This window comes from Cellulosimicrobium cellulans, from assembly GCF_016921195.1.
In the GTDB taxonomy this organism is placed as follows: domain Bacteria; phylum Actinomycetota; class Actinomycetes; order Actinomycetales; family Cellulomonadaceae; genus Cellulosimicrobium; species Cellulosimicrobium cellulans_F.
Genome location: NZ_JAFGYF010000002.1, coordinates 285,198 through 397,564 on the forward strand (window position 1 = coordinate 285,198; position 112,367 = coordinate 397,564).

The window sequence follows — 112,367 nt, forward strand, 5'->3', positions numbered from 1 at the left end:
CTCGGCGACGGCGAGGTCGCGCTCCTGGAGAACATCCGGTTCGACGCGCGCGAGACCTCCAAGGACGACGCCGAGCGTCAGTCGCTCGCGCACGACCTCGCGCAGCTCGCGGACGTGTTCGTCTCCGACGGCTTCGGCGTCGTGCACCGCAAGCAGGCCTCGGTCTACGACGTCGCGCAGGTGCTCCCCTCCGCGGTCGGCGAGCTCGTCCTCAAGGAGGTCGACTCGCTGCGCAAGGCGACGGAGGACCCGGAGCGCCCGTACGCGGTCGTGCTCGGCGGGTCGAAGGTCTCGGACAAGCTCGGCGTCATCGCGAACCTGCTCACCAAGGCGGACCGCCTGCTCATCGGCGGCGGCATGGTGTTCACGTTCCTCGCCGCCAAGGGGTACGGCGTCGGCAAGTCCCTCCTCGAGGAGGACCAGATCGACACGGTCAAGGGCTACCTCGCGGACGCCGAGAAGAACGGCGTCGAGATCGTCCTGCCGACCGACATCGTGGTCGCCGACGCGTTCGCCGCCGACTCTCCGCACGAGGTCGTCGCCGCGGACGCGATCCCGGCCGACAAGATCGGCCTCGACATCGGCCCCGAGTCGGCGCAGCTCTTCGCGAGCAAGATCGTCGACGCGAAGACGGTCGTGTGGAACGGGCCCGCCGGCGTGTTCGAGTTCGAGGCGTTCTCGGGCGGCACGCGTGCCGTGGCCCAGGCGCTCGTCGACGCGACCGCGAACGGCGCGTTCACGATCGTCGGCGGTGGCGACTCCGCGGCCGCGGTCCGCATCCTCGGCTTCGACGAGGCGGGCTTCAGCCACATCTCGACCGGTGGCGGCGCGAGCCTCGAGTTCCTCGAGGGCAAGGACCTGCCCGGGATCTCCGTCCTCGAGGGCTGAGCGCCCCTCCCGAACCATCCTCACGCACCGCCCGCGGCACGCCGTGCGCGCGGGCGGTGCGACCCCCACAGAGAGAAGAAGGACCGTGGCGAACAGCCGTACCCCGCTCATGGCGGGCAACTGGAAGATGAACCTGGACCACCACCAGGCGACGCACACCGTGCAGAAGCTCGCGTGGACCCTCAAGGACGCGAAGCACGACTACGCGGCCGTCGAGGTGGCCGTGCTGCCGCCGTTCACCGACCTCCGGTCGGTGCAGACGCTCGTCGACGCGGACAAGCTCGAGCTGAAGTACGGCGCGCAGGACGTCTCGGCGCACGCCGAGGGCGCGTACACGGGCGAGATCTCGGCGACGATGCTCGCCAAGCTCGGCGTGAGCTACGTCGCGATCGGGCACTCCGAGCGCCGCCAGTACCACGGCGAGACGGACGCGCAGGTCAACGAGAAGATCGTCGCCGCCGTGGGTCAGGGCATCGCCCCGATCGTCTGCGTGGGCGAGGGCCTGGACGTGCGCAAGGCGGGGGAGCAGATCTCCTACACCCTCGCGCAGGTCGAGGGCGCGCTCGCGGGCATCCCGGCCGCGCAGCTCGCGACGCTCGTCATCGCGTACGAGCCCGTCTGGGCCATCGGCACGGGCGAGGTCGCGACCCCCGAGGACGCACAGGAGGTCTGCGGTGCCATCCGCGGCGCCCTGGGCGACCTCTACGACGCCGAGCTCGCGAACGCGACGCGGATCCTGTACGGCGGCTCGGTGAAGTCGTCCAACGTCGCCGCGATCATGGCGCAGCCCGACGTCGACGGCGCGCTCGTCGGCGGCGCGAGCCTCGACCCCGAGGAGTTCGCGCGGATCGCGCGCTACCAGTCGCACGCGACCGGGGCCTGACCTCCGCGGACGCGCTGCACCGACGGCCCCGGGAGCGGATCCCGGGGCCGTCGGTCCCTGACGTGAGACGACCGCGGCCGGGGTTGGCCGCAGCGGCCTCGCGTCGCCTACTCTTGTCCCCTGTGCGGCAGGTCACGCCTGCGCACGACAACCGTGCGGTCGCGCTCGACACCCGTCGGGCCGGCCCTGAACTCAAGGACGTACTCGTGGACGTGCTGCGCATCATCCTCCAGGTCCTGCTGGTCCTCACCAGCGGCTTCCTCACCCTGCTCGTGCTCATGCACAAGGGCAAGGGCGGCGGCCTCTCCGACATGTTCGGCGGCGGGATCTCGAGCTCGGTGGGCAGCTCCGGCGTCGCCGAGCGCAACCTCAACCGGATCACCGTGGCGTTCGCCCTCGTCTGGACGGTCGTCATCGTGCTCCTGGGGCTCCTCCAGAAGGTGAGCTGACCCACGGACGTCCCGTCCGGGGCGTCGCACGGTCGAGCAGGGCTCGAGGAGTCGGCAGGGGGCAGCCGCGCCGGACGGCGGGGTACGGGCAGGATCGAGTGCCGACGACGGCACGGACGGGGGAGAGCACGTGGCAGGTGGTAACGCGATCCGCGGGTCGCGCGTCGGGGCGGGACCGCTCGGGGAGTCCGAGCGTGGCGAGATCGCGCCGCGCTTCTGGGTGTCCTACTGGTGCGCGAACGGTCACGAGACGCGGCCCAGCTTCTCCTCGGAGGCGGAGATCGAGGCGCCCGAGACCTGGGACTGCCCGCGGTGCGGCTTCCCGGCCGGGCAGGACCGGGAGAACCCGCCGACGCCGTCGCGCAACGAGCCCTACAAGACGCACCTCGCGTACGTGAAGGAGCGTCGCAGCGACGAGGACGGCGTCGCGATCCTCGACGAGGCGCTCGCCGCGCTGCGGGCGCGCCGCGGCCGCTGACCTCCGCGTCCCGGCGCGGAGGCCGGGACGCGGGCGCGGGTCAGCGCACGCGCGCGAGCACGAACCCGTCGTAGCCCTTGGACCCCACGGTCTGCACGGCCGTGGCGTCGAGCCGCGGGTCCGCGACGACGCGGTCGACCATCTCCCGGACCCCGAGCACGTTCGGGTCCGTGCTCTCCGCGTCGGCGACGGCGCCGCCGCGGACCGTGTTGTCCACGACGACGAGCGTGCCCGGCCGCGAGAGCCGGATCGCCAGGTCGAGGTAGACCGGGTTCGACGGCTTGTCCGCGTCGACGAACACGAGGTCGAACGGCTCGGCGCCCTCGTCGACGAGACGCCGCAACGTGTCCGCCGCCGGGCCGAGCACGACGTCGACGATCGCCGCGAGGCCGGCCTCGGCCAGCGACTCCCGCGCGACCGCGGCGTGGGCGGGATCGATCTCGCACGTGACGAGCATGCCGCCGGGAGGCAGTGCACGCGCGAGCCAGATGGTCGAGTAGCCGCCGAGCGTGCCGACCTCCAGCACGCGCCGCGCGCCGGTGGCGAGCGCGAGGAGCTGCAGGAAGCGGCCCTGCGCGGGGGAGACCTGGATCTCCGGGAGGCCGGCGGCCCGCGCCCTGGCGCCTGCGGCGGCGAGCACGTCGTCCTCGCCCACGAGCGGGGCGAAGTAGGCGTCGACCGCGTCCCAGGTCGCCACGGGATCGAGGCGCTCGCCGCCGGACGTCATCGGTCGGCGTCCCGCGTGCCCGCTGCTGCGGCGTCGACGAGCCAGAGCGTGCGCTCGGTGCCGGTCACCGCGGCCGCCGGGGTCTCGGCCGCAGGAGCGCCACCGAGCGCCGACGCGACGGCCGGGGCCTTCTCGGCGCCCGCCGCGACGACCCATACCTGACGGGCGCGTGCGATGGCCTCGAAGGTCAGCGTCACGCGCTCCGGCGGAGGCTTGGGCGAACCGTGGACGCCGGCGGTCGGGGCGCCCGTCACGTCGAGCCCCGGATGCCCGGGGAAGAGCGACGCGACGTGGCCGTCGGGCCCCATCCCGAGCAGCAGCACGTCGAACTCGGGCACCTCGGCGCCGTCCGGGGCGTGCTCGGCAAGCGTCGCCGCGTACGCCGTGGCGGACTCCTCGGGGGTCGCGACGACGTCCGCCGCGGGCATCGGGTGCACGTTCCCGGTCGGGAGCTGCGGCAGGTGGGCGAGCAGCGCGTCGCGCGCCTGCGTCTCGTTGCGGTCCGGGTCCCCGGTGGGCAGGAAGCGCTCGTCGCCCCACCAGAGGTGCACGCCCGACCAGTCGACGGCGTCGCGCGCCGGGTGGCGCGCGAGCGCCGCGAGGCTCGCGATGCCGACGGTGCCTCCGGTGAGGACGACGTGCACAGGGCTGCGCACGGACTGCACGTCGAGCAGCCGCGTCACGAGCCGCGACGCGACCGCCTCGGCGAGGACGCCGGCGTCGGGATGGACGACCACGAGGCGCCCGTGGGACGCGTGCGCGCTCCCGGGCCCGGCGGCGGTCATGCGCCCACCTTCTGCAGACCCTTGGTGAGCACCTCGCCGTAGATCTCGTCCGGGTCCAGGCGGCGCAGCTCCTCGATGAGCGCCTCGCTGAGCGTCCGGATGGGCAGCGCGACGCGACGGTCGGGCTTGCCCGGCTGGCTGATCGTCACGATGCGCCCGTCCGGGCGGTCGAGGATGATCGGCCCGCTCTTGCGCTCGAGCGTGACGCGCGTGATCGCCTCGGCCCCACGCCGGCGCACGACCTGCGTGGGGCACCGCAGGCGAGAGCCGAGCCACGCCGCGAGCAGGTCGAGCGAGGTGTGCTTGGCCTGGCCCTCGACGAGGACGTTCGTCACGGGCTCGTACGGCGGCTGGTCGAGCGCGGCGGCGATGAGGCCGCGCCAGAGCGTGACACGGGCCCACGCCAGGTCGGAGTCGCCCGGGCCGTACGTCGTCGCGAGCTGCGCGAGCGTCGCCTCGGGGTCCTTGGACGTGATCGAGTCGGTGATGCGGCGCTGAGCCATCGCACCGACAGGGTCGTCGTCCGGTGAGGCGGGCGGCTGGCCCGGCCACCACACGACGATCGGCGCGTCCGGGAGCAGGAGCGGCATGACCAGCGTGTCCGCGTGCTCGAGCAGCGGGCCGGCGGTCCGCAGCACGACGACCTCGGACGCGCCGGCGTCGCCGCCCACGCGGATCTGGGCGTCGAGGTGCGGGGTCGTGCTCCGGCCGGACGGTGCGACGACGATGACGCGGCACGGGTGCTCGCGGCTCGCGTCGTTCGCCGCCTCGATCGACGTCTCGACGTCGGACTCGCGCGCGATGACGACGAGCGTGAGGACGCGGCCGAGCGCGATCGCGCCGCCCTCGTCGCGCAGCCGCACGAGGCGCTTGTTCACCGCGTTCGTCGTCGTGTCGGGCAGGTCGATGATCATCGCGGGGTCCTCGCCGGTCGGAGGGTCGTGCCGCCCTGGGGGGCACGACGGGGTCGGGGGGTCTGTCTCAGGAGCGCCGCGCTCCGCGGGGTCGGCGCCGGGACGACGGCCGTCACGGGCGCCGCCACGAACGGCCGTCGCGCGCGAGCATCGCGTCGGCCGACTCCGGGCCCCACGTGCCGGACCGGTACTGGTCGGGCGTGCCCTTGGCGGCCCAGTGCGCCGTGATCGGGTCGAGGATCTTCCACGAGAGCTCGACCTCCTCGCGCGTCGGGAAGAGCGGCGGGTCGCCGAGCAGCACGTCGAGGATGAGCCGTTCGTAGGCCTCGGGCGAGGACTCCGTGAACGCGTGCCCGTACCCGAAGTCCATCGTGACGTCGCGGACCTCCATGGCGGTGCCCGGGACCTTGGCGCCGAAGCGCATGGTCACGCCCTCGTCGGGCTGGACGCGGATGACGAGCGCGTTGTTGCCCAGGTCGGAGGCCTGCGACGTCTCGAACGGCAGGTGCGGGGCCTTCTTGAACACGACGGCGACCTCGGTCACGCGGCGCCCGAGGCGCTTGCCCGTGCGCAGGTAGAACGGGACGCCCGCCCAGCGGCGGTTGTCGATGTCCACGCGGATCGCGGCGTAGGTCTCGGTGGTCGAGTCGGCGGGGATCCCGTCCTCGTCGAGGAAGCCGATGACCTCCTCGCCGCCCTGCCACCCGGCCGCGTACTGGCCGCGAGCCGTGTGCTTGGACAGCTCGCGCGGCAGGCGCACGGCCGAGAGCGCCTTGATCTTCTCGGCGCGCAGCGAGGGCGCGTCGAACGACACGGGCTCCTCCATCGCGACGAGCGCGAGGAGCTGGAGCAGGTGGTTCTGGATGACGTCGCGCGCGGCGCCGATCCCGTCGTAGTAGCCCGCGCGGCCACCGATGCCGATGTCCTCGGCCATCGTGATCTGCACGTGGTCGACGTAGTTCGCGTTCCAGATGGGCTCGAACATCTGGTTGGCGAAGCGCAGGGCGAGGAGGTTCTGGACCGTCTCCTTGCCGAGGTAGTGGTCGATGCGGAAGACCGAGTCGGGCGGGAAGACCTCCGACACGACGGCGTCCAGCTCGCGTGCGCTCTGGAGGTCGTGCCCGAACGGCTTCTCGATGACGACGCGGCGCCACGCGTCCTCCTGCGAGCGCGACAGCCCCGACTCGGCGAGCTGGCGGCACACGACCGGGAAGGCGCTCGGCGGCACCGAGAGGTAGAAGGCGTGGTTGCCGCCCGTGCCGCGCTCCGCGTCGAGCGTCTCGACCGTCTCGCGCAGGCGCTCGAACGCCTGGTCGTCGTCGAACGAGCCCTGGACGAACCGGATGCCCTCGGAGAGCTGGCGCCAGGTGGCCTCGCGGAACGGCGTGCGCGCGTGCTCCTTCACCGCGTCGTGCACGACCTGCGCGAAGTCCTGGTCCTCCCAGTCGCGGCGCGCGAAGCCCGTGAGCGCGAAGCCCGGGGGGAGCAGGCCACGGTTGGCCAGGTCGTACACCGCGGGCATGAGCTTCTTGCGGGCGAGGTCGCCCGTGACGCCGAAGATGACGAGCCCGCAGGGGCCCGCGATCCGGGGCAGGCGCAGGTCGAGCGGGTCGCGCAGCGGGTTGTGCTCTGGCGTGATCTTGGCCGGTCTCACCTGGTGGCACCGTTCCGTTTCGAGGAGGGGTCGGGAGGACTGCAGAAGGCTGAGGCGTCTGCGGATGATACGGGCGGCGCGCGTCGTCGCGTCGCCGTTCCCGCAGGTCGGACGCCTGACCGCCGCACGGCGGCCAGGCGCGCGGGGGTCAGGAGGAGGCGGTGCGGCGCAGGTTGTCGCGCGTCGTCGCGAGGAGCTCGGTCCAGCTGTCCTCGAACTTGCGCACGCCCTCCTCCTCGAGGCGGTCGGTGACCTCGACGAGGGAGACGCCGAAGGACTCGACGGTCTCGAGCGTGCGGCGCGAGGCGGCCGCCGTGCCGGTGACGGTGTCGCCCGTCACGACGCCGTGGTCGGCGAACGCCTGGAGCGTCGCCTCGGGCATCGTGTTGACGATGCCGTCGGTGACGAGCTCGTCGACGTACATCGTGTCGCGGTACTCGGGGTTCTTTACGCCCGTCGAGGCCCAGAGCGGACGCTGCGGCCGGGCGCCGGACGCGGCGAGCGAGCGCCAGCGGTCGGTCTGGCGGAACTCCTCGTACGCCTCGAACGCGAGGCGCGCGTTCGCGATCGCTGCCTGGCCGCGCAGGTCGAGCGCCTCCGGGGTGCCGACCTTCTCGAGGGCGGCGTCCACGGCGGTGTCGACGCGCGAGACGAAGAACGACGCGACGGAGCCGACGGGCGCGAGGTCGATGCCGTCCGCGCGCGCCTGCTCGAGCCCGATCGCGAACGCCTCCATCACCGCGCGGTAGCGCGCGAGCGAGAAGATGAGCGTCACGTTGACGCTGATGCCCTGCGCGAGGGTGCGCGAGATCGCGTCCAGGCCCGCGACGGTCGCGGGGATCTTGATGTAGACGTTGGGGCGGTCGATGGTGGCCCACAGGCGCTCGGCCGTGAGGACCGTCTTGTCGGCGTCGTGCGCGAGGCGCGGGTCCACCTCGATCGACACGCGCCCGTCGATGCCGTCCGTCGCGTCGTACACGGGGCGCAGCAGGTCGGCGGCGGCGCGCACGTCGTCCGTCGTGATCCGCTCGACGGCGGCCTCGACCGCCGCGTCGTCCACGCCGGCGGGGGCGAGCTCGGCGAGCTGGGCGTCGTAGGCGTCACCCTTCGAGAGCGCCGCCGCGAAGATCGTGGGGTTCGTCGTGACCCCGACGACGCCGCGCGTCGCGACGAGGTCGGCGAGGTTGCCGGTCCGCAGCCGTTCTCGCGAGAGGTCGTCGAGCCAGATGGACACGCCCGCTCCCGTGAGCTGCTCGATGGGGCCGGGGACGGTGGGGGACTGCGTCATCGGACTTCCTCTCGGTGGTGCTCTCGCTGCGGGCGTGCTCCCGGGGCGTCGCGCACGGCGGCCGGTTCCCGGGGCAGTTCCGAGGTGGGGCCGCGCACGGCCCCACCTCGGAATCTACGAAGGGTCAGCGCTGGTCGCCAGTGCCGCCCTCCGAGGGCGTCGGCGCGGCACCCGGGGTGTCGCCGCCGCGCGCGGCCGCGATGGACTCGCGCGCCGCCGAGGCGACGGCCTCGGAGGTGATGCCGAACTCGCGGTACAGCACCTGGTAGTCGGCCGACGCGCCGTAGTGCTCGAGGCTCACGGTGCGGCCGGCGTCGCCGACGAGCTCGCGCCAGCCCTGCGCCACGCCCGCCTCGACGGACACGCGCGCGCGGACGGCCGACGGCAGGACCGACTCGCGGTAGGCGTCGTCCTGGCCGTCGAACCACTCGCGGCTCGGGAGGGAGACGACGCGCGCCTGCACGCCCTCGCCCGCGAGGATCTCGCGTGCCTCGACGGCGAGCTGCACCTCGGAGCCGGTACCGATGAGAATGACGTCGGGCGTGCCGTCGGTGTCGAGGAGCACGTAGCCGCCGCGTGCGGTGCCCGACGCGTCGGCGTAGCCCTCGGTGCCGCGCGGGAACGTCGGGACGTTCTGGCGCGTGAGGATGATGCCCGCGGGGCGCTCGGTGTTCTCGAGGATCGTGCGCCACGCCCACGACGTCTCGTTGGCGTCGGCCGGGCGGACGACGTCGAGACCCGGGATCGCGCGCAGCGCGGCGAGGTGCTCGACGGGCTGGTGCGTCGGGCCGTCCTCGCCGAGTCCGATCGAGTCGTGCGTCCACACGAACGTCGTCGGGATCTCCATGAGCGCGGCGAGGCGCACCGCGGGGCGCATGTAGTCGCTGAACTGGAGGAACGTGCCGCCGTAGGCGCGCGTGCCGCCGTGCAGGACGATGCCGTTGAGGATCGCGCCCATGGCGTGCTCACGGATGCCGAAGTGCAGCGTGCGGCCGTACTCGTGGCCCGGGAACTTCTTGGTCGCGTGCTCGACCGGCACGAACGACGGCTCGCCGTCCATGGTCGTGTTGTTCGAGCCCGCGAGGTCGGCGGAGCCGCCCCACAGCTCGGGGAGCACGTCCTTGAGCGCGGTGAGGACCTTGCCGGACGCGGAGCGCGTCGCGACGGCCTTGCCCGCCTCGAACGTCGGCAGCGCGTCCTCCCAGCCGGCCGGGAGCTCGCGCTTCTCGAGGCGGCCGAGCAGCTCGGCACCCGCCGGGTTGGCCGTCTTCCACGCGGCGAAGGCCGTCTCCCAGGCCGCACGCGCGTCGCTCTGGCGCTCGCCGACGGCGCGCGTGTACGCGAGCACCTCGTCGTCGATCGCGAAGCTCGCCTCGGGGTCGAGGCCGAGCTCGATCTTCAGGCCCTTGATCTCGTCGGCGCCCATGGCCGAGCCGTGGATGCCGCCGGTGTTCTGCTTCGTCGGCGACGGGTAGCCGATGATCGTGCGCAGCGCGATGATCGACGGCTTGCCGGTCTCGGCCTTGGCGGCCTCGATCGCGGCGTGCAGCGCGTCGACGTCCTCCGTGTACCCCGTGCCGCCGTTCGTCCAGTCGACGCGCTGGGTGTGCCAGCCGTACGCCGCGTAGCGCGCGAGGACGTCCTCGGTGAACGCGATGTCCGTGTCGTCCTCGATGGAGATCTTGTTGTCGTCCCAGATGACGACGAGGTTGCCGAGCTGCTGGTGGCCGGCGAGCGAGGATGCCTCGCTCGTCACGCCCTCCTGCAGGTCGCCGTCGGACGCGATGACGTAGACGTGGTGGTCGAACGGCGACTCGCCCGGGGCGGTCGACGGGTCGAGCAGACCGCGCTCGCGGCGGGCCGCGAACGCCATGCCGACGGAGGACGCGAGGCCCTGGCCGAGCGGGCCGGTCGTGATCTCGACGCCCTTGGTGTGCTTGTACTCGGGGTGGCCGGGGGTCTTGGAGCCCCACGTGCGCAGCGCCTCGATGTCCTCCATCTCCAGGCCGTACCCGGCGAGGAAGAGCTGGAGGTAGATCGTGAGCGACGAGTGGCCCGCCGAGAGCACGAACCGGTCGCGCCCGACCCAGCGGTCGTCCGACGGGTCGTGGCGCATGACCTTCTGGAACAGGAGGTAGGCGGCCGGGGCCAGCGAGATCGCGGTGCCGGGGTGGCCGTTGCCCACCTTCTCCACCGCGTCGGCGGCGAGCGCCTTGATCGTCTTGACGGCCCGGTCGTCCAGGTCCGTCCAGTCCAGGGGCGTGTGAGCAGGGGACAACGCGTTCACCGAACCTCATTCCCGTCCGGAGCGCGCGCCCCGGATCCTCGCGACAACTCGAAACAACCGTTGAACATTTCCCGGCCTCACGCCTCAGGGGCGGGGCGGCCCGGTGCCGGTCACGTCGTCCGCGGGCCACAGGTCCTGACGGGCGGTCCGACGCGGGACGGTTGCAGGTCCAGCCTATACGCGCCCGCCGTTCCCGCCCGGGGGTGCCCACGTGCTGGATTTCGGTCGGATGTCACACAATCGCCCGGCCCGTCCGGTCGGCCCCGGCGCAGGCGGGGACGTACGATGAGCGAGGACGACCGGCGGTCCGTCCCAGCTCGCCCCCCATCTCAGAACGGAACACCGAAGCGCGTGCACACCACGAGCCAGGCACCGATCGACGGGACCGGAAGCCCGTCTGGCGCCGCGTCGACCCAGCAGCCGTCCTCGCCGACGAGCCCCGCGACCCCGGTCGTGCCGACGGCCGAGGCCGCCCGCGCGACCCTCGCCCTGCGTGAGCGCCTCGGTGCCTACGTCGCGCTGACCAAGCCCCGCATCATCGAGCTCCTCCTCGTGACCACGGTGCCGACGATGATCCTGGCCCAGGGCGGGCTGCCGGGCATCGGGCTGATCCTCGCGACGCTCGTGGGTGGCACGCTCGCGGCCGCGTCGGCCAACGTCTACAACTGCTACCTCGACCGCGACATCGACGAGGTCATGAACCGCACCAAGCGGCGCCCGCTCGTCACCGGCGAGGTGACGCCGCGGGCCGCGCTCGTGTTCGCGACCGTCCTCGGCGTCGTGTCGCTCGTGTGGTTCGCGCTCCTGGTCAACGTCGTCTCGGCCTGGCTGACGTTCGCCGCGATCGCGATCTACGTCGTCGGCTACACGATGATCCTCAAGCGCCGCACCCCGCAGAACATCGTCTGGGGCGGTATCGCGGGCTGCATGCCGGTGCTCATCGGCTGGTCCGCCGTGACGGGCTCGCTGAGCTGGGCCGCGCTCGCGCTGTTCCTCGTCATCTTCTTCTGGACGCCGCCGCACTACTGGCCGCTGTCCATGAAGTTCAAGCGCGACTACGCCAACGCCGGCGTGCCGATGCTCCCCGTCGTCGCGGACGACCGCAAGGTCGCGCGCGAGATGATCGTCTACAGCGTCGCGATGATCGCCTCGTCGCTCGCGCTGTGGCCGCTCGCCGGCATGACCTGGGTCTACGGCGTCCTCGCCAGCGCGCTCGGGGTCTGGTTCCTGTCCTCGTGCGTGACCATGCTCCGCCGCGCTCGGGACAAGGCCGACGGCAAGGGCGGCAAGGTCGGGGAGATGAAGGTCTTCCACGCGTCGATCACGTACCTGACCCTGCTCTTCGTCGCGGTGGCGGTCGACGTCTTCCTCCCGCTGTGAGCCCGGCCGTGCCGGGAGGGCGGTAGGACCATGGGGTCCGGCGAGGCGCACGTGCCCGAGGCGCTGGACCGTGCCGCGCGCGAGTACCTCGCGCACCTCGCCGTCGAGCGCGGCCTGTCCGCGAACACCGTCGCCGCCTACCGGCGCGACCTCGCGCGCTACGTCGCGTTCCTCGCCGCGCGCGGCAACCACGCCGTGCGCGAGGTCGAGGCGGACGACGTCGCGGCGTACGTCACCGCGCTGCGGACGGGAGCCGACGGCGGGGCGCGCCTCTCGCCGTCGTCCACCGCCCGGTCCGTGGCCGCCGTGCGCGGCTGGCACCGCTTCTGCGCCGCGGAGGGCCTGGCCGACGCCGACGCGTCCGCGGACGTGCGCCCGCCCGCGCAGGGCAAGCGGCTGCCCAAGGCGATCTCGACCGACGAGGTCGCGCGCATCCTCGAGGCCGCCGGCGTCGGCGACGGCGCCGCCCCGCTGCGCGACCGGGCGCTGCTCGAGCTGGTCTACTCGACCGGCGCGCGCATCACCGAGGCCGTGAGCCTCGACGTCGACGACCTCGACCTCGGCACCGGTGCGGTCCGCCTGCTCGGCAAGGGCGGCAAGGAACGCGTGGTGCCCGTCGGGTCGTTCGCGCGGCGCGCGCTCGACGCCTACCTGGTGCGGGGCCGCGCGGCGCTGGCCGCGCACGGGCGCGGCACGCCCGCCGTCTTCCTCAACACGCGGGGTGCGCGGCTGTCGCGGCAGAGCGCCTGGGCCGTGCTGCGCACCGCCGCCGAGCGCGCGGGCATCGACCACCCCGAGCGGATCTCGCCCCACACTCTCCGGCACTCGTTCGCGACCCACCTGCTCGCGGGCGGCGCCGACGTGCGCGTCGTCCAGGAGCTCCTGGGGCACGCGTCCGTCACGACGACGCAGATCTACACGCTCGTGACGCCGGACACGCTGCGCGAGGTCTACGCGGCCGCCCACCCTCGCGCGCTCGGCTGACGGAGCCGTTCCCGTGCGACGGGCGGGAACGCGGCGCGCGGGCGCGTGCGCACGAGCGGGGGCGAGGTCCTGCGATACCGTGGCGGGCGTGAGCAGCCAGGCCGAGACCCAGCCCGAGACGCGCGGCGCGCAGAGCTCGCACGGCGACGCCGTCCGTCCGGCCGCCCCCGTGACCTCCTCCGAGCGCGACGTGGAACCCGCCGTCGAGCACGCCACGAACGGCGCGAGCCACGAGGCGACCGAGGCGCGCACCGACGTCGTCGGCCGCCCCCTGCCCGAGTTCCCGGTCCCCGCGCCGCTCGCGGCGCACGGCCCCGGGCGCATCATCGCGATGTGCAACCAGAAGGGCGGCGTCGGCAAGACGACGACCACCATCAACCTCGGCGCGGCTCTCGCCGAGTACGGCCGCCGGGTCCTGCTCGTCGACTTCGACCCCCAGGGCGCGGCGTCCGTCGGGCTCGGGGTCAACCCGCACGAGCTCGACCGCACCGTCTACAACCTGCTCATGGAGCGCGGCGCGGACATCCACGACGTGCTGGTCCCCACGGACGTCGAGAACCTCGACCTCCTGCCCGCCAACATCGACCTCTCGGCCGCGGAGGTCCAGCTCGTCGGCGAGGTCGCGCGCGAGTCCGTCCTGTCTCGCGTGCTGCGGCCCGTGGTCGACGACTACGACGTCATCCTCGTGGACTGCCAGCCCTCGCTCGGCCTGCTCACGGTCAACGCGCTCACCGCCGCGCACGGCGTCCTCATCCCGCTCGAGTGCGAGTTCTTCGCGCTGCGCGGCGTGGCCCTGCTCGTCGAGACGATCGAGAAGGTGCGTGACCGGCTCAACCCGCGCCTCGACGTCGACGGGATCCTCGCCACGATGTTCGACTCCCGTACGCTCCACTCGCGCGAGGTCGTGGCGCGCGTGCACGAGGCGTTCGGCGACAAGCTGCTCCAGACCGTCATCGGGCGCACCGTGAAGTTCCCCGACGCGTCGGTCGCCGCCGAGCCGATCACCGTCTACGCGCCCAACCACCCCGGCGCCGTCGCCTACCGGCAGCTCGCACGGGAGCTGGTCGCCCGTGGCGACGCCGCCTGACGCGCCCGCCGAGTCACCGCCCGGCTCGGCCTCGCCGGCACGCACCGGCTTCGAGGTCCGCCTCGACAACTTCAGCGGCCCGTTCGACCTGCTGCTGTCGCTCATCACCAAGCACAAGCTCGACATCACCGAGGTCGCGCTCGCGCGCGTGACCGACGACTTCATCGCGTACATCCGCGACGCCGAGCGCGCGGCCGCCGCCGCGCGCGCCGCGGGGGAGGACCACCCCGGGTGGGACCTCGGGACCGCGAGCGAGTTCCTCGTCGTCGCCGCCACGCTGCTCGACCTCAAGGCCGCCCGCCTGCTGCCCACCGGCAGCGTCGAGGACGACGAGGACCTCGCGCTGCTCGAGGCGCGTGACCTGCTGTTCGCGCGCCTCCTCCAGTACCGCGCGTACAAGGACGTCTCGGGGGTCCTCGCGGAGCGGTTCGAGAGCGCCGGCCGCCGTCTTCCGCGCGTCGTGCAGCTCGAGCCGCACCTGGCCGCGCTCCTGCCCGAGCTCGTGTGGACCATGGGGCCCGACCAGCTCGCCGCGCTCGCGGCCCGCGCGCTCGCGCCCAAGGCGCCCCCGCCGGGCGTCTCGCTCGACCACCTGCACGCGCCTGCGGTGAGCGTGCGCGAGCAGGCGGGCATCGTCGCGGACCGCGTGCGCAGCCACGGCACGACGACGTTCCGCGCCCTCGTCGCGGACGCGAGCGAGACGGCGGTGGTCGTCGCCCGGTTCCTCGCCCTGCTCGAGCTGTTCCGTCAGGCGCTCGTCGCGTTCGACCAGGTGACGCCCCTCGGCGAGCTCACCGTGCGGTGGTCGGGCGACGACGCGCCCGAGCCCGCGCTCGCCGACGTCGGCAGCGAGTTCGACGAGGGCGACGACGCCGAGGCGGCGGACGCCCTCGGCCCGATCGACCAGGAGGTTCCCGCGTGACGCAGCCCGACGGCGGTCCCGTCCTCGACGAGGTGCTCGCGCCCGCCGTGCACGACCTTCCCGGCGGCCTGCCGGCGGCGCTCGAGGCCGTGCTCATGGTCGCGGACGAGCCGATCCCGGTGGTCGAGCTCGCGACCGCGCTCGCGGTCCCGGCCGAGGAGGTGCGCAGCGCGCTGCACGACCTCGCCGCGGAGTACCGCGGCGACGTCGGCGGGCGGCCGCGCGGGTTCGAGCTGCGCGAGGCGGGCGGAGGGTGGCGCGTGTACTCGGCGCCGGCGCACGCCGAGGTCGTGGGACGGTTCGTGCAGGGCGGCCAGACGGCGCGTCTCACGCAGGCGGCGTTGGAGACTCTGGCCGTGATCGCGTACCGTCAACCGGTCAGCCGCGGCCAGGTGTCGGCGGTGCGAGGGGTCAACGTGGACGGCGTGGTGCGCACTCTCGTGGCACGCGGGCTCGTGGCCGAGGTCGGGCAGGACCCGCACACCGGCGCCGGACTGTTCGGCACCACGGGCTACTTCCTCGAGCGCATGGGCTTCACGTCGCTCGACGAGCTGCCCCCGCTCGCGCCGCACCTGCCGGACATGGACGACCTCGAGGGCCTGGACGGGCTCGCCGACCTGCGCGGACCCGCGCGGGCGGCCACCCCGACCTCGACGGCTCCCGCCGACGGTGCGGCTGACGGCGGGGACGACGCAGCGGCGTCGGCCCCGGCGCTGCACGACGTGGCGCAGGCCACGCAGGACACGACGGACGAAGGACACGCATGAGCTCGAAGGACGGACGCCAGCCCGGCGATGGGGGGCGCGGTCGCACCCCACGCGACGGGGCGGGCGACGCGCGTCGCGGCGGTCCCCGCGGCGGCGGAGCCGCACGCTCGGGCGGTGCGCCCGGACGGGGCGGTTCCGGCTCGACGGGCGCGTCGGCCGGCCGGGGCGCGAGCGCCCGCCAGGGTGGCCGGGGCGCGGGTCGCGGCACGACGGCCGCGCGCGGCGGTCAGCAGCCGGGTCGGCCGCGCCGCCCGGGCCGCGGGCAGCCCGCGGAGCCGCAGCGCGACGTGCACGTCGAGGACGGCGTCCGCCTGCAGAAGGTGCTCGCCTCGGCGGGCCTCGGCTCGCGCCGTGCGTGCGAGGAGCTCATCTCCCAGGGGCGTGTCGAGGTCGACGGCGTCCGGGTGCGCGAGCTGGGCGTGCGGATCGACCCGGAGCGAGCGGTCGTGCACGTCGACGGGATGCGGCTGCAGCTCGACTCCTCGCGCGTGACGCTCGCGCTGAACAAGCCGCGCGGCGTCGTCTCCACGATGCACGACCCCGACGGTCGTCCGTCGATCGCGGAGCTCGTGGCCGACCGCCCCGAGCGGCTGTTCCACGTGGGGCGCCTCGACGCCGACAGCGAGGGCCTGCTGCTGCTGACCAACGACGGCGAGCTCGCGAACCACCTCGCGCACCCGTCGCACGAGGTTCCCAAGACCTACCTCGTCACGGTGCGCGGCAAGGTGCCGGGCAACGTCGCCAACAAGTTCCTGCACGGCATCGAGCTCGAGGACGGCGTCGTGCGGGCGGACGCGTACCGCGTCGTCGACCAGGTCGCGGACCAGACGATGATCGAGGTCGTGCTGCACTCGGGGCGCAACCGTGTCGTGCGGCGGATGTTCGACGAGGTCGGCTTCCCCGTGACGCGCCTCGTGCGCACGCGCATCGGCCCGATCGCGCTCGGCAACCTGCGCCCGGGGACGACGCGCGTCCTCGGCCGCACGGAGCTCGGCACGCTCATGGCGGGCGTCGGGCTCTAGGCGCCCGTCCACCAGTCCGCACCATCCCGACGGACCGCCGTGAGGCGGGCCGTCCCGCACGAAGGAGCACCACCCATGCCGGTCCGGGCGATCCGGGGCGCGACCCAGCTCGACGTCGACGAGCGCGAGCACCTGTTCGAGCGCACGCGCGAGCTCGTCCAGGAGGTCCTCGACGCGAACGCCGTCGACACGGACGCGCTCATCTCGATCCTCTTCACGTGCACGCCCGACCTCGTCGCCGACTTCCCGGCGGCCGCGGCGCGCGAGATGGGGCTCGGCGACGTGCCGCTCATGTGCGCGACCGAGATCGCGGTGCCGGGGGCGCTCCCGCGCGTCGTGCGCCTCATGGCGCACGCCGAGCTCGACGTCGAGCGGTCCGCCGTCCAGCACGTGTACCTGCACGGGGCCACGTCGCTGCGCAAGGACCTCGCCCAGTGAGCGCGGGGGAGCCCGGCGCCGTGGGTGCCGCGCTGACGATCGCGATCGACGGACCCTCGGGTTCCGGCAAGTCGAGCGTGTCCAAGGGCGTGGCCCGCCGGCTCGGGCTCGCGTACCTCGACACGGGCGCCATGTACCGCGCGGCGACGTGGTGGTGCCTCGACCGCGGCGAGGACCTCGCCGACCAGGCCGCGGTCGCCCATGCCGTCCGCGTCATGCCGCTGGTCATGGGGCTGGACCCGTCCGGCCCGACGGTCCACGTGGACGGCAGGGACGTCGGCGAGGCGATCCGCTCGACCGAGATCTCCACGGCCGTGAGCGCCGTCGCGACCAACCTCGACGTCCGCGCCGAGCTGCGCCGTCTCCAGCGCGCGGTGATCGAGGCCGAGCGCACGCCGTCCGGGTTCGCCGGGGGCCGTGGCGTGGTGGCCGAGGGCCGGGACATCACGACGGTCGTCGCCCCGGACGCGGACGCGCGCGTCCTGCTCACCGCGAGCGAGGAGGCGCGCCTGGCGCGGCGCTCGCTCGACGTGCACGGCACGGCCGACGCGGCGGCGGTCGAGGCGACGAAGGACCAGGTGCTGCGGCGCGACCGCGACGACGCGACGGTCTCCCAGTTCCACGTCGCGGCGGACGGCGTCGTGACGGTCGACTCGTCGGACCTCGACCTCCAGCAGACGATCGACGCGGTGCTCGCCGTGGTCGAGCAGGTCACCGGGCGGGTGGTCGGCCCGCGCCAGGGCTCGTGAGCCCGACGGCGGGGCCCGCGGGCGAACGCGTGCCGTCGCCCGCCGGCCCGGCGTGGTCCCGCTGGGTCGGCCGGTTCCTCGCGCGCGTCGTCTGGTCGACCCACGTCCTGGGCGCGGAGAACGTGCCGGCCGAGGGCCCGGTCGTGCTCGCGGCGAACCACACGGGCGTGGTCGACGGGCCGGTCGTGCTCGGGGTCGCGCCCCGCCCCCTGCACGTCCTCGTCAAGGAGGAGATGTTCGTCGGGCCGGTCGGCTGGGTCCTGCGCGCCGCGGGCCAGATCCCCGTGGACCGCCGCGGCGGTCGGCGCGCGCTCGCGACCGGCCTGGGCGTGCTGCGCCGGGACGGTGCGGTCGGCGTGTTCCCGGAGGGCAACCGTGGGCGTGGCGACGCGACGTCGGCGCGCGCGGGGGTCGCGTGGCTCGCGCTCAACGGGAACGCCCGCGTCGTGCCGGTGGCGGTGCTCGGCACCCGTCGCACCGGCGAGGGCGTGAACCGGATCCCAGGTCTGCGCCGGCGTCTCGTGGTCCGGTTCGGCGAGCCGTTCGCCGTCGAGCGGTCGCCCGGGGTGAGCGGCAAGCAGGCGCTCGAGGACGCGAACGAGCGCATCCGCACCGCCCTCGCGGACCTCGTCGCGGACACCGTGGCCATGACGGGCGTGGCCCTGCCCACCGACGACCCGAACCGGGAGCGGTGGGCGGCGCGGTGACCTCGTCGCCGGAGGAGAGGCTCGGAAGGACTGCGGGGCCCAGCACGCCGCACGTCGTGGGCGACCGCCCGGGCACGGGCATCCTCGTGGGCCTCGCGTCCGCGGTCGCGTTCGGCGCGAGCGGCCCGTTCGTCAAGCCGCTGCTCGAGGCCGGGTGGACCCCCGGCGCCGCCGTCTTCGCGCGTGCTCTGTGCTCGACGGTCGTCCTCGCCCCGGTCGCGGCGGTCGCGCTGCGGGGGAGCCGTCGGGTGCTGCGCGACGAGAGGCGCCTCGTCCTGGGGTTCGGCCTCGTCGCGGTCGCCGGGACGCAGCTCTGCTACTTCGCGGCCGTCGCGCGCATGCCCGTCGGCATCGCGCTGCTCGTCGAGTACCTCGCGCCCGTGCTGCTCGTGGGCCTCGCGTGGCTGCGCACGCGGCACGTCCCGCCGCGGCTCACGCTCGCGGGCTGCGTCGTCGCGGTCGCCGGGCTCGTGCTCGTGGTCGATCCCGCCGGGGCACGCCCCGACCTCGTCGGCGTCCTCTTCGCGCTCGGCGCTGCCGTGGGCCTCGGGGCCTACTTCGTCCTGTCCGCGCGACCGACCCGCCTGCCGCCCGTCGCGCTCGCCGCGTCCGGCCTGGGCGTCGGGGCGCTCGCCCTGGGCGCGGCCGGCCTGGTGGGCGTCCTGCCGTTCGCCGCGCCGTTCGTCGACGTCACGCTGCTCGGGTCCCGCGCGCCCTGGTACGTGCCGCTCGCCGTCGTCGTGCTCGTCGCGACGGCGTTCGCGTACGTCTCCGGCGTGGCCGCGACCGTGCGCACGGGGGAGCGCCTCGCGTCCTTCGTCGGGCTGTCCGAGGTGCTGTTCGCCGTCGTCATCGCGTGGCTCCTGCTCGGCGAGGTGCCGACCCTGGTGCAGGCGGCGGGCGGCGTGCTCGTCGTGGCGGGCGTGGTGCTCGTGCGCCTCGCGGGGTCGCCCCGAGCGCGGTAGTTTCGCGCTCAGGTCCCCGTTCGTCGCGCACCGGCGCGACGCGGGCCCGGGGAGGGGGGGACGGATGACCGACGGACCCGGCAAGCCCACGACCGTCGACGAGTACCTTGCGACGCTCGCCCCGGACGCGCGCGAGGTCGTCGCCCACCTGCGCGCCGTCGTGCACGACACGGTGCCGGGCCTCGACGAGCGCATCAGCTACGGCATCCCGACGTTCACGCGCGACGGGCGGTACGTCGTCTACCTCGCGGGGTGGGCGCACCACGTGTCGCTGTACCCCGTCCCGGAGGTCGACGACGAGCTCGCGCGTCGCATCGCGCGCTACCAGGACGGCAAGGGCACGCTGCGGTTCCCGCTCGCCGAGCCCGTGCCGGACGACGTCGTGCGGGCCGTCGTCGAGCGCCTGGCCGCGCGCCGGGACGGCGCCGCGGGCTGACCGGGGCCGTTCCGCGAGGACGCACGCGCCGCGCCGGGACACCCGGTTCGGAGCCCGGCCTGCGGCCTGGGAGAATGGATGCCATGACCACACCCGACCCCGCCCAGCCCGGCACGCCCGGACAGATCGACGCCGCCGGGCAGGCCGAGGAGCCCCTGGCGCCCGCGGACCTCGCGGACTCGGCGGACGACGCGGCGCGCGAGCGCGCGCTGCGCGCCGGCCTCGAGGACTACGAGCTCGAGGAGACCGACCTCGTCCTCCTCGACGCCGACGGCGAGGTGATCGAGGGCTACGAGCCCGAGGCGCCGCTGCCCGTGCTCGCCGTGGTGGGGCGGCCGAACGTCGGCAAGTCGACGCTCGTCAACCGCATCATCGGTCGGCGCGAGGCCGTCGTCGAGGACAAGCCCGGCGTCACGCGCGACCGTGTCAGCTACCCCGCGGAGTGGGCCGGGCGCCGGTTCACGCTCGTGGACACCGGCGGCTGGGAGGTCGACGTCGCGGGCATCGAGTCGAAGGTCGCCGAGCAGGCCGAGGTCGCGATCTCGCTCGCGGACGCCGTGCTGTTCGTCGTCGACGCGACGGTCGGCGCCACGTCGACGGACGAGCGCGTCGTCCGCCTCCTGCGGGAGTCCGGCAAGCCGGTCGTGCTGTGCGCCAACAAGGTCGACGGGCAGTCGGGCGAGGCGGACGCGGCGTACCTGTGGAGCCTCGGTCTCGGCGAGCCGTACCCGGTGTCCGCGCTCCACGGTCGCGGCACCGGCGACCTGCTCGACGCCGCCATGGCGGCCCTGCCGACCGAGTCCGCCCACGGCGAGGTGCGCCCGACCGGACCGCGCCGCGTCGCGCTCGTCGGCCGGCCGAACGTCGGCAAGTCGTCGCTGCTCAACAAGATCGCCGGCGCGGACCGCGTGGTCGTGGACGAGACCGCCGGCACCACGCGCGACCCCGTCGACGAGCTCGTGACGATCAAGGACGTGCCCTACGTCCTCGTCGACACCGCCGGCATCCGTCGCCGCGTGCACCAGACCAAGGGCGCCGACTTCTACGCGTCGCTGCGCACGCAGGCCGCGATCGAGAAGGCGGAGCTCGCGGTCGTGCTCGTCGACGCGTCGGTCCCGCTCACGGAGCAGGACACGCGCGTCATCTCCCAGGTCGTCGACGCGGGCCGCGCCCTCGTCATCGCCTACAACAAGTGGGACCTCATGGACGAGGACCGCCGGCCGTTCCTCGAGCGCGAGATCGAGAAGGACCTGGTCCAGGTGCAGTGGGCGCCGCGCGTCAACGTCTCCGCGCGCACCGGCTGGCACACCGACCGGCTCGTGCCGGCGATCCAGCGCTCGCTCGAGTCGTGGGACACGCGCATCCCGACCGGGCGCCTCAACGCGTTCCTCGGCGAGCTCGTCGCCGCCCACCCGCACCCGCTGCGCGGCGGCAAGCAGCCCCGCATCCTCTTCGCGACCCAGGCGTCCACGCGGCCGCCGCGGTTCGTCATCTTCGCGACCGGCTTCCTCGAGGCCGGGTACCGCCGGTTCATCGAGCGCCGCCTGCGCGAGACCTTCGGGTTCGAGGGCACGCCCATCGAGATCAGCGTGCGCGTGCGGGAGAAGCGCAAGCGGTGAGCGACGGCGCGGCGCACGTCCCGGCGGGTGTCACCCGGCGGGGACGTGCGCTGCGCCTGGGCGTCGCGCGCGACACCGCCGCGACGCGCCACCTCGTGACGTTCCTCGTCGTGACCGTCGCGACAGTGCTCGTCACGCGCTTCCTCCTCGCCGCCTCGGGCTACCCGCAGGTGGGGGGAGGAGACCTGCACGTCGCGCACGTGCTCTGGGGTGGCCTCGGGATGGCGCTCGCGGTCGTCGTGCTGCTGTCGTTCGTCGGCCCCGCGCTGCGCTCGCTCGGGGCAGTGCTCGGCGGCGTGGGGTTCGGGCTGTTCGTCGACGAGATCGGCAAGTTCGTCACGGCCGACAACGACTACTTCTACCAGCCGACGGCGGCGCTCATCTACGCCACCGTCGTGCTCCTCGTGCTCGTGGTCGAGGCGCTGCACGGGCGGCGCCGCCACCACCCGGCGGAGTACCTCGCGGTCGCGACGGACCGCGCCGTCGCCGGGGTGGCGGGCGGGTTCACCGACGACGCGCGCGACGAGGCCCGGGCGCTCGTCGCGCTCGGCCGGGGCGAGCCCGGGGCGGACGAGGTCGCGGCGCTCGTCGAGGCCCTGCCGCGCGACGACGTCGACCTCCCCGACCCGGTCCGTGCCCTCGTGCGCCGCGCGTCGTCCTGGTTCGCTGCCGCGCTCGAGCGGCGCTGGGCGGCGGTCGTCGTCGTGGTCCTCGTGTTGGGGACCGCGATCGGGTCGCTGCTCGCGGGCGTCCGCGTGCTCACCGGGGACGTCGACGTGCCGGCGTGGGTCGGCGCGGGGATCGTCGTCGGGGTGGCCGGGACGGTCGCGTGCGTCGTGGCGGGCGTGCTCGCGGCGCGGGGCGACCGGCCCGGCGCCCGGCGCGCGGGCGCCGTCTGGGTCCGGCGCGGGGTGCTCGTCTCCCTGCTCCTGACGCAGCTCCTCGTCTTCCGGGCGCTGCAGTGGGTCGGCGTCGCCGGGCTGGCGGTCGACCTGCTCGTCCTGGCCGCGCTCGGCGCCGCCCTCGGCGGGGACGACGAGCGCCGTCGGGCGCCGCGGCACCGGCCCCACCCGGGCGCGCGGGTCACGCGGCCGCGGTGACCGGACGCAGGAGGCTCGCGAGCCGGCGGACCTCGTCGAGCGTCCGCGTGGCGGCCCGGGCGAGCGTGCCGTCGTCATGGATCCGGCCGTCGTCGTCGAGCCAGCGCCGCAGGTGCACGGTGACGGCGCTCGCGACGGGGACCATGCCGAGCGCGACGACGACCGGCGTGATCGCCTCGACGGCGCGCATCCCGCCCGACGCCATCCCGTAGGACACGAAGCCCACCGGCTTGTCGCGCCACTCGTCGGCGAGGTAGTCCAGCGCGTTCTTCAGCGGCGCGGTGTACCCGCGGTTGTACTCCGGCATGACGAGCACGACGGCGTCGGCGGCGTCGACGCGCGCGCTCCACGCGAGGGTGTGGGCGTGCACGTAGCCGCCGGAGTGCGCGTCGACGGGCTCGTCGAGGAACGGCAGGGCGATCTCGGCGAGGTCCGCGACGTCGACCTCGAGGTCCGGGTCGGCGGGCACCTGGGTGAGGAACCAGTCGGCCACGGCGGGACCGACGCGCGTCGGGCGGGTGCTGGCGACGACGACGAGCAGCTTCACGAGGGATCTCCTGAGGTGGTGGGGACAGCGCTCGCGGACGAGCGGTCCGCGGGCGGGGCGAGCGGGACGGTGAACAGGGCGAGGAAGGGCTGGACGAGCGGCCCGACGGCGAGGGTGTAGACGACGGTGCCGACGCCGACGGTGCCGCCGAGCGCGAACCCTGCCGCGAGGACGACGACCTCGATCGCGAGCCGCGACCAGCGCAGGGACCAGCCGCGGGCCGCGAGACCGGTCATGAGGCCGTCGCGTGGACCCGGACCGTAGCCGGCACCGATGTAGAGCCCCGTCGCGGCGGCGTTGAGCACGACGCCCGCGACGAGGAGCGCGACGCGCCCGGGCAGGCCCTCGACGCTCGGCAGCACGGCGAGCGTGAGGTCGACGAACAGGCCGACGAGCACGACGTTGGCGACGGTCCCGAGCCCGGGGCGCTGGCGCAGCGGGACCCACAGCAGGAGCACCACGACGCTCGCGAGGATGACGACGACGCCCAGCGGGAGGCCGACGGCGCCGGCGATGCCCTGGTGCAGGACGTCCCACGGGAACAGCCCGAGCTCGGCCCGGACGAGGAGCGCGATGCTCGCGCCGAAGAGCGCGAGGCCGACCACGAGCTGGGTCAGGCGACGTGTCGTTGACATGTCATCGATAGAACCACGCGACTCGATGACATGTCAACGAGTGTGCGATGCTGGTCCCATGAGCACCGCCGACCAGAACGGGCACCGCTGGCTGACGCCGGACGAGGAGCGCGCGTGGCGCGCCTACCGCCGCATGCAGACCGTCCTGCCCGTCGCGCTCGCGCGCGACCTCGCCCGCGACTCGGGCCTGTCGGACCCCGACTACGACGTGCTGTCGACGCTCTCGGAGCAGCCGGGCCACCGCTGGCAGCTGCGCGACCTCGCCGCGCGCATGCTCTGGTCGCGCAGCAGGCTCTCCCACCACCTGGCGCGCATGGAGAAGCGCGGGCTCGTCACGCGCGAGGCGGACCCCGACGACGGCCGCAACGCCGTCGTCGTGCTCACCGACCACGGGTTCGCCACGCTCCAGGACGCGGCGCCGGCGCACGTCGAGTCCGTGCGCCGGCACCTCGTCGACCTCGCCACGCCCGAGGAGCTCACCGCGCTCACCGCGCTGGCCGAGCGCGTCGTCTCGGAGGTGGGCGACCTCTCGTAGGACGCCGGACGGTCCGCACGCGCTGAGGTGCTGGCCGGTCCCTGGTGCACCGGCCCGCCGCCCTCAGGCGTCACTCCGGACGAAGCGTGCCGAGCCCGCCGCGCCCAGGAGAGCGAGCCAGACGAGCGCCACGACCGTGCCCGCGGTCGTGTCCAGGAGTTCCGGCGCCGGGTCGTACCAGGTCGACGCTGCGCGGTCGGGCAGCCACCGGGCGAGGTCCGTGGCCTGCGCAGCGACGGGCGGCACGACGACCACGAGCACGAGCACCGCCACGAGCGCGGGCACGAGGTGGCGGACCAGCAGCGCCTGCGCGTGCGCGAGCAGGCCGACGACCACGAGGTAGGCCGCGGCACCGAGCAGCCGCGTCGCGTCGGGCGTGTCAGGAGCGACCGGCGCCTCGACGACGCGCTGGACCACCAGCGCCGTCGTGAAGCCCGCCGCGAGGGTGACGGCCGACGTGGCGGTGAGCACGAGGGCCGTGGCGAGGGTCTTGGCCGCGACCAGCCGGCCCCGGCGCGGCACGGCGGCCAGCGACGTCAGCATCTGACGCCCCGCGTACTCGTGCGCGACGGGGACGACGCCGAGGAGGGCGAGGACCGCGACGACGAACGGCACGACGCGCAGCGCCAGCTCCGCGGGCGAGACCGCGGCGTCGGCCGCCGCCGCCGACGCCGCGAGAGCGGCCGCCACGAGCGACCCGAGGACGGGAGCGGCGACCGCTGCGAGCACCGCCAGGGGCAGGGTGCGGAGCTTGTCGAGCTCGGCCCTCATGCGTCCCTCCGGCGCAGCACGACCCCCGCGACGGCGAGCAGCGCGAGCGCCCACGCGGTCATGACGAGCGCGCCCGGGCCCGCGGCGAGCCCGCCATCGACGGTCGCGACGCCGCCGAACAGCCGTCGGCCCGCCATGTCCGGGAGCCAGTGCGCGAGCGGCGTGAGGAACGTCAGCAGGAGCGAGAACGACACGAGCGAGCTGTTGACGACGAGGACGACCAGCGGGACGACGCCGCTGCGCGTCAGGACGGTCACCGCGAGCGCGACGAGGGAGGTGAGCGTCCAGTACAGCGCGCCGCCGAGGCATCGCACGACCGCGTCGGCGACCGGGACGGTGCTCGTCGCGGCGTCAACGATCACGACCTCCGCCACGCCGAGCGACGACGGGATCGCGAGCGCAGCCGCCGTGAGCACGAGGAGCACGACCGTGGCCGCCTTCGCCACGAGGAGCGTCGTGCGGCCGGGGACCGCGGCGAGGGTCGTGCTGATCTGGCGACCGCCACCGGCGTCCGTGCTGTTCGTGGTGTACTCGCTGCCCATGACGACGACGCCGAGGACCACGGCCCCGACCGTGCCGAGCGGCATGGCCGCGAACGCCGTGTCGAACGCCGAGCCGAACGCGGTGTCCTGCGGACGACCCGCGAGGAGAGCGTCGCGCACCCCGGTCGCGTTGAGCCACGTCAGGGCCGCCGACCCGACGACGGCCACACCGGCTCCGGCCCACACCGCCGGGAGCGTGAGCGCCTTGCGCAGCTCGGCGACGAGGGCGCGCCAGAGCCTCATCGGGCGCTCTCCGGCGCCGCGGTGAGCGCGAAGAACGCCTGCTCCAGATCCTGGTACCCGGCCGTCACGGCGTCGAGCGTCCCGCTCGCCACGACCCGACCCTCGCAGATCACGACCAGGTCGTCGGCCGTGCCCGCGACCTCGCCCATGAGGTGGCTGGACAGCAGGACGGTCCCGCCGGCGTCCGCGTGAGCACGCAGGAGGCCGCGGATCCAGCGGATGCCCTCGGGGTCCAGCCCGTTGACGGGCTCGTCGAGCACGAGCGTCGCCGGCTCCCCGAGGAGCGCGCACGCGAGACCGAGCCGTCGGCCCATGCCGAGGGAGAACCGCCCGACCCGCACGTGCGCCGCCTCGGCCAGGCCGACCTGGTCGAGGACGGCGTCGACCCGCCCGCGCGGCAGGCCGTTGCTCCGTGCGACCCACGCCAGGTGGTCGCGCGCCCGCCGCGAACGGTGGGCGCCGGACCCGTCGAGCATCGACCCGACCACCCGGAGCGGGTCCCGCAGGGACCGGTACGGGCGGCCGTCGACGAGCGCGCGCCCCTCGTCGGCGCGGTCGAGGCCCAGCAGGACGCGGAGCGTGGAGGACTTGCCGGCGCCGTTCGGCCCGAGGAAGGCGGTGACCCTCCCGGGGGCCGCCTCGAAGGAGACGTGGTCGAGCACGGTGCGCGGCCCGTGACGCTTGACGAGCGAGTCGATCGTGAGCATGCCCCCATCCCAGCGACGCCCCGGGCACGGGTCATCGGACCGCGGTCGGGACCTGTTCGCGCTCGCTCGGCCCCTGGGCCGTCGGACCGTGGTCCGATGTGCCGCGGGCGAGGCGTCTCTAGACTCGCGGGTGTGCAGACCCGTACCCGGCCCGTGCTGCGCTCGCGGGCGTGGCCGGCCGCCGGGGGAGCGCTCGTCGCGCTCGTGCTCGTCGCGGCGACCGTCGGCGTCGACTCCCCGGTCGCGGCCCTCGTGGCCCTCCTCGCGCTGGCGGCGACGACCGTGACGGTGCTCGTGTGGGCGCTCGTGCGCTCTCGTCGCGAGCGGCGCCGCTACGAGGACGAGCTCACGGCGTGGGCCGCCGAGCGCGCGACCCAGGCGGAGCGGCTGCGCATCGCGCGCGACCTGCACGACCTCGCGTCGCACGGGCTCGGACTCATCACCGTGCGCGCGGCCTCCGCCCGGTCGGTCAGCGGCCCCGGGGCGGACGCGGAGCGTGCGCGCGCGCTGGCCGACGTGGAGCGCGCCGGCCGTGCGGCGACGAGCGAGCTGCGTCGGATGCTCGCGCTCCTGCGCTCTCCGGGCGAGCGTCCCGACCACGGGTCCGCGCTGCGACCCGCCGAGACCCTGGACGACCTGCCGCGCGTGGTCGCGGAGGCGCGCTCCGCGGGGCTCCACGTGGTCCTCGAGGCTGCGGACCTGCCGGCGGTGCCCGGGAGCACCGCCCAGGCCGTGTGCACCGTGGCCCGCGAGGCGCTCGCGAACGTGCTGCGGCACGCCGGGCCGACGCACGCGCGCGTCGTGCTCTCGCACGACCGTGCGGCGCTGCGCCTGGTCGTCGACGACGACGGCCCCGTCCCCGGCTGGCGTGCGCACCGTGGCGCGGGTGCGGGACTGCTGGGCCTGCGCGAGCGCGTGACCGCGCTGGGCGGCTCGATCACCGCCGGGCCCGGTGCCCGCGGGTACCGGCTCGTGGCGACCTGGCCGGGGGAGCCCGGGTGAGCGGCCGATGAACGAGGCGGTGCGGGTCCTCGTCGCGGACGACCAGCCGCTCATGCGGCACTCGCTGCGCCTCGTGCTCGACGGCGCGACGGGCGTCCAGGTCGTCGGCATGGCCGGTTCGGGAGACGAGGCGGTGGCGCTCACGCGCGCCGCGCGCCCCGACGTCGTGCTGATGGACGTCCGTATGCCCCACGGCGACGGGATCGCCGCGACCCGCCGGATCGTCGCGGACCCCGACCTTGCGACCACGCGCGTGCTCGTGCTGAGCATGTTCGAGCTCGACGAGCTCGTGCACGGCGCCCTGCGCGCGGGGGCGAGCGGGTTTCTCCTCAAGGATGCCGAGCCGCAGACGCTCGTCGACGCCGTCCGGCGCACGCACGCCGGGGAGTCCCTCTTCGCGCCCTCGATCCTCACGCGCATCGTCGCCCACTACGTCGACCGGCCCTCCAGACCGCCGACCGCACCGGCCGCGCTCACGCCGCGCGAGGCGCAGGTCCTCGCCCTGGTCGGGCAGGGGCTGTCCAACCAGGAGATCACCACGCACCTGACGATCTCGATGGGCACCGTGAAGACCCACGTCGGCAACCTCCTCGCCAAGCTCGGGGCACGCGACCGGGCGCAGCTCGTCATCGCCGCGTACGAGCACGGGCTCGTCGCCCCCGACGTGTCGGGACGGGCCGACCCCGGAGCCCGCGGCGAGGCTACGCTCCGGCCATGACCGACGTCCCTCTCGCCTCCGGCCCCGACGCGTTCCCGAACCACGTCTTCGACGCGTTCGGCGTCCCGCCGGCACTGCTCGACGAGCGCATCGGCGGCTGCGTCATGGTCGTCGCCAAGCGGCCGACCGACGGGCCTCTCACGCTCCTCACTGCCGGCGTCTCCCGGCTGCCCGTCGACGCCGGGCCTCGCGTCGAGCTCGCGGTCGAGGTGCCGGAGGGTCAGGAGGGCGCCGCGCTCGTCGCCCTGCGGATCGTGTGCGACGACATCGCCGTCAACCGCCGCACCCCGCCGTTCGAGACGCCGTGGCGCAACGGCGAGCCGTTCCTCTCCGGGACGCGGATCTCCGCGATCATGGCGACGGGATCGCGGTGGGGCACCGAGCTGGACGACGTGCGCGACCCCGAGGGGAACGTGGTGGGGCACGTCCGCACCCTGCGGCTGCTCACCGACGCGGAGGCGCGGACCGCCTCGCAGGTCGGGTGGTCGGGGCTCGTCGAGGAGGTCGGTTCGATCGACGCACTCCTCGACGTCGCACGCCCGTGACGGCACGACGAGCGCCGACCGGGCGCGGCCGACGGCGGCGCCCGGTCGCCCCGCGCGAAGCCCGCGGCCGTCAGCAGGCGGGCGCGGCGTGCTCGATCCGCTCGACCCGCTCGGCACCCCCACCGCCCACCGTGCGCGCCGTGACCGACACGACCCCGGCGCTCGGCGTCGTTCGCACCGCGAAGGACTGGTACGCGCTCGACCCGGGCGCGACGCCCGTGAACGACCTCGACCCGTAGGCGGTCTCGACGTCGACGTCGAGCGCGACGTCGTCCGTGTTGGCGACGCGGACCGCGACGTACGGGGTCCCGGCGAGGCACCGCAGGCGCACGTCCGTCGCGATCGACGGCCCGTCGCCGACGAGGAGGTCGAGCGGGATCGAGTCGGCGATGGCCTGCTGCCCGGCGACGTTGGCGTGCACGCCGTCGCCGGTGTCGTACGGCGGGTAGATCGAGTCGGGGTTCGCCGGATCCCGCAGGACGGCGTCGAAGTCGAGGACGCCGTCGCACGAGCCGTCGCAGTCGCCACCCGCACGCACGACGTCGTTGACGGCGCGGCGGTACTGGTTCTGGAGCGCGGTGTACCCGGGGCGCGGGGTGATGGGGGTGACGAAGACCCTGATGCCCTCGGCGCGCAGCCGCTCGAAGATCTCCTCGTAGCTCGCCAGGATCGTGGCGTCGGTGCAGCCGTTCGCCAGGTCGTTGGTGCCGTAGTAGAAGATCACGCCCGTGACCCCGTGCAGGGCGAGCACGTCGCGCTCGAGGCGCGAGACGCCGTCGTTCCCGCCGGCCCCGCACGCGGGCGAGGAGGTCGTGCCGCTGATCCCCCCGTTGACGATCGCGACCTGCTGCGACGGCGGCAGCTCGGCGGCGACGCGGCGCGCGAGGTCGTCGGTCCAGCGCCGGTCCTGGCCGAACGCGTCGCAGCCCGGCCCGCAGTTCTCGCTGCCCACGCCGTCGACCACCGAGCTCCCGTAGGCGACGATCGTGCCCACGACGTCCGCGTCGTACACGTCGACCGCGCTGACGAAGTACGTCCATGGCAGGTTCTCGGTGAACGACGCACCGGAGACCTCGGCGTTGAGGTTGCCCGACCCGGTCGGCGCCCCGTAGTTGTTGCGCCCCGCGCGGTCGTGCAGGCTCGCGACGGTGGGCCTGGCCAGGTAGAACGTCACGGCGAGCTCGTCGAGGTCGTCGGTGGCGATGCTCGTCGGGTCGCTCCACACCTCTCCGCCCACGGGGATCGTCACGCTCTCGGCGCCGCCGAAGGTGAGGACGCGGTCGGTGCCCGCGACGATCGCCGGTCCTCCCGCGCTCAGGGCGAGCGACGTCTGGTCGATGACGACCGGTCCGACCCCGTACTGGTTCTGGAGCCGGATCCGCACGGCGTCCCCGCCCTGGCTCAGGCGGGTGACCATACGCATCGACTGGTTCGCGAAGTTCTTGGTGGAGACGCGCTGCTGGGACTGGGCCCAGCTCGTGAACCAGCCGGCATCGTCGGGCCGAGGCGAGTCGGCGGCGGACGCCGTTCCGAGACCCGTCAGGACGAGCCCGACAGCCGTCAGGGCGGCGAGCAGCGTGCGACGCCTGCGCCGCGGGGCGCGTGCGGTGCGGTGGGCTGGTTCGTGAGCGAGTGGCATCCGGGCGTCCCTCGGCGTTGAGGTTGATAGCGGTGTCACGAGGGAACCTAGCACCGTTCGCCCCGTCCGACGCGCGGACGGCGGCCGGACCCGCGAGGGACCGGCCGCCGTCGGGCAGGAGCGCCGTGCCCCGGTTCAGCCGAGCGGGCCGTACAGCGCCGGCGACGTGCGCGCGTGGGTCGCCTGCTCGAGCGCGAACGCCAGGCCGAGCAGCGGGCCCTCGTCGAAGTCGCGGCCGAGCAGCTCGAGGTTGACCCCGCCCCCCGCGACCGTCGCGTCGGCGGCTGTCGCCTGGCCGATCGGCACGGTCACCGCGGGGAGCCCCGTGTTGGGGCTGAGCCGCAGGTTGGTGCCGATCGTCCCGTAGGGGTTCGCGCTGGGGTAGACGAGCGCGTCGAGGTCGGCGTCGTCCAGCATCGCGGTGACGAGCTGCTTGCCCTCGGCGAGCACCTTCGTGTGCGTGCCCTCAGGACCGGCCCACGCCTCGTACGCCTCCGCGGTGACGGCGTCGCGCGACACGTAGGTGCTGCGCCGCGACGGGACGAACCGCCCGGACTCGACGATGCCCGTCAGCGACCGTGCCTCGACGTCGGGCGAGAGGTGGTTCGCGACGTACTCGTCCAGGTCGTGCTTGAACTCGTTCGTCGAGCCCGACCCCTCGTTGAGCACGCTGGCGAACCCGCCGGGGAGCACCGGCGACCACGTCGTGGGTGGCGTCACCTCGACGACGGTCGCGCCGAGCGACTCCAGCGTGGCCCGCGTCTGCGCCCACAGGCGCAGGGTCGTGGCGTTGCTCCCCAGCATGGACGGCACGTACCCGATGCGGGCGCCGTCGAGCGCGTCCGCGTCCAGGTACTGCGTGTACGACGTCGGGACCTCGCCCTCCTGGCGCGCCGTGACCGGGTCCGCGGGGTCGACGCCGACCACGGCGTCGAGCGCGACCGCCGCGTCGAGGACGCTGCGCGCCATGGGCCCGCCCGTGTCCTGGCTCAGCGCGAGCGGGATGATGCCGTCGCGGCTCGCGAGGCCGACGGTCGGGCGCACGCCGACGAGCTGGTTGTACGACGACGGGACGCGGATCGAGCCGCCCGTGTCCGTGCCGAACCCGATGCCCGCCAGGTTGGCGGCGATCGCCGCGCCCGTGCCGCCGCTGGACCCGCCGGCCGTGCGGCTCGTGACGTACGGGCTCGCGACCAGGGTGCTGGTCCCCGCGTCCTGGAACGCCGAGAACTCGGACACGAAGCCGAACGCGAACTCGTCGAGGCTCGCCTTGGCGAGGATCACCGCACCGTCGGCGCGCAGTCCCTCGACCATCGCGGCGTCCGTCGCGGTCTGGTTGCCGTCCCAGCAACCACAGCCCCCGGTGGTGGGCATGTCCTTCGTGTCGTAGTTGTCCTTGACGGCGACGGGCACACCGAGGAGCAGGCTGGTCATCCCGTCCGCCGTGCGGACGGCGTCGGCGCGCGCCGCCGCGTCGAGCGCGACGTCGCTCGTGCTGATGATCGAGTGCAGCGGCCGTCCGCCCGCGCCCGTGTCGACGAGCGTGGTGTCGTAGGCCGCGATGCGGTCCAGGTACTCCTGGGTGATCTCGACGGACGACGTGACGCCGGCGTTCATCGCCGCCTGCATGTCGAGCACCGAGGCCTCGACGAGCTCGAACGGCCCGTCGTCGTAGATCATCCGCTGGGAGACGGCGGCGAGGTCCGCGACGGTGATCGTGCCGTCGGCGTCCGTGTCGGCCGCCGCGACGGCGTCCCACGCGGCGTCGTCGGTCGTGGCACCGAGCGCCGCGGCGACGACGGCGAGGTCGTCGACCGTGACCTGGTCGTCGCCCGTGAGGTCGAGCTCCGTCCAGTACGGCGCGAGGATCGGCGGCGCGGCGGGTGCCGCCGTCGCGCCCGGAGCCGCGACGACGGCGAGCACGAGACCGGCCGCGGTGAGCGCGGCGAGCCCGCCCGTCGCTGCTCGTCGGTGGGTGGTGGGCACGGGCTGCTCCTTCGAGGCGTGACGGACCCGGCGCGCGGGCACGGCGGGTACGGCGGTGGGGCGGGTGCTCGTCAGGTCGGGGGTCATCGCGAGGCCACCGCCCGTCGGCGCGCCCAGAGGATGCCGATGCCCACCGCGACGGCGAGCAGGGCAGCACCGACGAACCACGCGACGCTCGCGCCCGTCGAGGCGAGCGGACCCGACCCGGCCGAGGTCGACGGCGAGTCGGACGCGCCGTCGGTCCCGGGGGCGGTCGTGGCGCCGCCCGTCGGGGGCGCGGAGGTGGCGCCGTCCGTCGGGTCGTCCGTGGGAGGCGTCGTCACCGTGGCACCGATGGTCGTCGTGGCGGTCGCGGCATCCGTCAGCGACGCCGTCGTGGTGTCGGCACCGACGAGGGTGGCGGCGGGGACGGCGAACGAGGCGTCGCCGTCGGCCACGGCGGTGAAGGTGAGCGTCGCGAGCGTGACGTCGCCCTCGAGACCGGGGGACGTGCCGAGCCGCGTGTGCGTGACCGAGACGGTCCCGGCCGCGTCGTCGGCGACGTCGGAGAACCCGCCGTCGGGCGTGACGGCGGAGTCCTCGACGAGCTCGACGAGGTCGGGGTCGTACGAGACCGTCAGGTCGTAGGCGTAGAGGTCGACGGCACCGGTCGCGGCGACGGTCACCGTGATCGGGTCGTCCACCTCGACCGTCGACGGCGCGTCGACGGCCACGTCGGAGACCGACGGCGCGGCCTGTGCCGGGGCGGTGAGGGCGGCCGCGGCGGCCGCCAGGCCGCCGACGAGCGCGGCGCGCCGGCCGTGTCGCCGGCGCGAAGGGGAGATGGTCATGGGGGAGCGGGTCCTTCCTCGACGCGCGCCGGACTGCGCGCGCAACCGCGGTGGTGTGGAGCCCCCTGCCGGGACCGATGCTCACAAGTGCCTGTTTCCCGGGCGTTTCACGACGGTTAGCGCGAGCAACGAAGGGAGTCTCGGTCTGGTCACGGACCACGCCCGTGCCAACGACGCGGCGACGACGAGGGCGGACGTCGCCGCCGCGAGGAGCAGCGCAGGACGCCGGGCGGCGGGGTCGGTCGGCGGGCGGTGCCCGCGGCGCTCTGCCACCATCGCCCTATGGCTGCTGACGGGTGGCGCTCACGCCACGTGGAGGTGGAGGGGCACGACGTGTTCGTGCGCACCGGGCCCGAGGTGCCGGGGTCCGTGCCCATCGTCCACGTCCACGGGTTCGCGGTCTCGGGCACGTACCTCCTCCCGACGGCGGAGCTCCTCGCGCACCGGGCGACCGCCGTCGTCCCGGACCTGCCCGGCTACGGGCGCAGCGAGCGGTGGGACCACACCCTGGGGATCCCGTCGCTCGCGTGGGCGCTGCTCTCGCTGCTCGACGTGCTCGAGCTCGACCGCGTGGTCCTCGTCGGCAACTCGATGGGCGGCCCGATCAGCCTCGAGGTCGCGCACGCGGCGCCGGAGCGGGTCGCGGGCGTCGTGCTCGCCTCGCCGGCGGGAGGCGTGCACAACCAGCCGTTCTCGCGCGCCCTCACCCAGCTCGCGCGCGACGCCGGGCGCGAGAGCCCGCGCATGGCCCGCATCGCCGTGCCCGACTACGCGCGCTTCGGACCCGTCAACGCGCTGCACCTGTTCGCCGAGCTGGTCCGGTTCCCGTCGCTCGAGCGCGTGATCCGCGTGCCCGTGCCGACCCTGGCGGTCGTCGGCACGCGGGACCCGCTCATGCCGCCGCCCCGGCGGGTGCACGAGGTCGGCTCGCTCGCGCCGGCGCACGTGACGATCGCGGCGATCGACGGCGCCGCGCACGCCATGAACTTCAGCCATCCCGGCGAGCTCGCGCACGTCATCGAGTGCTGGCTCGACGGGCGGGAGATCACCGACGACCCCGACCAGCCGGGCGTCTCCCGCGTCCTCCAGATCGCCCAGGGGTCCGGCCCGGTGGTCTGACCGGCGCGTGCGTGGGCGCCCGGGGCTAGCCTGCGGACGTGGCGATCACCTGGGCGCAGGCCCTCGCCTGGCGCGCGCGGCGGCACCTGCTCGACCCGGTCGGCGACGATCCGGTCGAGGGCGTCGTCGGGCGGCTGGGCGCCGTCCCGGCGGCCTCCGACGACGTGGCCGAGCTCGCGGTCCGCGTCCGACAGCGCGCGTCCGAGCCGGGCGAGGTCGGGCGGGCGCTCGCGGACGGACGCCTCGTGCGCACCTACGCGTTCCGCGGGGCGACGCACCTCGTCACACCCGAGGACGGCGGCGCGTACCTCGCGCTGCGCCGGGCGGGACGCATGTGGGAGCGCGCGAGCTGGCGGGAGTACTACCGGCTCGAGCCGGCGGACTGGCCAGACCTGCGCGCCGTCGTGCGCGACGCGCTGGCCGACGGCCCGCTCACGCGGTCCGCGCTGGGCGACGCCGTCGCGGCGCACGCGCGGTTCGCCCACCTGCGGCCGTCGTTCGGCGACGGGACGGACACGCTGCTCAAGCCGCTCACGTGGTTCGGCGACATGAGCTTCGCGCCCGCGCGCGACGGGCGCACGACGTTCCAGCGCCTCGACACCAATCCGCGGTGGGTCGACTGGCCCGACCTCGACGCCGCGGGGCACCGCGCGATCCTCGCGTACCTCGGCACGTACGGCCCCGCGACGCCGGACCGCGTCCACTACTGGCTGGGCGAGGGCCTGGGCGCGGGACGCGCCCGGCTGAACCGGTGGCTGGCGGAGCTGGGGGAGAAGGCGCTCGCGGAGGTCGACGTCGAGGGAGACCGTGCGCTCGTGCTCCGGGAGCACGTCGACGAGCTCGCGGGAACGCGTGCGTCGGAGGCGGTGCGGTTCCTTCCCGCGCTCGACCAGTGGGTGCTCGGCCCCGGCAGCGCGGACCCGCGCGTCGTACCACGGGCGCACCGCGGCGTGGTGAGCCGTGGGGCGGCCGTCGTCACCGCGGGCGGGGTCGTCGCGGGGACGTGGGCGCTCGCGGGCGAGGAGGTGCGGGTCACGTGGTTCGACGCCGGTGGCGCGCAGGACGACGCGCTCGCCGCGGCGGTCGCACGGCTGGGCAGTGCGCTCGGGCGGGAGCTGTGCGCCGCGTGACGGAGCGTGCAGGGCGGCGGAGGGAGTGGCAGGTGGCGACGACCGACGGGGTCGAGCTGAGCACGGACGACCTGCGGGAGGTCACCGGGTACGCGGCGCGGTGCGCGGAGCAGGCGCTGGAGATCGTCGAGGTGGTGCGGCCGGACGACGCCCGCCCCCGCGAGGCGGTCGAGGCAGCGTGGGCCTTCGCCCGTGGAGGTCCACGGGGCAAGGCTCTGCGGGACACCGCGTGGGCGGCGCTCCGGTCGGCGAAGGAGGCGGGCGACCCCGCGGCCGCCGAGGCGTCGCGTGCCGCGATGGCCGCGGCGGGCGCCGCCTACCTGCACCCGATCGCCGACGCGCACCAGGTAAAGCACATCCTCGGTTCGGCAGCCCACGCCGCGCATGCCGCTCAGCTCGCGGCGGGCGGGGACGAGTCCGCTGCCGTCGCCCGGCTCGTCGCGGCGCGGTCGTTCGCGACGCCCGCGCTCGTGGACGTGCTGCGCCGCTACCCGCCGGCGCCCGGCGGTGGCGGCCGGGTGGGCGATCTGGTCCGACGTCTCGACGCGGCTCTTCGGGACGGCACCCTGCCGGACGGCAGCAGCACGGCCGCACGGGCGGGCGACACCCGGCGCAGCGCCGTCGACGAGGTCGTCGAGGGAGCGCACGAGCACGGGTGAGCCGCTCGCTGAGAGCGGAGCGCCGATGAGTTCCTCCCGCGCGGCGGGTCGTTGCGGATGACCTCGTCGGGCGGCGTGCGCCGGTCGGCACCGACAACGCGGAGGACACCATGACGACCACGCCCAGCAGCCCGGCCGCTGCCCTGCCCGGACGACCGCCCGTCGTCGACCTCGCCACCTGGCAGGCCGCCCGGGACGAGCTCCTCGTGCGCGAGAAGGCGCACACCCACGAGGGCGACGCCATCGCGGCGGCGCGCCGGCGGCTGCCCATGGTGGAGATCGACGGTTCGGTGGAGGTCGTCGGTCCCGACGGTCCGGTCCCGTTCGTCGACCTGTTCGAGGGACGTGACGAGCTCGTGGTCTACCAGCACATGTGGCACGACGGCGCCCCGCACCAGGGGCAGTGCGAGGGCTGCACCTGGACGGCGTGGGGCCTGCGGGACGCCGTCTACCTCAACGCGCGCGGCGTCTCCTTCGCGATCCTCACCGTGGGCCGGTGGGAGGAGGTCGCGCCCTACGTGGAGTTCATGGGATACACCCAGCCGTGGTACTCGGTGCGCGGGCTCGACGAGCCGATCGGCGGGGAGATGGGCTACCTGAGCTGCTTCCTGCGCGACGGCGACCGCGTGTTCCTCACGTACCGCACGACGGGTCGCGGCAACGAGCCGACCAGCCCGCACTTCGCCCTGCTCGACATGACCCCCTACGGCCGCCGGGAGGCATGGGAGGACACCCCCGACGGCTGGCCCGAGGGCGAGGGCGTGTGCTGGTACTGGCGCGCGGACGCCGACGGCGTCGCGGGCTGGGGCCCGACCACCCGCCCCGTGCCGCAGTGGACCCGTCCCGGTGCGACGCCGAAGGACACGCTGGGCCGGAGCGGGCACCACCACTGAGGCGCACCACGGTCGCTCAGTGGTGCCGGTTCCCCCGCGCGTAGACGTCGAGTACGTCGGGATCCCGTCATGGTGCCGAGCGCCGCGGACGCCTGGGTGCGCCACGACGTCTTACTGACAGTTTCGTCGAAAATGGCAGTACGAAGTGGTCTGGACTATCACTTGAGGGTCGCGCGTCGAGTGTGGCGAGGCCCACGCCGTCCGGACGCCGTTGGTGTCGATGTCGCGCACCAGATAGATGCATCATGTATCTATGCCTCGAACGACCAGCGGTTCTGCCACCGAGCAGGCGTATCGGCACGTGAAGTCCCTCGTCCTCGACGGGAGCCTGCCCGGTGGGTCCATGACGAGCGAGGGCGAGATCGCCGAGCAGCTCGGCGTGAGCCGCACGCCCGTGCGCGAGGCGTTCCTGCGCCTGGAGGCCGAGGGTCTGCTGCGCCTCTACCCCAAGCGGGGCGCGCTGGTGGTTCCCGTGGCGCCGGGGGAGGCGGACGACGTCCTCGATGCGCGCCTGCTCGTCGAGACGCACGCGGCGCAGAGCGTCGTGCGCCTGCCCGACACCGAGCTCGCCACGCTCGTCACCCTCCTGCGCGACCTCGTCACCGCCCAGGAGGCGGCGGTCGCGGACGGCGACGTCGCCGAGTACGCGACGCTCGACGCGCGGTTCCACCAGGAGATCGTCGCGGCCGGCGGCAACGCCCTGCTGACGACGTTCTCGGTCAGCCTGCGCGAGCGTCAGCAGCGCATGGTCGCGCACAGCGTCCGGTGGGACCCGCGGCGGGCCGCGACGTTCGTCGCCGGGCACCGCGCTCTCGTCGACGCGCTCGAGGTGCGCGATACCCGCACCTACAAGCGACGCATCCAGCGCCACCTCGAGGATGCGAGGGCGGGCCTGTGAGCGCCGTGTCCTCCGGGTCGACCTCAGTGGCGACCGAGGGCGAGGCCGCCGCGTCCGTTCGCGGGGCGAGCGCCGCCGTCGGGCCGCGGGCGTGGTTCGCCGTCGCGGCGGTGATGTTCGCCGTCGCGTGGGGCGGCAACGAGTTCACGCCGCTGCTCGTCATGTACCGGGAGGTCGGGCACTTCTCGGCCGTGACCGTCGACGCGTTGCTCGCCGCGTACGTGCTCGGCATCGTCCCCGCGCTCCTGCTCGGCGGGCCGCTGTCCGACCGGTACGGGCGCCGTCCGCTGCTGCTGCCCGCCGCGCCGATCGCGCTCGTCGGTTCGCTCGTGCTTGCCGCGGGGGAGTCGTCCGCCGCGCTGCTCGCCACGGGCCGCGTGCTGTGCGGCGTCGCGCTCGGGCTCGTCATGGCCGTCGGGACCACGTGGGTCAAGGAGCTCAGCGACGCTGCCGCCCGCACGTCCGGCGAGCCCGACGGCGGCTCCGGCGCCCGGCGCGCCGGCCTCGCCCTCACGCTGGGGTTCCTCGTCGGGGCGGGCGTGGCGGCGGTGCTCGCGCAGTGGGCGCCCTGGCCCACGCACACGGCCTACCTGCTGCACGGCTTGCTGGCCGTCGCCGCCGGGGTCTGGGTGCTGGGCGTGCCGGAGACGCGCGCTAGTGCCGGCGGATCGTCAGGCGCCGAACGGGGTCGGCTGCGCGACGACCTCCGCGTGCCGGCCGTCGCGCACCGGCGGTTCCTGCGCGTCGTCGTGCCCGTGGCGCCCTGGGTCTTCGGGTGCGCCGGTAGCGCCTACGCCGTGCTGCCGGGGCTCGTGTCCGCCAGCGCGGGGAGCGCGCCGATCGCGTTCTCGGGGCTCATGACCGTGCTCGGCCTCGGCTGTGGCGTCGGGATCCAGGTCCTCGGTCGGCTCATCGACACCCGGCACAGCGCGCGGGCGTCCGTGGTGGCGATGTCGATCGTCGTCGTCGGTATGGGCTTCGGCGCCTACGCGTCGGCGCGGCTCGACCTGCCGACCGCGCTCGTCGCCGCCATGGTGCTCGGCGCCGGGTACGGTCTCGCGCTCGTCGCCGGGCTCAGCGAGGTGCAGCGCATCGCGACGCCCGACGACCTCGCCGGACTCACGGCCGTTTACTACTCGCTGACGTACATCGGGTTCTGCGTGCCCGTGGCGCTCGCCGCGCTGTCCGTGCAGTGGACGTACGCGCAGATGTTCCTCGGCGGGATGGTCATCGCCGCCGTGTGCCTGGCGATCGTCGCGACCGCGTGGCGGGCCCACCTGCCGACGGGGGAACGGGATGCCGCCTCGGCTGCTGACGAAACCGACCGCGCAGCCCCGACCGGGGCAAACGGTGCGCTGGAGGCGTCACGGATGGGGTAGAGTATCCGAGGCTTCACGGGGTCCGATCCGCAGGGATCAGGCCCGGTGATCCAGCCACGGGCTGTGGCGCAGCTTGGTAGCGCACTTGACTGGGGGTCAAGGGGTCGCAGGTTCAAATCCTGTCAGCCCGACCGTGTGATGTCTCACGACATCGCGGACAGCCGGACCTACGTTTTCGTAGGTCCGGCTTTTCGTTGTCTGGGGTCTGGTCGGCCGGTGGGCTGGCGCTTGCACAGCGGGACTTTCGCGGGCGGGGCAGTACCGAGATCCGAACGTCTGACATTCGAGTGTTAGCGCACTTTGTCACGAGCGCTGGATCGCACCTCCATGGCTCGACTCGGACGGCGCTCTACTGGTGGGCCTGGTCCCGAACCGCTGTCCGCGACTCCAGGGAGTGCTCTCCGCACGCGTCTTTCGTAGGCTCGGTTTCTATCGAGGAGACGTGACGACGGTTGAGGAAGTTCGCCAGGCTCTCTGCCGTGCCCATATCGCGAGCAGGCGCTCCACTGACTGCGTGCGCGTGGCTATCCGCTGCTCAAAAGGACGAACGTCAGCCCCGACCCGTTCCACAGGGCATGCGCGGCGATGGGTACGAGCAGATTGCGCTTGGAGCCCAGGTAGGCGACCGCGAGTGCAAGGGAGAACCCGATGTACAGGATCGCGAGAGGCCATTCGTCCAGCGACCGCAGATGCAATGCCCCGAAGCAGAGGCACGAGGATGCGAGCGCGATCGGCGTCGACAGCCAGGGGCGCAGGCGAGCGAAGGGGATCTCGCGGAAGACGAACTCCTCGACGAGCGGGGCGAAGATGGCTCCAACGGCCAGAAGCAGCAGGCTGTGGCGGATCGACGAGGACGCCGCCAGCATCTCGGCGTCGATGGCAGCCTGGTTGTTACTGGTGAGTGGGCCATCCACGGCGAGCGCGATCAGCGCGCTCACCCCTGAGGCGATTCCCATGAGCACGAGCCCGGCAATGACCCAGCGCGCCCATGCCACCGGGCTGGCTTCGGTCATACGCAGGCTTGCGGACAGCGCCTCTCGGAACACCCACACTCCGTAGGCGGCTAGCCCGATGTAGCCGATGTTCTTCACCAGGGCGTGCTGGCTGTCGGTCACGACTCCGGTGCCGAGGGAGATCCACGCCGTCAGCACGATGTAGAGGGCGAGGAACGTCCACATGGGCCATGCGGTGCGACCCGCTCGACGGATTGCGACGCCATGCGCTGCGTTGTTCGCAGGCCGACGCATGCCGCGCCTCCCTCGCTGAATTGTGATGTGCTCGGCCGACACCCTACAGGGCACACCGAAACAATCAGGACACGTCGGGAGTCTGGTTGCGCCGCCTGGGCTGGTGCAGCCCGGGCGACAGAGCGCATCACCTGCGTTCGCAACGCATCGGTAGCAGGGACAACAAGGGGCCGACACCGTCGCTCGCCGTGCCGTGCGGACCCGGACGGCGTGCTGACCGGAGCGGCTGCGCCTTGGAGTGCTTTCAGCCGCTGCGCCACCGTTCGGCTGATGTACTGCCCCCAGTTAAGTCAGTACAGCTAGGCGAGACGCTTTCTCGACGCATGCGGCGTAGTTCTCGCGACCACGCATCTCCGCGCGGCGCTGACGTGGACGCTTCGCCTCGGAGCAGGACCGCGCTTGGGTGGACGAGCCTACGCTCAGGGCATGCCGACCGTCCTCCTCATCCGCCATGGCCGCACGACCGCGAACGCGAGCGGCATCCTCGCCGGACGAGCGGACGGGGTCGCGCTGGACGCCATGGGTCGCGACCAGGCTGCCCGCGCCGCCGAGAGTGTCGCGGGCGTGCCGCTCGCGCGCGTCGTGGCGAGCCCGCTGGAGCGGTGCCGGCAGACCGCGCAAGCACTGCTCGACCACCAGGCCGTCGCACCGGAATTCGTCACCGAGCAGGGCATCACGGAGTGCGACTACGGGCAGTGGCAGGGGCGCGCGCTGAAGGACCTGGCCACGGAGCCGTTGTGGTCCGTCGTGCAGACCCAGCCGTCGGCGGCGGTGTTTCCTGGCGGGGAGTCGCTCGCCGCGATGCAGGCCCGGGGCGTCGAGGCCGTCCGACGGCACGACGCCGAGGTCGCGGCGCACCACGGCGCCGACGCGGTGTGGGCGGCCGTCTCGCACGGGGACGTGATCAAGTCCGTGCTCGCGGACGCGCTGGGGATGCACCTGGACCTGTTCCAGCGCATCGTCGTCGGCCCGGCCTCGATCTCGATCGTCCGGTACGGGCCGCACCGCCCGGAGGTCGTGGCCGTCAACACCGACGCGGGCGACCTCTCGTGGCTGCGCGCGGCGGCGCCGGTCGGCGACGCGCCCGTCGGGGGCGGCGCGGGCCCGGCGGAGCCCGGCGACCCGAGCGACCTTCCGCCGTCCTGACGTCCGACCCGTGGCCGCCCGGTGCGGACGGGCCGAGCGCTCGTAGAGTGAGGGCATGCCCACTCTCGTCCACGAGCACGACTGGCCCGACCGCGTCGTCGTGGGAACCGTCGGGATGCCCGGCTCCCGCACCTTCTACCTCCAGGCCCGCACGGGCAACCGGACGACGAGCGTCGCCCTCGAGAAAGAGCAGTCCGCCGTCCTCGCCGACACGATCCAGCGCCTGCTCGACGAGCTGATGGAGGCGCCCGACAACCGGTACAGCGTCCCCGTCGACGTGCCGGCCGAGCTCGTCGACGACGACCCGTTGGATCTTCCCCTCGAGGAGGAGTTCCGCACGGGGTCGATGCGGCTGAGCTGGGACCCGCGTACGGCGCAGGTGGTCGTCGAAGCGTTCCCGTTCGTCGACGAGGACGACGACCTCGACCCCGGCGCGGACGAGCCCGAGCCCGCGGAGTCGTTCCTCATCCGCATGCCGGTGGGGACGGCGCGCGCCTTCGCCCAGCGCACGCGCGCCGTCGTGCAGGCCGGTCGCCCGGCCTGCCCGCGCTGCGGTCGGCCGGTCGACCCCGACGGGCACGAGTGCGTGCTCCCCGACGAGGCGTGACGTCCCCGCACGACGACGTCGACACGACGCCGCCCCAGACCGCGCCGCTCGACGGATCGCCGCTCGACACCGCACCGCTCGAGGTCGTCGGCCGCATCCGGGCCGCGTCCAACGCGACGTTCCTCGCGCGGGTCGGCGCCGTCTCGGTCGTGTACAAGCCGGTCGCGGGGGAGAAGCCGTTGTGGGACTTCCCCGACGGCACGCTGGCCGGCCGTGAGGTGGCCGCGTATCTCGTCTCGGAGGCGCTCGGGTGGGGCGTCGTGCCGCGCACGTGGCTGCGCGACGGGCCGCTCGGCCCGGGCATGGTGCAGCTCTGGCAGGACGTGGACGCTGCCCAGTCGCCCGTCGACGTCGTGCTCACCAGCGAGGTGCCGCGTGACGGCGTGCGGACCGTGCTGGAGGGGGTCGACGAGGACGACCGCCCGGTGAGCGTCGTCCACGAGGACTCGCCGTGGCTGCGGCGCATGGCCGTGTTCGACGCGGTCGTGAACAACGCCGACCGCAAGGGCGGGCACGTGCTGCCGCTGCCCGACGGGCGCCGGCTGGGCGTCGACCACGGCGTCACGTTCCACGTCGAGCCCAAGCTGCGGACGGTGCTCTGGGGCTGGCTCGGCGAGACGTTGAACGACGACGAGCTCGCGGGCGTCGAGCGCGTGCGCGCCGGCCTCGGGGCCCGCGTCGCCACAGGCACCGGCACGGCGTCCGGCACCGACGGCGAGCTCGGCCACCGGCTCCGAGGCCTCCTCGCGCCCGACGAGGTGGCAGCCCTCGCCGAGCGCTGCGACCGGCTGCTGCGCACGGCACGGTTCCCCGCGCCCGAGGGCGACATGCCCGCCGTCCCCTGGCCGCTGTTCTGAGCCGCCGAGGCGATCGCCCGGCCGCACGCGCCCGACGTCTCGCGTCGCCCTCCCGTCGGCCCGCGCCCGACGTCCCGCGGCTCAGCGGCCGTGCGGGTCCGAGGCGTTGAGCACGCGCACGACCTCGTCGTAGTCGCCGCGCGTCTCGCCGAACCGGAGGAACTTCACGCGCTCGACGAGGATCTCGTGCGCGTCGGGCTGCGTGCGCAGCAGGTCGACGACCTCCGTGACGAACTCGTCGAGCGGCATCGCGATCGCGCTCTCGCGCTGGCCCGGCATGAGGTCGGTCGCGACCGACGGCGGGACGAGCTCGACGACGTCGACGCTCGTGTCCGCGAGCTGGAGCCTCAGCGCCTCGCTGAGCATGTGGATCGCGGCCTTCGACGCGTCGTACGTCGGGGTGACCGCGAGCGGCGCGAACGCCAGCCCGGACGACACGGTGACGATCGTCGCGTGCGGCCGGGTCTGCAGATGCTCGACGAACGCGCCGATGAGCCGGATCGGGCCGAGCACGTTCGTCGTGACAATTTGCTCGGCGGTGTCGAGGAAACCCTCGGGGTGGTGCCAGTCCTCGGCGCGCATGATGCCGGCCATGGTGACGAGCGTGTCCAGGTCGGGGTGGCGGTCGAGCACCTCCTTGGCGGCCGAGGCGATGCTCTCGGGGTCGGTGGTGTCGATGCGCACGGTGTCGAGGCCGGGGTGCTCGACGGCGATCCGCTCCAGGAGGTCGCTGCGGCGCCCGCCGACGACGACGGTGCTGCCCTGCTCGTGCAGCGCGACCGCGAGCGCGAGCCCGATGCCGCTCGTCGCCCCGGGGATGAAGACGGTGCTGTTCGTGATGTCCATGCCTCGATCCTGGGCGCGCGACGCGCGTCGCGGCAGAGTCCGGTGATCGGGGGACCGGCGATCCCTGGCACGGGCGCCGCGCACCCCGGACGATGGGCGCATGGACCGTGCCGCGCTCGCCGACTTCCTCCGCCGTCGCCGGGAGGCGCTGCAGCCGGGCGACGTGGGGCTCCCGGCCGGGCTGCGCCGTCGGGCGCCGGGCCTGCGCCGCGAGGAGGTGGCGCAGCTCGCGCTCATGTCGACGGACTACTACACGCGCCTGGAGCAGCAGCGCGGGCCGCAGCCGAGCACGCAGATGCTCGCGTCGATCGCGCGGGCGCTGCGCCTGTCCGACGACGAGCGGGACTACCTCTACCGGGTCGCCGGGCACGGGGTGCCCGACCGGGCGACCGACCCCGGGCACGTGGCGCCCGCGCTACAGCGCGTGCTCGACCGCCTGGGCGACACCCCGGCACTGATCCTGAACCCGCTCGCGGAGACGCTCGCGCAGAACGACCTGGCCCGTGCGCTCTACGGGGACGCGACGGCGTACTCGGGCTGGGACCGCAGCGAGATCTACCGATGGTTCGCCCACCCGGACACGGCGCGCGCGATCTACCCGGCCGACGACCGGGACCGGCAGGGGCGGGCGCTCGTGGCGAGCCTGCGCTCCGCCCTCGCGGTGCTCGGTCCGTCGTCGCGCGCGGGCGAGCTCGTGCGCGTCCTGCGGCGCACGAGCCAGGAGTTCGCGGCGCTGTGGGAGCGGCAGGAGGTCGCGCGCCGGTTCGTGGACCACAAGACGCTCGTGCACCCGGTGGTGGGGGAGATCGAGGTGGACTGCCAGGCGCTGGCCACCGAGGACCAGCTCCAGGTGCTCCTCGTGCTCACGGCGGCGCCGGGCACGGAGGCGGCGGAGAAGATCCGGCTGCTCGGCGTCGTCGGGACGCAGGACCTCGTGGGAGGCGGTGCCACGGGGCGCCGATGAGAAAGCGGGCCGGTGGCGGTCTGAGCCTGGTCCGGGCAATCGCGTATCAAGGGAGATCGTCGAGATGAGACCGCTGCGCTACTCGATCAACGTCACGCTCGACGGCTGCTGCCATCATGAGGCCGGGCTTGCCCCGGACGAGGAGTCGATGCGCTACTGGACCGCCGAGATGGAGCGCGCCGACGCCCTCCTGTTCGGGCGGGTGACGTACCAGATGATGGAGTCGGCGTGGCGCAGGCCTGCCTCGGGCGTGTGGCCCGACTGGATGGAGGAGTGGGAGGTTCCCTTCGCCGAGGCCATCGACCGGGCGAAGAAGTACGTCGTGTCGAGCACGTTGAGCGAGGTCGACTGGAACGCCGAGCTGGTCCGGGGCGACCTCGGGGAGGCGGTGCGGCGGCTCAAGGACGAGCCGGGCGCGGGCCTGTGGGTCGGTGGCGTGAACCTCCCGCTGGCACTGGCGGACCGGGGACTGATCGACGAGTACGAGCTCGTGGTGCAGCCGGTGCTCGCCGGGCACGGGCCGACGTTGCTGGCCGGTCTGCGCGAGCGCATCCCGCTCGAGCTGGTGGACCGCACGCCGTTCCGGTCGGGAGCGCTCGCCGTGCGGTACCGGCCCGTGCGCGCCACGGCATGAGCGCAGGCCCTCGTCGTCAGACAGTCGAGGACCAGCTCGCTGATGCGGGATGCCATGCGACGCACTCTACGGCCGCGGGGCGGCGGCACGGGGCGGGTGGGACGCGATCGTGTCAGGCTGGCCGTCACGGGCGGAGAGGGGAGCCGGGATGTCGCTGGGCAGACGACGGTCGGGAATGCGCACGGGCGAGCACGCCGAGGCGGTGGACGCAGGAGCCGTCGCGCCGCGCGACGTGCCGACCGACGACGCGCCGGCGATCGACCCGGGCACGGCAGACGTCCGCACCTCCGGCGCGCCGTCGCACCCGACGGGCGTCTCCGCGCTGTGGTCGGACGGCGTCGGGCGGGCGGGCACGCGCTCAGTGCAGGTGCTCGCGATCGTCGCGCTCGTCGCCGTCGCCGTGTTCGCGATCACGCGGCTGACGCTCATCGTCATCCCCGTGCTCATCGCGCTCGTCCTCGCCGCGGCGATCTCGCCGCTCGTGAGCCTGCTGCGGCGCAAGGGCGTGCCGTCGTTCCTGGCGACGGTCGTCGCGCTCCTCACGCTCGTCGTCGTGCTCGGGGTGGTCGTGTGGCTCGTCGCGGCGGCCGTCGTCGACCAGTGGCCGCAGCTGCGCGACCAGGCCGTCGAGGGCTTCGACGAGCTCCAGGCCTACGTGCAGGACCTGCCGTTCCAGATCACCGAGGAGCAGATCGCGTCCGTGCGCGACTCACTCGTCGGCCTGCTCCAGTCCGACGCCGTGGGTGCCGGGGCGCTCGCGGGCGCCTCGCAGACGATCGACTTCGTCGCCGGCTTCTTCGTCATGGTCGTCGTGCTGTTCTTCTTCCTCAAGGACGGCCCGGCGATCTGGGAGTTCCTGCTGCGCCCGTTCGAGGGCGCCCGGTACGAGCGGGGGCAGCGGATCGGCGAGACGACGGTCCGGACGCTCGGCGGCTACGTGCGTGGGACGGCGATCGTCGCCGCGGTCGACGCCGTCGCGATCGGCATCGGCCTCGCGATCGTCGGGGTGCCGCTCGTCATCCCGCTCTCCGTGCTCGTGTTCCTGCTCGCGTTCATCCCGCTCGTCGGGGCGACGCTCGCCGGCATCCTCTGCGCGCTCGTCGCGCTCGTGGCCGTCGGTCCGGTCGAGGCGCTCATCGTGGTCGCGATCGTCATCGCCGTGAACCAGCTCGAGGGCGACCTGCTCCAGCCCGTCGTCATGGGCCGCACGCTGCGGCTCCACCCGCTCGTGATCCTCGTCGCGCTGACCGCGGGCACCGTGCTCGCGGGCCTCACCGGCGCCGTGCTCGCCGTCCCGATCGCGGCCTCGATCTGGCGCGCGATCCAGGTGTGGGACGGTCCGGACCTCCCGGCGCGGTTCGCCCGCCAGAAGCGGCACGAGAGCGTCGACGGCGCGCCCGCGTCGTCGTAGCACCGCCCGGGGAGCGGCGGCCTCAGCCGCTCCCGTCGCCCACGCCCGAGGAGACCGCGCGGTCCACCACCGCGGCGGCCACCTCGTCGGGCGCGAGCGCGGGGAGCCAGTGCCCGGCGTCGAGCTCGACGAACCGGTAGGGCGCCGCGACGTGCCGCTCCGTGTCCTCGGCCGCCCACCGGCCGAGCGCCGGGTCGGACGCACCCCACAGGTACGTCGTCGGGACCTGCGCGGCGCCCACGGGCCGGGTGCCCAGCGGCAGCGCGCGGTACCAGTCCAGTGCGGCCGTCAGGGCGCCGGGCTCGCGCATGAACGCACCGCACCGCTCGGCCTGCTCGGCGGGCAGCCCGGACCGGCGCAGCAGCGCGGCGAGCCGCGGTCGCAGGAGCGCCTCGGGCAGGGCCGGGAGCTGGAACAGCCCGACGTACAGCGAACGCAGCGCCTGGTCGGACCGCACCAGCGCGCGGGTCAGCGCCCGCGGGTGCGGGGTCGACAGGACGGTGAGGCTGCGCACGCGCTCCGGCGCCCACGCCGCGAGCGCCCACGCGACGCTCGCGCCCCAGTCGTGCGCGACGACGTGCGCCGGGCCGGTCCGCTCGAGGAGGACGAGCACGTCGGCGACGAGGAAGTCGAGCCGGTACGCCGCGCGGGCGAGCGGGCGGGCGCCGGGGGAGTAGCCCCGCTGGTCGAGCGCCACGGTGCGCAGGCCGCGGTCGTGCAGGAGCGGCGCGACACGGGACCAGCACGACGAGTCCTCGGGGAAGCCGTGCAGGAGGACGACGGGCGGGCCGTCCGCGGGGCCGTCGTCGTGGACGTCGAAGGTCAGCGTGCCGCGACGCATCGTGGTCGTCCGGGGCGGGGTCATCGACCCAGCGTGCGGCCTGGGCGTCGCACCGGCAATCGGCGGGCACGTCCCGGCGGTCCGCACGAGCGGCGAGGCGCCCCGCCGCGCGCGAGGATCGGGGCGACACCACCCACCGGGCACGAGCGAGGAGGAGCGCATGACCGGTCCGGACGACGTCCACGGGGCCCGCGCCCGGCTCGACGAGCTGGCCGAGCTCCGGCGCGGCACCACCACGGCCGACGCGCTCGCGTTCTTCGACACGCTGCCGCCTGCCGACGTCGATGCGGTCGTCGGCCGGTGGCGCGGAGCCGGGCTGCCCACCGGGCACCGGCTCGACGGGGTGCTCGAGGAGCTGGGCTGGGTCGGCAAGCGGTTCGACGGCGTCCGCGACGCGCACCACTCGTGTTCGCCGGCCCCCGGGGCGGGCCGTTCGCCCTCGACCCCGCGTTCGTGCCCCTCCCGCTCGTCCTGCGGTGCGCCCCGCTCGTGCGGCGGCCCGGCGTCGCGCGGGTCGTGCGCGCGGCGCTGCCCCTCGCTCGTACGCGGCGCCCCCGGGCACGGCTGCGCACCGTCGTGCACCGCGGCGTGGCGACCGCCGCCATGACCTACGACGCGCTCCCTGTCGAGGACGCGTTCCGCGCCGTCGACGACGACACGCTGCTGGGCCTCATGGAGGCACGGGGCATGGAGCGGCCGTTCTTCTTCGTGCTGCGCCGCACCGCGCCGGTCCAGCCCGCGGGGCCGGGTCAGCCCACCTTGCCCTGGAGCAGCCGGCGCCAGTAGATCGCCGGCTGCAGGTACCGGTCGAACAACAGCAGGCTGCGGCGCGGGCGCGCGAGGCTGACGAACCGGAACCCGGGGTCGGGTCGGCGCTCGCGGTCGAACTCGGCGAGGAGCAGCTCGGTGCGCGACGTCGTCACGGGCGCGACGGAGTAGCCGTCGTACCGCTGCATCGGCGTGCCCCGGCGGCGCGCCGTGATGTTGCGCGCGACGACGGGCACCTGCCGTCGCAGCGCGCCGCCCGACGGCATCGCGTCGACCGCGGCCGCGTCCCCGAGCCCCCAGACGCGCGGGTAGGTGACGTGCTGGAGCGTCTCGGGATCGACGGCGACGAACCCGTCGCTCTCCGGCGTCGCGAGCCCGCTCCCGGCGACCCACGCGGGTGCGCGGTGCGGCGGCGCGACGTACAGGGCGTCGTAGCCGAGCTCGTCGGTCCCGTGCGGCCCCCGCAGCCGGACCGTGCGGTGCGCGCCGTCGACGGACACGAGCGTCGTGCCGGTGCGCACCCGGACGCCGAAGCGCCGCGCGGCGTCGTGCAGGGCGGGCTCGGCACGCGGGTCGTCGACGAGCCGCGGCGACTCGACGGCGAGCTCGACGTCGATCGCGTCCAGCACGCCGGTGCGACGCCAGTGGTCCGCCGCGACGAACAGCGGTTTGAGCGCCACGGGGAAGCACGGCACGTGCCGCGAGGAGACGGCGAACACCACGCGGCCAGCGGTGAACGACGACAGCAGGTCCCACGTCTTGGGGGCGAGGTGGGGCAGGTAGCTCGTCGCGGCGAACGGCGTGCGCACGGCCTGCTCCGCCCCCGGCACCGCGTCCCAGTCCACCTCCGAGCCCGGGCACACCGCGAGGTCCGCGTACCCGAGCGTGCGCCCGCCCGCGAGGTGGACGAGCGAGCGTTCGGGGTCGACCGCGACGACGCGGTCGGCGTACCGGTGGACGCCGTCGGGCACGACGTCGTCCTGGGGCCGGGTCAGGTCGTCGAGCGTCGCCATGCCGGAGGCGACGTAGGAGAGCAGCGGCCGGTACTCGTGGGTCGTCCGGGGGTCGACGACGGCGACGTCGGGGCAGCCGTCGCGGCGCAGGCGTCCCGCGAGCGAGAGCCCGGCGTTGCCGCCGCCGAGGACGAGCACGTCGTGCTGCACGGGCGTGGTCATGACCGGTCCGTTCTGCCGGGGACGGGACGCTCCACGCTACGGCCGCCCTCGGTCGCACGCCGTCCCAGCCGACCGGCGACGGTCGCGCAGGCCGCGACGAGCTCGGCCGGCCCCGCGGCGAGCACGTCCGCGTCGAACGCGGCGACGCGGGCCGCGAGCGCGACCCAGGACCACGAGCCCAGCGCGACCCGGCAGCGGTCGTGCCCCAGGACCTCGACCGTGCCGTCCTCGACGAACGGGACGACGGCCGACGCCGGGGCGGCGAGCTCGACCCACCCGCGGCACGGCCACCCCGCCTCTCCCACGGTCGGCGGTGACGCGGAGGCCGGCGTCGACCCGGCGAAGCGGGCCGCGACGAACGCGCCGACGTCACTGCCGGGGACCTCGCGGCGCACGAAGCGCGGTCCCGTCGGTTCGCGGGGCGTCGTGCGGTCGAGGCGGAACGTGCGCCAGTCCGCGCGGTCGAGGTCCCACGCGAGGAGGTACCAGCGTCCGTCGCGCACGACGACGTGGTGCGGCTCCACGCGCCGCGGCGCCGTCGCGGTGCGGTTGGGGCCGGTGCGGGGGCCGTCCGCGCTCCCGCTCCCGGTGGGAAGGGTGGGCGACGCGTAGTCGAGACGCAGCACCTCGCGCCGGCGCACCGCGGTGCTCACGGCGAGCAGGACGTCGAGGTCGACCGACGGAGCTGCGCGCCCGGGGTGCGCGGGGACGGGGGCCACGTCGACGGCGTCGACCCGGTGGCGCAGCCGCGCGGGCAGCACCTGGCGCACGGTCGCGAGCGCCCGCACGGCCGCCTCCTCGATCGCGTCGCCCGGCCCGCTCGCCGCGACGGTGCGCAGCGCGACGGTCAGCGCGACGACCTGCTCGTCGTCGAACAGCAGGGGCGGGAGCTGGGCGCCGGCGTCGAGGCGGTATCCACCGTCGCGTCCGCGCGTCGCGACGACGTGGTATCCGAGGTCGCGCAGGCGCTCGACGTCGCGACGCACCGTGCGCGGGTCGACGCCGAGCCTGCGGGCGAGCTCGGGACCCGTCCGGTCAGGCCGCGCCTGGAGGAGCGACAGCAGCAGGAGGGTCCGGCGCGACGTCTCGGTCATGCATCCATGCTCGCGCACAATGCGGGCGCTATCCGTCCTGATGGGCGGAGAAGGTGGTCGTACGAGCCCGGGGCGCCGGGCCAGTGCTCGGGGCCCCGACCCGCGGACCCCGCCGATCCGAAGGAGACGTCATGTCCGTCCAGACCACCCCCCACCTCAACTTCCGTGGCGACGCCCGTGCCGCGCTCGAGCACTACCGCGCGGTGTTCGGCGGCGACCTCGTCATCACCACGTACGGCGACCTGGGCCAGGCGCCGGACCCGGCCGAGGCCGACCTCGTCGTCTGGGGCCAGGTCAGCGCGCCGAGCGGCTTCCGCGTCATGGCGTACGACGTCCCCGCGGGACGGCCCTGGAGCCCCGGTGAGGCGCCGTTCTTCGTCTCGGTGCGTGGCGACGACGTCGAGGAGGTCCGCGGCTACTGGGACGCGCTCGTCGACGGCGCGACCGTCGTCGCGCCGCTCGCGTCGTCCGGCTGGGCACCGCTGTACGGGATGCTCACGGACCGGTTCGGCGTCACCTGGGTGCTCGACGTCGCGGCGAGCCGCTGAGCCCGGGCCGGGGCGCTCGTCGCTCGTCGCGACGCGCGCCCCGGCCGGCACCCCGCCGCCTCACCCGCGTGCCCTTCTCGACACGGGCCACGTCGTGCAGCCCTTCGCGCTGCACGACGACGGCGGCGCACCTCAGGACCGCGACCTCGCGCACGCGGAGATCGAGCCCGTCGCCGCCGCACCCCTGCCGCGCCAGCGGTCGCGCCACCGCTCCCACGGTGGCGCGACCGTCCAGTTGACGCGCAGCGTGCGCCACGCGCGGTCCATGCGCCGCCGGCGCTGGCGCCGCCCGCGCAGCGAGCGCGCCGAGACACCGACCCGCCACGTCCGGTCGAGCACGGTGCGCCGGCGCGGCCCGAGGCGGAAGGACAGGTCGAGGTCGTCGTGCACCTCCGGGTCCTCCCGCTCGACGACATCACGCACCGCGACCCAGGTCGACCTCCGCAGCGCCATGCACGACCCCCAGAGCGCGGTGTGGCCGAGCGCGAGGTGGCACAAGACGTAGTACGCGCCGAGATAGGCGGACGCGACGGCCGTGCGCGCGCCGCGCGGGAGGTCGTCGAACGTGCCCGTGCCGGTCATGGCGTCGAGCGAGGGGTCGTCGGCCATGCGGTCCACGACCCGTCGCACCCAGTCGACGTCCGGGCGCGAGTCGGCGTCGAGACGCGCGATGACGTCGCCGCGCGCGGCGTCGTACCCGGCCGCGGCCGCGGCGGGGATGCCCACGCGTTCCTCGCGCACGACGACCGCGCCCCAGCGGCGGGCGACCAGCGCCGAGTCGTCGCCCGAGGCGTTGTCGACGACCACGACCTCGAGAGGTGCGACGGACTGCCGGGCGAGCAGGGCGAGGCACCGGTCGAGCGCCTCGGCGTCGTCCCGGACGGGGACGACGACGGACACCGTGGGGCGGGTCAGGGCGTCGCCCCGGGCCGGAGGCTCGCGGGCAGGAGGAGCCCCGCGACGACGGCGCCGAGCAGCCCTGCGGCGAGGTCGGTCACGGTGTCGCCGTAGCCGACGCCGATGCGGTCGTCGAGGTAGGTGTGCCCGGCCCACTCGCCGAGCTCCCACAGGATCGCGAGCACCGCGCCCAGGCCGGCGGTGACGACGAGGACGCCGGCCCGGGCCCGCCCGGGACGCAGGATGCCGGGTCCGGCGAGCATGCCGGCGCGGACGAGGGCGACGTACGCCACGGCGGCGACGAGGCCGGTGCAGGCGGCGTGGACGGGGAGGTCGAGCCACGGCGCGGCGCGGTACCACTCGAGCTGCGCGGCCCAGGCCGAGGCGAGGAGCGTGACGCTGTACGCGACGTCCAGGGGGGCGGCGAGGCCGAGCGCGCGCGGCACGATCGTGCCGCCCAGGACCAGCAGGAAGAGCGCCGTCGCGACGCCGTCGAGGCCCACGGCGACGACGACGCTCGCCGCCGCCGCGGCGCGCACCGCGTCGCCCGGGACGAGACCGGCCCGGGCGCGCACGGCGCTCGTGGAGGCTGCCCGGGGGGCGGAGGTGCCGGACATCGACGACTCCTCGGACGGTGGTGCGGCGGAGTCACAGCCTCGCCCGGGGGCGGGCGGCTCGCACGCCCGCACGTCCCGCGGCGGGTCGACCTCCGAGCCGGCCGCCCGGGACGAGCCGGGCGGACGACACGCCCGCGGCCGTCAGTCCCAGGAGGCCGTGGCCGGGTCGACGCCGCGCGAGCGCGCGTTCGCCTCGATCGCGGCGCGGAGCCACGCGGCCAGGCCGGGGGCGAGGCCGTCGTAGTGCGCCCGGAAGCCGTCGTCCTCCACGAACCGCCGGGCCAGGCACACGTGCCGGGCGGGCGTGCAGTCGAAGTGCGCGCCGATCGAGGCGCGGTGGCGCTCGGCCAGCGCGAGCCCGCGCGCCGACGACGGCTCGACACCCTCGCGGCACGCGGCGGCGAGATCGGCCTCGAGCGTGGCGACGTCGTCGGCGAGGTCCTGCCAGTCGTCGAGCGTCCGCTCGGCGGACCGCTCCGCGTACTGCGCCCACTGCGGGGTGTCTCCCCAGCGTTCGCGCGCCTCGGCGGGCCACGCCGGGTCCCACGTCGCGCCGAACAGCGCGACCTGCTCCGCCGGCGTCAGGAGCAGGCCGCGCTCCCTGGCCTCGACGAGACGGTCGAGCGCACGGGCCGTGCGTTCCATCCGCGCGATGCGCTCGCCGAGCAGCGCCCGATGGCGGCGCAGGGCGTCGACCGCGTCGTCGCCGGGCGCGTCGAGCAGCCCGGGGATGTCCTCGAGCGCCACGTCGAGCTCCCGGTACGCCACCACGCGGCGCAGGCGCGCGACGTCGGCGGGCGAGTACAGCCGGTAGCCCGCCGCGGTGCGCTCCGAGGGCCGGGCGAGGCCGACGGCGTCCCAGTGGTGCAGCGTCCGCACCGTGACCCCGACGGCCGCGGCCGCCTCGCCGACGGTGAGCGCGTCGGCGACGCGGCGGGGCGCACGTTCCGTCGTCACGCGCCCCAGTGTCACCCGGACGGCACCGGCCGTCATGCGGTGGGCGCCTCGATCCCGATGTCGTGGATGAACCGTGCGGCGTCGCTCTCGGGGTCGTAGGGACGCGCGGCGGTCATGACGACGCGCGTGCTCTCGGGCGTGCGGACCTCGACCTCGACGGAGCCCCACGGCGTCTCCCGGGGGCCGGTCGTGCACCCGGGCGAGACGGCCTCGCACGCGGCGACGATCGCGTCGACCTGGGACAGCACGCACGAGAAGCTCACGGCGAGCGCGCTCGGCTCCGGCGCGGGCGGGCCCGGGACGAGCAGGACGTCCTGGAACGCCCAGCGGCGCAGGTGCACGACGCCACCCGGGACGGAGAACAGGTCGAAGAACCCGAGGCCCTGGGTCCAGAGGTCGACGGACGCGGCGAGGTCCGCCGTCGGGATCGTGACGAACTGCGGCATGCCGTAGATGCCACGGAACGGCTCGGGCGCGACGGCGTCGGGTCCCGGGACGGGGACGGGGGACAGGTCGAAGGCCGGGAAGGTGTCGGTCATGCGTCCAGCGTGGGCCCTGACGTCGCGTCAGGGTCAAGCACCCGTGCGCCGCTCGTCGGCGAGCAGCGCGTACGTCACGCCGTCGACCCAGCCGAGGTCGCGGTGCAGCGAGTCCCGCACGCCCACGCCCTCGCGCCGCATGCCGACGCGCTCCATGAGCCGCCACGACGGCTCGTTGGCGAGGAACGCGTTCGCGACGACGCGCCGCAGGCCGAGGTCGTCGAAGCACACCGTGAGCAGGGCACGGACGGCCTCGGTCGCGTACCCGCGCCCCTGGTGCGACGGCGAGAACGCCCAGCCGATCTCCGCCTCGTCCGGGCGGGGGCGGTCGACGACGTCGCGCTGACCCCAGCCGTCGCGCACCGCGAGGTAGAGGTCGCCCACGACCTCGCCGTCGTGCTCGACGACGAGCGTCGTCGCGAGCCGGCCGGGATCGCGGTGGTGCTCACGCCACTCCTCGATGCTCGAGAACCGCTGGGAGAGCCAGCGGTCCACCGCGGGCAGGCTGCGGTAGACGAAGAGGGCGTCGGCGTCGTCGGGCCGGGCGCGGCGCAGCGCGAGGCGTGCGGTCGCGACGGGCCAGGCGACGCGGTCGAGGACGTCCGGGCGGACGTCGGTGGTGTCGGCCATGGTCACCACCCTGGCACGCCCCGCGGACCGGGATCGAGCAGATTGCCGTCGGTCACGGTCCCTCCGACGTGTCACACCCCGCAGGGGTGCCCGGTCGACACGGGTGACAGGGCGGCACGTGCCGCACGCAGCGACAGGAGGACACCATGAAGATCGTCGTGATCGGCGGTACGGGGCTCATCGGCTCGAAGCTCGTCACCGTGCTGCGGGACCGCGGCCACGAGGCCGTCCCCGCCTCGCCCAACTCGGGCGTCAACACCTTGACCGGGGAGGGCGTCGCGGAGGTGCTGGAGGGCGCGGACGTCGTCGTCGACGTCTCGAACTCGCCCTCGTTCGAGGACCAGGCGGTCCTCGACTTCTTCCGCACCTCGACGGGCACCCTCCTGGCGGCCGAGGAGAAGGCCGGCGTCCGCCACCACGTTGCGCTGTCCGTCGTGGGCACGCAGGGCCTCACCGAGAGCGGGTACTTCCGCGCGAAGATCGCGCAGGAGGAGCTCATCACGGGCTCGCCGGTGCCGTACTCGATCGTCCACGCGACGCAGTTCTTCGAGTTCCTGACGTCGATCACGGACGGCGCCACGCAGGACGGCGTCGTGCACCTCGCGCCGGTCCTGTTCCGGCCGATCGCCGCCTCCGACGTGGCCGTCGCCGTCGCGGACGTCGCCACGGGCGCGCCGGTGCGCGGCGTCGTCGAGGTCGCGGGGCCCGAGGTCTACCGGCTCGACGAGCTCGTGCGGACCACGCTCGCGTCGCTCGACGACCCGCGCGAGGTCGTCGCCGACCCGGAGGCCCGGTACTTCGGCGCACCGCTGTCCGAGGGCTCGCTCGTCCCGGGCGACGGCGCGGTGCTCGGCGGCACCCGGCTCGCGGACTGGCGCACGCAGCAGTCCGTGGCGACGCGGTAGCGGACGGCGCGGGGGCGCGCGCGGGCCTCAGCACCGGACGACGCCGGCCGTCGTCGACGCGCGCACGAGCCGCAGGACCCGTGCGCGTTCCGTTCGTCGTGCCGTGTCACGGATCGCGGCGCCGTCCGGTCGGGTGGGCAGAGCGTCCGGCCGACCGGCCGGGGTGACGGCGGCACGAGGGCGGGCGAGGATGACGGGCGTGGACGAGGCAGCGGCGGACCTCACGACGGCGGAGCAGCAGTTCAGCGCGGCGCGGCGCCGGCTGTTCGGGATCGCGTACCGGATCCTGGGCAGCGCGGCCGAGGCCGACGACGTGCTCCAGGACGCGTGGGTGCGCTGGCAGACGTACGACCGCGCGAGCGTGCGCAACCCGGACGCGTTCCTCACGACGACGGTGACGCGGCTCGCGATCAACGTCTTGCAGTCCGCGCGCGTGCGCCGCGAGACGTACGTCGGCCCGTGGCTTCCCGAGCCCGTGGACACGAGCGCCGACCCGACGCTCGGGGCCGAGAGGGGCGAGGCGCTCGAGGTCGCCCTCCTCATGCTCCTCGAGAAGCTCACCCCGACCGAGCGCGCGGCGTACGTGCTGCGCGAGGCGTTCGACTACCCGTACGAGCAGATCGCGGAGATCATCGGGCACTCGCGGGCGAGCGTGCGCCAGCTGGTGAGCCGCGCGCGCCGCCACCTCCGCGACGAGCGCCGCACGCCCGTCGCCCCGGAGGCCCAGCGCCGTCTGCTCACGGCCTTCGTCGCCGCGGCCCAGGCGGGCGACGTCGCGCTCCTGGAGCAGCTCTTCGCCGAGGACGTGATCTCCTACTCCGACGGCGGGGGAGCGGTCCGCGCGTCGAAGTTCCCGGTCGTCGGGCGCCCGCGCGTCGCGAAGTACCACCACGCGTTCGCCGCGCGCTTCTGGGCGGGCGTCGAGGTCGAGCCTGCCGACGTCAACGGGTACCCGGCCGTCAAGCTCTCGCGCGACGGGGAGCTCTTCGCCGTGCTCACGGTCCGCGCCACGACCGACGGCATCGACCGCGTGCTGTGGATGATGAACCCGCAGAAGCTCGCGGCCGTCTCCGCGTAGGCCCGGCATGCCCCAGCGCGACAGGACGGCGGCACGGCGCGAGGCCGACCGCGCCGCGCACGACCGCGTCGTCGAGGCGCTCCTGCGCGCGACCACGACCGGAGACCGGGACGCCGTGCGCGGGCTGCTGGACCCGACGGTGACCCTGTGGGTCGACGCGGCCGGCAGCACCGCCGCGACGCCCGGGGTCGTCGAGGGCGTCGACGAGACGGCCCTGGCGCTGTGCCGCGTCCTGCGCGTGGGGCCGGGCGTCGAGGTGGCGGCGCGGTCGGTGAACGGCGTCGCCGGCCTCGTCGTACGGCAGGACGGCGTCGTGACCGGCGTCGTGAGCGTCGCGGTGCGGTCCGGCCGGGTGGCCGAGGCGTGGGTCGTGCTCAGCCCGTCCAAGCTCGCGCGGTGGAACCGGGACTGACGCCTCGACCGGCGGCGACGCGGCGCGCTGCCCGCGTTCGTCGACGGGCTCCTCGCGCCGTGGGACCTCGCGGTGCCGGAGGACGTCTGGTCGGCCGGGCGTCAGGCCGCGTCCGACGGGCTCCGCTCCGGCGCGCTCGACGAGCCCCGCCTGGCCGCACGCCGACGCCGCCGCCACGGCGGCGATGGTCGCCGTCGTGCGGGACGCGCCCGACCTGACCTGACGGCGCCCCGGCGGAGCCGGGGCGCCGCCCCGTGCGTCAGCGGCGTGGTGCGGGGACCTCGTGCAGGGCACCGGCGGCGTCGAGCTCGAGGACGACGTCGACGCCGAGACGGGCGAGGAAGCCGTCGTCGTGGCTCACGACGAGCAGCGCGCCCGCGTAGCCCGACAGGGCCTCGACGAGCCGGTCGACGCTGCGCACGTCGAGGTTGTTCGTCGGCTCGTCGAGCACCAGGATCTGGGCGGGCGGGTCGGCGAGCAGGAGCCGCGCGAGCGAGACGCGGAACCGCTCGCCGCCCGAGAGCGTCGACACCGGGCGGTCCACGCTCGACCCGCGCAGCAGCAGGCGCGCGAGCTGGTTGCGGATCGTGCCCGGGGCCGCGCCGGGCGCCCCGTCGCGCACGTTCTCGAGCGCGCTCCGGGCGTCGTCGAGCCCGTCCAGCCGTTGGGGCAGGTAGCCGACCCGATCGGTGAGGAGCGTCCCACCGGCCCGGCCGGGCTGCGGCGCGCGCCCGGCGAGCAGGTTCTCCAGGAGAGTCGTCTTGCCGGTCCCGTTCGCGCCGACGAGGGCGACGCGCTCGGGTCCCTGCACGACGACCGTCCGGTTCGTCCCGCGCAGCTCGGCGAGGCGCCGGCCGCGCGGCACGTCCGGATCGGGGAGCACGAGGTGCACGTGCTCGTCGTCGCGCACGCGGGCCGTCGCGGCGTCGAGCGCGTCCTGCGCGGCCTGGACCTTCGCGTCCAGGCCCTGGCGCATCGAGCCGGCGGACACCTGCGCGGCGGACGCGCGCAGCCCCATGGAGATGCGTGACCCGGTGCGGTTCGCCTGCGCGGTGCGCGCCGTCCGCTCGCGGCGCGCCAGCTTGGTCTCGGCCTCGACGCGCTGGCGCTTCTCGGCCCGCAGCGTCTGCTCGGCGGTCCGCGCGGCCTGCGCCGCGGCGGCCTGGTCCGCCTCGAGCTGGTCGCGCCACGCGCTGTACGGGCCGCCGAAGGTGGTGAGGCGGCCGGCGTGCAGCTCCGCTGTCTCGTCCATGTGCTCCAGCAGGTCGAGGTCGTGGCTCACGACGACGAGCGTCCCGGGCCAGTCGTCGACGAGCGCCGCGAGCCGCGCCCGCGTGCCGCGGTCGAGGTTGTTGGTCGGTTCGTCGAGCAGCGTGATCGCGCTGCGTCGCACGCGCAGCCCGCTGATCGCGACGAGCATCGCCTCGCCGCCGGACAGCTCGCCCACGCGCCGGTCGAGGCCGACGCCGTCGAGCCCGATCTCGGCGAGCGCCTGCGCGGCGCGGGCCTCGACGTCCCAGTCGTCGCCGACGGCGTCGAAGTGGCGCTCGTCGACGTCCCCGGACTCGATGGCGCGCAATGCGGCGAGCGTGCGGTCGATCCCGAGGAGACGAGCGACGCTCGCCTCGTGGCCGAGGGTCAGGGTCTGGGGCAGGTAGGCGACCTCGCCGGTGGTCGTGACGCTGCCCGACGTCGGGGTGAGCAGGCCGGCGACGAGGCGCAGGAGGGTGGACTTGCCGGCGCCGTTGTCGCCGACGAGGCCCGTGCGGCCGGTGCCGAACGTGCCGGTGAGGTGCGAGAGCGCGACGGTGCCGTCGGGCCACTCGAACGTGAGGTCGGTCAGGGTCACCGCGGAGCGGTGCAGGGTGGACATGTGGTGCTCCTCGTGCCCGCGGGTGCGCGGGCAGGGTCGTGCCGGGGAAGGACAGGGCGGCGCGTGAGCGGCGCGGCGGGTCCAGGCACGACGAGGTCACGGCAGGGGTCGCGACGATCGCCCGCGGGGGCTCGTGTCACGGAGCCGGGGACGAGAGGGTGTGCTGGGACGGGCCGCCGACGGCTCGGCGGCTAGGTTCTGTCGACCTCGATGAGCACGCGCCGATGCTACCAGCGCGCCTCAGTCCGGGACCCGCCTGCCCTCGAGCGCGTCCACGAGCCCGGCCACGAGGGCCGCGGCAGCCGCGCTCGGGTACGGCCGGGTCACGAGCCCGAGGGACCAGGTCTCCGGGGCGTCGAGCGGGACCGCGACGGCGCCGTCGGCGGGCTCGTACATGTCGGCCGGCACCACCGCGACCCCGAACCCCGCGGCCACGAACGCGGGCAGGTCCCCGACGTCCGCGACCTCCGTGTCGGCGCGCGGCGCGACGCCCGCGTGCGCGAACGCGCGCTCGGCGACCACGCGGTTGCCGAACCCGCGCGGCGTCGTCACGACGCGCTCGTCGGCCAGGTCGCCCGGTGCGACCGACGGTGCCCCCGCGAGCGCGTGGCCGGTGGGCAGGACCGCGACGAACGTCGCGGACGTGAGGCGTGTGTACCGCAGGCCCGGATGGTCCTGCGGGTCCAGCCCCGTGAACGCGACGTCGACGACCCCGCGGCGCACGTCCTCGCCGAGTCCCGTCGAGCCGGCGGGGCTCGGCGTCAGGTGCAGCTCGACGCCCGGGTGGCGCTCGCGGAACGCCGCGAGCACGCGCGGCAGGCCGAGGTAGCCGAGGTTGGTGAAGACCCCGAGGCGGACGGTGCCGCGGACGAGGTGCGGGCCGGGCGCGACGGCGGCGCGGGCCTCGTCGACGGCGTCGAGGACCGCGCGGGCACGGGGGAGCAGTGCCTCGCCCTGCGAGGTGAGCGCGACGGTGCGCTTGGTGCGCTCGAACAGGCGGGCGCCCAGCTCGGCCTCGAGCGCACGTATACCCGCGGACACGCTCGACTGCACGGCGAACACCCGCGCCGCGGCGCGCGTGAAGCTCAGCTCCTCGGCGACGGCGACGAAGTACTCGAGCTGGCGCGTCTCCATGGTGCGAGCGTAGCGAGAAATTGGTTCTGCCGATGAACATGATCGGAACAAGTCGTTGGACACGATCAGACCGTCGGGCGCACCGTGGTGCGCATGACCTCGACCTCGACGCGCACCCCGGACCTCGCCCGCGGCGCCCCGCGGGCGACCCGGCGGCGTCCGCTCGTCTCCCACGGCCCCGGCTTCCTCGTCGTGGCGCTCGCGTTCGCCACCGCGATGGCGTTCTCGACCGTCCCGACCCCGCTCTACCCCCTCTACCAGGTGCGCGACGGGCTCCCCACGGTCGCCGTGACCGTCGTCTTCGCCGCCTACGCGGTCGGCGTGGCAGCGAGCCTCTACCTCGTCGGTCACCTCAGCGACCGGTTCGGGCGGCGGCGCGTGCTGCTCCTCGGCCTCGCGGCCGAGCTCGTCGCGGCGGTGCTGTTCCTCGCGCTCGACGGGCTGGGCGGCCTCGTGGTCGCGCGCCTCGTCTCCGGGGCCGGGATCGGCGCCGTCACCGCCACGGCGACGGCGCACCTCGCGGAGCTGCGCGCCGTCGCGCGCCCGGACCGGCCGCGCGACGCGAGCGCCGTCGCGGGACTGGCGAACATCGGCGGTCTCGCGCTCGGGCCGCTCGTCGGCGGGCTGCTGGCCCAGGCCGCTCCCGCCCCGCTCACGACGCCGTACGTCGCGTTCGCCGTCCTGCTCGCCGCCGCGGTGCTCGCCGCCGCGCTCGTGCCCGAGACGGTCGCGCCGTCGGCCGGCCGGTACGCCTACCGCCCGCAGCGCGTCGCGGTGCCGCGATCGGGGCGCGGCACGTTCGTCGCCGCGGCGGCGGCCGCCTTCGCCGGGTTCGCCGTGTTCGGGCTCTTCACGTCGCTCACCCCGAGCGTCCTCGCCACGGTCATGCACGAGGAGTCGCGACTGGTCGCGGGCCTTGTGTCCGCCGCGGTGTTCGCCTCCGCCGCCCTCGCCCAGCTCGCCTCCGGGCGGCTCGCCCCGGCGCGTCAGGTGGCGCTCGCGGTCGGGCTGACCCTGGCGGGGCTCGTCGTCCTCGCCGTGTCGGTCGGGCTCGCGTCCCTGCCGGGCTTCGTCGCGAGCGCGGTCGTCGCAGGGGCGGGTGTCGGGATCCTCTTCCGGGGCGCGCTCGCGACGGGAGGGTCGCTCGCCGAGCCGCAGCGGCGCGGCGAGGTGCTCGCGGGGATCTTCCTCGTCGCCTACGTCGGTCTCGCCGTCCCGGTGCTGCTCCTCGGACTCTCGCTGACCGTCGAGCCGCTGCGGCTCATGGTCGTCGTCTTCGCCGCCGCGACCGCCGTCCTCGTCGCCCTCGCCGCCCCCGGCCTCGCCCGCAGGTCGTGAGGCGGCGCCGAGCCGAGGACCTTCCGGCGAAGGCGGGGTGAGAAGGGTCTCCGGCTCGTCCCGCGGCGGTGACGGCTAGCGCTTTCCGCACCCGGTGTGCCAGACTCGGTCCCGCCGGCGTGAAACCGGTTTCTCGCACCGACGAAGGAGTTGGGTGATGGCAGGACGGTGGGTGAGGGTCCCGCTGGCCGCGGCGGCGGCGGTCGTGATGGCGGTCACCGGCACCGCGGCGACGAGCAGCGCGACGAGCGGCTCGGGGACGGACGGGCCGGGCGCGGCGGACCTCGGGCGGCAGGTGCTCGGCGCGAACGACGGCTGGGGTGCCGCGAACGGTGGCACCACGGGTGGGAGCGCGGCGACCGCCGAGCACGTGTACGTCGTCGACACCTGGGACGAGCTGCGCGCCGCGCTGGGCGGTGCGGGGGCGCGGACCGACACGACGCCGCGCATCGTGTACGTCGACGGACGCATCGACGCGTTCGCCGGGACGAGCTGCGAGGCGATCGCCGCCACCGTCCCGGTCGCGGGCAGCGATGCGCCGTTCTCGATGGACGACTACGTCGCCGCCTACGACCCGGCCACGTACGGGTGGGGCGACCCGGCCGGTCCGCTCGAGGACGCGCGCGTGGCCGCCGCCGCGGAGCAGGCGAAGGTCACGCTGCAGCACGTCGGGTCGAACGTGACGATCGTCGGCCTGGGCGCGGACGCGCAGGTCGTGGGCGCGAGCCTGCGGATCCGCGACGCGCGCAACGTCATCGTCCGCAACGTCACGTTCTCCGACGCGCGCGACTGCTTCCCCGCGTGGGACCCGGGCGACGGCGACGCCGGCAACTGGAACTCCGCGTACGACAACGTGTCGGTGTGGACGTCGGAGAACGTGTGGGTCGACCACAGCACGTTCGACGACGGCGAGCGCCCGCCCTCGTCGCTCCCGACGGTCTTCGGCCGCCCGTACGAGATCCACGACGGTCTGCTCGACATCACGCACGGCTCCGACCACGTGACCGTCTCCTACAACCACTTCTCCGACCACGACAAGACGGCGATCCTCGGCTCTTCGGACAGCCGCACGCAGGACGCGGGCAGGCACAAGGTGACATACCACCACAACCGGTGGACCGACGTCGGGCAGCGCGCCCCGCGCGTGCGCTTCGGCGACGTGCACGTCTACAACGAGCTCTACGAGCAGACGCGCGAGGGCATCTTCCAGTACTACTGGGGCGCGGGCGTCGACTCGAGCATCTACGCCGAGAACAACGCGTTCGAGCTCGCCCCGGGCGTCGACCCGGCACGGATCATCGGCCGGTACAAGGGGGAGCGGCTGTTCGAGACGGGCTCGACCGTGGACGGCGAGCCGGTCGACCTCCTCGCCGCCTACAACGCCTCGGTGGGGGAGGCGGACCGGCTCGCCGACGAGGCGCGCTGGACGCCGACGCTGCACGGGAGCATCGACCCGACGTGGGCCGTGCCCGCGATCGTGCGGTCGTCCGCCGGCGCGGGGCGTCTCGGCCCGGTCGAGGCCCCGGCCTACGACCCGGCCGCGACGTACGGGGCGGGCGACGTCGTCGTCCACGACGGCGCGGTGTTCCGCGCCCAGTGGTACGCGCGGGGAACGACTCCGGGCGCGGCGTGGGGTCCGTGGGAGGAGCTGGCCGCCGACGAGCGCGGCGTGCCGGTCTGGACCCCGACGCGCGTGCTCCGGGCGGGTGACGCGGTCGTGCACGACGGCGCGGTGTGGGTCGCGCAGTGGTGGTCGCGCGGGCAGGAGCCGGGTGCCGGCTCGTGGGGCCCGTTCCGCGCGGTCGGCTGAGACGCGCGGTCGCGGACTCGACCTCGCGCGGGTGGCGTGGGGACCGGTCGGCACGACGTGCTGGGGGCGTCGTGCCGACCGGGTGCTTCGTGGCCCCGGCGTGTCTCTCGACGGCCGGCGCGGCCGCGGCAGACTCGTGCCGTCAGTCGTCCGCCCGGACCCGGAGGCGTGCAGCGCCGTCAGGCGGTGCGGGCGTCGTAGTCCTCGCGGTTGGCGGACACCTCGTCCATGTGGTCCTGCGCCCACGACTTGAGGGCACGCATCGTGTCCTGGAGGGAGACGCCGAGCTCGGTCAGCTCGTAGGAGACGGTGACCGGCACGGTCGCGACCACGGTGCGGGTCACCAGGCCGTCGCGCTCCAGCGACCGCAACGTCTGGGTGAGCATCTTCTGGCTGACTCCGGCCAGTCGGCGGGCGAGCTCCGAGAAGCGCATCGACCTGGCTTCGGCGTCGGGCCCGGAGCAGGCGTCGCCCAATGCCGCGAGGATCAGGGTGACCCACTTGTTCGAGAGCCGGTCGAGCAGCTGGCGGCTCGGGCACGCGGCCAGGAAGGCGTCGTACTCGGCCTTCGCCTGGACGCGCTGCTGGGCGGCGGTCATCGTCACGATCAGTCCTCCTCGCGACACCGAGGTGCCTTACGCACTTTCAGGTGCCTACTTCCGTCGAGAAACCGGTGCTCGCATCCTGGCATGCCGAGAGGGCTCGCACGACGAGCACTCCGCTCCGAACCGAAAGGCAGCACCTTGAGCACCGTTTCGACCACGCTTCCCGGCGGCACCTGGACCCTGGGCGACCTGACGGTCACCCGCTTCGGGTACGGCGCGATGCAGCTCGCCGGCCCCTGGGTGGTAGGACCGCCCGCCGACCACGACGGCGCGCTCGCCGTCCTGCGCGAGGCTGTCGACCTCGGCATCACCCACATCGACACGAGCGACGCCTACGGCCCGCGGGTCACCAACGAGCTGATCCGCGAGGCGCTGCACCCGTACGACGACTCGTTGTGCATCGTCACCAAGGTCGGCGCCGACCGCGACGCCCAGGGCGGCTGGCCCACCGCCCGACGGCCCGAGGACCTGCGCCGGCAGGTGCGGGAGAACCTCGAGTCGCTGGGCCTGGAGGCGCTCGGCGTGGTCAACCTGCGCCTGGGTGACGCCCAGGGCACCGTCCAGGAGCCTGTCAGCGAGGCCGTCGAGGCGCTCGTCGAGATGCAGCACGAAGGCCTGATCCGTCACCTCGGCCTCAGCAACGCCACCCCGGAACAGGTCCGCGAGGCGCGGTCGCTCGCCCCGATCGTGTGCGTGCAGAACATGTACAACCTCGCCCTCCGGCACGACGACGACCTGATCGACGAGCTGGCTCGCGACGGCATCGCCTACGTGCCCTTCTTCCCCCTGGGGGGATTCACGCCGCTGCAGTCCTCAGCACTGTCCGCGGTGGCGCAACGGCTGCGCTCGACCCCGATCGCGGTGGCGCTGAGCTGGCTGCTCCGGCGCTCGCCCAACGTCCTGCTCATCCCGGGGACCTCGTCGGTCACGCACCTGCGCGAGAACGTCGCCGGCGCGGCCGTCGAGCTCTCCGCGACCGACCTCGCCGAGCTCGACCGGATCGGGCACTAGCCTTCCGAGGCACGAGGGCGGGCGTGCCGGGCGGCGAGCTCGACGCGTTCGACCCCCCAGCCGAGCGCCTCGTGCCGTTCGACGCGCCAGCCCGCACGCTCCGCGAGGCGGGCGACGTCGGCGGGCGTGCGCGGCGCCGCGCCGGTGGTCGCCAGCGAGAGCAGCGCGTGCTCGTGCGCGTGCGGGCTGAGCCCGTCGGGCGTGAAGTCCTCGATGAGGACGGCGCGCGGCGCGGCGGCGCGCATCGCGGCGAGGAGGTCGACCACCTCGTCGTCGGTGCGGTGGCCCGCGCCCAGCGCGCACACGGCGACGTCGACCGCGGGCCACGTCTCGGCCGCCGCGTGCGCGGTACCGGCGCCGGCCCGCTCGCGCAGGACCCCGAGGGGGACCGCGTCCTCGACGAGCGTCGTCGCGCGCTCGCCCGGGACCTCGGTGAGCAGGTCGGCGACGACGAGCGCGCCGGGGCCGCCGAGCGCGACCGACCGCGCGTCCGACCAGACCGGCCAGGTGCCGAGGCCCGTGAGCACGTACGGGAGCACGTCGGCGCCCTGGACGACCTCCGCGGCGCGCTCGGCGTCCGCCTCGACCTCGGCACGCAGCGTCCGGCCGCGCGACCGCGACCAGGCCGGTGCGCGGTCGCGCAGCGCGGGGGCGAGCGCGGCGAGCGCCAGGACGGCGTCGGCCTCGAGCCCCTCGTACTCCTCGCGCTCGTGCTCGTCGTCGAGGAGGTCCTCGCCCGCGTCGCCCAGGCTGACCGTGTCGCCGTCGAGCGCCACGACGCCAGACGCCGCGAGCACGCCCACCAGCGCGCGGACCGCGCCCGGCGCGACACGCGCGACGTCGGCGAGGGTCGCGACGTCGCGGGGGCCGGCGCCGAGCTCGTCGAGCAGGCCGAGCTGCAGCGCCGCGCGGGTCGCGAACCAGGGCACGGGGGACGGGACCCCCACGGGCTGCGGCTCCGCCTCGGCCGCGAGCCGCGGGGCCGGCGCCGGGGCGGTCGCCGGCTCCGCGTGCCAGTAGCCCGTGACGTCGACGTGCGTGCGGGGCACGGCGCGCTCGCGCGTGAGGTAGCGCCGCACGGGCAGCAGCGCACGGCTCTCGCTCGCCGCCCACGCGTAGACCTGGCCGGGCCACCATGCGAGGGCGCGCACGGCCTCGTCGAGCGCGGCGCGGTCGCCCTCCGGCGCGACGACCCACCGCAGGGTGTCGCCCTCGCGCAGCGCGAGGTCCTGCCGGGCCGCGTCGGCACCGATCGTCACGACGACCTGCACGGGCACGTCGACCGGTCGCTCGTCGAGGAAGCGCCCGATCGCGGGCAGCGCCGTCTCGTCGCCCGCGAGCAGGGCCCAGTCGACGTCGTCGGGCCAGACGGTCGAGGCCTTGGGACCGACGAACCACAGCTCGCTGCCCGGGCGCGCTGCCTGGGCCCACGCCGCGGCCGGGCCGTCGCCGTGCAGCACGAGGTCGAGGTCGAGCTCACCTGCCGCCGCGTCCCAGCGGCGCGGCGTGTAGTCGCGGCCCTGCCGGTTCGGCGCGGGCGGCCAGTCGATCCCGTGCGCGCGCTGCACGGGCAGCGCGGAGGCGACGTCGCCGTCGGACGCGAGCACGATCTTCACGTGGTCGTCGAACCACGGCGCGTCGAACGCGGGCATCGGCATGCCGTCGCGCTCGAAGGCCCCGAGCTGGGGCCCGGCGAGGGTCACCCGGCGCATGCGGGGCGTGACGTCCACGACGCGCGCCACCTCGACGCGGCGCAGCACCAGCGGGTGCGTGCGGAGGCGGTGCCGGGCCATCAGGAGAACTGCTCCTCGACGACGTCGAGCAGGGCCATGGCCTCGTGGTAGTCGCCGCGGATCGTCCACGTGGGCAGCTCGTGGGCCGTGCCCGCCGCGAACGACGGCAGGCCCGCGTACACCGGGTCCGCGGCGAGCGCGTCGAAGTCGACCTCGGCACCGTTGAACCCGATGACGAACACGTTCGGCGCGGTGACCACGGAGGTCACCTGCTCGGCGGAGACCTCGAACATGTCGCCGCCGGCGGTGTACGGCTCGGCGCCGGTCTGCTCCTGGATCGGCTGGATCGCGAAGCCCAGCTCGGCGAACGTGTTCGGCAGCGCCTCGCCCTCGATCAGCGCGAACGTCGTGCCCTGCGACGTCAGCGCGAGGAACGCCGTCTCTCCCTCGGGGACCGTGATGGCGTCCGCCACCTCGGCGACCCGGGCGTCGTACCCGGCGACGAGCTCGTCGTACGTCGCCGCGTCGTCGAACACGTCCCGGGCGAGGAACGCGAACTGCTCCTGCCACGTCGTGAACGTGCCGCTGACGAGGACGGTCGGGGCGATCTGGCTCAGGCCGTCGTAGACGTCGGTGGCCTGCTTGAGCGGGAAGCCCCAGCCGCCGCCCACGATGAGGTCGGGCTCGAGGGCGAGGATCGCCTCGAGGTTGTAGCCGTCGGCGCTCCACTCGACGAGCTCGGTGCCGTCGGCCTCGGCCTCCGCGGCCCAGAAGGGTGAGAACGCCGGGTCCGGGTCGTCCGTCACCTCGGGGACCGTGGCGAGCACCGGCACGTCGAGCGCGTACAGGTACCCGGCGAGGGCGTGGTTGAGCACGACGACGCGCTGCGGGTCGGTGGGGACGGTGACGTCACCCTGGTCGGTCGCCACGACCCGTTCGGCGGCGGTCTCGGACGTGGTCGTGCCGGGTTCCGCGGACGGCTCGCCGCCCGCGTCGGACGGCGTCGTGTCGGCGGAGCAGCCCGCCAGCGCGAGCGTCGCGGCGGCGACGAGCGCGCTCAGCGCGGCGAGGGGGCGGGCGGGGCGACGTGACGACGGCATGGCACCTCACACTCTGGGAGCAGGGACGCGGGGGCCGCACGGCGTACCGGGGCGCACCTCGCGAGGTTAGGCTAACCACACCTGAGGGCCGGGCCGCGTCCGAACGTGACACGGCCCGTCCCGAAGACGACACGCGACCGGGACCCGCGGGCCCGGGGGAGAGGAGCGCGCATGAACCCGACCGCGCTGGCCGCCGTCGTCCCCGAGCACTCCGTCCGCTTCCTCGGGCACGACACCCACGCCCACGACGAGCCGCACCTCGTCCACGTCGTCGCCGGGACCGCGGAGCTCGTCGTCGACGGCGTGCCCCTGACCCTGCGGACGCACGAGAACCTCTGGCTCGCCCCGCGGGTGCCGCACGCGATGCGCCTCCCCGGCGACTCGATGGCGCTCGGCCCGGTGCTCTCGCCCGGGGTCCGGCCGCCGGCGCGCGTCCACCGCCTCGGCGTGGTGCCCGCCCTCACCACCGTGCTCACGGCCGTCCTGTGCGCGGCCCCGGCGACGCCCGAGCAGGTCGCGCCGTTCCGCGCCGCGCTCGAGGACGTCCTGCGGGGGCTCGCGGGCGACTACTTCGCCCTCCGGCTGCCCGTGCACCCCGTCGCACGGGCCGTGGCGGAGGAGGCCCGCCGGGGCGTCGCGACGCTCGACGAGCTCGCCGACCGGCGCCGCGCCAGCGCGCGGCACGTCCAGCGCCTCTTCGTCGAGGAGACCGGGCTCGCGTTCGGGCGCTGGCGCACGCGCGCCCGCCTCAACGTCGCCGTCGCCCGGCTGCGCGGCGGTTCGCACCTCGACGCCGCGGCCCGTGCCGCGGGCTACGCCTCGCGCGCCGGGCTGCTGCGCGCGCTGAGCCGGGAGACCGGCCTGCCGGCCGCGGACCTCGCGCGCGACCCGGTCGCGGCGCTCGCGGCTGGTCCGCCCGACGTGGCGGCGGACCGGGTCGTGCCGGCCAGCGCGTGAGCTAGGCCTGTCCGCTCGCCGCGCCGGCCTCCCGGACGACGCGGTAGCGCAGCGCGGTGCGCGCGCCCACGTCCTCGACCCGCACCTTCTCGAGGACGGCGGGCGCCTCGCCGTCGAACAGCCGGACGCCGCCCCCGAGGAGGACCGGCATGACCTCCACCGCGAGCTCGTCGACGAGCCCGGCGGCCCAGAGCTGGCGGAAGACGTCGGCCCCGCCGATGAAGGTCACGTCGCGCTCGCCCGCGGCGTCGCGGGCCTGCCGGACCGCCGACGCGACGCCGTCCGTGACGAACGTGACCCACAGCCGCTCGTTGCGCTTGGGCGCGACCGGCGGCGGCGTGTGGGTGACGACGAAGATCGGCACCTGGAACTCGTAGCCGTCCGCGTAGCCGTCGGGGTCCGGGGCCATGTCGTACGTGCGCCGGCCCATGAGGACGGCGCCGGTGCGCTCCTGGAGCTCGCGCAGGTACGCGCTGCTCGCCAGCTCCTCGAAGTCCGCGTACAGCGCCTCGATGCTTCCGTCGGCGTCCTGGACGTAGCCGTCCAGCGACACCGCTGCTCCTGCGACCACCGTGGCCATGTCGTCCTCCCGAGCTCGCGGTCCTGGGTCGAGGGGTGAGACCCGCCCCGCGCCGACGACTCATCGGTCCCGGCACCGCCGACCCGCGCGCCGCGCGTCCGCGGCACGGGAGACTGGGCGCATGACCGTCGAGAAGGATGCCGTGCCCCTCGTGCCCGGAACCGCGCAGTCGTCCGCCGGGGTCGCGGACCCGGCCGTGCTCCTCGCGCGCGTGCGCGCGCTGCGTGAGCGGTCGGGCGGCGCGCGTGTCGTCGTCGGGATCGCGGGCAGCCCGGGCGCGGGCAAGACGACGCTCGCGCTGAGGCTCGCGGAGGCGATCGGACCGGAGGCGGTGCACGTGCCGATGGACGGCTTCCATCTCGCGAACGCGACCCTCGACCGGCTGGGCCGCCACGAGCGCAAGGGCGCTCTCGACACGTTCGACGGCTGGGGCTTCGTCGCCCTGCTGCGCCGGGTGCGCGAGGAGCCCGACCGCACCGTGTACGCGCCGTCGTTCCACCGCGAGGTCGACGAGCCGGTGGCCGGGGAGATCGCCGTCGAGCCGTCGCACGCGGTCGTCGTGGTCGAGGGCAACTACCTCCTGGTGGCCGAGGAACCGTGGGATCGCGTGCCAGGCCTGCTCGACGAGGCGTGGTTCTGCGGCACCGACCCCACGGAGCGCGAGCGGCGCCTCGTCGACCGGCACACGCGCCACGGGCGCACGGTCGAGGCGGCGACCGCCTGGGCGAGCGAGGTCGACGGGCGCAACGCGCTGCTCGTGGAGCCGACCCGCTCGCGCGCCGACCTCGTGGTGTCCGGTGCGATCCGGTTCGACGCCGTGCCTCCGGCGAGGTCCACGTCGGCGGAGAGGACGGGGTAGATCGCGGCGGTGCGGGGAAGCCCGGCCGGTGTCACCGCCACCGGCCGGGCGGCCCGCGGACCGACCGGGAGACCGGTCGGGGACCCGTCAGCGCCTGCGCGGGGCGGGCGCCGACGGGTAGATGTCGCGGAACGCGGGCTCGAACGGGCGTCTGAGCATCCGCAGACCCGCCTGCTCCGGGGTGCGGCCGCCCTTGGCGGCGTTGCACGGCTCGCACGCGGCGACGGCGTTGAGCCACGTCGTGGTGCCGCCCTGGCAGCGGGGGACCACGTGGTCCATGGTCGTCGCGGTCCCGCCGCAGTACGCGCAGCGGTACCGGTCGCGGCGCAGCAGGGCCGCGCGCGAGTACGGCACGCGCCCCTGGCGCTCGTACACCCACCGCGCGTGCACGTACCGCACGAGCGCGACGGAGCGTGGCTGCTGGTACGGGCCGAACGTCTCGCCCTCCACGGCCTCGAGCACCTCGGCGACCCGCCGGTGCAGCATGCGGATCGCGTGGCGCAACGACACGCGGCCGAGCTCCTGGCTGCCGCCGAGGTTGTAGATGACCACCTCGCTCATCGTCGCGCCTCCTGTCGTGTCGGTGGCCGTGGCGGCCGTGACGTGGGGCCGAGCTGGGGTGGACGACGAGAGCCGCCCCAGGACGGTGCCCCAGGACGGCTCTGCAGATGGACGACGTACGTCGTCTACCTGAGGAGCGCCCTTCGGGACGGGTCGGTGGACCACTGGTGCAGCACGCGGGTCCACCTCTCCTTCACCGGTCGTCATGGTCGAGCGTCCGGGCGGGTTCGACCGGACGCCACGAGGCTATGCCCCCGATCGTCCGACGTCCACGATTTTGCGCGGGCAGGTCACCGTCGTCAGGTGGCCGCCCCGGCCGGCGCGCGCGCCCCGCGAGGCCGGCCGGCGACGGCGAGCTGCACGAGCAGCGCTCCCGACAGCACCCAGACGAGGCCGGCCGCGGAGATCGTCCCGCCCGCGAGCCACGCGACCGCGCCGGCGACGACGACCGGGACGGCGACCAGGACCGCGGTGCGCGCGTCGCGCAGCGCGGCGTGCACCCCCGCGGACACGAGCCCGTGCACGGCGAACGCCCCGACGAGCAGCGCGAGCTCGGCCGGGTCGAGCGCGCGCGCCGGACGGTCGAGGACGCCCCCGAGCGCGCCCGCGAGCGTCGCGAGCGCCCCGGTGGTCACCAGGTGCAGGAACCACGCGGACCGCGGCCGTACCCCGGCGGGACGCAGCAGCGCGACGCCCGCGTAGCCCGACCGCACGGTGAGCGCCCACAGGCCCACGAGCAGGGTGAACGCGCCCGCTCCGGCGACGAGCAGCGTCCGGTCCCACTCGGCGGCGCTCGCGGCGTCGATCGCCTGGATGAGTCCCTCGCCGAGCACGATGATGACGAACAGGCCCAGTCGCTCGCCGAGGTGCGGCACGTCGCTCGCCGCCGCGTCGACCGTCTCGGGCACCTCGAGGTCCCGGGCGTCGCGTCCGCCGCCACGGCGCCGCCCCTCGACGTCGTGCCCCTCGCGCCGTGGCACGCGCCCGGCACGGTCTCGCCGGGATCCCGGCCCACGACCTCGGCGCTCGCGGACCTCGTCGAGGCGCTCCTGGGCCCGGTCCACGAGGCGCTCGCCCGAGAGCGTGAGGAGCAGCAGCAGGTCGATCGCGAGGCCGACGGCCCAGAGCGTGTACCGGGTCTGCCCGTCGAACCACCACGACACGATCCAGGGGACGACGCCGGTCAGCGCCTGCACCGCGGGCAGGTCGACGACGACGGTCGTGCGTCGCCAGGGCCGCGCGGCGACGAGCCGGCCCACGACGTACGCGACCGCGAACGCCCGGGCGTGCTCGTCGTGGATGCCGGGCACCGCGGCGACCATCACCGCGAGCGCGGCCATCCCGGCGAGGATCGGCAGCGGCCGGGCGCCCTCGCCCGCGACGTTGCCGTACGTGGTGAAGCAGGCCCACACGAGCCAGAACGCGGTGTACGCGACGACGTACAGGGCGAGCCCGCCGCCGTCGTGGTCCTCCTGCAGGAGGTGGGCGAGCATGCCGATGCCCGCGACGACGACGAGGTCGAAGAACAGCTCGAGCCACGACGCGTGGCGCTCCTCGCCGACGGGCGACGTTCCCGCGGCGGGGGCGGGGGCCGTCATCGGTCGGTGTCGGCGCCGGGCCCCGGGGCGGCCGCCGCCGGCTCCAGCGGGAGCCGGACGACGAAGCGGGTGTCGCCGGGCACGGACGTCACCGTGAGGTCGCCGTGGTGCTTGTTGACGACGATCCGCCACGAGATGTCGAGGCCGAGCCCGGTGCCCTGCCCGACCGGCTTGGTCGTGAAGAACGGCTCGAAGATCCGGGGACGCACGTCGTCGGGGATGCCCGGCCCGGTGTCGGCGATCTCGACCTCGGCGTGGTCGTCGGCGCGGCGGGTCGTGACCGTGAGCGTGCCGGCCCCGCCCATCGCCTGCGCGGCGTTCTCGACGAGGTTGGTCCACACCTGGTTGAGCTCGGCCGCGTAGACGGGCACGGGCGGCAGGCCGGTGTCGTAGCGGCGCACGACCTCGACGCCCGCGAGGGCGTGGTCGAGCATCGTCAGGGTCGAGTCCAGGAGCTCGTGCAGGTCGACGGGACGGAACGGCGCCCGGTCGAGCTGGGAGTACTGGCGGGCCGCGCCGACCAGCGTGGAGATGCGCACCGTGGCGTCCTCGATCTCGGCCATGAGCTGCTCGGTCTCGATCGTGTACGCGAGCCAGCTCACCGCGCCGGTGAGCGCGCCGGCGTCGACGCGCTCGGCGACGCGGTCGAGCCACGGCTCGTCGATGCCGGCCTGGACGAGCGCGGGCGAGACGCGCCAGCCCTCGGGCATGCCGTGGTCGTCGAGCCAGTCGGTGAGACGGTCCTCCAGGTCGGACGTCTCCAGCGCGCCGACGGCGTCCGCCGTACGGGTGTCCGCGTACCGTTCGAGCGCCTCCTCCTGGAGCCGGATCAGCTCGGCGAGGGTGGCGCGGTCGTAGGGTCCGTCGGCGATGAGCGCGAGCTTGTGCCGCATGGCGGCGACGCGCTCGCGCAGCGTCCCGGTCGCGCGCACCGCGGCCGCGGCGGGGTTGTTGAGCTCGTGCGTGAGGCCTGCCGACAGCGACCCGAGGGCGAGCAGCCGCTCGCGCTGCCCGACGAGCTGCTGCGCGTCGCGCGTGCCCCAGAACACGCCCTCGAGCAGGTGCACGGCCATGGGGAACCACTCCGTCATGAGCTTGGCGAAGTCGTGCGCCGCGAGCACGAAGAAGCGCGACGGCTCCAGGGCGCGCGCCGAGTGCAGGTACGTCTGGGGGAGCCGGTCGCCGAGGTAGGCGTTCCACGCGCCCAGGTACACGCCGACCTGGCGCGTGCGCGAGACCTCGACCTCGTCCTCGCCGACGCGCCGGTAGAGCGCGACACCGCCGTCGAGCATGACGTAGAACGCCTCGGCGGGCGTGCCTTCGTGGAACAGCCAGCCCGCGTCGTGCCGCTCGACGTGGCCGGTCGCGCACAACCACGCGAGCTGGTCGTCGGTGAGGTGCTCGAACAGGAACGTGGCGCGCAGCTCGTCGACGTCGCACGGCAGCCAGCCGCGCGCGGCGGCGGCCGCGGCGGTGCCCGTGGGGGCGGGTGCTCCGGAGGTGGCGTCGGCGGGCGGGGTGGTGGTGGGGTCCTCGGTGCTGGTCACGGTGTCGCCTCCGGGTTCGGGTCGGGGCTGTGTCGCGGGACGGTGGTCAGAGCTGTTCGAGGTAGCGGTGGACGAGCATGACGGCCATGGCGCCCTCGCCGACGGCGGACGCGACGCGCTTGGCGGACTCGGCACGCACGTCGCCGGCGGCGAACACGCCCGGGACGGACGTCTCCAGGTGGTAGGGGGGACGGTCGAGCGTCCACCCGGCGGGCGGGGCGCCGTCGTGCAGCAGGTCGGGGCCGGCGAGCACGAACCCGCGGGGGTCGCGCGCGACGACGCCGTCGAGCCAGTCGGTGCGGGGCGCTGCGCCGATGAACACGAACGCCCACCCGCACTCGACGCGCGTGGTCTCGCCGGTGTCGACGTCGCGCAGCTCGAGGTGCTCCAGGTGGTCGTCGCCCGACGCCGCGACGACCTCGGTGCGGGTGAGGACGCGCACGCGCGGGTGGGCCTCGACCTGCTCGACGAGGTAGGACGACATGGACCGGGCGAGGGAGTCGCCGCGCACGACGAGCGTGACCTGCTTGGCGTCGCGCGCGAGGTAGAGCGCCGCCTGCCCGGCGGAGTTGGCGCCGCCGACGACGTACACCTCCTGGTCCTGGCACGCGGACGCCTCGGTGAGCGCCGAGCCGTAGAACACGCCGCGGCCCACGAGGTCGGCGAGGCCCGGGCCGTCGAGCAGCCGGTAGGAGACGCCGGACGCGAGGATCACGGTGTGCGCGTCGATCGACGTGCCGTCGGGGAACCGCACGGAGCGCGCCGGACCGTCGACGTCGAGCTCGACGGCGTCGCGCGTCGTGACGATCTCCGCCCCGAACCGCACGGCCTGGCGCCGGGCGCGCTCGGCGAGCTGGGCGCCGGAGATGCCGTCGGGGAACCCGAGGTAGTTGTCGATGCGCGAGCTCTGACCGGCCTGGCCGCCGGTCGCGGTGCGCTCGACGAGCACCGTCCGCAGGCCCTCCGACGCCCCGTAGAGCGCGGCGCTGAGCCCGGCGGGTCCGCCACCGACGACGACGAGGTCGTAGAAGTCGGCCGCGGGCCGCGTGGCGAGGCCGACGCGCTCGGCGAGCGTCGCGTCGTCGGGCGCGACGAGCGCCTGGCCCTCCGGCGTCACCACGAGCGGGAGGGACTCGCCGTCGGCCTGGGCGGCGGTGAGCAGGCGAGCTCCCTCGGCGGACTCGGACGGGTACCACCGGTAGGGCACGCGGTTGCGCGCGAGGAACTCGCGCACCTGCGACGACCGCGCCGACCACCGGTGCCCGACGACGACGGTCTCGGCCGGCCGGCGCCGGTCGGTCGCGGACCATGCCTCGAGCTGGGCGTCCACGACGGGGTAGAGCTTCTCCTCGGGCGGGTCCCACGGCTTGAGCAGGTAGTAGTCGAGGTCGACGACGTTGATCGCCTCGATCGCGGCCTCGGTGTCCGCGTAGGCGGTGAGCAGGACGCGTCGGGCGGCCGGGAAGAGGTCCATCGCCTGCTCGAGGAGCTCGACGCCGGTCATGCCGGGCATGCGGTGGTCGGCGAGCACGACGGCGACGTCCTCGCCCCGCAGCGCGAGCTCGCGCAGCGCGTCGAGCGTCGCGGCGCCCGACTCGGCGCGCACGATGCGGAACCGGTCGCCGTAGCGGCGGCGCAGGTCGCGCGCGACCGCGCGCGAGACCCCGGGGTCGTCGTCCACGGTGACGATGGCGGGGCGGGTCGTCGCGACGGTCGGTTCCACACGGCCTCCTCGGGGAGCCACGGACGGGCGACTGCCATCCTCCCGCCGGGATGGTCCCGCGTCCACGGCGGCGTGGCGCAGGTCACTCTTGACGGCCGTCCGCACTGCGCTAGGTTAGGCAAGGCAAACCTCAGGTTGCCCGCCGCGATCCGTGGCGGTCCTCTCCCCGCACGTGGAGCCTCGTCATGCTCTCAGCACGATCCGTCGCGCCCGCGCACGGCCCCTCGACCTCCCCGGCCCTGCTCACGGGCGCGACCGCGGGCGACTACGCGAGCACCCTGCACGCCGTCGTCGACGACGTGGCGGCGCGCGCGGCCGCGGTGACCCAGCCCTGGTCGGGCGCGAGCCGGGCGCACCTCGCGACGCTCGTCGACGCGGTCGACCTCGACGCCCCGGGCGTCGGCACCGACGCCGCGCTGCGCGAGGCCGCCGACCTCTACGCGACCCACGCGGTGTGGTTCCACGACCCCGCGTACGCGGCCCACCTCAACTGCCCGGTCGCGCTGCCCGCCGTCGGCGCCGAGGCGATGCTCGCGGCGGTCAACACGTCCGTCGACACGTTCGACCAGTCGACGGTCGCGACGCTCATGGAGCGCCGCGTCGTCGCGTGGACCGCGCGCCGCGTCGGGTACCCCGCCGGCGACGGGGTGCTCACCTCCGGGGGCACGCAGTCCAACCTGCACGCGCTCTTCCTCGCCCGCGAGCGCGCGGTCGAGCGCGCGGCGCGCGCGGGCGGACCCGGTCGGTCCGCCGTGCTGCCGCGCCTGCGCGTCCTCGCGTCCGCGTCGAGCCACTTCAGCGTGGCCCGCTCGGCCCTGCTGCTCGGCCTGGCGGACGACGCGGTGGTCCACGTCGACGCCGACGCCGACGGACGCCTCGACCCCGCGGCGCTCGCGGCGGCGATCGGCGCGGTGCGCGCGGGGGGTGAGGTCGTCATGGCGGTCGTCGCGACCGCGGGTACGACCGACCGCGGCTGCGTGGACCCCCTCGCGGCGGTCGCGGACGTGTGCGACGCGACGGGCGTGTGGCTGCACGTCGACGCGGCGTACGGCTGCGGGCTGCTCGTGTCCCCGACGCGCCGGCACCTGCTCGACGGGATCGAGCGGTCCCGCTCGGTGACCGTGGACTACCACAAGGCGTTCTTCCAGCCCGTGTCCGCGAGCGCGCTGATCGTGCGCGACCGCGCCGACCTGGAGCGTGTCGCCCACCACGCGGACTACCTCAACCCGCGCGAGAACGCCGAGCCCAATCAGGTCGACGTGTCGCTCCAGACGACCCGGCGCTTCGACGCGCTCAAGCTCTGGGCGACGCTGCGCGCGCTCGGCCCGGACGGCGTCGGCGCGATGGTCGACGCGGTGTGCGACCTCGCCGCGGCCGTGCACGCCGACCTCGCCCACGATCCCGACCTGCGGGTGCTCGCTCGCACCGACCTGTCCACCGTCCTGTTCCGCTACGAGCCGCCGGGCCTGGCCGCGCGGCACGCCGACCGGCTCGTGCCGCTCGTGCGGCGCGTGCTGTTCGAGTCCGGGCGCGCGGTCGTCGCCAAGACGGTGCTCGACGGCGTCCCGTGCCTCAAGCTCACGCTGCTCAACCCGGCCGTGACGCTCGCGGACGTGCGCCGCGTCCTCGACCTCGTGCGCACGACCGCGCAGGCGCTCGTCGAGCGCGACGCGCTGCTGGAGGACGGGGACGGCGACGACGCGCACGCCGCGGAGCTCGTGGCCTCGCTCGCGACGGCCGGGGCGGTGGCGCGATGAGCGTCCGCGACGTCGTCGGCGTCGGCATCGGGCCGTTCAACCTCGGCCTCGCGGCGCTGTCCGCGCCCCTCGACGACCTCGACGCCGTGTTCCTCGACGCCGCGCCCGAGTTCCGCTGGCACCCCGGCATGATGATCGAGGGCGCGACGATCCAGGTCCCGTTCCTCGCCGACCTCGTCACCATGGCGGACCCCACGTCGCCGTACTCGTTCCTCGCGTTCCTCAAGGCCACGGGGCGCCTCTACCCGTTCTACATCCGCGAGTCGTTCTACCCGCTGCGCGCCGAGTACGACGCCTACTGCCGCTGGGTCGCGGCGCGGCTGACCTCGCTGCGCTGGTCGCGGCGCGTCGTCGCCGTCGAGCACGACGCGGCCGCCGACGCGTTCCTCGTGCGGGCCGAGGTGCTCGACGCGGACGGCGCCGTCACCGGCACCGAGGAGCACCGGGGCCGCCACCTCGTGCTCGGCGTCGGCACCGCGCCCGTGCTGCCGCCGGCGCTGCGGGCGCTCGCGGACGAGGTCGCGCGCGGCGAGCACCCCGGCGCCGGGCCGCTCGTGCACAGCGCGCAGTACCTGCCGCACCGCGACGCGCTCGTCGCTGCCGGGTCGGTCACGGTCGTGGGCAGCGGCCAGTCGGCCGCCGAGGTGTACCGCGACCTGCTCGACGGCGTGCACGGTGACGCCCGCAGCCCCGGGTACCGGCTCGACTGGGTGACCCGCTCGCCGCGCTTCTTCCCGATGGAGTACACCAAGCTCACGCTCGAGATGACGTCGCCGGAGTACACCGACCACTTCCACGCCCTGCCGCTCGAGCTGCGCCAGCTTCTCGGTCGTGAGCAGCGCGGCCTGTACAAGGGGATCAGCGGCGACCTCGTGGACGAGATCTACGACGCTCTGTACCGTCTGAGCCTCGACCGCCCGGTGCCGACGACGCTGCTCACGGACACGGAGGTCGTGGCCGCGCGCTACGAGCCGCGGGCGGGTGAGGCGGGGGAGTACGTGCTGCGCCTGCGCCACGCCCAGCTCGGGCGCGAGGTCGAGCGCCGCACGCGCGCGCTCGTCGCCGCGACGGGCTACGCGGCGGCGGTCCCCGCGTTCCTCGACCCCGTGCGCCACCTGCTCCGGTTCGACGAGCTCGGGCGGTTCGACGTCGCGCGCGACTACACGGTCGACGACGCGCGAAGGGTCCACGTGCTCAACGGCGAGGAGCACACGCACGGGATCACCGCCCCGGACCTCGGGTTCGCCGCGTGGCGCAACGCCGTGGTGCTGCGGACCGTCACAGGCCGCGAGGTGTACCCGGTGGAGGAGCGGATCGCGTTCCAGACGTTCGGCCTGCCCGACGACGCGGCCGCCGCCCCGGTGACCGCGCCCGTGGGCGTCGGCGAGCGCGCGGGAGGGGAGGCCCGATGAGCACGGTGACCACCCCGCCGTCGTCCGCGGTCCCGACGGGCGACCGCGCTCCGGCCCCGGACCCCGTGTTCGCGGTGCGGGTCCGCCTCGGCGCGGGTCGTGCGGACGTCTCGTTCGACGCCGTCGACCCGGCGCGCGACGCCGGGCTCGTGCAGGGCTGGCTCGCCCACCCGCGCTCGGCGTTCTGGCAGCTCGGCCACCTCGACGTGGACGGCGTGCGGGGCTACCTCGCCGAGGTGACCGCGGACCCGCACCAGGACGCGTGGCTCGGCCGCGTGGACGGCGTGCCGGCGTTCCTCGTCGAGACCTACGACCCGGCGCGCGTCACGCTCGCCGACGTCCCCGCGGCCGTCGCGCACCTGGAGCCGGGCGACGTCGGGATGCACCTGCTCGTCGCGCCCCCGGCCGGTCCCGCGCGCAGCGGGTTCACGTCCGCGGTGATGGGCGCCGTCGTGCGCTTCTGCCTCGACCGCGCCGGGCGCGGGGCGCGGCGCGTCGTCGTCGAGCCCGACGTGCGCAACGTCGCGATCGCGGCGAAGAACGCGGCGGCCGGGTTCCGTGTGCTGGCCGAGCTCGAGCTGCCGGGCAAGACGGCGCACCTCGCGGTCGCGACGCGCGCCGACCTCGACGCGAGCCCGCTGGGGGACGGCGTCGACGTCGTCCCGCACCTGCGCGCCGACCTGGCCGAGCGCGCGCACCGCCACCTCGTCGCCAAGGCGATCGCCGAGCTCACGCACGAGCGCCTGCTCGCACCGCGCGCCGAGGTCTGGCCGGTCGAGCCCAACGGCCCGGGCCAGTACGTGCTGCCCGTCGCGGGCGGCGCCGTCGAGTACCGCTTCGTCGCGCGTCGCTACGCGCTGGAGCACTGGGTGCTCGACGAGGCGTCGATCCGGCGCACCGCCGTGGCCCCGGGGCCGTCCGGACAGGCGGGCGCGCCGCGCGACCTGCCCGTCGACGCCCTGGACCTCGTCGTCGAGCTGCAGCCCGACCTGAACATCCCCGACGACCTGCTTGCGACCTACCTCGAGGAGGTGTCCTCGACGCTCGCGAGCGCGACCGCCAAGCTCGAACGGTACGAGCGCACGGGGGGCCCGAGCGCCGTCGACCTCCTCGACGCCTCGTTCCAGGAGGTCGAGGCGGCCATGACCGAGGGGCACCCGGGGTTCGTCGCGAACAACGGGCGCATCGGGTTCGGCCTCTCCGAGTACCGCGCCTACGCGCCCGAGAACGGCGGGCGCGTGCGCCTGGTCTGGCTCGCGGCACGGCGCGAGCACACGCACCTCGCGCTCGGCGCCGGGCTCGACGAGGCGTCGCACTACGCGGGCGAGCTCACCGCCGACGAGCGCGCCGCGTTCGCGGACCGGCTCGCCGCGCGCGGACTCGACCCGGCCGACTACCTCTACCTGCCCGTGCACCCGTGGCAGTGGGAGCACCGGGTGCCCATCACGTTCGCCGCGGACGTCGCGCGCGGCGACCTCGTGCCGCTCGGGCAGGGCGCCGACGAGTACCAGCCGCAGCAGTCGATCCGCACCCTGTTCAACCGCACCCGCCCCGGGCGTCACTACGTCAAGGTCGCGCTCGCGATCCAGAACATGGGGTTCCTGCGCGGCCTGTCGCCCGACTACATGCGCGACACGCCCGCGATCAACGACTGGGTGGCCGACCTCGTCGCCGCCGACCCCGAGCTCGGCGGTCGCGGCTTCACCGTGCTGCGCGAGCTCGCCTCGGTCGGGTACACCGGCGACGTCTACCACCGCACCGCCACGCCGTCCCCGCACCGCAAGATGCTCGCCGCCCTGTGGCGCGAGAGCCCCGTGCCGCGCACCGCGCCCGGGGAGCGCCTCGCCACCATGGCCTCGCTCCTGCACCGCGACGCCGACGGCGCCGCGCACGCGACCGCGCTCGTGCGCGCCTGCGGCCTCGACCCCGCCGACTGGGTGCGCGCCTACCTCGACGCCTACCTGCGCCCGCTCGCCCACGCCCTGCTCGCGCACGACCTCGCGTTCATGCCGCACGGCGAGAACCTCATCCTCGTGCTGCGCGACCACGTCGTCGTCCGCGCCGTCATGAAGGACGTCGGCGAGGAGATCGCGGTGCTCGGCGACGCCCCGCTCCCGTCCGGCGTCGAGCGCGTGCGCGCCGTCGTCGACGGCGAGGAGAAGGCTCTCGCGATCTTCACCGACGTGTACGACGGCGTCCTGCGCCACCTCGCCGCGATCCTCGCCGGAGACGGCGTGCTGCCCGAGGACCGGTTCTGGCGCCTCGTCGCCGAGTGCCTCGACGCCCACCGGGCCGACCACCCCGACCTGCGCAGCGGCGTCGACCTGCGCGCACCACGGTTCGCGCACTCGTGCCTCAACCGGCTCCAGCTGCGCAACACGCTCCAGATGGTCGACCTCGCCGACCAGTCCGCGTCCCTGCTGTACGCGGGCACGCTCGCCAACCCCGCCGCGCGGGACGCCTGACGTGCGCGCCCCGGCGACCCCGGACCTCCCGCGCGGCGGGTTCGCCGTGCACCGCGACTCGTGGGGCGTGCCGCACGTGCGTGCCGCCGACGAGCTCGCGCTCGCCCGCGGCCAGGGCTACGTCACCGCGCTCGACCGCGGCTGGCAGATCGAGGTCGACCGGTGGCGCGCCGAGGGGCGCCTCGCCGAACGCCTGGGCGAGCCCGGCCTCGCGTGGGACCGGTTCGCCCACCGCGTCCGCCTCGCCGACACCGCGCGCCGCGCCTACGCGGCGCTCACGGACGACGACCGCGCCTGGGTCGACGCGTACACCGCCGGCGTCGACGAGGGCCTGGCCCGGGGCCGCGACGTGCCCGAGCTGCACGCGCTCGCCGACCCGGCGTGGCCCGGCGGGGGCGACCTGCCCCCGCACGAGCCGTGGCCCGCGTGGGCGCCGCTCGGCGTGTTCCTCGTCGCGCACGTCCTCTTCTCCGGCTTCCCGCACGTGCTGTGGCGCGACCACGTCGCCCGCACGCTCGGGGCCGCCGTCGCGCGGTCGCGGCCCGACGTGCCGCTCACCGACGTGCTCGACCTGCTCGCCGTCGACGGCGGCCCCGGCTCGGGGTCGAACGCGTGGGCGCTCGCGGGCGCGCGCACGCGCAGCGGGGCGCCGCTGCTCGCGGGCGACCCGCACCGCCTGCTCGAGCTGCCGGGGGTTTACCAGCAGGTGCGCCTCGCGTGCGCGGACTACGACGTGCTCGGCCTCGCCTTCCCCGGCGTGCCGGGGCTCCCGCACTTCGGCCACGCCGGTGCCGCGGCCTGGGGCGTGACGAACGCGATGGCGCACCACGTCGACGTCGTCGCCGAGCGCCTGCGCCGGACCGCCGACGGCGGGGTCGAGGCGCTGGGGCCGGACGGCCCCGAGCCCGCGGACGTCGTCGTCGCGACCGTGCGCGTGCGCGCCGCCGGCGGGCCCGTGGAGCACCGGGTGGAGACGGTCGAGACGGCGCGCGGCGTCGTCGTGACCGGCGGCCCGGACGAGCCCGACCGCACGTTCGCGGTCCGCCTGCCCGCGCGCGTGGACGCCGACCTCGGCGTCGCGGCGTGGCGGCGGCTGCTGCGCGCCCGCTCGGCGCGCGACGTGACGGACGCGTTCGCGACGTGGGCCGACCCGGTGGACCGCGTGCTCGCGGCGGACCGCGACGAGGTGCTGTCCGTCACCGCGGGCCGCGTGCCGCGCCGGGAGGCGGTCGAGCGCGTCCTGCCGCTGACCGCGTGGTCCGACGCCGCGCGCGACCGCCCGTGGGTCGTGCCGCCCGGGCCCGTGGCCGTCGACGACGTCGCGGTCGACGCGAACGAGCGCCCCGCGCGCCCGGAGATCGACCTCGGCCACACGTACGCACCGCCCCACCGCGCGCGGCGCATCCGCGCGCTGCTCGACGCGGCCGGTGACGACGGGACGGCCGCGGACCAGTCGCGCGTGCACGCGGACACGCTGCTCGCCGGGGCCGGCGAGCTGCTGCGGTGGCTCGACGAGGCCACGGGCGAGGCGGGCTCGCGCGATCCCGGGTCGGTGCGCGCCGCCCGCCGTCTGCGCGACTGGGACCGCCGCATGGACGCGGACGGCGCGGACGCCGCCCTGTTCGCCGCGTGGCGCTCCGCGCTCGCGCGCCGGGTCGCCGCGCACCCCGCGCTCGCACCCCTGCACGCGCCGCACGGGCTCGACCCGATCTTCGCGCCGTGGCTGTCGGTCACCGCGCGCGTCGCGGACGCGCTCCCGGCGCTGCTCGGCGCCGCCTGGCTGGGGATCGACGGGGCGGGCGAGGCGTGGACCGCGCTGGGGGAGGTCGTCCGGGGCCCCGGGGGCAGCGACGACCCCGGCCGGGCAGGCCCGGACCGGACGGGCGCCGCGCCCGTGTGGGGCGACACCCACCGCGTGCGCGGGCTCCACGTGCTCCTCGACGTGCCGGGCGCGCCGGTCCCGGACGTGCCGGACGTGCCGCTCGGCGGCGACACGGACACCGTGCGCTGCACCGCGAGCGTGCCGGGGATCGCCGACGTGTGCGTGCGCGGGTCGGTCGCGCGCTGGGTGTGGGACCTCGCCGACCGGGACGCGAGCCGGTGGGGCGTGCCGTTCGGCGCGAGCGGGGACCCGCGCTCGCCGCACTTCGCCGACCAGCTCTGCGCGTGGGCCGAGGCCGAGACCGTGCCCGTCGTGACCGACTGGGCCCTGCTGCGCCACGAGGAGACCCGATGACCACCCCTGCCGTGACGACCGAGCGCGTCCCGGACGCGCACGAGGGGAGGCTGCGGAACGGGGCCCCGGGCGAGCTCCTGCTGGCGCACGACGCCCCCGGCGGGGGCCGGCTGACGGTCCGCGTGCTCGACCCGGACGCCGACCTCGACGTGCTGCACGACTGGGTGACCCGGCCGTGGGCGCGCTTCTGGGGGCTCGCGGAGCTGACGAGGACCGAGCTGCGCGACCTGTACGCCTACGTCGGCGCGCTGCCCACGCACCACGCGTTCCTCGTGCGCTGGGACGAGACTCCCGTGGCGCTGCTCCAGACGTACGAGCCGGAGCACGACCCGGTCGGCGAGGCGTACCCGGTGCGGCCCGGCGACGTCGGCGCGCACTTCCTGCTCGGGGCCCGTGGGCCCCGCGGCGCGGACCTGTGGGGCGCGGTCGGTCCGCTGCTCGTCGCGTTCTGCTTCGCCGACGCGCGCGTGGACCGCGTCGTCGTGGAGCCGGACGCCGCGAACGCGCGCGCCCACGCCCGGATGCGCGCGCTGGGCTTCGAGGTCGCCGACCGCGTGCGCGTGGGGGAGAAGGACGCGGTGCTCGCGTTCCTCACCCGCGAGCGGTCCCGGGGCATCCTCGAGGCTGCCGCGGCGGTCGCGCGCGACTGAGGCACGCTGCCGGGCGCTCGTTCCTGTGGCGGACCGGCCTCGGCGGCGGCGGGGGCTCGCCCCGGCGGGGCCTCAACGGGGACCGGCGACGGCGTGCCCGGCGTCGCGGAGCGCGCGCGTGGCCGGGTCGAGGCGCGCCTCGGGCACGAGCACGAGGTCGGCGTGGAACGTGGACGTGACGAAGACGGGGATCCCCGCCTCGGCGAGGGGGCCGACGACGGACGCGAGCACGCCCGTCGCTTCCAGCCCGTGGGCCGAGCCGTAGAACCCGGCCCACCGCTCGGCCTCGTCGAACGGCGACGCGTGCCGCACGACCGTGAGCCCCTCCGGGGCGCGCACGAGCGCGACCCACTCGTCGTCCTCGGGGAACGTGGCGCCCGGGACGTGGGCGAGGAGGAAGCGGTCGGGGACGACGTGCAGGTCGAGTGAGGTCATGGGCGCACCGTAGCCGCCCGCGCCCACAGCGTCCTGGAGCCGCGGCGTGCGCTCGACCGTGGGCTACGGTGCGAGCGCGAGCAGCGGGTCGGGGTCGTCGACGCCGACGAGCACCGTGGTCGCCGTGACGCGTCGTGTGCCCGCGACGCGGGCCGTCACCGGTGCGCCGAGGTCGAGGCGGACGACCGGCGACCGGGTGGACCGGACGAACGACACGACGCCCGCGGCGGGCTCGTCCGCGGTCTCGTCCGCGACGTCGTGGCCCGCGCCGAGCTCGACGGGCCGTGCCGCGGTGCCTCGGTACTCCGTCGCGCGGACGACGTCGGCCCGGGGGACGACCACACCGCCGACCCAGCCGAACCGCAGGACGAGCGCGTCGGCGCCGAGCCGGTAGGACGCCCACAGGGGCGAGGCGAGGGCGACGACGAGGACGAGCGTCGCGACCCCGAGGACCACGTCGACGACGAGTGCCGCGACGTCCGGCAGGAGCGCCCCGGCGACGAGGTGCACCGTGACGACCTCGACCGCACCGAACGCGACCATCCCGGCGACGAGCGCAGCCCACTGCCGGCGGGGACCGGCTCCGAGCCGTGGTGACGACGCCATGCGGCGAACGCTACCGGTCGCCGTCCGGCTCCGGGCGACCGTCTCGCGCCGCGGGGGGTGCTCAGCGGGCGAGGCGCTCGACGACCGCGCCGTACAGCCACGGGGCGGCGCTCGCGGCGGGCACGATCGCGCCGCGGGCGGGGCTGCCCGCCCAGGCGAGCAGCCCGGTCGTCAGGACGCGGTAGTCGCGCGTCGCGCGCGCCCAGGCCCGCTCGTACGCCGCGGCGTCGTCGAGGTGGCGCACGACGGCGTCGGCCTGGGCGAGCCCGACGCGCACGCCCTCGCCCGTGAGCGCGTCGACGTACCCGGACGCGTCGCCGACGAGGCGCACGCGCCCGGCCGTGCGTCGTCGCGCCCGCTGGCGCAGCGGCCCGGCCCCGCGCACGCGGCCCAGCACCGGTGCGCCGCGTAGGTGCTGCGCGAGCTCGGGAAAGGCGTCCAGCCCCGTGGCGGCGCCGTTCCGGGGCCCGGAGCCCGGCGCCCGGCTCGCGGGGGCGCGGTGGGTGAGCACGGCGACGCCGACGACGTCGGGCGCGACCGGTGTCACGTACGCCTCGGCGTGCGGGGCCCAGTGCACCTCGACGAGGTCGCTCCACGGGGCGACGCGGTAGTGGGTACGCAGCCCGAACCGGGCGCGGCCGCGCGCGCGGGCGTCGAGCCCGGTGAGACGCCGGACGGTGGAGTGCAGCCCGTCGCACCCGAGCACCCAGGCGGCGCGCACGACCGAGCGCGGGCCGCCCTCCTCGCGTGCCGCGTCGAGCGCGACGTCGACCCCGCGCGCGTCCTGGTGCAGCGCGCGCACGGTCGCGTGCTCGATCGTCACCCCTTCGGCGAGGGCGCGCTCGCGCAGGGCCGCGTGCAGGGCGGTGCGCCGCACGCCGCGCCCCGGCCCGGCCGCGAACGGGTGGTCGGCGTGGCGCGCGGCGTCGCGGTAGCTGATGCCCGCGAGCGGGTGCCCGGGCGGGTCGACACCGAGGTCGAGCACCGCGGCGAGCGCGCCGGGCAGCAGGCCCTCGCCGCACGCCTTGTCGATGACGCCCGCGCGGCGGTCGACCACGACGACGTCGTGCCCGGCCCGGCGGGCGTGCAGCGCGGCGGCGAGCCCGACGGGCCCGCCGCCGACGACGAGCACGTCGGTGCGCGCGACGCTCACGACGACGCCGGGCGGGGCCCGCCCGCGGTGGCGAGCGCGAGCGCCCGCTCCTCGGCCGGGATGCGGAACCGCGCCAGGAGCACGGCGTCGAGGACGGTGAACGCGAGCGCCGTCACCCAGCACGAGTGCACCAGGGGGAGGGCGAAGCCCTCGACGACGACCGCGACGTAGTTCGGGTGGCGCAGCCACCGGTACGGCCCCCGGGCCACGAGGGGGAGGCCGGGCACGACGATGACGCGCGTGTTCCACCGGGGTCCGAGGGTCGCGATGCACCACCAGCGCAGGCCCTGGCTCGCGAGCACGAGGACGAGCATGGGCCAGCCGAGCCACGGCAGGAAGGGCCGGTCGGCGAGCCAGGCCTCGGCGACGCACGCGACGAGGAGCCCGGTGTGCAGGGCGACCATGGCCGGAAAGTGCCCGCGGCCCGACTCGACGCCGCCTCGCGCGAAGGACCAGCGGGCGTTGCGCGCGGAGACGACGAGCTCCGCGAGCCGTTCGAGGGCCGTGGCGCCGACGAGCGCGACGTACCAGGCGAGGCTCATGCGCGGGCCCCCGCGCGCGGTGCCCCGCGACCGTCGACGCGCAGGAGCACGAGCTCGGTGCTGACCCCGGGACCGAAGGCCACGAGGACGGCGGGCGTGCCGGACGGCGTCCGGTGGCGCCCGAGCGTCGCGGCGAGCACGTGCAGCACGGACGCCGACGACAGGTTCCCGACGTCGCGCAGCGAGGCCCGGCTCAGCGCGAGGTCGTCCTCCGCGAGCCCCAGCGCGTCGCGCACCGCGTCGAGGACGCGCGGGCCGCCGGCGTGCACGACCCACGCGCCGACGTCGGCCGGCTCGAGGTCGTGCTCGGCGAGGAGCGCCTTGACGTCCCCGAGCAGGTGCGCCCCGATGAGCTCGGGCAGGCGCGCGGACAGGACGATCTCGAACCCGGTGTCGCCGACGCGCCACCCGAGGTCCCCCGTGGTGCCGGGGTGCAGGTGCGAGCGGGAGTCGACGATACGCGCCCCGCCCGACCGCCCGCCGTCGTCCGCGGCCCGTCCGTACGGGCCGGGGCGCCGCGCGAGCGGGTGCTCGTCGCCCACGAGGACGGCCGCGGCCGCGCCGTCGCCGAACAGGCCCGACGCGACGAGGTTCGCCGTCGACGGGTCGCCGCGCTGCAGCGTGAGGGAGCACAGCTCGACCGCGACGAGGAGCGCGACGTCGCGCGGCCGCCCGCGCAGCAGGTCGTCCGCCCGGGCGAGCCCCGCCGCGCCCCCGGCGCACCCCCACCCGAACGACGGGGTGCGCCGCACGTCGCTGCGCAGACCGAGCCGGGCGGCCACGAGGACGTCGAGCGTGGGCGCGCCGACACCGGTGACGGTCGTCAGGACGACGTGGTCCACCTCGTCCGCGCACAGCCCCGCGTCGTCGAGCGCGGCCCGGCAGGCGCGCTCCGCGAGGTCGGTGCCGAGCGCGAGGAACGTGTCGTTGGCCGACCCGAACGACAACCCGCCGTAGTCCTCGATCGGCAGCGCGAGGTGACGGGTCTCGACGCCCGCGTGGGCGTGCAGGCGGCGCGTGAGCGCGCGTCGCACCGGGTCGTCGGTGAGCAGCTCGCTCGTGACCCGGGAGATCTCGTCCTGGCGGTACGCATGGTCGGGCAACGAGGTCCCGACGGCGACGACGCGCGACATGCCCGCATCGTCGCACCGGCCCCGTGCGCCCGCGCGGGGGAGCGGCTCCCGCCTCGTGCCTCCGTCGGTGCCGGGCGGGCGGGCCCCTGGCGGGCTAGGTTGCCGCCATGGTGACCGGTCGCCCGCGGGGGCGCGTGCGGGGGCTCGTCGTCGCGAGCCACTTCCCGCCGACCGTGATGGTCACGGCCTTCGCGCTCGCGCTCTCGGCAGGGATCGGCGCGGGAGCGCGTACGACGACGCTCGTCGCGCTCGCCGTCCTCGCCGGCCAGCTCTCCGTCGGGTGGTGCAACGACTGGCTCGACGCGCGCCGCGACGTCGCGGTCCGGCGCGCGGACAAGCCCGTCGTGACCGGCGTGGTGACGCCTGCCGCACTGCGCACCGCGGCGCTCGCGGCCCTGGTCGCGTGCGTGGTGCTGTCGCTCGCGACGGGGGTCGTGCCGGGACTGGTGCACGTCGTCGCGGTCGCGAGCGCATGGTCGTACAACGCCGTGCTCAAGGCGACGTGGTGGTCCTGGGCCCCGTACGCGCTGTCGTTCGGGCTGCTCGCGGTGTTCGTCGTGCTCGCCGCGCCCGGGGACGGGCGGCCCGCACCATGGGCGGTCGCGGCCGCGGCGCTGCTCGGCGTGGGGGCGCACGTCGCGAACACGCTGCCCGACCTCGAGGACGACGCTGCGACCGGGGTGCGAGGCCTGCCGCACCGGCTCGGGCGGCGCGCGAGCTCGGTGCTCGCGCCCGTGCTGCTCGGCGCGGCCGCGGTCCTCGTGGTGCTCGCGCCCCCGGCGGCGCCCGGACCGGTCGGCTGGGCGCTCGGGGGGATCGCGGTCGCGCTCGCCGCCACCGCGGGGGCCGTGGGGGTGGCCCGACCACGCAGCCGGGCGCCGTTCGCCCTGTCCATGGGGGTGGCCGGCGTGTGCGTCGTGCTGCTGGTGCTCGCCGCGCCCGCCGTCGTGCTGCCCGGCTGAGCGCGCGCCGTCGGCACCGGCCCGCCCAGCCGGTGCGGGACGGTCAGCGCGCGGCGTCCACCAGGCCGTCCACGACCGCCGCCGCCCCCGGCGACGGGCGGTCCCCGTAGGTCACCGCCAGCACCCGGCGGGCCGCGCCCGGCAGGGCGTGCGCGTCCACCCGCGGGTGCCGGTGGGCGCGCAGCGCCAGGGCCGGGAGCAGCGAGACCCCCACGCCCGCCGCCACGAGGGACTGCACCGCGACGTAGTCGTCCGTCTCGAACGCGACCCGCGGCGTGAACCCCGCCCGCTCGCACCGCCCCACCAGGTCCGCGCGACACCGCTCGCACCCCGCGATCCACGCCGCGTCCGCGAGCGGCGCAAGGTCCACGAGCCGGTCCGAGGCGGTCGCGCGAGCAGGCCCAGCGCCACCGGTTCCCGCGCCGTCGTCCGCGGCGCGCACGAGGAACAGCTCCTCGGCGAGCACCGGCACCGCGCGCAGACCCTCCACGTCGGCGGGGGAGCGGTCGTGCTCGAACACCAGCGCCACGTCCACCGCACCGCGCCGCAGGGCGTCCAACGCCTCCGGCGGCTCCGCCTCCACCAGGCCCACGCCCAGGCCGGGATGGTCCCGCGCGAGCCGCGCCACGACGTCGGGCACCAGCGTCGCCAGCGCCGACGGGAACGCCGCCAGGCGCACCCGGCCCGCCGAGAGCGACACCAGCGCGTCCAGCTCGTCCCGCGCCGCGCCCACGCGCCCCAGGATCTCCTCCGCCCGCGCGGCGAGGAGTCGCCCCGCCGCCGTCAGACGCACCCCCCGCCCGTGCCGCTCCAGCAGCGGCGCGCCCACCTCCGCCTCCAGGCGCGCCAGGTGGTGGCTCACCGACGGCTGCGCGTAGTGCAGCGACCGCGCCGCCGCCGTCACCGACCCCTCGCGCGCCACGGCCGCCAGGACGCGCAGCCGCGTCAGGTCCATCTCGTCTGCCTCACCGACGAAGCATAGGTCCGATCGATCGATCCACTCAGAACAGGCATTGGACCTATGGGACAGCACGCGTCACCGTGGACGCATGGCCCCCGCAGACCTCGCCCCACCCACGATGCGCGACGTCCTCGACGCCCGCCGCCTCCTCGCCGCACACCTCGACCCCACCCCCGCGCGCACCTACGCCGCGCTCGACCACGCCACCCGCGCCCACGTCGTCGTCAAGCACGAGAACCTCCAGCCCACCGGCGCGTTCAAGGTCCGCGGCGCCCTCAACCTCCTGGTGCGCCTCGCGCCCGACGAGCGCGCCCGCGGCGTCACCGCGTTCTCCACCGGCAACCACGCCCAGGCGGTCGCCCACGCCGCCCGCGCCACCGCCACCCCCTGCACCATCGTCATGCCCACCGACCCCAACCCCACCAAGGCCGACGCCGTGCGCGAGCTCGGCGCCCGCCTGGTCCTCGCCGGCGCCACGTTCGACGACGCGCGCGAGCACGCCGCGGCGTTCGCGGCCGACGACGGGTCCCGGCTCGTCAGCGCCGCCAACGAACCGCTCCTCGTCGCCGGCGTCGCGACCGCGTACCTCGAGCTGCTGGAGCGTGCGCCGCACCTCGACGTGCTCGTCGTGCCCGTCGGCGGGGGCAGCGGCGCCGCGGCCGCGTGCCTCGTCGCCGCGGCGCTCGCACCCGGCCTCGAGGTCGTCGCCGTCCAGTCCTCCGCGTCGCCCGCCGCGCACGACTCCTGGCACGCCGGGGACCTCCTCGCGCGGCCCAACACCTCGCGCGCCGAGGGCCTCGCGACCGGAACCGGGTTCGCACTCACCCAGGCGGTGCTGCGCGAGCACCTGACCGACTTCGTGCTCGTCCACGACGACGCGATCGACCGCGCCGCCGCGCTCTACCTCACTGCCGCGCGCACCGTCGCGGAGGGCGCGGGTGCGGCGGCGCTCGCGGCGGTGCTCGCCGACCCGGAGCGGTTCGCCGGGCGTCGTGTCGGGGTCGTGTGCTCGGGCGGCAACGCGAGCCCGGCGGAGCTGCGCCGGGTGGCCGCGCACCTGCCGGGGTAGCCCGGGGGGCGGGCACGGTCGCGGCACGCCGGGCGCGAGCACCGGGCCGTCCTGGGGGCCGGGCCTAGGCTCGGAGCCATGGCCCGCTACCTCGACGTGCACCCCGACAACCCGCAGCCGCGCGCGATCGCGCAGGTCGTGGCCCTCCTCGAGGACGGCGGGCTCGTCGCCTACCCCACCGACTCCGGCTACGCGTTGGGGTGCCGCATGGACGACCGGGAGGGCGCCGACCGCATCCGCCGGATCCGCCACCTCGACGACCGGCACCACTTCACGCTCGTGTGCGCCGACTTCGCGCAGCTCGGCCACTTCGTCATGGTCGACAACTCCGCGTTCCGTTCCATCAAGGCCGCGACGCCCGGCCCGTACACGTTCATCCTGCGCGCGACGTCCGAGGTGCCGCGGCGCCTGGCCCACCCGAAGAAGAAGACCGTCGGCGTACGCATCCCCGACGACACCGTCGCGCAGGCCATCGTCGCCGCGCTCGGTGAGCCGATCCTGTCGAGCTCGCTCATCCTCCCCGGGTCCGCGGAGGCGCTCACCGACGGCTGGGCGATCAAGGAGGAGCTCGACCACGTCGTCGACGCCGTCGTCGACGGCGGTGAGCGGGGGAGCGAGCCGACGACGGTCGTGGACTTCTCCGACGGCGCCCCCGAGGTCGTCCGCGCGGGCGCGGGTGATCCCTCGCGCTTCGAGTGAGAGGGCGTCGATGGAGCCTGGCGGGCGGGACCCCGCGGTCAGGCGTCCGGCCCGAGGAGCCGGCGCAGGCGCGCGAGGTCGGCGGGGTCGACGAGCGTGCCGCGCTCCTCGCGCGCCCACCAGTCGCCCGAGCGCCGCCGCTCGTCGCGCGTCGTGTACCGGTAGCGGAAGACGCGGGCCCGCACCCACCGCGGGGCCGGCCCGGCGGGGTCGTCCGCGAACGGGTCCGCGGCGAGCAGGCGCAGGGTCGGGCGGTCGGCCTCGAGGAGCCGGAGCAGCAGCACCTCGAACCACCGCGTGCCGGGCGAACCGAGCGCGAGGAACCACATCTGCCAGTCCAGCCGCAGGTGGTACGGCGCGACCTGAGGCGGGCGTCGCCCCACGTCCCCCGGCTTGCCGCGGAACGCGTACTCGACCCAGTCGTCCGGCCCGGGGGAACGGGCTGTCGACCCCTCGATCACGACCTCGTCCCGGCGCCGCGACACGGAGCCGAACGCGCCGTAGGCGTTGACGAGCCGGAACGGCTCGAAGCTCGCGTTCATGAGCTGGCGGCGCGCGACGAGGTTGCGCGCCGGGCGCACGCTCAGCACCAGCAGCAGCGCCGACACCGCGAGCACCGCCACGACCAGGGCGACCGGGCCACCCAGGTCCGTCCGGCCGTCGGGCACCTGCTCGCCCGACCCCAGCGCCGGGACCAGCCACGACCCGACCGCCGCCCATGCGCCGTCGCTCACCACGCCCAGCCCGAGCACGACCGTCAGCCAGTTCAGCCACGCGAAGTTCCCCGTCACCAGCAGCCACGCCTGCGTGAGCACCACGACCCCGCCCGCGACGCTCGCCACCGGCTGCGGCGCGAACAGCGCGAACGGCACCACGAGCTGGGTCACGTGGTTGCCCGCCACCTCCACCCGGTGCCACCACCGCGGCAGGTGGTGCGCATGCCAGGAGAACGGGCCCGGCAGCGGCTGCGTCTCGTGGTGGTAGTCCAGGGCCGTGAGGTCCCGCCAGACCCGGTCGCCGCGGATCTTGATCAGCCCCGCGCCCAGCTCGACCCGGAACAGGCACCACCGCGCGAGCAGCAGCACCAGGACCGGGGGCGCCGCGCCCCCGCCCGACGACCCCAGCCACGCCACGAGGAACGTCACCTCGCACAGCAGCGACTCCCACCCGAACCCGTAGAACCGCTGCCCGACGTTCACCACCGACAGGTACGCCGCCCACAGCACCAGGAACGCGAGCGTCGTCACCCACCACGGACCGCGCTGCGGCACCCCGACGACCAGCAGCCCCGCGAGCACGACGCCGCACCACGCCATCCCCACCACGAACCGGTCGGAGCACCACCGCCGCAGCACGCTTGGCCCGTCCCGCCACGACGTACGTGCCACGAACGTCGCCACCGGCAGCAGCCCGCGCTCGCCCAGCAGCGGCCGCCACTGCCGCACCACCACGACGAACGCCATCACCAGCACCGCCGCCGTGCCCCGCTGCAGCACCTCGCGCGCCACGTCGTAGTCCGGTGCCCAGAACCACGACCCCAGCCACGTCGCCGCACGGCCGGGCCACCCGTCCGCCATCCCTCCACGGTAGGCGTGTGACCCGCGTCTCACCCGGTCGCGGACCACCCCCGCCGCCAGGCCGTGCGCGCACCCCCGCCCCTACGATCGAGGCATGAGCAGCCAGGGCCTCACCCAGTCCACCGACCGCATGCGCGACGCCGGAGTCGCCCCCGCCGCCATCGACGTCTTCACCCGCTTCTACCGGCTCCTCGAGTCCGGCGCGACCGGCATGATCCCCGAGTCCGACGTCGAGCCCCTCACCGACGTCACCCGCCGCGACGCGCTCGACGTCCCCGACACCGCCGCCCGCGACGCCCTCCGGCGCACCGCGATCATCAAGCTCAACGGCGGCCTCGGCACCTCCATGGGGATGGACCGCGCCAAGTCCCTCCTCACCGTGCGCGACGCCGACCCTCAGCGACCCGACAGCGGTCCCCTCACGTTCCTCGACGTCATCGTCGCCCAGGTCCGCGCCGCCCGGCACGCCACCGGAGCACCCCTGCCCCTGCTCCTCATGAACTCGTTCCGCACCCAGGACGACACCCTCGCCGCGCTCGCTCCCCACGACGACCTCCCCGTCACCGGGCTCCCGCTCGACTTCCTCCAGAACCGCGAGCCCAAGCTCCGCGCCGACGACCTCACCCCCGTCGACTGGCCCGCCGACCCCGAGCTCGAATGGTGCCCACCCGGCCACGGCGACCTCTACACCGCCCTCTACGCGTCCGGGGCGCTGCGCGCCCTCCTCGACGCCGGCTACCGCTACGCCAGCGTCTCCAACTCCGACAACCTCGGCGCCGCCCCCGACGCCGCCATGGCCGGCTGGTTCGCCGCCAGCGGCGCCCCCTTCGCCGCCGAGGTCGCCCGACGCACCCCCGCCGACCGCAAGGGCGGCCACCTCGTCGTGCGCCGCAGCGACGGACGCCTCGTCCTGCGCGAGACGGCGCAGACCCCCGAGGACGACCAGGACGCCGCCGCCGACATCAGCCGGCACCGGTACTTCAACACCAACAACCTCTGGTTCGACCTCGAGGCGCTCGCGGCGGAGCTCGACCGCACCGGCGGCGTGCTCGAGCTCCCGCTCATCAAGAACACCAAGACCGTCGACCCGACCGACGCGTCGTCGCCCGAGGTCGTGCAGATCGAGTCCGCCATGGGCGCCGCCGTCGAGGTCTTCGACGGCGCCGTCGCGATCGAGGTCGGTCGCGACCGGTTCCTGCCGGTGAAGACGACGAACGACCTCCTCGTGCTGCGCTCCGACGTCTACGACCTCGACGACCGGTACCGGTTCGTCGCCCGGACCGACGCGCCCCTCGTCGACCTCGACCCGGCCTACTACAAGACCATCGCCGCGTTCGACGCCCGGTTCGACGACGGCACCCCGTCGCTGCGCGCGGCGCGGTCGCTCACGGTGCGCGGGGACTGGACCTTCGGCTCGGGCGTCACCGTCACCGGCGACGCCGAGCTCGCCGACCCGGGCGGCTCCTCGCGCGTCCCCGACGGCGCGGTCGTCGGCCCGGACGGGGTCAGCGACTGACGCTGGGAACGGACTCGGGTCTCCCGAGATAGAACCGTGGTCACACGAGGTAGAACCGTGGTCACACGAGGTAGAACCGTGGTCGCGCGAGGTAGAACTGTGGTCGGGCATTGGGCCGCATCCGAGCCAACCCCACCGCTCGTCCGTCGGCCCACTGGGTAAGGGGCGGGCCCGCGGAGCCGACGCGGAACTCTGTTCGAGCGAGAGCGAGCTCCGGGGCCGGGGAGCAGACGGTCGTCGACGTCGCCGTGCGGGGTGGGTGGTGGTGCCGCGTCATGGCGGGGCTGGCAGGAGCGACGACCATCCAGGGCGACCACGCGCCGTCGGGCAGGTCCGCGGTTCTACCTCGACCAACCACGGTTCTACCTCGACCGACCACGGTTCTACCTCGACCGACCACGGTTCTACCTCGGCCGTGTCGCGGTCAGGCGGGGAGGTCGACGACGCGGTCGGTGCCGCGCTGGGCAGTGAGGGCGCCCGAGGTGGCGGCGGCGAGGTCGGCGTCGAACCGGTCGAGCTCGGTGGGCGGGACGTGGACGGTGAACTCCGCCTCGGTGGCGTAGGTGACGTCGTCGAGGGTGCCGTCGTGCTGGACGGCCCAGTCACGCAGGACGCCGTGGAGGCGGCCGGCGTCGGCGTGCGGGACGTCGACGCGCACCTCGGTCAGCACCGCACGGCGCACGGCCCGCGCGACGTCGAGCGCCTCGCTCACCGCGGACGAGTACGCGCGCACGAGCCCGCCGGCGCCGAGGAGCACGCCGCCGAAGTAGCGGGTGACGACCGCGACGACGTCGGTGACCTGCCGGTGCCGCAGCACCTCGAGCATGGGGACGCCCGCGGTGCCGGAGGGCTCGCCGTCGTCCGTCGAGCGCTGCTGGTCGGCGTGCGTGCCCACGACGAGGGCGACGCAGTGGTGCCGCGCGTCCCAGTGCTCCTTGCGGATGCGGGCGATCACGGCGTCCGCGTCGGCGACGGACGCGACGGGGGAGAGGTGCGCGAGGAACCGGGACCTCTTGACGACGAGCTCGTGGTCGACCGGTCCAGCGATCGTGCCCCACAGCTCACCGGTGCCCGCGCTCATCCCGTGAGCCTAGCCGCGCGGGGCCCCGGTTCTGAGCGCGACGGACGCGCCGACGCCCGGGTCGGTGGTCCGACCCGGGCGTCCGTGGAGCGTCGAGGACGACGTCAGTCCGTGCCCGACTCCATGGCGGCGCGGTCGAGGAGCGCGTCGTCGCCCTCGGCCATGCCGCGCGAGGCGATGACCTCGGCGCCGCCCTCGGGCATCGCGCCGATGAGCTCGGTCGAGGCTTGCGTGGCACCGATGAGGGCGGCGTGCGTCGTGCCGACGATGCCCATGCCGGCGTACTGCTCGAGCTTCGCCCGCGAGTCGGCGATGTCGAGGTTGCGCATGGTGAGCTGGCCGATCCGGTCCATGGGGCCGAACGCGGAGTCCTCGGTGCGCTCCATCGAGAGCTTGTCGGGGTGGTAGCTGAAGGCGGGCCCCGTGGTGTCGAGGATCGAGTAGTCCTCGCCGCGGCGCAGGCGCAGCGTGACCTCGCCCGTGACGGCGGTGCTGACCCAGCGCTGGAGGGACTCGCGGATCATGAGCGCCTGCGGGTCGAGCCAGCGCCCCTCGTACATGAGGCGGCCGAGGCGTCGGCCCTCGGTGTGGTACTGCGCGAGGGTGTCCTCGTTGTGGATCGCGTTGACGAGGCGCTCGTACGCGGCGTGCAGGAGCGCCATGCCGGGCGCCTCGTAGATGCCGCGGCTCTTGGCCTCGATGATGCGGTTCTCGATCTGGTCCGACATGCCGAGCCCGTGGCGGCCGCCGATCGCGTTGGCCTCCTGGACCAGGGCGACCGCGGACTCGAACTCCTGCCCGTTGATCGTGACCGGGCGGCCCTGGACGAAGCCGATCGTCACGTCCTCGGTCTCGATCTCGACCGCGGGGTCCCAGAACCGCACGCCCATGATGGGGTCGACGGTCTCGATGCCGGTGTCGAGGTGCTCGAGCGTCTTGGCCTCGTGGGTCGCGCCCCAGATGTTGGCGTCCGTCGAGTACGCCTTCTCGGTGCTGTCGCGGTAGGGGAGGTCGTGGGCGAGCAGCCACTCCGACATCTCCTTGCGGCCCCCGAGCTCGGCGACGAAGTCGGCGTCGAGCCACGGCTTGTAGATGCGCAGGGCCGGGTTGGCGAGCAGGCCGTAGCGGTAGAACCGCTCGATGTCGTTGCCCTTGAACGTCGACCCGTCGCCCCAGATCTGCACGTCGTCCTCGTGCATCGCGCGCACCAGCAGGGTGCCGGTGACGGCGCGGCCCAGGGGAGTGGTGTTGAAGTACGCGCGCCCGCCCGAGCGGATGTGGAACGCACCGCAGGCCAGCGCGGCGAGGCCCTCCTCGACGAGCGCCGCACGGCAGTCGACCAGCCGCGCGACCTCGGCGCCGTACGCCGTCGCGCGGCCCGGCACCGACGCGATGTCGGGCTCGTCGTACTGGCCGATGTCGGCGGTGTAGGTGCAGGGCACGGCGCCCTTGTCGCGCATCCAGGCCACGGCGACGGATGTGTCGAGGCCGCCCGAGAACGCGATGCCGACGCGCTCGCCGACGGGGAGGGAGGTGAGAACCTTGGACATGGTCAAAGTATGCGTCAATCCGCATAGGTATTCAATTCCACGGTGATCGAACCTGGCGCCGCCGCAGTCGCCCGCGTGTCCGACAACTAATAGTGTGCCAAGCGGTAGGGTTCATCCGTGACCACCGACGACGAGACCGCACCGCCCGCACGCCCCGACGGCGGGGCCGGGGGAGGCGGATCGACGGCGGGGACGACCGCCTCCCGCTACCCGCGCCCGACCGTCACGCTCGACGAGGCGGAGTGGGTGTGGCGGACCCTTGCGACCGAGGCGATGGTGGAGTCGGCGAAGCCGGAGACGGTGCGGCTCGCCGTGATCGCCGGCCTCACGCGAGCGACGGGTGCCCGGTACGGCGACCTTCTGCGCTGCACGACCGACGCGATCGACCTCGGCCCGGCCACGGCGCGCGCAGGGGAGGGGAGGGTCGTGCTCACGCACGGCAAGCACCGCACGGTGCGCGAGCACGTGCTCAGCGCGAGCGTCGTCGTCGTGCTGCGGCGCTGGATGGCCGTGCGCGAGGTGCTCGCGGCAGATCTCGAGGGGTCGGTGCCCCGCGCGCTGCTGCTCACGGTGCACCACACGCACGACAACGGCGTCACGGTGTCGAGCGGCCTGCCCATCACGAAGCAGGGGCTCGTCCTGTCGTGGCGGCGGTTCGTGCACCGGACGAACGCCCGCTACGGCGCCGTGCGGGCTCCGCTGCCGACGCGCTTCGAGCAGGTCCGACGGGCGTGGGTCGAGGCGTCAGCGCCCGCCGGGAGCGGGATCGTCGCCGGCCCCGGGCTCGGCGACGACGCCGGGCGGGACGCCCTCCTCGCCGCCGAGCTCCTGGAACAGCGTGATGTGGAGGCCGGCGGGGGCGTCGAGGCGTGAGTTGAGCGACCGCCACGGCGTCGGCGTCGGGGGAGCGACGAGCTCCGCCCCGGCCTCGACGGCCCGACGCGTCGCCTCCTGGGCGTCGTCCACCTCGAACGCGACCCGCAGGTGGCCGGCGACCTGACGCCCGACCTCCACGTCGTCGATCGCCCGCCTGTGGGCCGGGTTCGCGATCTCGAGGGTCGCGTGCCCGACGTCGAGGATCGCCACCCGGTCGTCCTCGCCGTCGGCATACGCGATGCGCTGGGGGAGGCCCAGGACGTCGCGGTAGAAGGCGAGTGCGGCCTCGAAGTCGTGGGCCTCGACGACGAGTCGGAGCTGGCGGACGGCGGGCCGCGCACCCGGGATGTCGGTCATCTCCTGAGCCTAGTCGGCTCGCTCGAAGATGAAATAGTGTGCCAAGCGCATCTCACCACCTGACCGACCCGAGACAACTCACCACACAGCCCCGAAAAGCAGGCGACCCCGCCACGACGGGCGTGGCGGGGTCCGGGCACGCGGGCGCCGGTCGGTGGCGCTGCGGGGGAGGACGGGGCTCAGGGCTGGCCGGCGGCAGCCTGCTCGGCCTTCTGCGCCGCGCCGGTCTCCGTGCGCGCGCCGGCGGTGGAGAGGTCGCCGCCGGTCGACTCGAGGTGGGCGCGGACGAACCAGTGGAACAGCTCGAGATCGTGCAGGTGCCCGATGAGCAGGTCGTTCGTCACGTCGTCCAGCTCCTCGGTCGCGGTCGCGGCCTCACGGTGCGCAGTGATGACCCCGACGTACACCTCGTCGAGGGCGCCGAGGTGAGCGATGGTCGAGGCGCGGCCGAGCGAGTAGTCCTCCCAGCTCCGGTCGGCGACCAGCGCGCCGGGCGTGCCCTTCGGGGAGACGCCCAGGGTCGCGATGCGCTCGGCGATGGCGTCGACCATCGCACGCACGGCGTCGACCTGGGGGTCGATCATCTCGTGCACCGCGATGAAGTGCGGGCCGACGACGTTCCAGTGGATGTGCTTGAGCGTGAGCTGCAGGTCGTTGAGCGCATGCAGACGCTCCTGGAGGATCCCGGCGACCTTCGCCCCTTCCTCGGGGGTGAGCGACGGGACGGTGTACTTCGGCAGGTCGGAGCGAGCGGCCATGGGTGCCTCCTCGGGTCGGGTGCGCACGCCGCGGTGGCGGCGGGACGGCGGTCGGCGTCGTCACCGACCATCGTGGTGCCGTCGCATGCTCTTCGCAGGACGAGCGATCAGTCCCGGTGCGCACGAGGAGGACGACGTCGAGCACGGCGAGCCCGTCGAGCGCCGTCGAGACCGTGGACGAGACCTCACCGAGCGTGACCGCCTGGACGCCGAGCGCCAGCACGGGCAGGACCGTCTGGCTCGTGAGGAGGCGCCGCGCGACGGGCACGACGGCGCGAGTCCCGTCGTCCGGAGCGCCGCACCTGCGTACCCGGTCGCGAGCGCGAGGGGGTCGGGAGGCGGCGCGAGGCCACGGAACCAGCCGGGCGGCTGCCAGGTCCACGGGGTGCGGGCGGCGGCGAAGCGTGCCGGTCCGGGCCGGCGATGGTCGTCCCCCGGTGCGGTCATGCAGGTCGGAGCGACTCTGCGTGGACGCCGGCGACGGCGGCGGCGACGAACGCGGCGGGGTCGGTGTCGAGGCCGCGGCCCATGGTGGACAGCCGGACGGGGACGGCGTGGAGCGCGTCGAGGAGGTCCTCGCCGGCGGGGACGTCGACGAGGTGGTGGCGCCCGGTCGGTGCGGCGAGGGTCGCGGCCTGCTCGGCGACGCGGCGGGTGAGGTCGGCGCCCCACCCGGGGAGCGCCTCGACGTCGGGGGCCGGGACGGGCACGGGGACGTCGCAGGCGGCGAGGGCGACGCGGCCGTACGCGGTGAGGGAGTGGTGGGAGACGCCGAGGTGACGGTCGCGGGCGTCGGCACCGGAAACACGCAGGGACGCGACAGGGCGGCCGCCCAGGGCGGCGACCGCGTTGAGGGCCTCGCCCGCAGCGACGCCGGAGAAGCCCCAGCGCGTGCCGGTGCCGAGGTTGCCGGGGCCCTGGGCGACGACGACGAGGTCGGCGCCGGTGACGTGGCGCGCGGCGAGGAGGCCGGTGTGCACGGTGACGGCCTCGAGGTCGCCGCCGAACGCCTGCCCGACGGTGAGGCAGGTGTCGATCCAGCCGGCGTCGCGCAGGGTGGCGACGGTGCGGGAGAACGCGGCGGGCAGGGCGCCGCCGTCGGTCATGACGTAGGCGACGCGGGGCGCGGGGCGGCCCGCGAGCGCCGCGGCGTGCCGGGCGCCGGCGACGACGGCGGGCAGGGCGGAGTGGAGGTCGGCGACGACGACGGGGGTGTCGGCGAGGTCGTCGGCGTCGCGGAGGGTGTCGTGGTGGGGGGACTCCTGCTCGTCGACGCCGAGGACGAGCGCCTGGAGGGGGGTGTACCGGGCCTTGACGAGGTGGCCGGGCCCGGGAGCGGGGTCGGGCGGGAGGGGGGTGCCGGGCTGGGCCGGCCCGACGACGAGGGCGTACCCGCCGGTGCCGAGGCCGCGCGCGAGGGCGGAGACGTTGAGGAGCACGTGGTCGCCGGGGTCGGGGGTGCCGACGAGCTGGGTGTAGGCGAGGGCGCGCACGGTGGCGTCGGGGTCGTCGTCGCGCCCGGGGAGGGGGTCGTGGAGCCGCACGTGCAGCTCCTGGGCGCCGGTCCAGGCCTTCGCGTGCGACATCACGGTCGCGGTCCGCCACGTGATCACGCGGCACACCCTATCGACCGACTAGCGTGGTGCCGATGTCCGAGCCCACGCCCCCTTCCGTCGCGCCCGATCCCGCGCCCTCGTCGTCGGGGTCGTCGCCGACCAACCCGGCCGCGCGCCTGCTGAACCTGGTGATCGCGCTGGTGAACACGAACGCGTCGATGACGAAGCAGCAGATCCGCCTCAGCGTGGCGGGGTACGGCGACGCGCCGTCCCCGGACGCGTTCGAACGGATGTTCGAGAGAGACAAGGACACGCTGCGCGACCTGGGCATCCCGATCGTCACGGTGGACGCGGGCGGGCACGCGGACGAGGTGGGGTACCGGATCGACCAGGACGCGTACGCGCTGCCCGCGGTGGACCTCACGCCGGCGGAGCTGGGCGTGCTGGCGCTGGCGGCGCAGTTCTGGCAGGACAAGACGTTGCGCACGGACATCTCGCGGGCGCTGACGAAGCTGCGTGCGGCGGGCGCGGGGGAGACCGCGATGGACGTCGTGGCGGGCCTGGCGCCGCAGGTGCGGCCGGTGGGCGACGCGTACGCGACCCTCATGGACGCGATCTCGACGCGGCGTGCGGTGTCGTTCACGTACCGGGCGGCGAGCACGGGCGAGGTGCGGGCGCGGCGCGCGCACCCGTGGCGGATCGCGGCGCGGCGCGGCGGCTGGTACCTGGTGGGGTTCGACCTGGACCGGGGGGCGCCGCGGTCGTACCGGCTGAGCCGGGTCGAGGGTCGCGTGCGGGCGACGGGCCCGCGCGACGCGTTCGAGGTGCCGGCGGACGTGGACGTCGACGCGGCCCTGGGTACGCGCGACGCGGGCGGGGTCGCGCGCCTGGCCGTGGTGCCGGAGCGCGCGGGCGCGCTGCGGGCGCGCGGCACGGTCGTGGGGTCGGTGCCGGACGCCCGGGCGGGCGACGGTGCGGGGCGCGACGTGCTGGAGGTCGCGTACGACGTGCGGTACGCGATGGCCGACGAGGTCGTGGGGTACGGGGACGCGGTGCTGGTGCTGGGTCCGCCGGACCTGCGCGCGGCGGTCGTGCGGAGGCTGCGGGACGCGGCGACGCTGGGCTCCGCGCGCGACACCGCGGCCGCCGCGGAGCAGGGCGAGGGGTCGACGGAGGTGACGGGGCGTGGCTGAGCGCGCGGACGACCGGCTGGTGCGCCTGCTGGGCATCGTCGCGTACCTGGACGGCGCCGGTCCGGTGCCGGTGGGCGAGCTCGCCCGGCACTTCGGCGTGAGCGAGCGCCAGGTGCTGGACGACGTCGACGCCCTGTGGGTGTCGGGCACGCCCGGGTACTGGCCGGACGACCTCATCGACTTCGACGCCGACTCGATCGAGCGCGGCGTCGTGCGGCTCACCGAGGCGCGCGGCATGACCCGGCCCCTGCGGCTCGGCACGCGCGAGGCGGTGGCGCTCATCGCGGCGCTGCGCGCGATGCGCGAGACCGCGGCGGTGCAGGCCGACCCGGAGCGCGCGGGCGTCGTCGAGTCGGTGCTGCGCAAGCTCACCGACGCGACCGGGGAGGCGGCGGCGGCGCTCGACGTGCAGCTCGCCCCCGAGGGCGACCCGCGCGTGGTGGCCGCGATCACGAGCGCGCTCGTCGCGGGCCACCGCCTGCGCATCCGGTACGTGACGGCCGCCGACGAGGAGTCCGAGCGCGAGGTCGACCCCGTGTCCCTGCACACGCAGGACGAGCACGCCTACCTGCTCGCGTGGTGCCACCGCGCCCGCGGCCGGCGCACGTTCCGCGTCGACCGGATCCTCGACGCCACCGAGCTCGAGCATCCCGTCGAGGGGCACGACGTCGACCCCGACGTCGACTTCACGCCCACCGGCGACGCCCCGCTCGCGACGATCACGTTCGCCAGCCCCGCGCGCGCCGTCGCCGAGCAGGTCCCCGTCGAGTCCGTCCGCAACCTGCCCGACGGCGCGTTCGAGGTGCGCCTGCGCGTCACCAACCCTGTCTGGCTGCGCCAGCTCCTCACCGAGCGGGCGAGGCACGTGCTCGCCGTCGAGCCGGCCTCGGTCGCGCACGACGTGCGCGAGGCCGCGAGCGCCGCCCTGTCCGCGTACGCGCACCTGCCGGGCGAGGTCGTGGGCCCCGGGGGCGACCCGTCGGGCGACGACCGGGCCGCTGGCTAGGGTGGGCGGCATGTGGTTCTGGGTCTGGACGCTGCTCGTCGTGGGCACGCTCGTGGGCGCGTTCTTCCTCGCGCGGCGCCTGTGGCGGTCGGTGAAGGGGCTGGGGCGCGAGGTGTCGCGCGCGTCGCAGGTGGCCGCGGACATGAGCGCGCGGGCGGACGAGCTGTCCCGCGCGCTGGAGGAGGCGCGGCCGTCGACCGCGCCGACCCTGTTCGACGACCCGGTCGTGCTCCAGGAGCGCGTGGACCTGCTGCGCGCCGAGCGGGCGGAGCGGCGCGTGCAGCGGCGGCGGCGCGACGAGCAGGTCTGGTACCGCTGGGGCCGGTTCAACGCGTAGGGTTCACCGCGTAGACTCGCTCGCGTAGCGCCGTTCGCCTCGAGGAGGAGTTAGCCCATGGGCATGCTCAAGCCCTGGCACATCATCGTGCTGGTCGTCGTCATCCTGCTCCTGTTCGGCGCCCGCCGGCTCCCGGACCTGGCCAAGAGCGTCGGGCAGTCGCTGAAGATCTTCAAGAGCGAGGTCAAGGACCTGCGCGAGGACGACACCACGCCGCCCGCGGCGGGCGGCACCGGCACGACGACCGCGTCGACCGGTACCTCCGCGCCGACCGTGACCGGAGGGACGACGTCGCCCGAACCGGGCGACACCTCGAAGGGATAGTCGGTGTCACGTACGTCCCGTGACCCCGAGGGGCGGATGCCGCTCCGCGAGCACCTCCTGGAACTGCGCAAGCGTCTCTTCCTCGCCGCGTGCGGCCTGGTGGTCGGAGCGATCGTCGGGTGGTTCCTCTACGAGCCTCTGCTCGAGGCGCTGCAGGCGCCGCTGCTCAAGGCGGCGGAGGAGCAGGGCAAGGTCATCAGCCTGAACTTCTCGGGCCTGGCCTCCGCGCTCGACATGAAGGTCAAGGTCTCCCTGTTCCTCGGCGTCATCGTCACGTGCCCGTGGTGGCTGTACCAGCTGTGGGCGTTCATCACCCCCGGGCTGACGACCCGGGAGAAGAGGTACGCGTTCGCGTTCCTCGGTGCGTCGGTCCCGCTGTTCCTCGGCGGCGCTCTCCTCGCGTGGTGGGTCCTGCCCCACGCGGTCGACATCCTCGCCGGGTTCGTGCCCGACGGCGCTACCAACCTCGCCGACGCGCAGGGCTACCTGAGCTTCGTCATGCGCCTCGTGCTGGCGTTCGGTCTCGCGTTCGTGCTGCCCGTGGTGCTCGTCGCGCTCAACGCGGCCGGGCTCGTCCGCGCGTCCGCCCTGGCCAAGGGCTGGCGCTGGGCGGTGCTCATCGCGTTCGTGTTCGCGGCCGTCATGACCCCGACGCCGGACGCGCTGACGATGATCTTCGTGGCGCTCCCGATCTGTGGCCTGTACTTCGCGGCGCTCGGCATCAGCTACCTCCACGACCGGCGCGTCGACAAGCTCGACGCCGCACGGCTCGCCCTGTGACCCGCACGCCCCGGCCGCGCCCCGTCGGGCGCGGGGGCCGCGCGTGAGCACGGTCGCGCTCGTCGTCAACCCGACGGCTGGGCGCGGGCGAGGTCGCGCCGCGGGCGTGCGCACCGCCGAGACGCTGCGCACGGCCGGGCACGACGTCGTCGACCTCAGCGCCCCGAGCCTGCCCCTCGCCCAGGAGTCGGCCGACGCCGCCGTGCGTGGCACGGGCGGCGACGACGCGGGAGCGAGACCCCGGGTGGACGCCCTCGTCGTCGTCGGCGGGGACGGCATGGTGCACCTCGGTGTCAACGCGACCGCCGGGACCGGCGTCCCGCTCGGCATCGTCGCGGTCGGGACGGGCAACGACTTCGCGCACGGCCTCGGGCTGCCCACGACCCGCGCGGACCGGTGCGTGGACGCCCTCCTCGCGGCACTCGGCACCTCCGCGAGCGCCGTGCCCTCCGTTCGCGCCGTCGACGCCGCACGGGTCATGGGCGAGCACCTGGCCACGCCGCGCTGGTACGCGGGCGTGCTCTCCGCGGGGATCGACGCCGCCGTCAACGCCCATGCGAACGCCGCCACGTGGCCGCGCGGCCGGTCCCGGTATGCGCGCTCGGCCCTCACCGAGATCACGCGGTACCGCCCGTACGGGTACCGGGTGACGCTGCGCGGCGTGCCCGCGGGCGACGAGCTGCCCGCGCTGCTCGCGGGGGCGCCCCTCCTGCCCGACCGTGTCGCCGTCGGGACGAGCCCTGACGTCCCCGACGCGCAGGGCGGGCGGACCGTGGTGTGGGAGTCTCCGGGGGCGCTCGTGTCGGTCGCGAACGGGCCGCGCATCGGCGGCGGCATCCGGATCGCGCCGGGCGCGGCGCTCGACGACGGCCTGCTCGACGTCGTCGTCGCGGGCCCGTTCGCGCGCTGGGGCGCGGCCCGCATCTTCCCCGGCATGTACGCCGGGCGGCATCTGGCGAACCCCGGGGTGGGGACGCTGCGCGCGACGTCGGTGACGATCGCGGCGACCGGGGCCGGCGCGGCACCGCCGCACGCGTTCGCCGACGGTGAGCACCTGGGACCCCTGCCCCTGCGGGTCGACGTGGTCCCGGGCGCGCTGCGCGTCCTGGACGCCGCGGCCGGCCCCGTCGCGCGCTGACCATCCGCCGGCCGTCCGCCGACGACGCGCCGATCGCCTGCGGACCGCCCGCCGCGCCGCACCCGCGCTCCGACCGGCGTGCTCGGCGCCGGACCGTAGGCTGGCACCATGACGGCCGCTGAATCGCCCGCCGCCCGTTACGCCGCGTCCCGAGCTCGCCAGGCGGCGTCCCGCACCCGGCTCGCGGAGTTCCGGCAGGTGCTCGACTTCCCGCTCGACGACTTCCAGGAGCGCGCGTGCGAGGCGCTCGAGGAGGGGCGCGGTGTGCTCGTGGCGGCGCCCACGGGCGCGGGCAAGACGGTCGTGGGCGAGTTCGCCGTCCACCTGGCCCTCGCGGGCGGGCGCAAGGCGTTCTACACCACTCCGATCAAGGCGTTGTCGAACCAGAAGTACGGCGACCTCGTGCGCCGCTACGGCGTCGACTCGGTGGGCCTGCTCACCGGCGACACGACGATCAACGGGGAGGCGCCCGTCGTCGTCATGACGACCGAGGTGCTGCGCAACATGCTCTACGCGGGCTCGCGCACGCTCGACGGGCTCGCGTTCGTCGTCATGGACGAGGTGCACTACCTCGCCGACCGGTTCCGCGGGCCGGTGTGGGAGGAGGTCATCATCCACCTGCCCGACGACGTGCAGCTCGTGTCCCTGTCCGCGACGGTGTCCAACGCGGAGGAGTTCGGCGACTGGCTGGAGATGGTGCGCGGCGACACGACCGTCGTCGTCAGCGAGCGCCGGCCCGTGCCGTTGTGGCAGCACGTGCTCGTCGCGTCGGCGAACCCGGCGACCGGCGTCGCGCACGCCGGCGGCGGCCGGGCGCTCGGCGCGGACCTGCTCGACCTGTACGCGGGGCACGTGGACCCGACCGACCCGGGCGTGAACCCGCCCATCAACCCGGACCTGCTGGCCGCGTTCCGCGCGGCCCCGCGCACGAGCGCGTCGGGCCCGGGCGGTCGGCGCGGGCCCGGAGACCGCGGGTACCGGGGGCGGGGCGGGCGTCGCCCCGGCCCCGACCGTGCCCTCGGCGCACGGCGCACCCCGGCGCGGTTCGCCGTCGTGGACGCCCTGGACGCGGACGGGCTGCTGCCCGCGATCTACTTCATCTTCTCCCGTGCCGGGTGCGAGGGCGCCGTCCAGCAGTGCCTCGCCGCGGGGCTGCGCCTCACCTCGCCCGCGGAGGAGGCCGAGATCCGGCGGGTCGCGGAGGAGCGTACCGAGACCATCCCCGCGGAGGACCTCGAGGTGCTCGGCTACTGGACGTGGACCGAGTCGCTCGCGCGCGGGATCGCGGCGCACCACGCCGGGATGCTGCCCGTGTTCAAGGAGACCGTCGAGGAGCTGTTCAGCCGCGGCCTGGTCAAGGTCGTGTTCGCCACCGAGACGCTCGCGCTCGGCATCAACATGCCCGCACGGTCCGTCGCGCTGGAGAAGCTCGTCAAGTGGGACGGGACCGCGCACGTGGACGTCACGCCCGGCGAGTACACCCAGCTCACCGGACGGGCGGGGCGGCGCGGCATCGACGTCGAGGGGCACGCGGTCGTCGTCGACCACGCGGGCCTCGACCCCGTGCACCTCGCGGGCCTGGCGTCCAAGCGCCTGTACCCGCTGCGCTCCAGCTTCCGGCCCACGTACAACATGGCGGTCAACCTCGTCGCGCAGGTCGGGCGGGACCGGGCGCGCGAGGTGCTGGAGACGTCGTTCGCCCAGTTCCAGGCGGACCGCGGCGTGGTCGGGCTCGCGAAGCAGGCGCAGGCGCACGCCGAGGCGCTCGACGGGTACGCGCGCGCCATGACGTGCGACCGCGGCGACTTCGCCCAGTACGCGGCGCTGCGCCGCCGCATCACCGCCCGCGAGGGCGACCTGTCGCGCGCCGCGAGCCGGTCCCGCCGCGCGGAGGTCGTGGCGGCGTTCGAGCGGCTGCGGCCCGGCGACGTGGTCGAGGTGCCCTCGGGGCGCCGCGCGGGCTACGTCGTCGTGCTCGACCCGGGGGAGGGGGCAGGGTTCGACGGCCCTCGACCCACCGTGCTCACGCAGGACCGGCAGGTGAAGAAGCTCACCGTCGCCGACGCGCCCGGCGGCATCCGCACCGTCGCCAAGGTCCGGGTCCCCAAGTCGTTCAACCCGCGCGTCCCCGCACAGCGGCGCGACCTCGCGTCCACGCTGCGCAACGCCCTCGGGGCGCTCGGCGAGCCCGGCACGCGTCCCGGCCGCACGACCCGCACCCGGTCGGCCGCCGCGGACGACGCCGAGCTCTCGCGCCTGCGCGCCCAGCTGCGCGCCCACCCGTGCCACGACTGTCCCGACCGCGAGGACCACGCCCGCTGGGCCGAGCGGTGGGCGCGCCTCAAGAAGGAGCACGACCAGCTCGTGCGCCGCGTCGAGGGCCGCACCGGGTCCATCGCGCGCGTGTTCGACCGCATCTGCGACGTCCTGCTCACCCTCGGCTACCTCGCGCCGGACGACGTCGCGGACGACCCGGTCGCGCCGCTCGAGGACGCCCTGGACGCGGAGGAACCCGCCCACGGCCCCCGCGACGGCGACGACGGCCACGGGCGTGACCGCGCGCGCAGCGCCGGGCTGCGCGTCACGCGCGACGGGCAGTGGCTGCGGCGCCTGTACGCGGAGAACGACCTGCTGCTCGCCGAGTGCCTGCGCCGCGGCGTGTGGGAGGACCTCGACGCCCCCGCCCTCGCGGCGGTGGTGTCCACGTGCGTGTACGCGGGACGGCGCGAGGACCACGGCGAGCCCGACGTCCCCGGCGGCCCGCACGGCAAGCTCGCCCGCGCGCTCGAGGCGACCACGCGCGTGTGGTCGGAGGTGGACGACCTCGAGGACGCGCACGACATCGACGCCACCGGGCAGCTCGACGAGGGTCTCGTCACGGCCGTGCACCGCTGGGCCGTGGGCCGCAGCCTCGACGCCGTCCTGCGCGGCTCGGAGATCGCGGCCGGCGACTTCGTGCGCTGGTGCAAGCAGGTGATCGACGTCCTCGACCAGGTCGCGACCGCCGCCCCCACCCCCGCGGTGCGGCGCACCGCGCACCAGGCGATCGACAGGCTGCGCCGGGGCGTCGTCGCGTACTCCAGCGTCTGAGCCGACGCCGTGACGTGCACGACACCCGGCCCCACCTGCGCCGACGCCCGACCGGGCAGGTGAGCTTCGGGGCGGTTGTGGCGGTATCGTGAAGGATTGTGGCCTCAACCCTGTACCGCGGCGGCGTGATCCACTCCCAGGCCGACCCGTTCGCGGAAGCGCTCCTCGTCGACGACGGCGTCATCGCCTGGATCGGCGCCGATGACACGGCCGACGGGCTCGCCGCCCGCGCCGACCGCGTCATCGACCTCGACGGCGCGCTCGTCGCGCCCGGGTTCGTCGACGCGCACGTCCACCTGTTCGAGGTCGGGCTCGCCCTCGCGGGCGTCGACCTGTCCGCGAGCGCCGGCGTGACGACCCTCGCCGCCGCGCTCGAGGCGGTCGCGAAGGCCGCCGCGGACGCGGGGGAGGACGACGTCGTGCTCGCGTTCGGGTGGGACGAGCGGGCCTGGCCCGAGGGTCGCCCGCCGACGCGCGAGGAGCTGGACGCGGCCGCGGGCGGGCGCGCGGTGTACGCGGCGCGCGTCGACGTGCACTCGGCGGTGGTCTCCACGACGCTCGCGCGGCGGTGCGCCCTGGAGGGGCGCCCCGGGTGGGACGGGTCCGGCTGGGTCACGGGGGAGGCGCACCACGTGGCGCGGGACGTCGCGCGCGACGTGTCGCCGACGCGGCGCACCGCCCTGTACCGGGCGGCGCTGCGTGCCGCGGCGGAGCAGGGGATCGTGTCGGTGCACGAGATGAGCGCCCCGCACATCGACACGCGCGCCGGGCTGCGTGAGCTGCTCGCGCTCACGGGCGAGGCGTCCTCGGGGTTGGCGCACGTCGTCGGGTACCGGGGGGAGCTGTGCACCACGGTCGACGACGCGCGCGAGCTCCTAGCGGACGTGCCGGGCCTGACGGGCATCGCGGGCGACCTCAACGTGGACGGGTCGATCGGGTCGCGCACGGCGGCGATGCGCCTGCCCTACCGGGACGGCCCCGACCGCGCCGACCGCGGCAACCTCTACCTGAGCGCGGAGCAGATCGCGAACCACCTGTCCGCGGTCGGCGCGGCCGGCACGCAGGGCGGGTTCCACGTCATCGGCGACCGCGCGATGGACGAGCTCGTCCTCGGGCTCAAGGTCGCCGCGGAGGTGCACGGCCAGGGCGCGGTCCGCGCGGCGCGCCACCGCGTGGAGCACGCGCTGTTCGTGGACGCGACCGCGCTGGCGTCCCTGCTGCTGTTCGGCGTGAGCCTGAGCATCCAGCCCGCGTTCGACGCCGCGTGGGGCGGGCCGCACGGCATGTACGCGGCGCGCGTGGGCGCGACCCGGGCCGAGGGCCTGAGCCCGTTCGCCGACCTCGCGGGCGCGGGCGTGCCGCTCGCGTTCGGGTCGGACGCGCCGGTGACGCGGCTCGACCCGTGGGCGGGCGTGCTCGCGGCCATGTCGCACGTGGACCCGGACCAGCAGATCTCGGCGCGGGCCGCGTTCCGTGCGCACACGCGCGGCGGCTGGCGCATCGCGGGCCTGGACCACACGGGCGCCGGGCAGCTGCGCGTCGGGGCGCCCGCGCACCTGGCGGTGTGGCGGGGCGAGCACCTGGTCGTGCAGGGTGCGCTCGGGCGCACGACGTCGTCGTGGAGCACGGACGCGCGCGCCGGGCAGCCGCTCCTGCCGGAGCTCGGCCCGGACGTGCCGCGCCCGCGGTGCCTGCAGACCGTGCGCGACGGCGTCCCCCTGTTCGACATGTTCGTCTGACCGCTACCGCTTGACAGGGCCGTGAGCCGGAGTAGGTTCGACAGGGTGTTCCGGCCCCCGCGGCCGCAGGGGGATCAGCCACCGACGACGACCCCTCGGCGTGCCGCGCCGGGTGCCTGGCCGGGCTCGCGCGCTCAGTAGAAAACGTGCTCCCGCCGGTGGCGGCGGCGTACGGGCCGAAGGGCGCGCGAGCCCGCACACACCACCTCTCGTTCACCCGCCGAGGCGCCGCCGCGGACCCGGTCCCGCGCAGGTGCGTGGCGTAGGGTGCACCCGTGCACGCCCCCGAGCCCACGGCCGCCCCGGCCGGGCGATCCCACCCCGCAGGACCGGACACCCCCGCCCCGGCGCCCGAGACCCCCGCAACCGGCCACGCGGAGACCGGTGGCGACGTCCGCGCCGCGGCGGACGGCCGTGCCCTCGCCGGGGCGCCGTCGCGCCCTGTCACGCTGCTCCTGGCCCTCGCGGGCGGCCTCGTCACCGACGCGGCGTTCCCCGACCGCGGATGGTGGCCCCTCGCGTTCGTCGGCGTCGCCGCGCTGTTCTGGGCGCTGCGGCGCGACGGCGCGCGGTGGGGCTTCCTCGTCGGGCTCGTGTGGGGTCTGGCGTTCTTCCTGCCCCACCTGTGGTGGGCCAACTACGCGACGGAGACCGTGCCGTGGCTCGCGCTGTCCGTCATGGAGGCGTGCTTCGTCGCCGTGCTCGGCGCCGCGTGGGTGTGGGCGCGGCGGTGGCCGTGGCTGGCTCGGCGGCCGTGGGCCCAGGCCGTCGGGTTCGCGCTGCTGTTCGTCGGCGTCGAGCAGGCGCGCACCGAGGTGCCGTTCGGGGGCTTCCCCTGGGGCCGGCTCGCGTTCTCCCAGGCGGACTCCCCGCTCGGGCGCGCCGCGTGGCTCGGGGGCGAGGTCCTCGTGTCCCTGCTCGTCGCGCTCGCCGGGTCGCTGCTCGCGGTCGCGGTCCTCGCGCTGGTGCGCCGCCGCGACGTCGTGACGGGTGCCGCCGTCCCGGTGGCCGTGGCCGGAGCCCTCGTCGCGGCGCCCCTGCTCGTGCCGCTCGACACGCGCGCCGAGGCCGGCACGCTCGCCGTCGGGGCGGTGCAGGGCAACGTCGGCGAGCCCGGGCTCGGGTCGTTCGCGAACCGGGCCGAGGTGCTCGACAACCACCTGCAGGGGACCCTCGCGCTGCTGGACCAGGTGGGGCCCGGCGACCTCGACGTCGTCCTGTGGCCCGAGAACGGGTCCGACCTCGACCCGCAGACCACGCCCGACGTGGCGCGCGCCATCGACGACGCCGCGCGCGCGGTCGGCGCCCCGATCCTCGTCGGCGCCCAGGAGTACCCCGACACGGGCGGCCGGTACAACGTGTCGCTGCTGTGGGAGCCCGGCGCGGGCGTCGTGGACCGGTACGCCAAGCAGCACCCCGCGCCGTTCGGCGAGTACATCCCGCTGCGGTCGCTGCTGCGGATCTTCTCCGACCAGGTCGACCGCGTCACGATCGACATGA

At 75.2% G+C, this 112,367-nt stretch carries 106 protein-coding genes, 1 tRNA gene and 2 pseudogenes (2 of these 109 cut by a window edge); 63 read left to right on the plus strand and 46 right to left on the minus strand.

The window, feature by feature from the left end:
- The 4 genes from JN535_RS06215 to JN535_RS06230 all read left to right on the plus strand — a co-directional run.
- On the plus strand, window positions 1–888 hold the 3' portion of the coding sequence (locus tag JN535_RS06215) for a phosphoglycerate kinase (protein WP_205203838.1). The gene continues 312 nt to the left of window position 1, outside the view; only the last 888 of its 1,200 coding nucleotides appear in the window; its start codon lies off the left edge, out of view; its stop codon occupies window positions 886–888.
- A 109-nt stretch (window positions 889–997) separates the two neighbouring features.
- A complete protein-coding gene (gene tpiA, locus JN535_RS06220) occupies window positions 998–1,771 on the plus strand; it encodes a triose-phosphate isomerase (protein WP_240200760.1) in 774 nt (257 codons plus the stop codon).
- 206 nt (window positions 1,772–1,977) lie between these two features.
- Entirely contained in the window at window positions 1,978–2,220 is a 243-nt protein-coding gene (gene secG / locus JN535_RS06225; RefSeq protein WP_205204624.1) for a preprotein translocase subunit SecG, read from the plus strand.
- A gap of 130 nt (window positions 2,221–2,350) precedes the next feature.
- Entirely contained in the window at window positions 2,351–2,698 is a 348-nt protein-coding gene (locus JN535_RS06230) for an RNA polymerase-binding protein RbpA (RefSeq protein ID WP_047232819.1), read from the plus strand.
- 40 nt (window positions 2,699–2,738) lie between these two features.
- Here the strand turns inward: JN535_RS06230 and JN535_RS06235 are convergent, their stop codons facing one another.
- The 6 genes from JN535_RS06235 to tkt all read right to left on the minus strand — a co-directional run bounded on the left by JN535_RS06235 (window position 2,739) and on the right by tkt (window position 10,353).
- Window positions 2,739–3,425, minus strand: a complete 687-nt coding sequence (locus JN535_RS06235; protein WP_205203841.1) for an O-methyltransferase — start codon at window positions 3,423–3,425, stop codon at window positions 2,739–2,741.
- A complete protein-coding gene (gene pgl / locus JN535_RS06240; RefSeq protein ID WP_205203849.1) occupies window positions 3,422–4,210 on the minus strand; it encodes a 6-phosphogluconolactonase in 789 nt (262 codons plus the stop codon). Before pgl ends, JN535_RS06235 begins: the two co-directional genes overlap by 4 nt.
- Complete coding sequence (gene opcA / locus JN535_RS06245; RefSeq protein WP_205203851.1) at window positions 4,207–5,124, minus strand: glucose-6-phosphate dehydrogenase assembly protein OpcA; 918 nt, start codon at window positions 5,122–5,124, stop codon at window positions 4,207–4,209. Before opcA ends, pgl begins: the two co-directional genes overlap by 4 nt.
- A gap of 112 nt (window positions 5,125–5,236) precedes the next feature.
- Complete coding sequence (gene zwf / locus JN535_RS06250) at window positions 5,237–6,778, minus strand: glucose-6-phosphate dehydrogenase (RefSeq protein WP_205203853.1); 1,542 nt, start codon at window positions 6,776–6,778, stop codon at window positions 5,237–5,239.
- A 148-nt stretch (window positions 6,779–6,926) separates the two neighbouring features.
- Window positions 6,927–8,066, minus strand: coding sequence for a transaldolase (gene tal / locus JN535_RS06255; RefSeq protein WP_205203855.1), 1,140 nt, complete (start codon window positions 8,064–8,066; stop codon window positions 6,927–6,929).
- A gap of 124 nt (window positions 8,067–8,190) precedes the next feature.
- A complete protein-coding gene (gene tkt / locus JN535_RS06260; RefSeq protein ID WP_205203857.1) occupies window positions 8,191–10,353 on the minus strand; it encodes a transketolase in 2,163 nt (720 codons plus the stop codon).
- 453 nt (window positions 10,354–10,806) lie between these two features.
- Here tkt and JN535_RS06265 point away from each other — a divergent pair, with 453 nt between their 5' ends.
- From JN535_RS06265 to JN535_RS06325, 13 genes and pseudogenes are all read left to right on the plus strand, one after another.
- On the plus strand, window positions 10,807–11,733 hold the full coding sequence (locus JN535_RS06265; RefSeq protein ID WP_205204626.1) for a heme o synthase: 927 nt from the start codon (window positions 10,807–10,809) through the stop codon (window positions 11,731–11,733).
- Between the two features lie 30 nt (window positions 11,734–11,763).
- Window positions 11,764–12,717, plus strand: coding sequence for a site-specific tyrosine recombinase XerD (gene xerD, locus JN535_RS06270; RefSeq protein ID WP_205203859.1), 954 nt, complete (start codon window positions 11,764–11,766; stop codon window positions 12,715–12,717).
- Window positions 12,718–12,988: 271 nt separating this feature from the next.
- Window positions 12,989–13,804: a ParA family protein gene (locus tag JN535_RS06275; RefSeq protein ID WP_240200765.1), complete on the plus strand. Its 816-nt coding sequence runs from the start codon at window positions 12,989–12,991 to the stop codon at window positions 13,802–13,804.
- Complete coding sequence (locus JN535_RS06280) at window positions 13,788–14,726, plus strand: segregation and condensation protein A (RefSeq protein ID WP_205203861.1); 939 nt, start codon at window positions 13,788–13,790, stop codon at window positions 14,724–14,726. The genes JN535_RS06275 and JN535_RS06280 overlap by 17 nt, the downstream gene beginning before the upstream one ends.
- Window positions 14,723–15,331 (plus strand): annotated as a pseudogene (scpB, locus tag JN535_RS06285) (SMC-Scp complex subunit ScpB); the annotation flags it as partial. The gene JN535_RS06280 and the pseudogene scpB, both read left to right, overlap by 4 nt.
- Before the next feature lie 158 nt (window positions 15,332–15,489).
- A complete protein-coding gene (locus JN535_RS06290) occupies window positions 15,490–16,515 on the plus strand; it encodes a pseudouridine synthase (protein ID WP_205203870.1) in 1,026 nt (341 codons plus the stop codon).
- A 75-nt stretch (window positions 16,516–16,590) separates the two neighbouring features.
- Window positions 16,591–16,953, plus strand: a complete 363-nt coding sequence (gene aroH, locus JN535_RS06295) for a chorismate mutase (RefSeq protein WP_205203872.1) — start codon at window positions 16,591–16,593, stop codon at window positions 16,951–16,953.
- Window positions 16,950–17,702 (plus strand): (d)CMP kinase, encoded by a 753-nt coding sequence (gene cmk, locus JN535_RS06300; RefSeq protein ID WP_307868302.1) that lies wholly within the window; start codon window positions 16,950–16,952, stop codon window positions 17,700–17,702. The genes aroH and cmk overlap by 4 nt, the downstream gene beginning before the upstream one ends.
- Window positions 17,699–18,409, plus strand: a complete 711-nt coding sequence (locus JN535_RS06305; RefSeq protein ID WP_205203873.1) for a lysophospholipid acyltransferase family protein — start codon at window positions 17,699–17,701, stop codon at window positions 18,407–18,409. The genes cmk and JN535_RS06305 overlap by 4 nt, the downstream gene beginning before the upstream one ends.
- Window positions 18,410–18,465: 56 nt before the next feature.
- Window positions 18,466–19,374, plus strand: a complete 909-nt coding sequence (locus JN535_RS21190; RefSeq protein ID WP_205203875.1) for an EamA family transporter — start codon at window positions 18,466–18,468, stop codon at window positions 19,372–19,374.
- 64 nt (window positions 19,375–19,438) lie between these two features.
- Entirely contained in the window at window positions 19,439–19,810 is a 372-nt protein-coding gene (locus tag JN535_RS06315) for an iron chaperone (RefSeq protein ID WP_205203877.1), read from the plus strand.
- Between the two features lie 83 nt (window positions 19,811–19,893).
- Complete coding sequence (der, locus tag JN535_RS06320; protein WP_205203879.1) at window positions 19,894–21,429, plus strand: ribosome biogenesis GTPase Der; 1,536 nt, start codon at window positions 19,894–19,896, stop codon at window positions 21,427–21,429.
- The gene (locus JN535_RS06325) at window positions 21,426–22,529 is read left to right on the plus strand and encodes a hypothetical protein (RefSeq protein WP_205203880.1); all 1,104 of its coding nucleotides are present in this window, start codon (window positions 21,426–21,428) and stop codon (window positions 22,527–22,529) included. Before der ends, JN535_RS06325 begins: the two co-directional genes overlap by 4 nt.
- Here the strand turns inward: JN535_RS06325 and JN535_RS06330 are convergent.
- Complete coding sequence (locus tag JN535_RS06330) at window positions 22,513–23,076, minus strand: NADPH-dependent FMN reductase (protein WP_205203882.1); 564 nt, start codon at window positions 23,074–23,076, stop codon at window positions 22,513–22,515. The genes JN535_RS06325 and JN535_RS06330 overlap by 17 nt on opposite strands.
- Window positions 23,073–23,711: a membrane protein YczE gene (gene yczE, locus JN535_RS06335; protein WP_205203884.1), complete on the minus strand. Its 639-nt coding sequence runs from the start codon at window positions 23,709–23,711 to the stop codon at window positions 23,073–23,075. The genes JN535_RS06330 and yczE overlap by 4 nt, the downstream gene beginning before the upstream one ends.
- A 58-nt stretch (window positions 23,712–23,769) precedes the next feature.
- On the opposite strand from yczE, the gene JN535_RS06340 reads away from it, so the two are divergent.
- Window positions 23,770–24,246 carry a MarR family winged helix-turn-helix transcriptional regulator gene (locus JN535_RS06340; protein WP_205203885.1) on the plus strand — a complete coding sequence of 159 codons (477 nt, stop codon included), beginning with the start codon at window positions 23,770–23,772 and terminating at the stop codon, window positions 24,244–24,246.
- 63 nt (window positions 24,247–24,309) lie between these two features.
- Here JN535_RS06340 and JN535_RS06345 read toward each other — a convergent pair whose 3' ends face one another.
- The 3 genes from JN535_RS06345 to JN535_RS06355 are packed head-to-tail and all read right to left on the minus strand — an operon-like array spanning window position 24,310 to window position 26,509.
- Window positions 24,310–25,017, minus strand: coding sequence for an ABC transporter permease (locus JN535_RS06345; RefSeq protein WP_205203887.1), 708 nt, complete (start codon window positions 25,015–25,017; stop codon window positions 24,310–24,312).
- Window positions 25,014–25,802, minus strand: coding sequence for an ABC transporter permease (locus JN535_RS06350; RefSeq protein WP_205203889.1), 789 nt, complete (start codon window positions 25,800–25,802; stop codon window positions 25,014–25,016). The genes JN535_RS06345 and JN535_RS06350 overlap by 4 nt, the downstream gene beginning before the upstream one ends.
- Window positions 25,799–26,509, minus strand: coding sequence for an ABC transporter ATP-binding protein (locus JN535_RS06355; RefSeq protein WP_205203898.1), 711 nt, complete (start codon window positions 26,507–26,509; stop codon window positions 25,799–25,801). The genes JN535_RS06350 and JN535_RS06355 overlap by 4 nt, the downstream gene beginning before the upstream one ends.
- Before the next feature lie 132 nt (window positions 26,510–26,641).
- Between JN535_RS06355 and JN535_RS06360 the strand changes: the two genes are divergently transcribed.
- From JN535_RS06360 to JN535_RS06370, 3 genes are read left to right on the plus strand one after another with little or no spacing between them, the layout of a single operon-like run.
- The gene (locus tag JN535_RS06360) at window positions 26,642–27,511 is read left to right on the plus strand and encodes a sensor histidine kinase (RefSeq protein WP_205203900.1); all 870 of its coding nucleotides are present in this window, start codon (window positions 26,642–26,644) and stop codon (window positions 27,509–27,511) included.
- Window positions 27,512–27,518: 7 nt separating this feature from the next.
- The gene (locus tag JN535_RS06365) at window positions 27,519–28,229 is read left to right on the plus strand and encodes a response regulator (protein WP_205203902.1); all 711 of its coding nucleotides are present in this window, start codon (window positions 27,519–27,521) and stop codon (window positions 28,227–28,229) included.
- Window positions 28,226–28,774, plus strand: coding sequence for a suppressor of fused domain protein (locus tag JN535_RS06370; protein WP_205203910.1), 549 nt, complete (start codon window positions 28,226–28,228; stop codon window positions 28,772–28,774). The genes JN535_RS06365 and JN535_RS06370 overlap by 4 nt, the downstream gene beginning before the upstream one ends.
- Window positions 28,775–28,844: 70 nt before the next feature.
- Here JN535_RS06370 and JN535_RS06375 read toward each other — a convergent pair whose 3' ends face one another.
- The 3 genes from JN535_RS06375 to JN535_RS06385 form a co-directional block, all read right to left on the minus strand.
- A complete protein-coding gene (locus tag JN535_RS06375) occupies window positions 28,845–30,413 on the minus strand; it encodes a GDSL-type esterase/lipase family protein (protein ID WP_205203918.1) in 1,569 nt (522 codons plus the stop codon).
- A 135-nt stretch (window positions 30,414–30,548) separates the two neighbouring features.
- A complete protein-coding gene (locus tag JN535_RS06380; protein ID WP_307868304.1) occupies window positions 30,549–32,399 on the minus strand; it encodes an amidase family protein in 1,851 nt (616 codons plus the stop codon).
- An 83-nt stretch (window positions 32,400–32,482) separates the two neighbouring features.
- Window positions 32,483–33,229 carry a cohesin domain-containing protein gene (locus JN535_RS06385; RefSeq protein WP_205203922.1) on the minus strand — a complete coding sequence of 249 codons (747 nt, stop codon included), beginning with the start codon at window positions 33,227–33,229 and terminating at the stop codon, window positions 32,483–32,485.
- Window positions 33,230–33,511: 282 nt separating this feature from the next.
- On the opposite strand from JN535_RS06385, the gene JN535_RS06390 reads away from it, so the two are divergent.
- The 7 genes from JN535_RS06390 to JN535_RS06420 all read left to right on the plus strand — a co-directional run bounded on the left by JN535_RS06390 (window position 33,512) and on the right by JN535_RS06420 (window position 39,438).
- Window positions 33,512–34,348, plus strand: a complete 837-nt coding sequence (locus tag JN535_RS06390; RefSeq protein ID WP_205203924.1) for an alpha/beta fold hydrolase — start codon at window positions 33,512–33,514, stop codon at window positions 34,346–34,348.
- 38 nt (window positions 34,349–34,386) lie between these two features.
- Window positions 34,387–35,478: a DNA glycosylase AlkZ-like family protein gene (locus JN535_RS06395; RefSeq protein WP_205203926.1), complete on the plus strand. Its 1,092-nt coding sequence runs from the start codon at window positions 34,387–34,389 to the stop codon at window positions 35,476–35,478.
- 32 nt (window positions 35,479–35,510) lie between these two features.
- On the plus strand, window positions 35,511–36,137 hold the full coding sequence (locus JN535_RS06400) for a putative immunity protein (protein WP_205203928.1): 627 nt from the start codon (window positions 35,511–35,513) through the stop codon (window positions 36,135–36,137).
- A 110-nt stretch (window positions 36,138–36,247) separates the two neighbouring features.
- Window positions 36,248–37,030, plus strand: a complete 783-nt coding sequence (locus tag JN535_RS06405; protein WP_205203929.1) for a DUF899 family protein — start codon at window positions 36,248–36,250, stop codon at window positions 37,028–37,030.
- A 253-nt stretch (window positions 37,031–37,283) separates the two neighbouring features.
- Window positions 37,284–37,928, plus strand: coding sequence for a GntR family transcriptional regulator (locus JN535_RS06410; RefSeq protein WP_205203931.1), 645 nt, complete (start codon window positions 37,284–37,286; stop codon window positions 37,926–37,928).
- A complete protein-coding gene (locus tag JN535_RS06415) occupies window positions 37,925–39,307 on the plus strand; it encodes an MFS transporter (protein ID WP_307868306.1) in 1,383 nt (460 codons plus the stop codon). Before JN535_RS06410 ends, JN535_RS06415 begins: the two co-directional genes overlap by 4 nt.
- Before the next feature lie 57 nt (window positions 39,308–39,364).
- Window positions 39,365–39,438, plus strand: a tRNA-Pro gene (locus tag JN535_RS06420).
- A gap of 393 nt (window positions 39,439–39,831) precedes the next feature.
- Here JN535_RS06420 and JN535_RS06425 read toward each other — a convergent pair.
- Window positions 39,832–40,485 (minus strand): CPBP family intramembrane glutamic endopeptidase, encoded by a 654-nt coding sequence (locus tag JN535_RS06425; RefSeq protein ID WP_205203933.1) that lies wholly within the window; start codon window positions 40,483–40,485, stop codon window positions 39,832–39,834.
- A 495-nt stretch (window positions 40,486–40,980) separates the two neighbouring features.
- On the opposite strand from JN535_RS06425, the gene JN535_RS06430 reads away from it, so the two are divergent.
- Genes JN535_RS06430 through JN535_RS06440 form a run of 3 tightly spaced genes read left to right on the plus strand, consistent with a single transcriptional unit; the run spans window position 40,981 to window position 43,164 of the window.
- Window positions 40,981–41,700, plus strand: a complete 720-nt coding sequence (locus tag JN535_RS06430; protein ID WP_205203935.1) for a histidine phosphatase family protein — start codon at window positions 40,981–40,983, stop codon at window positions 41,698–41,700.
- 55 nt (window positions 41,701–41,755) lie between these two features.
- Window positions 41,756–42,307, plus strand: coding sequence for a DUF3090 domain-containing protein (locus JN535_RS06435; protein WP_205203937.1), 552 nt, complete (start codon window positions 41,756–41,758; stop codon window positions 42,305–42,307).
- The gene (locus JN535_RS06440; RefSeq protein WP_205203939.1) at window positions 42,304–43,164 is read left to right on the plus strand and encodes an SCO1664 family protein; all 861 of its coding nucleotides are present in this window, start codon (window positions 42,304–42,306) and stop codon (window positions 43,162–43,164) included. Before JN535_RS06435 ends, JN535_RS06440 begins: the two co-directional genes overlap by 4 nt.
- 81 nt (window positions 43,165–43,245) lie before the next feature.
- Here JN535_RS06440 and JN535_RS06445 read toward each other — a convergent pair whose 3' ends face one another.
- On the minus strand, window positions 43,246–44,010 hold the full coding sequence (locus JN535_RS06445) for an SDR family oxidoreductase (protein ID WP_205203948.1): 765 nt from the start codon (window positions 44,008–44,010) through the stop codon (window positions 43,246–43,248).
- 100 nt (window positions 44,011–44,110) lie between these two features.
- Here JN535_RS06445 and JN535_RS06450 point away from each other — a divergent pair, with 100 nt between their 5' ends.
- From JN535_RS06450 to JN535_RS06460, 3 genes are all read left to right on the plus strand, one after another.
- On the plus strand, window positions 44,111–44,974 hold the full coding sequence (locus tag JN535_RS06450) for a helix-turn-helix transcriptional regulator (protein WP_205203950.1): 864 nt from the start codon (window positions 44,111–44,113) through the stop codon (window positions 44,972–44,974).
- 64 nt (window positions 44,975–45,038) lie between these two features.
- Window positions 45,039–45,608: a dihydrofolate reductase family protein gene (locus tag JN535_RS06455; RefSeq protein ID WP_205203952.1), complete on the plus strand. Its 570-nt coding sequence runs from the start codon at window positions 45,039–45,041 to the stop codon at window positions 45,606–45,608.
- 175 nt (window positions 45,609–45,783) lie between these two features.
- Window positions 45,784–47,019, plus strand: a complete 1,236-nt coding sequence (locus JN535_RS06460; RefSeq protein ID WP_205203954.1) for an AI-2E family transporter — start codon at window positions 45,784–45,786, stop codon at window positions 47,017–47,019.
- A 22-nt stretch (window positions 47,020–47,041) separates the two neighbouring features.
- Here JN535_RS06460 and JN535_RS06465 read toward each other — a convergent pair whose 3' ends face one another.
- Window positions 47,042–47,884: an alpha/beta fold hydrolase gene (locus JN535_RS06465; RefSeq protein ID WP_240200671.1), complete on the minus strand. Its 843-nt coding sequence runs from the start codon at window positions 47,882–47,884 to the stop codon at window positions 47,042–47,044.
- Between the two features lie 136 nt (window positions 47,885–48,020).
- Between JN535_RS06465 and JN535_RS21695 the strand changes: the two are divergent.
- Window positions 48,021–48,200: pseudogene (locus JN535_RS21695) on the plus strand (GXWXG domain-containing protein); the annotation flags it as partial.
- A 65-nt stretch (window positions 48,201–48,265) separates the two neighbouring features.
- Window positions 48,266–48,646, plus strand: coding sequence for a DUF4334 domain-containing protein (locus tag JN535_RS21500; protein WP_307868309.1), 381 nt, complete (start codon window positions 48,266–48,268; stop codon window positions 48,644–48,646).
- Here JN535_RS21500 and JN535_RS06480 read toward each other — a convergent pair.
- Both JN535_RS06480 and JN535_RS06485 read right to left on the minus strand, forming a co-directional pair.
- On the minus strand, window positions 48,610–49,803 hold the full coding sequence (locus JN535_RS06480) for an NAD(P)/FAD-dependent oxidoreductase (protein WP_205203966.1): 1,194 nt from the start codon (window positions 49,801–49,803) through the stop codon (window positions 48,610–48,612). The genes JN535_RS21500 and JN535_RS06480 overlap by 37 nt on opposite strands.
- Window positions 49,800–50,897, minus strand: a complete 1,098-nt coding sequence (locus JN535_RS06485; RefSeq protein WP_205203967.1) for a helix-turn-helix transcriptional regulator — start codon at window positions 50,895–50,897, stop codon at window positions 49,800–49,802. Before JN535_RS06485 ends, JN535_RS06480 begins: the two co-directional genes overlap by 4 nt.
- A 131-nt stretch (window positions 50,898–51,028) precedes the next feature.
- Here JN535_RS06485 and JN535_RS06490 point away from each other — a divergent pair, with 131 nt between their 5' ends.
- Window positions 51,029–51,445 (plus strand): VOC family protein, encoded by a 417-nt coding sequence (locus JN535_RS06490; protein ID WP_205203968.1) that lies wholly within the window; start codon window positions 51,029–51,031, stop codon window positions 51,443–51,445.
- 132 nt (window positions 51,446–51,577) lie between these two features.
- Here the strand turns inward: JN535_RS06490 and JN535_RS06495 are convergent, their stop codons facing one another.
- The 5 genes from JN535_RS06495 to JN535_RS06515 all read right to left on the minus strand — a co-directional run bounded on the left by JN535_RS06495 (window position 51,578) and on the right by JN535_RS06515 (window position 55,085).
- Entirely contained in the window at window positions 51,578–52,345 is a 768-nt protein-coding gene (locus tag JN535_RS06495; RefSeq protein ID WP_307868311.1) for a glycosyltransferase family 2 protein, read from the minus strand.
- An 11-nt stretch (window positions 52,346–52,356) separates the two neighbouring features.
- The gene (locus JN535_RS06500; protein ID WP_240200672.1) at window positions 52,357–52,959 is read right to left on the minus strand and encodes a hypothetical protein; all 603 of its coding nucleotides are present in this window, start codon (window positions 52,957–52,959) and stop codon (window positions 52,357–52,359) included.
- Between the two features lie 141 nt (window positions 52,960–53,100).
- A complete protein-coding gene (locus JN535_RS06505) occupies window positions 53,101–53,916 on the minus strand; it encodes a MerR family transcriptional regulator (RefSeq protein ID WP_307868313.1) in 816 nt (271 codons plus the stop codon).
- A gap of 32 nt (window positions 53,917–53,948) precedes the next feature.
- Entirely contained in the window at window positions 53,949–54,455 is a 507-nt protein-coding gene (locus tag JN535_RS06510) for a VOC family protein (RefSeq protein ID WP_205203970.1), read from the minus strand.
- Between the two features lie 33 nt (window positions 54,456–54,488).
- The gene (locus tag JN535_RS06515; RefSeq protein WP_205203971.1) at window positions 54,489–55,085 is read right to left on the minus strand and encodes a GNAT family N-acetyltransferase; all 597 of its coding nucleotides are present in this window, start codon (window positions 55,083–55,085) and stop codon (window positions 54,489–54,491) included.
- A gap of 146 nt (window positions 55,086–55,231) precedes the next feature.
- Here JN535_RS06515 and JN535_RS06520 point away from each other — a divergent pair, with 146 nt between their 5' ends.
- The 3 genes from JN535_RS06520 to JN535_RS06530 all read left to right on the plus strand — a co-directional run bounded on the left by JN535_RS06520 (window position 55,232) and on the right by JN535_RS06530 (window position 57,480).
- A complete protein-coding gene (locus JN535_RS06520) occupies window positions 55,232–55,990 on the plus strand; it encodes an SDR family oxidoreductase (RefSeq protein ID WP_205203972.1) in 759 nt (252 codons plus the stop codon).
- A gap of 199 nt (window positions 55,991–56,189) precedes the next feature.
- Window positions 56,190–57,068, plus strand: coding sequence for an RNA polymerase sigma-70 factor (locus JN535_RS06525; protein ID WP_307868316.1), 879 nt, complete (start codon window positions 56,190–56,192; stop codon window positions 57,066–57,068).
- Window positions 57,069–57,075: 7 nt separating this feature from the next.
- The gene (locus JN535_RS06530; RefSeq protein ID WP_205203976.1) at window positions 57,076–57,480 is read left to right on the plus strand and encodes a hypothetical protein; all 405 of its coding nucleotides are present in this window, start codon (window positions 57,076–57,078) and stop codon (window positions 57,478–57,480) included.
- A gap of 259 nt (window positions 57,481–57,739) precedes the next feature.
- On the opposite strand, the gene JN535_RS06535 is transcribed toward JN535_RS06530, so the two are convergent.
- Window positions 57,740–59,353 (minus strand): ABC-F family ATP-binding cassette domain-containing protein, encoded by a 1,614-nt coding sequence (locus tag JN535_RS06535; protein WP_205203978.1) that lies wholly within the window; start codon window positions 59,351–59,353, stop codon window positions 57,740–57,742.
- 240 nt (window positions 59,354–59,593) lie between these two features.
- Window positions 59,594–60,487 (minus strand): LysR family transcriptional regulator, encoded by an 894-nt coding sequence (locus JN535_RS06540; RefSeq protein ID WP_205203980.1) that lies wholly within the window; start codon window positions 60,485–60,487, stop codon window positions 59,594–59,596.
- A gap of 93 nt (window positions 60,488–60,580) precedes the next feature.
- Here JN535_RS06540 and JN535_RS06545 point away from each other — a divergent pair, with 93 nt between their 5' ends.
- Window positions 60,581–61,825 carry an MFS transporter gene (locus JN535_RS06545; protein WP_205203982.1) on the plus strand — a complete coding sequence of 415 codons (1,245 nt, stop codon included), beginning with the start codon at window positions 60,581–60,583 and terminating at the stop codon, window positions 61,823–61,825.
- A 172-nt stretch (window positions 61,826–61,997) separates the two neighbouring features.
- A complete protein-coding gene (locus JN535_RS06550) occupies window positions 61,998–63,635 on the plus strand; it encodes a pectate lyase family protein (RefSeq protein ID WP_307868319.1) in 1,638 nt (545 codons plus the stop codon).
- 179 nt (window positions 63,636–63,814) lie between these two features.
- Here JN535_RS06550 and JN535_RS06555 read toward each other — a convergent pair whose 3' ends face one another.
- On the minus strand, window positions 63,815–64,234 hold the full coding sequence (locus tag JN535_RS06555) for a winged helix-turn-helix transcriptional regulator (protein ID WP_205204642.1): 420 nt from the start codon (window positions 64,232–64,234) through the stop codon (window positions 63,815–63,817).
- Between the two features lie 144 nt (window positions 64,235–64,378).
- Between JN535_RS06555 and JN535_RS06560 the strand changes: the two genes are divergently transcribed.
- Window positions 64,379–65,251: an aldo/keto reductase family oxidoreductase gene (locus tag JN535_RS06560; RefSeq protein ID WP_240200673.1), complete on the plus strand. Its 873-nt coding sequence runs from the start codon at window positions 64,379–64,381 to the stop codon at window positions 65,249–65,251.
- Here JN535_RS06560 and JN535_RS06565 read toward each other — a convergent pair.
- Window positions 65,248–67,044, minus strand: coding sequence for a siderophore-interacting protein (locus JN535_RS06565; protein ID WP_205203985.1), 1,797 nt, complete (start codon window positions 67,042–67,044; stop codon window positions 65,248–65,250). The two genes, JN535_RS06560 and JN535_RS06565, sit on opposite strands and share 4 nt — an antisense overlap.
- Window positions 67,044–68,084 carry an ABC transporter substrate-binding protein gene (locus JN535_RS06570; RefSeq protein ID WP_205203987.1) on the minus strand — a complete coding sequence of 347 codons (1,041 nt, stop codon included), beginning with the start codon at window positions 68,082–68,084 and terminating at the stop codon, window positions 67,044–67,046. The genes JN535_RS06565 and JN535_RS06570 overlap by 1 nt, the downstream gene beginning before the upstream one ends.
- Before the next feature lie 171 nt (window positions 68,085–68,255).
- On the opposite strand from JN535_RS06570, the gene JN535_RS06575 reads away from it, so the two are divergent.
- The gene (locus JN535_RS06575) at window positions 68,256–69,041 is read left to right on the plus strand and encodes a helix-turn-helix transcriptional regulator (protein WP_205203989.1); all 786 of its coding nucleotides are present in this window, start codon (window positions 68,256–68,258) and stop codon (window positions 69,039–69,041) included.
- Between the two features lies 1 nt (window position 69,042).
- Here the strand turns inward: JN535_RS06575 and JN535_RS06580 are convergent, their stop codons facing one another.
- A complete protein-coding gene (locus JN535_RS06580) occupies window positions 69,043–69,621 on the minus strand; it encodes a dihydrofolate reductase family protein (protein WP_205203991.1) in 579 nt (192 codons plus the stop codon).
- Between the two features lie 121 nt (window positions 69,622–69,742).
- On the opposite strand from JN535_RS06580, the gene JN535_RS06585 reads away from it, so the two are divergent.
- Complete coding sequence (locus JN535_RS06585) at window positions 69,743–70,480, plus strand: nucleoside/nucleotide kinase family protein (protein WP_205203993.1); 738 nt, start codon at window positions 69,743–69,745, stop codon at window positions 70,478–70,480.
- An 87-nt stretch (window positions 70,481–70,567) separates the two neighbouring features.
- On the opposite strand, the gene JN535_RS06590 is transcribed toward JN535_RS06585, so the two are convergent.
- The 4 genes from JN535_RS06590 to JN535_RS06605 form a co-directional block, all read right to left on the minus strand.
- Window positions 70,568–71,041: an HNH endonuclease gene (locus tag JN535_RS06590; protein WP_205203995.1), complete on the minus strand. Its 474-nt coding sequence runs from the start codon at window positions 71,039–71,041 to the stop codon at window positions 70,568–70,570.
- Between the two features lie 299 nt (window positions 71,042–71,340).
- A complete protein-coding gene (locus JN535_RS06595) occupies window positions 71,341–72,639 on the minus strand; it encodes a low temperature requirement protein A (protein WP_205203997.1) in 1,299 nt (432 codons plus the stop codon).
- Complete coding sequence (locus JN535_RS21195; RefSeq protein ID WP_307868321.1) at window positions 72,636–74,186, minus strand: ATP-binding protein; 1,551 nt, start codon at window positions 74,184–74,186, stop codon at window positions 72,636–72,638. Before JN535_RS21195 ends, JN535_RS06595 begins: the two co-directional genes overlap by 4 nt.
- Window positions 74,187–74,232: 46 nt before the next feature.
- A complete protein-coding gene (locus tag JN535_RS06605) occupies window positions 74,233–75,909 on the minus strand; it encodes an FAD-dependent oxidoreductase (RefSeq protein ID WP_205203998.1) in 1,677 nt (558 codons plus the stop codon).
- A 185-nt stretch (window positions 75,910–76,094) separates the two neighbouring features.
- Between JN535_RS06605 and JN535_RS06610 the strand changes: the two genes are divergently transcribed.
- The 5 genes from JN535_RS06610 to JN535_RS06630 are packed head-to-tail and all read left to right on the plus strand — an operon-like array spanning window position 76,095 to window position 84,429.
- Window positions 76,095–77,666 carry a pyridoxal phosphate-dependent decarboxylase family protein gene (locus JN535_RS06610; RefSeq protein WP_205204000.1) on the plus strand — a complete coding sequence of 524 codons (1,572 nt, stop codon included), beginning with the start codon at window positions 76,095–76,097 and terminating at the stop codon, window positions 77,664–77,666.
- Window positions 77,663–79,078 carry a lysine N(6)-hydroxylase/L-ornithine N(5)-oxygenase family protein gene (locus JN535_RS06615; RefSeq protein ID WP_205204002.1) on the plus strand — a complete coding sequence of 472 codons (1,416 nt, stop codon included), beginning with the start codon at window positions 77,663–77,665 and terminating at the stop codon, window positions 79,076–79,078. Before JN535_RS06610 ends, JN535_RS06615 begins: the two co-directional genes overlap by 4 nt.
- Window positions 79,075–81,543 (plus strand): GNAT family N-acetyltransferase, encoded by a 2,469-nt coding sequence (locus JN535_RS06620; RefSeq protein WP_205204004.1) that lies wholly within the window; start codon window positions 79,075–79,077, stop codon window positions 81,541–81,543. The genes JN535_RS06615 and JN535_RS06620 overlap by 4 nt, the downstream gene beginning before the upstream one ends.
- 1 nt (window position 81,544) lies before the next feature.
- On the plus strand, window positions 81,545–83,779 hold the full coding sequence (locus JN535_RS06625) for a penicillin acylase family protein (protein ID WP_307868322.1): 2,235 nt from the start codon (window positions 81,545–81,547) through the stop codon (window positions 83,777–83,779).
- Window positions 83,776–84,429: a GNAT family N-acetyltransferase gene (locus JN535_RS06630; RefSeq protein WP_205204006.1), complete on the plus strand. Its 654-nt coding sequence runs from the start codon at window positions 83,776–83,778 to the stop codon at window positions 84,427–84,429. Before JN535_RS06625 ends, JN535_RS06630 begins: the two co-directional genes overlap by 4 nt.
- A 72-nt stretch (window positions 84,430–84,501) precedes the next feature.
- Here JN535_RS06630 and JN535_RS06635 read toward each other — a convergent pair whose 3' ends face one another.
- From JN535_RS06635 to JN535_RS06655, 5 genes are all read right to left on the minus strand, one after another.
- Window positions 84,502–84,864, minus strand: coding sequence for an ACT domain-containing protein (locus JN535_RS06635; RefSeq protein WP_205204008.1), 363 nt, complete (start codon window positions 84,862–84,864; stop codon window positions 84,502–84,504).
- A gap of 63 nt (window positions 84,865–84,927) precedes the next feature.
- On the minus strand, window positions 84,928–85,470 hold the full coding sequence (locus JN535_RS06640; protein WP_205204015.1) for a hypothetical protein: 543 nt from the start codon (window positions 85,468–85,470) through the stop codon (window positions 84,928–84,930).
- Window positions 85,471–85,531: 61 nt separating this feature from the next.
- Window positions 85,532–86,623, minus strand: coding sequence for an NAD(P)/FAD-dependent oxidoreductase (locus JN535_RS06645; protein WP_205204023.1), 1,092 nt, complete (start codon window positions 86,621–86,623; stop codon window positions 85,532–85,534).
- On the minus strand, window positions 86,620–87,165 hold the full coding sequence (locus JN535_RS06650; RefSeq protein WP_205204025.1) for an isoprenylcysteine carboxyl methyltransferase family protein: 546 nt from the start codon (window positions 87,163–87,165) through the stop codon (window positions 86,620–86,622). The genes JN535_RS06645 and JN535_RS06650 overlap by 4 nt, the downstream gene beginning before the upstream one ends.
- On the minus strand, window positions 87,162–88,298 hold the full coding sequence (locus tag JN535_RS06655) for a type III polyketide synthase (protein WP_205204027.1): 1,137 nt from the start codon (window positions 88,296–88,298) through the stop codon (window positions 87,162–87,164). Before JN535_RS06655 ends, JN535_RS06650 begins: the two co-directional genes overlap by 4 nt.
- A gap of 107 nt (window positions 88,299–88,405) precedes the next feature.
- Between JN535_RS06655 and JN535_RS06660 the strand changes: the two genes are divergently transcribed.
- The gene (locus JN535_RS06660) at window positions 88,406–89,260 is read left to right on the plus strand and encodes a UbiA family prenyltransferase (protein WP_205204029.1); all 855 of its coding nucleotides are present in this window, start codon (window positions 88,406–88,408) and stop codon (window positions 89,258–89,260) included.
- Window positions 89,261–89,303: 43 nt separating this feature from the next.
- Here the strand turns inward: JN535_RS06660 and JN535_RS06665 are convergent, their stop codons facing one another.
- Window positions 89,304–90,215: a LysR substrate-binding domain-containing protein gene (locus JN535_RS06665; RefSeq protein WP_205204031.1), complete on the minus strand. Its 912-nt coding sequence runs from the start codon at window positions 90,213–90,215 to the stop codon at window positions 89,304–89,306.
- A 94-nt stretch (window positions 90,216–90,309) separates the two neighbouring features.
- On the opposite strand from JN535_RS06665, the gene JN535_RS06670 reads away from it, so the two are divergent.
- Window positions 90,310–91,290: a threonine ammonia-lyase gene (locus JN535_RS06670; RefSeq protein WP_205204033.1), complete on the plus strand. Its 981-nt coding sequence runs from the start codon at window positions 90,310–90,312 to the stop codon at window positions 91,288–91,290.
- A 78-nt stretch (window positions 91,291–91,368) separates the two neighbouring features.
- Window positions 91,369–91,989 (plus strand): L-threonylcarbamoyladenylate synthase, encoded by a 621-nt coding sequence (locus JN535_RS06675; protein WP_141388263.1) that lies wholly within the window; start codon window positions 91,369–91,371, stop codon window positions 91,987–91,989.
- A 38-nt stretch (window positions 91,990–92,027) separates the two neighbouring features.
- On the opposite strand, the gene JN535_RS06680 is transcribed toward JN535_RS06675, so the two are convergent.
- Window positions 92,028–93,566, minus strand: a complete 1,539-nt coding sequence (locus tag JN535_RS06680; RefSeq protein WP_205204035.1) for a lipase maturation factor family protein — start codon at window positions 93,564–93,566, stop codon at window positions 92,028–92,030.
- Window positions 93,567–93,660: 94 nt separating this feature from the next.
- Here JN535_RS06680 and JN535_RS06685 point away from each other — a divergent pair, with 94 nt between their 5' ends.
- Window positions 93,661–95,082, plus strand: coding sequence for a UTP--glucose-1-phosphate uridylyltransferase (locus JN535_RS06685; protein ID WP_205204037.1), 1,422 nt, complete (start codon window positions 93,661–93,663; stop codon window positions 95,080–95,082).
- A 424-nt stretch (window positions 95,083–95,506) separates the two neighbouring features.
- Here JN535_RS06685 and JN535_RS06690 read toward each other — a convergent pair whose 3' ends face one another.
- The 5 genes from JN535_RS06690 to JN535_RS06715 form a co-directional block, all read right to left on the minus strand.
- Window positions 95,507–96,163 (minus strand): YigZ family protein, encoded by a 657-nt coding sequence (locus JN535_RS06690; RefSeq protein WP_205204039.1) that lies wholly within the window; start codon window positions 96,161–96,163, stop codon window positions 95,507–95,509.
- A gap of 104 nt (window positions 96,164–96,267) precedes the next feature.
- Window positions 96,268–97,713: an argininosuccinate synthase gene (gene argG / locus JN535_RS06695; protein ID WP_205204049.1), complete on the minus strand. Its 1,446-nt coding sequence runs from the start codon at window positions 97,711–97,713 to the stop codon at window positions 96,268–96,270.
- A 744-nt stretch (window positions 97,714–98,457) separates the two neighbouring features.
- Entirely contained in the window at window positions 98,458–98,946 is a 489-nt protein-coding gene (locus JN535_RS06705) for a VOC family protein (RefSeq protein ID WP_205204059.1), read from the minus strand.
- A 179-nt stretch (window positions 98,947–99,125) separates the two neighbouring features.
- A complete protein-coding gene (locus tag JN535_RS06710; protein ID WP_205204060.1) occupies window positions 99,126–99,704 on the minus strand; it encodes a Dps family protein in 579 nt (192 codons plus the stop codon).
- Between the two features lie 443 nt (window positions 99,705–100,147).
- Window positions 100,148–101,317, minus strand: coding sequence for a DUF3866 family protein (locus JN535_RS06715; protein WP_205204061.1), 1,170 nt, complete (start codon window positions 101,315–101,317; stop codon window positions 100,148–100,150).
- Between the two features lie 35 nt (window positions 101,318–101,352).
- Here JN535_RS06715 and JN535_RS06720 point away from each other — a divergent pair, with 35 nt between their 5' ends.
- The 9 genes from JN535_RS06720 to lnt form a co-directional block, all read left to right on the plus strand.
- Window positions 101,353–102,453, plus strand: coding sequence for a helix-turn-helix transcriptional regulator (locus JN535_RS06720; RefSeq protein WP_205204070.1), 1,101 nt, complete (start codon window positions 101,353–101,355; stop codon window positions 102,451–102,453).
- Window positions 102,446–103,459, plus strand: a complete 1,014-nt coding sequence (locus JN535_RS06725; RefSeq protein WP_205204078.1) for a helix-turn-helix transcriptional regulator — start codon at window positions 102,446–102,448, stop codon at window positions 103,457–103,459. Before JN535_RS06720 ends, JN535_RS06725 begins: the two co-directional genes overlap by 8 nt.
- A gap of 10 nt (window positions 103,460–103,469) precedes the next feature.
- Window positions 103,470–103,796 carry a hypothetical protein gene (locus tag JN535_RS06730; RefSeq protein WP_205204080.1) on the plus strand — a complete coding sequence of 109 codons (327 nt, stop codon included), beginning with the start codon at window positions 103,470–103,472 and terminating at the stop codon, window positions 103,794–103,796.
- Window positions 103,797–103,853: 57 nt separating this feature from the next.
- Complete coding sequence (gene tatA, locus JN535_RS06735; RefSeq protein WP_205204081.1) at window positions 103,854–104,120, plus strand: Sec-independent protein translocase subunit TatA; 267 nt, start codon at window positions 103,854–103,856, stop codon at window positions 104,118–104,120.
- A 36-nt stretch (window positions 104,121–104,156) separates the two neighbouring features.
- Window positions 104,157–104,900 (plus strand): twin-arginine translocase subunit TatC, encoded by a 744-nt coding sequence (tatC, locus tag JN535_RS06740; protein WP_205204648.1) that lies wholly within the window; start codon window positions 104,157–104,159, stop codon window positions 104,898–104,900.
- Window positions 104,901–104,943: 43 nt separating this feature from the next.
- Window positions 104,944–106,038 (plus strand): diacylglycerol/lipid kinase family protein, encoded by a 1,095-nt coding sequence (locus tag JN535_RS06745; RefSeq protein WP_205204083.1) that lies wholly within the window; start codon window positions 104,944–104,946, stop codon window positions 106,036–106,038.
- A gap of 108 nt (window positions 106,039–106,146) precedes the next feature.
- Entirely contained in the window at window positions 106,147–109,128 is a 2,982-nt protein-coding gene (locus tag JN535_RS06750; RefSeq protein ID WP_205204092.1) for a DEAD/DEAH box helicase, read from the plus strand.
- 98 nt (window positions 109,129–109,226) lie between these two features.
- A complete protein-coding gene (locus tag JN535_RS06755) occupies window positions 109,227–110,867 on the plus strand; it encodes an amidohydrolase (protein ID WP_205204094.1) in 1,641 nt (546 codons plus the stop codon).
- 275 nt (window positions 110,868–111,142) lie between these two features.
- Window positions 111,143–112,367 carry the 5' portion of an apolipoprotein N-acyltransferase gene (lnt, locus tag JN535_RS06760; protein ID WP_307868327.1) on the plus strand. 512 nt of this gene lie beyond the right edge of the window, so only the first 1,225 of its 1,737 coding nucleotides appear in the window; the start codon lies at window positions 111,143–111,145; its stop codon lies beyond the right edge, outside the window.

What these genes read in the sequence shown, in the direction of transcription:
- JN535_RS06565 (WP_205203985.1), bottom strand. Translation starts at nt 67,044, where the DNA reads ATGGCCCGGCACCGCCTCCGCACGCACCCGCTGGTGCTGCGCCGCGTC.
- JN535_RS06680 (WP_205204035.1), bottom strand. Translation starts at nt 93,566, where the DNA reads ATGGCGGACGGGTGGCCCGGCCGTGCGGCGACGTGGCTGGGGTCGTGG.
- JN535_RS06480 (WP_205203966.1), bottom strand. Translation starts at nt 49,803, where the DNA reads ATGACCACGCCCGTGCAGCACGACGTGCTCGTCCTCGGCGGCGGCAAC.
- JN535_RS06720 (WP_205204070.1), top strand. Translation starts at nt 101,353, where the DNA reads ATGTCCGAGCCCACGCCCCCTTCCGTCGCGCCCGATCCCGCGCCCTCG.
- JN535_RS06690 (WP_205204039.1), bottom strand. Translation starts at nt 96,163, where the DNA reads ATGAGCGCGGGCACCGGTGAGCTGTGGGGCACGATCGCTGGACCGGTC.
- JN535_RS06485 (WP_205203967.1), bottom strand. Translation starts at nt 50,897, where the DNA reads ATGACCGAGACGTCGCGCCGGACCCTCCTGCTGCTGTCGCTCCTCCAG.
- JN535_RS06635 (WP_205204008.1), bottom strand. Translation starts at nt 84,864, where the DNA reads ATGACCTCACTCGACCTGCACGTCGTCCCCGACCGCTTCCTCCTCGCC.
- tal (WP_205203855.1), bottom strand. Translation starts at nt 8,066, where the DNA reads ATGACGCAGTCCCCCACCGTCCCCGGCCCCATCGAGCAGCTCACGGGA.
- JN535_RS06705 (WP_205204059.1), bottom strand. Translation starts at nt 98,946, where the DNA reads ATGACCGACATCCCGGGTGCGCGGCCCGCCGTCCGCCAGCTCCGACTC.
- JN535_RS06455 (WP_205203952.1), top strand. Translation starts at nt 45,039, where the DNA reads ATGAGACCGCTGCGCTACTCGATCAACGTCACGCTCGACGGCTGCTGC.
- JN535_RS06590 (WP_205203995.1), bottom strand. Translation starts at nt 71,041, where the DNA reads ATGAGCGAGGTGGTCATCTACAACCTCGGCGGCAGCCAGGAGCTCGGC.
- JN535_RS06515 (WP_205203971.1), bottom strand. Translation starts at nt 55,085, where the DNA reads ATGGCCGACACCACCGACGTCCGCCCGGACGTCCTCGACCGCGTCGCC.
- JN535_RS06460 (WP_205203954.1), top strand. Translation starts at nt 45,784, where the DNA reads ATGCGCACGGGCGAGCACGCCGAGGCGGTGGACGCAGGAGCCGTCGCG.
- JN535_RS06670 (WP_205204033.1), top strand. Translation starts at nt 90,310, where the DNA reads ATGGCCCCCGCAGACCTCGCCCCACCCACGATGCGCGACGTCCTCGAC.
- JN535_RS06350 (WP_205203889.1), bottom strand. Translation starts at nt 25,802, where the DNA reads ATGAGGCTCTGGCGCGCCCTCGTCGCCGAGCTGCGCAAGGCGCTCACG.
- JN535_RS06355 (WP_205203898.1), bottom strand. Translation starts at nt 26,509, where the DNA reads ATGCTCACGATCGACTCGCTCGTCAAGCGTCACGGGCCGCGCACCGTG.
- JN535_RS06660 (WP_205204029.1), top strand. Translation starts at nt 88,406, where the DNA reads ATGGTGACCGGTCGCCCGCGGGGGCGCGTGCGGGGGCTCGTCGTCGCG.
- JN535_RS06750 (WP_205204092.1), top strand. Translation starts at nt 106,147, where the DNA reads ATGACGGCCGCTGAATCGCCCGCCGCCCGTTACGCCGCGTCCCGAGCT.
- JN535_RS06235 (WP_205203841.1), bottom strand. Translation starts at nt 3,425, where the DNA reads ATGACGTCCGGCGGCGAGCGCCTCGATCCCGTGGCGACCTGGGACGCG.
- JN535_RS06580 (WP_205203991.1), bottom strand. Translation starts at nt 69,621, where the DNA reads ATGGCCACGGTGGTCGCAGGAGCAGCGGTGTCGCTGGACGGCTACGTC.
- JN535_RS06435 (WP_205203937.1), top strand. Translation starts at nt 41,756, where the DNA reads ATGCCCACTCTCGTCCACGAGCACGACTGGCCCGACCGCGTCGTCGTG.
- xerD (WP_205203859.1), top strand. Translation starts at nt 11,764, where the DNA reads ATGGGGTCCGGCGAGGCGCACGTGCCCGAGGCGCTGGACCGTGCCGCG.
- JN535_RS06710 (WP_205204060.1), bottom strand. Translation starts at nt 99,704, where the DNA reads ATGGCCGCTCGCTCCGACCTGCCGAAGTACACCGTCCCGTCGCTCACC.
- JN535_RS06365 (WP_205203902.1), top strand. Translation starts at nt 27,519, where the DNA reads ATGAACGAGGCGGTGCGGGTCCTCGTCGCGGACGACCAGCCGCTCATG.
- JN535_RS06425 (WP_205203933.1), bottom strand. Translation starts at nt 40,485, where the DNA reads ATGTGGACGTTCCTCGCCCTCTACATCGTGCTGACGGCGTGGATCTCC.
- JN535_RS06290 (WP_205203870.1), top strand. Translation starts at nt 15,490, where the DNA reads ATGAGCTCGAAGGACGGACGCCAGCCCGGCGATGGGGGGCGCGGTCGC.
- JN535_RS06650 (WP_205204025.1), bottom strand. Translation starts at nt 87,165, where the DNA reads ATGAGCCTCGCCTGGTACGTCGCGCTCGTCGGCGCCACGGCCCTCGAA.
- JN535_RS06685 (WP_205204037.1), top strand. Translation starts at nt 93,661, where the DNA reads ATGAGCAGCCAGGGCCTCACCCAGTCCACCGACCGCATGCGCGACGCC.
- JN535_RS06655 (WP_205204027.1), bottom strand. Translation starts at nt 88,298, where the DNA reads ATGTCGCGCGTCGTCGCCGTCGGGACCTCGTTGCCCGACCATGCGTAC.
- JN535_RS06370 (WP_205203910.1), top strand. Translation starts at nt 28,226, where the DNA reads ATGACCGACGTCCCTCTCGCCTCCGGCCCCGACGCGTTCCCGAACCAC.
- tpiA (WP_240200760.1), top strand. Translation starts at nt 998, where the DNA reads ATGGCGGGCAACTGGAAGATGAACCTGGACCACCACCAGGCGACGCAC.
- JN535_RS06340 (WP_205203885.1), top strand. Translation starts at nt 23,770, where the DNA reads ATGAGCACCGCCGACCAGAACGGGCACCGCTGGCTGACGCCGGACGAG.
- JN535_RS06640 (WP_205204015.1), bottom strand. Translation starts at nt 85,470, where the DNA reads ATGGCGTCGTCACCACGGCTCGGAGCCGGTCCCCGCCGGCAGTGGGCT.
- JN535_RS06595 (WP_205203997.1), bottom strand. Translation starts at nt 72,639, where the DNA reads ATGACGGCCCCCGCCCCCGCCGCGGGAACGTCGCCCGTCGGCGAGGAG.
- tatC (WP_205204648.1), top strand. Translation starts at nt 104,157, where the DNA reads ATGCCGCTCCGCGAGCACCTCCTGGAACTGCGCAAGCGTCTCTTCCTC.
- JN535_RS06610 (WP_205204000.1), top strand. Translation starts at nt 76,095, where the DNA reads ATGCTCTCAGCACGATCCGTCGCGCCCGCGCACGGCCCCTCGACCTCC.
- JN535_RS06465 (WP_240200671.1), bottom strand. Translation starts at nt 47,884, where the DNA reads ATGACCCCGCCCCGGACGACCACGATGCGTCGCGGCACGCTGACCTTC.
- JN535_RS06510 (WP_205203970.1), bottom strand. Translation starts at nt 54,455, where the DNA reads ATGACCGACACCTTCCCGGCCTTCGACCTGTCCCCCGTCCCCGTCCCG.
- JN535_RS06410 (WP_205203931.1), top strand. Translation starts at nt 37,284, where the DNA reads ATGCCTCGAACGACCAGCGGTTCTGCCACCGAGCAGGCGTATCGGCAC.
- JN535_RS06570 (WP_205203987.1), bottom strand. Translation starts at nt 68,084, where the DNA reads ATGCCGTCGTCACGTCGCCCCGCCCGCCCCCTCGCCGCGCTGAGCGCG.
- JN535_RS06555 (WP_205204642.1), bottom strand. Translation starts at nt 64,234, where the DNA reads ATGACCGCCGCCCAGCAGCGCGTCCAGGCGAAGGCCGAGTACGACGCC.
- tatA (WP_205204081.1), top strand. Translation starts at nt 103,854, where the DNA reads ATGGGCATGCTCAAGCCCTGGCACATCATCGTGCTGGTCGTCGTCATC.
- opcA (WP_205203851.1), bottom strand. Translation starts at nt 5,124, where the DNA reads ATGATCATCGACCTGCCCGACACGACGACGAACGCGGTGAACAAGCGC.
- JN535_RS06445 (WP_205203948.1), bottom strand. Translation starts at nt 44,010, where the DNA reads ATGGACATCACGAACAGCACCGTCTTCATCCCCGGGGCGACGAGCGGC.
- JN535_RS06675 (WP_141388263.1), top strand. Translation starts at nt 91,369, where the DNA reads ATGGCCCGCTACCTCGACGTGCACCCCGACAACCCGCAGCCGCGCGCG.
- JN535_RS06620 (WP_205204004.1), top strand. Translation starts at nt 79,075, where the DNA reads ATGAGCACGGTGACCACCCCGCCGTCGTCCGCGGTCCCGACGGGCGAC.
- JN535_RS06615 (WP_205204002.1), top strand. Translation starts at nt 77,663, where the DNA reads ATGAGCGTCCGCGACGTCGTCGGCGTCGGCATCGGGCCGTTCAACCTC.
- JN535_RS06385 (WP_205203922.1), bottom strand. Translation starts at nt 33,229, where the DNA reads ATGACCATCTCCCCTTCGCGCCGGCGACACGGCCGGCGCGCCGCGCTC.
- JN535_RS06520 (WP_205203972.1), top strand. Translation starts at nt 55,232, where the DNA reads ATGAAGATCGTCGTGATCGGCGGTACGGGGCTCATCGGCTCGAAGCTC.
- JN535_RS06500 (WP_240200672.1), bottom strand. Translation starts at nt 52,959, where the DNA reads ATGTCCGGCACCTCCGCCCCCCGGGCAGCCTCCACGAGCGCCGTGCGC.
- yczE (WP_205203884.1), bottom strand. Translation starts at nt 23,711, where the DNA reads ATGTCAACGACACGTCGCCTGACCCAGCTCGTGGTCGGCCTCGCGCTC.
- aroH (WP_205203872.1), top strand. Translation starts at nt 16,591, where the DNA reads ATGCCGGTCCGGGCGATCCGGGGCGCGACCCAGCTCGACGTCGACGAG.
- JN535_RS06375 (WP_205203918.1), bottom strand. Translation starts at nt 30,413, where the DNA reads ATGCCACTCGCTCACGAACCAGCCCACCGCACCGCACGCGCCCCGCGG.
- JN535_RS06490 (WP_205203968.1), top strand. Translation starts at nt 51,029, where the DNA reads ATGTCCGTCCAGACCACCCCCCACCTCAACTTCCGTGGCGACGCCCGT.
- JN535_RS06630 (WP_205204006.1), top strand. Translation starts at nt 83,776, where the DNA reads ATGACCACCCCTGCCGTGACGACCGAGCGCGTCCCGGACGCGCACGAG.
- argG (WP_205204049.1), bottom strand. Translation starts at nt 97,713, where the DNA reads ATGTCCAAGGTTCTCACCTCCCTCCCCGTCGGCGAGCGCGTCGGCATC.
- JN535_RS06545 (WP_205203982.1), top strand. Translation starts at nt 60,581, where the DNA reads ATGACCTCGACCTCGACGCGCACCCCGGACCTCGCCCGCGGCGCCCCG.
- pgl (WP_205203849.1), bottom strand. Translation starts at nt 4,210, where the DNA reads ATGACCGCCGCCGGGCCCGGGAGCGCGCACGCGTCCCACGGGCGCCTC.
- JN535_RS06405 (WP_205203929.1), top strand. Translation starts at nt 36,248, where the DNA reads ATGACGACCACGCCCAGCAGCCCGGCCGCTGCCCTGCCCGGACGACCG.
- JN535_RS06530 (WP_205203976.1), top strand. Translation starts at nt 57,076, where the DNA reads ATGCCCCAGCGCGACAGGACGGCGGCACGGCGCGAGGCCGACCGCGCC.
- JN535_RS06575 (WP_205203989.1), top strand. Translation starts at nt 68,256, where the DNA reads ATGAACCCGACCGCGCTGGCCGCCGTCGTCCCCGAGCACTCCGTCCGC.
- JN535_RS06430 (WP_205203935.1), top strand. Translation starts at nt 40,981, where the DNA reads ATGCCGACCGTCCTCCTCATCCGCCATGGCCGCACGACCGCGAACGCG.
- JN535_RS06665 (WP_205204031.1), bottom strand. Translation starts at nt 90,215, where the DNA reads ATGGACCTGACGCGGCTGCGCGTCCTGGCGGCCGTGGCGCGCGAGGGG.
- der (WP_205203879.1), top strand. Translation starts at nt 19,894, where the DNA reads ATGACCACACCCGACCCCGCCCAGCCCGGCACGCCCGGACAGATCGAC.
- JN535_RS06345 (WP_205203887.1), bottom strand. Translation starts at nt 25,017, where the DNA reads ATGAGGGCCGAGCTCGACAAGCTCCGCACCCTGCCCCTGGCGGTGCTC.
- JN535_RS06450 (WP_205203950.1), top strand. Translation starts at nt 44,111, where the DNA reads ATGGACCGTGCCGCGCTCGCCGACTTCCTCCGCCGTCGCCGGGAGGCG.
- JN535_RS06390 (WP_205203924.1), top strand. Translation starts at nt 33,512, where the DNA reads ATGGCTGCTGACGGGTGGCGCTCACGCCACGTGGAGGTGGAGGGGCAC.
- JN535_RS06535 (WP_205203978.1), bottom strand. Translation starts at nt 59,353, where the DNA reads ATGTCCACCCTGCACCGCTCCGCGGTGACCCTGACCGACCTCACGTTC.
- JN535_RS06730 (WP_205204080.1), top strand. Translation starts at nt 103,470, where the DNA reads ATGTGGTTCTGGGTCTGGACGCTGCTCGTCGTGGGCACGCTCGTGGGC.
- JN535_RS06315 (WP_205203877.1), top strand. Translation starts at nt 19,439, where the DNA reads ATGACCGACGGACCCGGCAAGCCCACGACCGTCGACGAGTACCTTGCG.
- JN535_RS06585 (WP_205203993.1), top strand. Translation starts at nt 69,743, where the DNA reads ATGACCGTCGAGAAGGATGCCGTGCCCCTCGTGCCCGGAACCGCGCAG.
- JN535_RS06540 (WP_205203980.1), bottom strand. Translation starts at nt 60,487, where the DNA reads ATGGAGACGCGCCAGCTCGAGTACTTCGTCGCCGTCGCCGAGGAGCTG.